Genomic DNA, 115,343 nt, shown 5'->3' with positions numbered 1-115,343 from the left:
CACGGTTCTCGCCTTATGTGTTTGCAGGCATAGCCGGTTTGCTATACAACAAAAAGCTTACCTCCGTGCACGATGAGCTTAACAGGGTGTTTGATACCGACATGACCGTGACCATACCTTTTGGAGTGGGCATAAAGTATGGCCTGAGCACCCACTGGAACCTGGGGCTGGAGTTTGGCGCCAGAAAAACGTTTACCGATAAGCTAGACCACCTGAGCACACCGGGGCAACCGGAAAACATGCTGAGCCCTCACGACAATGACTGGTATTTCTACAATGGTATCAGCATCTCCTACACTTTTTACCGCTATAACTGCCCGCCAGTCTATAAGAAGAAGCCTGGCCTGTTAGATTAAACTGCAATCATTCATGATTTTCTCTTGCTTTTTGTAACTTGCAAGGAAATTGTGGTTTAATGAATTTGAAGGACAAAGTAGACTTAGGCAATTTACCCAGACACATCGCCGTTATTATGGACGGTAATGGGCGTTGGGCAAAGAAGCGAGGCGGATTACGAATCTTTGGCCACCAGAATGCTATCAAAGCAGTACGTGATACGGTAGAGGCTTCTGCCGAGTTGGGTGTGGAGTACCTGACCTTATATGCCTTTTCCACCGAAAACTGGTCCAGGCCAGCGGAGGAGGTGTCGGCGCTGATGACGCTGCTGGTGTCAACTATTCGGAAGGAAACCGCCACACTCAACAAGAACAACATTCGCCTGCAAACAATCGGAAATACGGGAAGCTTACCAAAGGCTTGCCAGCGTGAGTTGATGGAGGCGATGGAGCTAACCAAGCACAATACCCGCATGACGCTGGTGCTGGCCCTGAGCTACAGTGGCCGCTGGGATATAACGCAGGCAGTGCAACGCCTAGCCGACGAGGTGGGTCATGGAAGTATAAGGGCAGAGGAAATAACTGAGGAGGCCATTGCCGCCCACCTTTCCACGGCAGGCATACCAGACCCGGAGCTGCTGATAAGAACCAGCGGCGAGCAGCGCATCAGCAATTTCCTGCTTTGGCAGCTGGCTTATACAGAACTATACATCACAGAGCTGCTCTGGCCCGATTTCAGAAAAGAACATCTCTACGAGGCAATAATGGCTTACCAGCGCCGGGAGCGCCGCTTCGGGAAGACAAGTGAACAAATAACCAAGTGATACAGACACGAATGACAAGATGCATCTGGGTGCTTGTGTTTCTGCTAACGGCAGGCACGGCCTCTTCACAAGTACTAAACAGACCTACCCAGTCGTCTACGATAGATTACCAGCAGCCGCGCCAGTACCGCATTGGGGGGATCGAGATCAGTGGCAACAAGATTCTGGATCCTATTGCGCTTGCCTCCCTTACCGGCCTGAAGGAAGGGGACATGATCACTGTGCCGGGAGAGGACATTAGCCGCGCCATCCAAAACCTGTGGGACCAGGGTATACTGGGCGATGTGGATGTGTCGGCACGCACAGAAGGCGAGGTGGTATACCTTACCTTCCACCTGACGGAGCGTCCGCGCCTTTCCAACTTCCGTTTCTCGGGCATAAACAAGTCGCAGGCCGAGGCCCTACGCGATAAAGTGACGCTGCAGAAAGGGCGTATTGTTACAGATGCCGTGCTCAACACCACCCGAAATGTGGTGCAGGAGTATTACATAGACAAAAGCTACCTGAACGTGAAGGTGAACATTACGCAGCGCCCTGACTCTGTGCTGCCAAACAGCGTGAACCTGAACATACATGTAGACAAAGGCGACAAAGTAAAAGTTGGCGACATTGAGTTTGTTGGCAACGAGGCCTTTAAAGACAAGAAGCTGCAACGCCAGCTGAAGAACACCAAAGAGAAGCGCTTCTATAAGATCTTCACCTCCTCTAAGTTTAACCGCGCTAAGTTTGAGGAAGACAAAGAGGCCCTGATCAGCTTCTACAACAGCCAGGGCTACCGCGACGCTACCATCGTGTCGGACTCAGTGTATAGCATCAGCGAAGACCGCCTGGGCATACAGATCACCGTGGACGAGGGCCAGCAGTATTTCTACCGCAATATCTCCTGGACGGGCAACTACCTGTATGATGATGACTACCTGGCCCGTGTGCTAGGCATAAGCAAAGGCGATGTGTATGACCAGGTAGAGCTGGAGAAACGCCTGACGTATAACCCGGTAGGCGTAGACGTATCAGCGCTGTACCAGAACGATGGCTACCTGTTCTCGAGCATTACACCGGTAGAAGTACGCGTGGAAGGTGACTCCATTGACCTGGAGATGCGTGTGACGGAGGGACCGCAGGCCACTATCAACAAGATCCTGATCTCCGGAAACGACAAGACCAGCGACCATGTGATTTTGCGCGAGATACGTACGCTGCCAGGCCAGAAGTATAGCCGCGAAGACTTGATCAGAACCAGAAACGAACTGGCCGGACTAGGCTATTTTGACCCTGAAACAATTGGCCTGAACCCGATACCGAACCCTGCTGACGGTACTGTGGATATCGCCTACAGCGTAACGGAGCGCCCGAACGACCAGATCAGCCTTTCGGGTGGTTGGGGCGGACCGATTGGTGCCGTTGGTACCGTCGGCCTGTCGCTTAACAACTTCTCCACACGTAAGCTTTTCGACTTTTCGGAGTGGAAGCCAATACCGACCGGAGACGGTCAGCGCCTGTCGTTGAACGTGCAGGCAAACGGTAAGTACTACCAGTCGTACTCGTTCTCGTTTACTGAGCCGTGGCTGGGCGGTCGTAAGCGAAATTCACTTACAGTTAGCCTCTTTAAAACAATTTACAGGCAGAACAACCTGGGTTACTACGGGTACTTGAATGAAAATGTGGATGAGAGCGAAGTGCGCCGGCTTAACGTGAACGGAGCCGCAGTTAGCTTAGGGCGCCAACTGAACTGGCCGGACAACTACTTCTACATGAGCCACTCGCTGTCTTACAACCGTTACAACCTGACGAACTATGCACTGGCTCCAGGCTTTAATAACGGTATTTCGAACAGTATTTCTATTGTGAACACCATCGGCCGCTCCAGCATAGACAACCCAACGTTCCCAAGACGCGGTTCTCAGTTTACGCTGAGCCTGAACATGACACCACCGTACTCATTGTTTAAGGATCAAAAAGAAGGCGACTACGAGTTCATCGAATTTAATAAATGGATGTTTGATGCCTCATACTTTATAAATGTGGCAGGAAATTTGGTGTTCAATACAAGAGCGCACTTTGGCTTCCTGGGTACGTATGGTTCTGGCAAGATCGGGCCGTTTGAGCGCTTTAAAGTAGGCGGTGCAGGCCTTGGTGGTGGCAACGTGTTTGTTGGTACCGAATACATTGGCTTGCGTGGCTATGATGATGAAAGCGTTGTAAACTCTATCTCCGATCCAGACTTGACTTACTCGGGCGGTATTGCCTATAACAAGTTTGTGTTTGAGGCACGCCAGCTGATTTCCCCGAACCCTGCCGCGACTATTTACGGCCTGGCGTTTTTGGAGGCAGGTAACAACTTCGGTAGCTATAAGAACTATAGTCCGTTTAAGCTGTACCGCTCGGCAGGTGTAGGTGCCCGTATCTATATGGCGGCCTTTGGCCTGCTAGGCTTCGACTACGGCTGGAGGCTGGATGATTTGCCTGGAGGTATGGATGAGAAGCGAGGCATGTTCCACTTCATCATCGGCCAGCAGATACGCTAAAACCTGATTTGAATTAGTATGCAAAAGTTTTTGTTCATCTTTTTAGCGGGCATTCTGCTAAGCACTGTTTCGCAAGCTCAGAAGATTGGCTATATTGACTCAAACTTCATTTTGAGCAAGATGCCAGCCTTTAACCAGGTGCAGCAGGAGATGGACAAATACGCTGAAAACTGGCAGCGGGAAATAGAGCAGCAACAACAGCAGGTTGATAAGCTGCAGCAGGAGTATAAAGCCGAAGAGGTGCTGCTAACAGACCAGATGAAGCAAAAGCGGCAGGCCGAAATCGCTAAAAAGGAAAAGGAGCTGCGCGAGTACCAGCAAAAGGTTTTCGGTTACGAAGGCATGATGTTTAAGCGCCGGCAGGAGCTGATGCGCCCCATTCAGGATGAAGTGTTTGAGGCCGTTGAGAAGGTTTCCAAATCGAAGGGCGTCCAGATTATGTTTGATAAGTCCGGAGACCTGGTGATGATCTATACTAACCCGGTGCATGATTACACCGAGTATGTGCTGGAGGAACTGGGGCTGGCTTCTGACAGGAGCAACACCCCGGGCCAACGCCCTGCAGATGCCATTGTGGATGACCCACAGAACCTGCCGGAGGTAGGAGAGGAGCAGCAGGAGCAACAGCAAGAAGTAGAGCAACCTGCCCGCAAACCAAATAAGAAGAAGTCTAACAACTAAACAACTAAATACTTATTAACCAACCAACCAATGATGAACAAGATTAAACTTTTAGTAGCAGCGTTCTTTCTGATCAGCTTTGCGTCTTTCGCACAGAGCAACGACCAGCCGCTTAAGATTGGTTATACAAACGTGGAATACATACTGCTGCAATTGCCGGAAAGCAAGCAAATAGAGTCTAACTTAAAAGACCATAGTACCCAACTGGAGAACCAGCTCAAAGGCAAGTATGCTGAATATGAGGCTAAGCTGCAGGCTTACGAGAAAGGTGCAGCCACCATGGACGCTACTATCCGTGAAGACAAAGAGAAAGAGCTGATGGGCCTGAACAATTCTATCCAGGAGTTCCAGCGTAGCGCACAGCAGTCGCTGCAGCAGAAAGAGAAGTCGCTGGTAGACCCGGTGATCGCCAAGATCGACAAAGCTATCAAAGATGTGGCTAAAGAGAACGGCTATACTTACGTTATCAGCAACCAGGCGCTTTTAGCCGGTCCGGAAGACGGAGACATTTCTCCGCTTGTGCTGAAGAAGCTTGGTGTAGACCCAGCCAAAGCGCAGCAGACTCCTGAGCCAGCCGCCGCTAAGCCAGCATCAAAACCAGCTACTCCTGCTAAAAACAACAAGAAGAAAAACTAAGTAAGTTCTTGCGATAGTATGGGAAAGCCGTTGTGTATACTTCGGCTTTCTTTTTTTTATACCATAAAGTATAACCGTGGTAGATTACACTGAAACAGAAAACTCCGAAGACTCAGACGAGCTGTATGAGCACCACCGCATTGTAGTGGATAAGGGGCAGGCCTTACTGCGCGTCGATAAGTTTTTGATGGACAGGCTGCCCAACGTAACCCGGAATAAGCTGCAGAGTGCCATTCGGTCTGAGTCGGTGCAGGTAAACCAGAAGCCGGTAAAGGTTAGCTACAAAGTTAAGCCACAGGATGTCATCACCGTAACGCTGGCTGAGCCTCCGCGTGAAACAGACATAGTGCCGGAAAATATCCCGCTGGACATCCTGTATGAGGATGAGGAACTGCTGCTGGTAAATAAAGCTGCGGGCATGGTGGTGCACCCGGCCTACAACAACTGGAGCGGTACTTTGGTAAACGCACTAACCTACCACCTGCAAAACCTGCCAACACACCATAATGGCGAGGGAAGGCCTGGCTTGGTGCACCGCATCGATAAAGATACTTCCGGCCTGCTGGTTATTGCTAAAACCGATTATAGTATGGCCTACCTGGCCAAGCAGTTCTTCGACCACAGCATTGAACGTACGTACTATGCACTGGTGTGGGGAGTGCCAAAAGAGCGCCAGGGAACAATTACAGGCCATGTAGGGCGCAGCGCCAAAGACAGAAAGGTGATGGCCGTATACCCTGCCGGAGATTACGGCAAGCACGCCGTTACACACTACAAGGTGCTGCGCAGCTTCAGGTATGTGTCGTTGGTGCAGTGTAACCTCGAGACAGGCCGAACACACCAGATACGGGCGCACATGAAACACATCGGGCATCCGCTTTTCTCTGACGCAACGTATGGCGGCGACAGGGTTTTATATGGCAGCCCCACCGGCAGCTATAAATCCTTTGTGGAGAATGCCTTTAAGCTGATGCCGCGGCAGGCGCTGCACGCTAAGTCGCTGGGCTTTCTGCACCCTTCTACAAAAGAGTTCATGCAGTTTAACTCTGACTTGCCCGAAGACTTCAGCAATGTGCTGGAGAAGTGGGAGCTGTATGAAGAGCCACTAGTATAAATGCTTTTGAAACTTTTTATAGTTTAACAGCCGCCAAAACCCACCCCTTACCCCTCTCAGGTAGCAGGGCCGTTCAGTTCTCCACTTTCTGGCGCTAATCTTCAGATTCGTGACGTGAGTCTCTGACTCAACGGCCCGGAGGGTTAGGAAATAGCTGGATATGAGCGCAGACGCTCGCGATCGATAGCGGTATAATTTCAGATAGTTGCTAAAAAGAGAAAGCCCGCTACAGCTGTAGCGGGCTTTCTCTTTTTATGAAATAAGTTTTGGTTATTTCTTTTTTCTCGGTGTTTTAGAAATCTCTTTTAGAGCGGCTTCTGCCTGTGGGTTGCTTGGGTCAAGGGTTCTAACCTCAGTCCAGTATTTCACGGCATTGTCGCGTTCGCCTTTCAGGTAGTAGTAGTAACCCAAGTATGAGTTGGCCTCAATCAGGTCACGCTTATACTTCTCTTTATCGCCTCCGGCTTTTTCAATGAACTGCTCATAGTATGGCTTGGCAAGGCCTTGCTCTGTTTCAGGGTCCTGGCTGGCGTTAGCACGGGCTCTCCACAGGTAACCATAGGCATAATCTGCGTTCGCTTCAATTACATTGGCGTACGTCTCATCAGCTTTCTTGAAGAACTCATTCGCTTTGGCTACCTCACCGTTTGCTGCGCTCTCTTCACCGGCCATCATGTAGATGTTACCCATGTAGTAGTAGTCAGCATTGCTTGGCTCTGCATTCTCGCGCTTGCGCTCATACACCTCAATGGCTTTGTCGTACTGGTTGTTCTTCGCATAAGCGTTGGCCAGCTCAGAATAAAGCTCAATGTTCTGGTTGTTCATCTGAAGCGCTTTCTCCAGGTTCTCTACCGCTTTGGCTGGCTGGTTGTTCTTCGCCAGGATACGGCCATAGTACTCGTAATCCTCTGCAATCAGCTTGTTCGAGTCAGCTTTCTGCATGTGCATTTCAATTGCCTCCAGCGCCTTCTCTGGCTGTCCTAGCTCCAAATAAGAGTATGCTCTCAGGCGGTTCATAACCATGTTGTCTGGCTGGGCCTGCAGTACCTGCTCTGCCGTTTGCAGAGCCTGGTCGTAATTCTTTGTCAGGAACAGGAATGACGCATACTTAGCTTTAGTGTCCGGCGTGTCTTCAGCCATGTCCACATACTTCTGGAACGTAGATAGGGCCTTGTCATACTGGCCTGCAAAGTAGTACAGCTCGCCCAGGTCGCGGTAAGCAGGGGCAAAGTTAGGGTCCAGCTCTATAGCCTTCTGGAATGCCTGCTCTGCCTCATTGTAGTTACGGGAGCTGGTGTACAGCTGGCCTCTCTTCAGGTAAGCCGTAGCATACTGGTCGTCTAACTGGATAGCTCTGTCGTAGTGCGTCATGGCCTGGCCACCCTGCTTCAGCGCAAGGTAGGCATCACCTAAAATTACGTTAGCCAGTGCGTTGTTGCTGTCGCGCTCCAGCGACTGCTTCAGGTAGTCTATACCTTTGTTGATCTGTGCTTCCGTGGCATTTGGCACGTTCACGTATGCTTCGCCAATCATGGCTAGTACATAAGAATCTTTTTTGCCTCTGCCTTTCAGGGCCTCAGAGAAATGCTGCTCTGCCTGAGCCTGGTTACCTTCCTCTAGCGCCATCTTGCCAAGACCTACATGGTTGATATAGGACTTCTTGTTATTGGCAATACCTTGGTTAAAGAAGTATGCTGCAGAGTCTGGTTTCTCTGTGCGCAGGTAGATATCACCAAGGGCGAAATAAGCGTTGTCAGCATTCTTGCCATTTAGCTGAGACTTATAGATAGACTTAGCTTCTTCGTAGCGCTCTAGGTCAACGGCTTTTCTGCCTGCGTCACCTGTTTGCGCAAATGCTGCAGTTGCAGGGAAGGCAGCCGCCATTAAAGCGATGTACTTCCAGTTATGTGTCATTGTTTAAAAGTTTAGTTGTTGTTGTTCTTTTTATTGGTCCAAGCTACCTAATCTCCTAGGCTGATTACCCTTACGGGCATGGTAGCCGGCACGAGACCGGACTTAAGTATAAGGCGTTGTCCTTTATCGCTCGCAACATAAGATGCAAAACCTGTGCCAAGACCTGCGCGGCCCTCTGTGCTAATGATGTAGAGGTAGCGGCGCAGTGGGTAAGCCTGCTGTGCGATATAGGCCTGGTATGGCTGATAATAACTTTCTGTAGACTGTGGTGCGGCCTCTGTGCTAATGCCCAAGACGTTTATCCGCTTCAGGAAGCCGACCGCTGTAGAATCATCAAAATCACTGATCCAGTTAACGCCGATCACGCCCAAGGCATTCTTGTTTTCTTCTACATAGTCTATCAATGCTTTGTGCGAGTTAGAAGCAAACGTGTTTTCCGGAAGTTTATTGCTAGCTAAAACTGAATCCTTTACGAATCTGGCTGTGCTGGAGTTGTTGTTGTCGAACACAATCGTGATATCGCCCAAGTCTGACCCCTCGCTTAGGTCTTTCCAGTTCTTGATGTCTCCCCTAAACACTTTCTTCAGTTCGTCCAGCGTAATGAGTGTGTCCGGGTTCTGCTTGTTTGTGATGAGCGCCACCGCATCAATCGCGATTTTAGTAACACGCGGAATACGGTTCTGCTTGTCGAACACAGCTTTCTCCTCAGGCGTAAGCTCCCGGGAGATAACTGCGATTCTGGTGCTGTCATTGAGCAGGTCTTTCACTACCTCCCCTTCAGCTTTATAGGCCGCCTCTACATTGGCATATTTATAGATGCCCTCAAAAGTGCTTATTTCAGATTCAATAACTGGCTTAAAGGACTCATCTACGCTGATGTTGATGTTTCCGGAGGTTGGCGTGTCCAGCTTCTCGCCTGAGTTGTTGCCGCAGCTGCTAAGAGCTGCCACAGCTGCAAAGGCTGCAATGCCTAGCGCTTTAATCTTCATATCTGTTTCGGTTGGAGCGTGTGCTGTTGTATACTCTCACAAATCTAACAATTCCATACAAGATGAGGATTCCCCCTAGCCCGTAGCGCATGCTGTTCGGTATGTCCAGGCTCAGTTTTTCGCTGGCAAACATGATAAAGATGCCCATAGCTATGTATAGCATCGTCATGGAGATGCCGAAGATGCGGGCAAACTGCGCAAACATGCTTTGCTTCGGCTTTTCATCTTCGTTTTTTGGTCTCAGCATATGTGTTTTCCTTGCCTGATTTCTTTTTAACCCTTAAAAATATACTTATTGCCTATAAAAAGAAAGCAGAAGCCTACAAAACTACATTTGTGCCTCTGCTTTCTTCCATCATTTATACTTGTTTATCTGATACTAAAGCGGATTGGGAGGGTAAATCGCACAGGTACGTTACGTCCGTTCTGCCTGCCGGGTTCCCAACGCGGCATTTGCTCTACCACGCGCTTGGCTTCTTCCTCTGTGCCGTAGCCCAGTCCCTTTATCACCTGCACATCGCTTATCTCGCCGTTTACACCAACCACAAAGGTTACCACCACGGTGCCCTCTACCCCGTTTCGCTCAGCCTCTCTCGGGTACCTCATCTTGCGGCTCAGGTATTCCATCAGCGCCTTTGTTCCGTTCTTAAACTGAGGCATCTGCTCCACATTATAGAATGGCTCATTGCTGGTACTAGGTTCTGTACCGGTGCCTTCTAAACCTGTAGGGGGAGCCTCTGTCAGCGATACGTTTGGAACATCAGGTATGGCGCCCTCTACTTTTTTCAGCCCTATATCCGCCTTGGCCAAAGCCTGCTGGTCCGGCATCGTTTCGGTTACCTTGGTGGCATCGTCTACCACCCTAGGTTCAACGAAGCGCTCTTGCGCCACTTTGGTCTTCTCAGGTGGGGCAGGAGGGGGCGCTACCGCTTTCTCTACTGGCTTTTTAGGCGGCGGAGGCAGTATGACGTCTATCGGCTTCATGACTTCATAAACAGGCTTCACATACTTTACGGGTTTGGCAAAGAACATGGCTTTAACCAATGGACCGACCAGCGCCCCTGAAAAAATGGCTGTGGCAAGTGTGGCTGCCAGTAGCACGTTCTTACTATAGGATTTCCGGAGTTTGTAAGCGCCGTAATCCTTGTTTCGCCCTCTAAACACAATGTTGTTGAAGGTCATGCTTAAGAAATAGCTCTTTTCCATGGGCTTTGGGGTTTATGGTTAAAAATGGTTTACATAGTTCTCGTTGAGTCTGCTTAGGGTTTTTCTATTGATTCTTTTTTAAGGTACGGAATTATCCTTAAATAGTATGCATGCTGAGTATATTTTGTGCATAAAAAAAGCCCAGCCTTTTAGGGCTGGGCTTTTAGCAGCTATGCGTGCTTATTTAATCGTGAATCGTACTGGAAGTGTGTAGCGAACAGGTACTGCTCTGCCGTTCTGCTTACCAGGAGTCCACTTTGGCATTGTTTTCACAACGCGTACGGCTTCTTCATCGGTACCAGCACCAAGGTTTTTCACAACCTGGATGTCGGAGATCTCTCCTGTTTTGCTTACTACGAACGAAAGCACTACCAGGCCTTCTACTCCGGCACGCTGTGCAGCAGCTGGGTAGCGGATGTTCTTGCCAAGATACTTCATCATCTCCATCTCACCACCCGGGAAGGTTGGCATCTGTTCAACGTAAGTATAAGGCTTATCCTCTACAACTTCGGCTACTATATCGCTTGTGCCGTCAATATCGCCTAAGTCAAGCGGTGCGTCTGGGTCACCTTCTACGGTTTCAATGCCCGCATCAATTTCCTCAAGCACTTCTACGTCCGGAATTTCTTCCTCTTTCTGTACCTCTTCGTCACGCTTCACTACCGGCGGCGTATACTTTACAGTAGCACGCACGGGTGGTGGTGGTGGTGGAAGATCTGGTGGCGGCGGCGGCGGCGGTGGCGGCGTTGCCTCATCCAGTGGTGGTGGTGGAGCCAGGTCTACTTCTGTTACAACTCGCTCTGTTGTCATTACCTCCTCTTCGTCTCCTTTGATCATCTTTGTAATTAGCGGTAAGCTAAGAAAAAGAAGAAACAACAAAGTGGCGGCTATGGCGGCAACAGTGATATGCTTGTTGTACAATCTGCGAAGTAGGTAGGCGCCATACGCTCGGTTTCGTCCTTCGAAGACGATATCGTCAAGCGATGCTTTTGCTAACTTACTTGCGTCCATATCTTAATTACCTAGTTGTTTTTGTACCAAATCTTTGTCTGCGTCAGCAATTTCTACCATGGCAAACTTTTTGGTATCCGTGATTTTTAATTCGTCCAGAATGTCCACCATGTTCTTATAGCGGGACTCTTCCATCGGCTTTATCAACACCGTCATCTTTTCGTTAGACTTCACACGTTGTGAAGTCAGCACTTTACGGATGCCGTCTGCTGCGTAGCTAGATTCAACCACTTCCGGCTCATCTTCTACAAGGCCGAAGTAATAGTAAAGCTCGTCATTATCGCCAAGAATAATAGTCATGGCGTTACTTGCTTTCAACGGCATCTGCTCTGATTCATCCTTAACCTTCTTAGGCATGTTAATCTCCATGGTTTGCGGCTTGTTGAAAGTCGTGGTAAGCATGAAGAATGTGATCAGAAGGGCGGCAAGGTCTACCAGCGGCGTCATGTCGATTTTGGTCGACGAGCGTTTGGCGCGTTTCTTACCACCTTTACCGGAGTCGGCTTTTTCCTGTATTTCTGCCATTATCTAATCTCCTTTCTAATTATAGGTTCCTCGGCATGGTTTCCATGTCGGTGATCAGGTTGAACCTGTCTACGTTCTTTTCTTGTAGGACATCAATGACACGCTTAACAGTTGGGTAGTCTGCATCGTTGTCGCCTTTGATGGCGATCACCACCTTAGGGTTTGTTAAACGTGTTTGCAGTACCCAGTCGCCAAGCTCATTGTGTACGGAGTCGATTGGTATACCCGGTTGGTTTACCTCCTTGCGTGCACTTGATTCCATCGAAAGGAAAGACTTAAGCTGGTTGATAGGAACTCCAAAGTTGCTTAGAAGCGAAAACGTTCGCTTCTCTTCCGGAGTAAATCCTACGCCATACTTGCCTCCGATTTTGTCAAGTAGTGCTTCCTTAGTTTGCTGCCCGTCTACGCCAAAGAACACTCTGCTGTCTTTGCCTACCGTAATGGTAATTACGTTTGTATCCGGGATTTTTATTTCAGACACCGATGATGGTGTGTCTACTACAATAGCTTCGTCAGGACGGGCCGTTGCAGTCAGCATAAAGAAAGTAACCAGCAAGAAGAATAAGTCCACCATTGGCGTCATGTCCAACGAGGGGTTTTTCCTTTTTACTTTTACTTTAGGCATCTTATCTGGTTAATACGGTTAAAATTAAACAGTTTGTGGTCTTGCAGCTGGCGTGTCGTGCTGAGCAGCGAACGTAGATACCATGCTGAAGCCAGCTTCGTCGATGCTGTAAGTAAGCACGTCGATCTTGCTTGTAAAGTAGTTGTAAGCGATGATCGCGATAGTAGAGCCTGTGATACCAAGGGCTGTGTTGATAAGGGCCTCAGAGATACCGTTTGCAAGGGCTACAGAGTCAGGAGCACCTGAAGTTGCAAGAGCCGAGAAGGCCTTGATCATACCAAGTACCGTACCGATCAGACCTACCAGTGTAGAGATAGAGGCGATAGTTGAGATAACCACCAGGTTTTTCTCCAGCATTGGCAGCTCCAGTGAAGTAGACTCTTCGATCTCTTTCTGGATAGCGGCAACTTTCTCTGCTTTCAGCAGCTCTGGCTCGTTCTGCATTTCTTTGTACTTCAGCAGGCCGGCTTTTACTACGTTTGCTACAGAGCCTTTCTGCGTGTCGCAAGATGCGATAGCGCCGTTGATGTCGCGCTGGTTCAGTTTAGCAGAGATAACGCGTACGAATTCTGCCACGCTCTTAGTACCTTTTGCTTTACCGATTGTCAGAGCACGCTCGATAGAGAAGATGAATACCATCAGGTTCAGAGACATCAGCACTGGTACTACCCAGCCACCTTTGTATACGATACCAAGGTAGTTGCCCGGAAGTGGGTGGTTGTTCGGATCATTGCCTTCGAAGTTGGCAGGGTTGCCAAGAACGAACATATAGATAAGCACACATGCTATAATGGCAACCGGAATTACGATGCTCGCAAATAGAGAGCCTACCGCGTTCGGCTTATTCTCTACATTAGCATTCTTGCTCACTACTGCAGTCTTTTTTTCCATTTTAATTAAAGTTTAAAGTTTAGCTGTTTGTGTTGTAATAAATAGTTTGTGTAATTATAAAATGTAATTGTTTCGCTTTTAGTTCTTTATTGAATTTGCAATTTCATACTTTTCTCTAATTTTCAAACCCTGCCGGCCCGAAAAATATTTGTTTAAAGGCTACAGCCAATGCTTCAGCTGCCTAAATTTAAGCCTTTGTCTTCCATAATTCCAAATTAAGGAAGCTGCAATATCGCAAATTATAAATAATTGCTTTTATTTCAAAGTATAAACAACGAGGCGCTTTGGGTGCCATCTATGGCTGACATGCAGCACTGCCGTGCCTCTGCCATCAGATAAAACCTTTGCAGTGGCGCTTCTTTCTGTATAGTTAAGAAAAGCGCAATAAATATAGGTAAATTATCGCTTTAAATGTATGCAGGCTTACAGTTTTTTTGCCTGGTTCCAGTAATAATCCATTTCTTGCAAGGTCATGTCCTGCAACGATTTTCCGTCTTTGGCCGCAGCCTCTTCTATATACTGGAAGCGCGATATGAATTTCAGGTTTGTACGTTCTAATGCCTCTTCGGGGTTTATGCCGGCAAAGCGCGCAAAGTTTATTAGCGAGAAAAGCAGGTCGCCGAACTCAGCGGAAGCCTTCTCCTGGTCGATAGATGCCGTGTCGGGCACATTAAACTCGCTGGCGAACTCTCCCAACTCCTCCTGCACCTTTGCCCATACCTGCGATTTGTCGTCCCAGTCGAAGCCGGCGCCGCGGGCTTTTTCCTGTATGCGCATGGCCTTTACCAAAGCAGGCAATGACTGTGGTACTCCTCCCAGCACAGATTTGTTGCCTTCCTTCAGTTTTAGCTTCTCCCAGTTCTGCTTTACCTCCTCCTCGCTGCTGGCAGTGGCGTCGCCGTAAATGTGCGGGTGCCGGAAAATAAGCTTCTCGCACTGGGCGTTCAGCACATCGGCTATGTCGAAGGCGCCTTTCTCTGAGGCTATCTTGGCGTAGAAAACCAGGTGCAGCATAATGTCGCCGATCTCCTTCTTCACCTCCTGCAGTTCTCCTTTCAGGATGGCGTCGGAAAGCTCATAGGTTTCTTCTATAGTAAGGTGGCGCAGGCTCTCCATGGTTTGCTTGCGGTCCCAGGGACATTTTTCGCGGAGGTCGTCCATCACGTCCAACAGGCGGCTAAAAGCCTCAAGCTGGCGTTGGCGGGCGCTGGTGTCGGTTTTAGAGGTAGTCATAAAGGCAAATATACTAAATATTTAGCGTTTGTAGCCTAGGCCGCAGAGGGCTTAACACTGTAATAACATTTCAGGCGGAGGTATGGCTGTGTTTCCTGCGTAAGTAAGTATATAAACTGGTTAAAGGGCCAGGCCACATTATTATCTACTATGTCATACTATAAGATGAAGAAGAAAAAGAATATCCAGAAAATTGCCGCTGTGCCAGCAGCCGTGCAGTCGCAGGTAGCGTTTGCCCGCATCGCCACTGCGCTGGCGGTGGTGAGCGTCGGGGCCATGGCTGTCGGGGCGCTTGCCATCGGCAGTCTGGCCATTAAAAGGCTGGCGCTACAGACGGGTGCAGTAGGCCGCCTCAAGATCAAAGACCTGGAGGTGGGGCGGCTGCGGGTGAAGGAGCTGATCACGGAGAACAAAGTATAAAGCCACGTGCCGGTATACCAGAAGGCAGCAGGCGCATATGCGGTACAGTGTGCCGCAGGCACTTGGGCTGGTTTTCTGTTGCCAGAATAGAACATAAACCGCTGGAAGTATAAGTAAAATTATTACTTTTGCCGGGCAACTAATATACGGATCAGTGGCTTTAATAAAATCAATTTCAGGAATACGTGGCACGATAGGCGGACAGGCTGGAGAAGGACTTACCCCTGTGGATGTGGTTAAGTTTTCCGCTGCTTTCGGAAGCTGGGTGTTGCAGAACACCGATAAGAAGACAATTGTAGTAGGCCGCGACGCGCGCCTTTCCGGCGACATGGTGAACAAGCTGGTGTGCGCCACGCTGCAGGGCTTGGGCATCGATGTGGTTGATGTAGGCCTTTCTACTACCCCAACCGTGGAGATGGCCGTGCCGGACATGCAGGCCGGCGGCGGTATTATACTTACTGCCAGCCATAACCCGAAACAGTGGAACGCCCTGAAGCTTTTGAACCACAAAGGCGAGTTTATCTCTGATACGGAGGGCAAGCTGGTGCTGAACATCGCCGAGAAAGAGGCTTTTGAGTTTGCGCAGGTAACAGAGCTAGGCAAGTATACCCAAGACAATGAAGTGCTAGGAAAGCACATCAAGGCCATACTTGACCTGCCGCTGGTAGACGTGGAGGCGATTAAAGCCAAGAACTTTAGCGTAGCGGTGGATGCCGTGAACTCGTGCGGCGGTTTTGCCGTGCCGATGCTGCTGGAGGCGCTGGGCGTCAACAAAATTGAGAAACTGTACTGCGAGCCGGATGGCAACTTTCCGCACAACCCGGAGCCGCTGCCAGAGAACCTGCGCGAGATCTCGCGTGTGATCGAGAAAGGCAAGTTTGACCTGGGCATCGTGGTAGACCCGGATGTAGACCGCCTGGCACTGATCAACGAGGACGGCAGCATGTTCGGCGAGGAGTATACCTTGGTAGCCGTAGCCGATTATATATTAAAGAACCAGGTAGGCAACACCGTTTCTAACCTTTCCTCTACCCGTGCGCTGCGCGACGTGACGGAGAAAGCCGGTGGCGAATATTACGCTGCCGCTGTGGGCGAGGTGAACGTGGTGAACATGATGAAGGAGCAGAACGCCATCATCGGCGGCGAGGGCAACGGCGGTATCATTTACCCGGAGCTGCACTACGGCCGCGACGCGCTGGTGGGCATTGCCCTGTTCCTGACGCACCTGGCCAAGTCCGGCATGAGCATGACGCGCCTGCGCGCCAGTTATCCGAACTACTACATCTCCAAAAACAAGATAGAGCTGACGCCGGAGGTGGACGTGGACGAGGTGCTGCGCCAGATGCAGGAGCGCTACGCCAAGCAGCCGATCAACACGATTGACGGGGTGAAGATTGAGTTCGACAAGGAGTGGGTGCACCTGCGCAAATCCAACACCGAGCCCATCATCCGCATCTACGCCGAGAGCGACAGCAACGCCACGGCCGAGCACCTGGCGAATAAAATTATTGCCGATATCAAAGAGATCATCTCTAAATAAAAACTAAAGTATGTGTTGTTGCTGCTGTCATAAAAAGCGAGGGTAACAAGCCGTGTTGCGCCACTGGTATGGGATTGTTCCTGCCGTTGGCGCAACTTTTTTTTATACTTTAGTGGTTGAGTAAAGAACAGAACAAGAAAAATATACCTTACAAGTATGCGTGTTTATTTAGATAATGCTGCCACCACCCCTCTCGATAAAGAGGTTTTTGACGCCATGGTCCCTTTTATGCTGGAGCACTTCGGTAACCCATCCTCTATCCACTCGCATGGGCGCGAGGTGCGGGCGGCTATTGAGCGGTCGCGTAAAACCGTGGCAGGCCTGCTGAACACGTCGCCTGCCGAGGTTTTCTTTACCTCGGGCGGTACCGAGGCCGATAACGCAGCCATTATCTGCACCTGTCGCTCGCTGGGCATCAAGCATGCTATCACTACCAAACTGGAGCACCACGCCGTGCTGCATACTATGGAGCTTCTGGAGAAGCAGCATGAGGTGCAACTGAGCTACCTGCGCCACGACGAGCGCGGTAACCTGGACCTGGAGCACCTGGAGGAGCTGCTGGCCAACCAGCCGCAGACGCTGGTATCCATCATGCACGCCAACAACGAGATCGGTACATTAAATAATATTGAGGCGATTGGGGAGATCTGCAGGAAGTATAACGCAGTGTTTCACTCGGACACGGTGCAGACCATGGGCCACTACAAGCACGACCTGCAGCAGCTGAAGGCTAACTTTATTGTTGGGTCGGCGCACAAGTTTCATGGTCCGAAAGGTGTGGGTTTTTTGTACTGCGATGCAGAGACCAAGATTCAGCCGCTGATTCAGGGTGGGGCGCAGGAGCGCAACATGCGCGGCGGCACCGAAAACGTGTACGGCATCATCGGCCTAGCCAAGGCGCTGGAGATCGCTTACCGCGACATGGAAGAGCACACCCGCTATATCCAAGGCCTGAAAGACCGCATGATCCACCAGCTGCGCGAGCAGATGGAGGACGTGAGCTTCAACGGTATGTCGGAGTTTGGCGACAAGAGCCTGTACACGGTGCTGAACGTGAGCTTGCCTGCCTCGGACATTAACGAAATGCTTCTCTTTAGCCTGGATATCGCCAAAATTTCGGCTTCGGGCGGTAGTGCCTGCAGCAGCGGCGCCAACGCCGGCTCGCATGTGCTGCGTGCGCTGGATGTGGACCCAAGCCGCGGCTCGGTGCGTTTCTCGTTCAGCAAGTATAACACGCCGGAGGAGATTGATTACGTGGCTGAGACAGTGGCTAAAATGTATAACAAGCAGCTGGCTTAAGTATACAGCAGCGTAAAGTATAAAAGGGCCCTGGCAAACAGCTGGGGCCTTCTTCGTTAAAAACTACAATGTATAAAGTATGAAAAGTATAGCCGTTTTCTGTGGCGCCAATGCCGGCAACAATCCTATGTATGCCGAGGCAGCCACCAAGCTGGGCCAGCTGATGGCCGCACAAAGTATGAGACTGGTGTTTGGCGGTGGTAAGGTAGGGCTGATGGGCACGATTGCCGATGCCATACTTGCCAAAGGCGGGGAAGCTGTGGGCGTGATTCCGCAGAGCCTGATAGACCGCGAGGTGGCGCACACCGGCCTGACAGAGCAGCACGTGGTAAAGACCATGCACGAGCGGAAAGCCCTGATGGCAGCTAAGTCGGATGCGTTTATCGCCATGCCCGGCGGCTTCGGCACCTTGGATGAGGTAAACGAGATCATCACCTGGAACCAACTGGGCATCATTAAAAAGCCGGTGGCCTTCTACAACGTGAACGGCTACTATGATAAGTTCATGTCCTTTCTCTCGGACTGTGTGCAGGAGGGGCTGATTAAGCCGGAGTACAAGAATAGCCTGATCGTGGAGAGCGACGCGGAGGTGCTGTTGCAGAAGCTGACCAAGTATGCCGCTGCCGTGTCGGAGGATTGGGTGGATTCGGAGCGGATTTAGCAACAGGCACATACATGATGCCATCTCAAAGTATAAAAGCAGTTGTAAAGTATAAACTGCTTTTGCTGCTAATGCTGCTGGTATTCTCTTCAGCGCAGGCGCAGGATATTTTCTCGGTTGGTCCGGCCCTACACTTTAATTTCGGGGACAAAAAGCCGAAGGTAAGCTGGGGCGTGGAGGCTTCGCTGTGGTGGTTCGAGGATCGGTTTCCGGTGAGCGGCAACCTGGGCTTCGACCGCAGGAAGGGCAGCACTGTTTTATATATGCAGGCTCAAACAGGCATCGGCATAGCGGGGTTATCCGCAGGTCCATACTTAGAGCTGAGGAAAGAAGAGAGTGCCGTGCTGGGGCTGCAGACCGATTACTGGGTAAATTACTTTGCCGGCCTCAACTACAGGGTAAGGTACAGCGGGGAAGGAACGCAGAAAGCGCTCGGCATTTACGTAAAGGCTCCTTTATCTTATGGCCTTGATGAGGAAGATGGGGAAGAAGACGATTGGGACTGGGACTGGGATTAGCCCGAAAGTATAAAAAGAGGCCGCTGATGCAGTTCCATTAGCGGCCTCTTTCTGTCTATGTGCTGTTAAGGCTAGTTCTTCAGAATAATCTGCTTTACGGCCTCCACCCAAGTATCGTTGGAGTTCAGGCTCTCTACCAGCTGCCACTTCTCGCCGCCGGCGTGCTCAAACATCTCCTTAAACTCTTCGCCGACCTCAATGGTCGTTTCCAGGCAGTCGGCTACGAAGGCAGGGCTGAAGGCCAGCACCTTTTTAATGCCTTTCTCCGGATAGGTTTTCAGCACCTCATCACTATACGGTTTCAGCCAAGGGTCTTTGCCCAACCGCGACTGGAACGCCACGGAATACTGGTCCTCGCGCAGGCCTAGCGCCGCAGCCAACTGGCGCGATGTCTCGAAGCAGGAGGCGCGGTAGCAGTACTGGTTGCGCTTGTTGTAGCTGTTGCAGCAGGAGCCGAGTTTACAGTAGCCGTGGTCGCTACCTTTCAGGATATGGCGCTCCGGCAAACCGTGGTAGCTGAACATCACGTGGTCGTAGTTATCCTCGGCCAGATACTTTCTGCCCAGCTCCGCGAATGATTCAATAAAGCCAGGGTCGTTGCAGAAGTTAGAGATAAAGTTGATGCTCGGTATGATCCACCAGTCCTTAATGATCTCCATGATCTTATCATGGGCGGAGCCGGTGCTGGCAGAGGCGTATTGCGGGAACAGTGGGAACACAATGATACGATCTACACTTTGCTCTCGTAGCTCTTCCAAGGCGCTTTTTATACTTGGCTTCTGGTAACGCATGCCAAAAGAAACGAAGTAGTCACTGCCGAGGCTTGCCTGCAGCTTCTCCTTCAGATCTATACCATGGTAAAGCAGGGGAGAGCCGCGCTCAGTCCAAAGCTGCTTGTACACCACCGCAGACTTTGGTGCACGGAAAGGCGCGATGACTCCATTTATAAGGAAAAAGCGACCAACTGGGTTTATGTCAATCACGCGCTTGTCTAACAAGAACTCGCGCAGGTACTTTCTAACATCAGGCGTTTCAGGTGTATCAGGCGTGCCAAGGTTTACCAGCAGCACACCGATTTTACCAGTGTTCTTTTTGCTCATGTAATGTATAAGTGCTTATCTGTTGCAAAGATACTAAGTATAATTCTTTCTGTTTCATGATAATTGTCAGTCTATCACAAGAGGTTCAACGAAGCGTAAAGCGATAAGTATGGCAGATTGTTCTGGAGTTAGAAAGTTAGAAGGTTAAAAAGTTAGAAAGTTGAAAGTCCTGGCGCAAGCGTCCGCTTGTGCCTTGCTATGGAACTTGTAACAAGAAGCACAAGCGGACGCTTACGTTAGGAGAGTCTGACGCTACGGAGCAACAGCCCATCCACCCAGACAGTCACTCGCAGGAGCTGCGCACACTGCGAGGTCTTTATAAAACCTAAATCTGCACATTTTCACGGGGTTTCGTAAAAAAGGAGTAATTTTGCAACCTCAAATTTAGAAGTATGGCCGAAACACCGCACAAAGCCGGTTTTGTAAGTATAGTGGGCAAACCGAATGTGGGTAAATCCACGCTGATGAACGCGCTGGTGGGCGAGAAACTCTCCATCATCACGTCCAAGGCACAGACCACGCGGCACCGCATCATGGGCATTTTGAACGGAGATGATTTCCAGATCGTTTACTCCGACACGCCCGGCATCATCAAGCCGCAGTATGCGCTGCACGAGTCGATGATGGGTTTTGTGCGCACCTCGCTGGAGGACGCCGACATCATCCTTTTCGTGACGGACATTTACGAGAAGCACGACGAAGACGATGTGATCAAGCGCCTTCAGCACGCCAAGGTGCCCATACTTCTGTTGATCAACAAGATAGACCAGGCCACTGAGGAGGAGGTGAACGAGAAGGTGGCTTACTGGAAGGAGCACATGAACCCGACCGAGATTCTGCCTATCTCCGCCTTGCATAAGTTCGGGCTGGAGCACCTGTTCGGGCGTTTGCTGCACTACCTGCCGCAGCACCCGCCGTTTTATCCGAAAGATGAACTGACCGACAAGCCCGAGCGTTTCTTTGTGTCCGAGATCATCCGCGAGAAGATCTTCCTCAACTATAAAAAGGAAATCCCTTACAGCACCGAGGTGGTGATAGAGGAATTTAAGGAGGAGGAGGACATCATCCGCATCCGGGCCGAGATTATTGTGGAGCGCAGAAGCCAGAAAGGCATCGTGATCGGCAACAAAGGCGAGGCGCTGAAAAAGGTAGGCACGCAGGCCCGCCTCGATATGGAGGACTTCTTCCAGAAAAAGATATTTCTTGATTTATACGTGCGCGTGAACGAGAACTGGCGGGCAGACCAGAAGCTGCTTCGGCGCTTCGGCTACCGCGAAGAGTAGCGCACCATAAAGCTTCGGGGCACGGTGCTCCGGGGGCACTTTAACACTTTTATTTGAGTTCGATGTCAACCAACATCATTGCTATTGTAGGCCGCCCCAACGTGGGCAAGTCTACGCTTTTTAACCGCCTGATTGGCCAGCGCAAGGCCATCATGGACAACGTGAGCGGCGTAACCCGCGACCGCAGCTACGGCCACGGCGACTGGTGCGGCAAGTATTTCACCGTGATAGACACGGGTGGCTACGTGCACGGCTCCGACGATATTTTTGAGGCCGAGATCAACCGACAGGTAGAACTGGCCATGAACGAGGCCGACGTGATCCTTTTTATGGTGGACGTGGACGCAGGCCTTACGGGCCTGGACGAGGAGTTTGCCAACGTGCTGCGCCGCACCGACAAGCCGGTGTACGTGGTGGCCAACAAAGCCGATACCAACGCGCGCATGCACCAGATGGGCGAGTTTTATTCTTTGGGTGTAGGCATCGATATTTACCCGATCTCCTCGCAGAGCGGTTCCGGCACCGGCGAGCTGCTGGACGAGGTGGTGAAGCACTTTAAGGATGAAGGCGTGGAAGACCCGGATGCCGGCATCCCGAAAATTGCCGTGCTGGGCCGTCCGAACGTTGGGAAGTCATCCTTTGTAAACCTGCTTTTGGGCCATGAGCGCAACATTGTAACCGATATTGCCGGCACTACCCGCGACGCCATCCATGCCCGCTACAATGCTTTTGGCAAGGAGTTTATCATTGTGGATACCGCCGGTCTGCGCCGTAAGAGCAAGGTGAACGAGGACATTGAGTTCTACTCGGTGCTGCGTTCGGTGCGTGCCCTGGAGGATGCCGATGTGTGTATTGTGATCCTGGATGCCACGCGCGGCATTGAGGCGCAGGACGTGAACATCATTGCCCTGGCCGAGAAGAACCGCAAAGGCATCGTGATACTGGTGAATAAGTGGGACCTGATCGAGAAGGACACCCATACCACCAAGCAATTTGAGGAGGAGATCTACAGCCGCATCGCGCCAATCGCTTATGTGCCGATTATCTTTACCTCGGTGGTGACGAAGCAGCGTATCCATAAAGCCATTGAGGTGGCTATGGAGGTATATGATAACAAGACGCGTAAGATCCCGACTTCCAAACTGAACGACCTGCTGCTGCCGGACATTGAGCGCTACCCGCCACCGGCCGTAAAGGGTAAGTTCATCAAGATCAAGTACATTACGCAGCTACCGACGCACAACCCTACGTTTGCATTTTTCTGTAACCTGCCGCAGTACGTGAAGGAGTCGTACACACGCTACCTGGAGAACCGGATGCGCGAGCACTTCGACTTTACAGGTGTGCCGATCAGGCTGTTATTCAAGAAAAAATAATTTTTCGGGTGTGTATTTGGAGGTTCGTATATAGTAGTATATTTGCGCCTCATTTATAAAAACATCAAACACCATGAAAAAAGTATTTGGTTTACTTTTCGTTGCTGGCCTGTTCGCTTTTGCATCTTGCAACAACACTGAAGAAACAGCCGCTGAGGTTGAAACTGTAGAAGAAACTACTGTTGAAGAGGCTCCGGTTGTAGAAGATTCTACTGCTGTTGAGGCTGACACAGCTGCTACTTCAGTTGACTCTGCTTCTGTAGAGTAATCAGCAACCAGAAAAACCACCCGGCGCATGGCCGGGACAACCGAAAGGCACCTCAAAAGGGTGCCTTTCGGCTTTTTCATATATTTTCATAACCATATTTAAGGCGCTCCGTATTGTTTGGCATGTTTCTGCGTCAGCCGTGTGCGCTGTGGCAGAGCGAATGGGGTATCCCTTATAACTAAACACACAAAACCATGAAAAAAGCACTGTATGTTATGGCCCTGACCAGCCTGGTAAGTTTTTCATCATGCGACTCGCCTGCAGAGGAAAGAGCCGAGGAGCAGGAAGAAGTGCAGGAGGAGATGGAAGACGCGGCTGAAGAGAGTGCCGACGAAATGGAGGACATGACCGAAGACGCCGATACAAGCGCCGTAATAGAATAACGCAATGCCTGTATTGGGGCGTACTTTTGTTAACTGATAAAATTTAAAAACTGAAAATATGAAAAAGCCATTATTTATGCTGTTGGCACTGGGCCTGTTTTCCTTTGCCTCATGCGACTCTAACACAGAAAATGCCGCTGAAAACGATGCTGACCGCGTTGAGGAAAGCGCAGAAGAAATGGGCAACGATATAGAAGAAGGTGCCGATGAGGCCGGTGATGAGCTGGAAGAAGGCGCTGACGAAGTAGAGGATGCTGTAGAATAGCATTTAATACACCACTATACCAAACAGGGAGGCCTGCACCAGCGGGCGCTCCCTGTTCGCTTTTTATACGTTATGCTATGGCCCCAGCCTCTTCTGGATCAGGCTGTTGATAAGGGCAAAAAGGCGTTTGGGGGTAAAGGTGCGCCAGTGGATCTCCTCTAGGTTGCCGCCGTAGTTGATGTAGTAATCCAGGTTGTAGTTCTTCATCTCGCTCAGCACAAAGTCCTGGAAACCGAGCGCCACCACCCAGCCGTCCTCCACATCCTCAAACCACTCCTCGTAGTAAGAGTCGTCGGAGCCGTGGAAGTTAAACACGTTCTCCCCGATAAGTATAAAGTGCTTGATGCCTTCCTCCACCATGGGGTCTATGATGTTGCGCTTTAGCTGCATGATGTCGTTGTTGAGCGCGTCGTTCCACTCGCCGATAAACTCTATCACGGCAAAGCCAAGCTCATAATCAGCGTATAAGATCTTCAGAAAGAGCGTTTCGGAGTCTATATCGTCCCACTGCGGGTGTATATAGTACCCGTAAATAGTATGGGTGTACTGCGAGAGGCTGTTTTCGGCCCCGTACAGTGGGGAGCGTGGATCCTCTGCGGCAGAGTATTTTTCTATCCAGTTATAGTATGGTTCTATGGTGTGCATAAGTATAAAGTATAGCTGCGGCTCCCGCTGGCAAAGATGTACTGCCGGCGCAACCGCAAAGTTGAGCGCGCCGGGTAGAATTTTACGCCTCAGGAGCCATAGTTTAACAAAAATAGTAGACAAAAAGTGGCTGCCATAGCCCGTAATAATTGTTTTGGCTTCGGGTTAAGAAACCGAAAAGCCGTAACCTCGGTATGAAAAGTATAGGCCGCCCCAGCAACAGGCTGGCGATCAGGCGCTCAACATCAAATCTAAATTTCTGCCATGCTATGGTTTCAATAATCGACTTTCCAGAGGAAGGCCTGGCGGGCTTTCTTGTGCAGCACTACTTGGATGAGGCTGGCCTGCGGGCTGTGGTGCAACAACTGGAGGAGAAGGCTGCCCATCACGACAAACTACAGGTATACTTTGAGTTCTCCTGCTTCGGCGGCTGGGACTGCGTGCAGTCGTTTTTTGATATGCTGAAGCTAAAGTTCAAAGGGCTGGAGGAGAAGATAGACAGGTATGCCATTGTAACAGACAAAGACTGGGTGAAGGGGCAGTGGCGGCTGGCAAGCTTTCTGAACCCGAGTGTTGAGGTGCATACTTTTGACATGGCCGAGAAAGAACAGGCGCTGGCCTGGCTGCGGCAGCCGGCAGCAACCGGCACTGTTTAACAGGTGCTGGCAATGAAATGCCGCTTTATGCGTTTTTCCCGAAAAGGCCGTAACTAAACCTAAATTCATCCTTTAAAAGATTAAGGGCATGGCAGCCATGCCCGCCGCTTCCTTTGCTTATGTTCAGAAAAACACCTTTGATGCTTTTGCTCTTTTGCCTGGCGCTTATGCCTTTTGCGCTGCGTGCCGGCGATGGGCCCAACTATACCGAAGTATATCACCCCAAAATAAACAAGGCAGAGCTGCTGGTGGTGGAGGGGCAGTATGAAGAAGCGCTGGAAGCCTATGAGCAGGCTTTTGACGCTGTGCCCTCGCCCTTCGCCCGCGACTACTACAACGCCGCCATTTGTGCCCTGCTGCAGGATAAAGAACGGAAAGCGTTTAACTACCTGGAGGAGCTCGTGCAGAAAGGCGTAAGCCTGGAGTACCTGCATGGGCAGCCGGTGCTGGACTCGCTGGAGGGCAGCAGGCGCTGGCGCAAGTTTGCCAAGAAATACCCTAAGCGCCGCACCAAGTATGAGCACACGTATAACCAGGAGCTGCGCGCCGACCTGGATGAGCTGTACGCCCGCGACCAGTACTTCAGGCAGGCCGAGGGAGGCATGCGTGTGCACGGCGACACTATCCGCAAAATAGAGGAGGCCAACACCAAACTTTTGCTGGGCTGGGTAAAGGAGTTCGGTTACCCGGGCGAGGATTTGATCGGGGTGGCGGACACGCTGGAGCAGCTGCCGCGCTTCAGCATTGTGATAGAGCGGCAAACCAAGATGCGCAAAGGCCATGATTTTACGGAAGTGCTTCTGGAGGCAGTGCAGCAGGGGCGGATGGCGCCGCAGCCCGCCGCTTACCTGCTAGACCAGCAGGCGGGGCGCAACAAGTATGGCTCACGCGCCTTCGTGAAAATTCACTGCCGTAGCTGCTCCGACGATGAAGAACTGGGGCAGCTGGATGACTACCTGGTGATGAAAGTAAGCGAAGAGGAGCAGCAGCTTATAGACAAGCGGCGGAAAGAACTGGGGCTGGAGCCGCTGGAGGACTACAAACGCAAAGTGCTGCACAGCACTACCGATGATAGGTTTAAGCTGAACTATACCTGGTCGGTGACCAATTACGTGGTGCCGAGCAAGGAGGCGGCGAAGGTGCTGCTAGAGGGGCTGACGCTGAACTAGGACCGGATTTAAAGTATAAAAAGCGAGCGCCGGAGTTATCTGCTCCGGCGCTCGCTGCTTTTTCTGGTTATAAAACCTGGTGTTGGTTTCCGTTGCGGTAAGCCTCCACAGCGGCCCGAACGCTGCCATACTTCTTCAGCAGGTCGCTGGCCTCGTCTCTTTCAATGTTCAGCTCCTCCATCACCATGCGGGTGCCGCGGTCAACCAGCTTCAGGTTAGATAGTTGCATATCCACCATCTTGTTGCCTTTTACGCGCCCCAGCTTAATCATGGTAGAGGTGGTGAGCATGTTCAGGGCCAGCTTTTGGCCGGTGCCGGCTTTCATGCGGGTGCTGCCGGTTACAAACTCTGGGCCGGTTACAACCTCCACAGGAAACTCCGCGGCGGCGGCTACGGCACTGTCGGCGTTGCAAACCACGCATCCGGTGGCAATGCCGCGCTCACGGCAGGCTTTCAGTCCACCGATTACGTATGGGGTGCGGCCCGAGGCGGCAATTCCCACCACAATGTCTTTTTCGTTGATGTTGTGCTCCTGCAGGTCTTTCCAGGCTTGCTCGGCGTCATCCTCGGCAAACTCTACCGCCTTGCGAATGGCAGAATCGCCGCCTGCCATAATGCCAACCACCATGCCGTGCGGCACGCCATAGGTAGGAGGGCACTCAGAGGCATCTACAACACCCAGGCGGCCGCTGGTGCCAGCCCCGATGTAGAACAGCCGGCCGCCCTGCTGCAGGCACTCTACAGTGGCGTTCACCAGTTTTTCTATCTGCGGAATGGCCTTTTCTACAGCCAGGGGAACGGTTTTGTCTTCGCGGTTAATATTTACAAGCAGCTCGTGCACACTCATGTGCTCCAGCCCGTCGTAGTTAGACGCTGTTTCGGTAGTAGACACAGTTTTAGGGATTAGGGATTGACAAGGTAATTAAATGAAGGCCCGTGGCAGGCACCACGGGCTTTGAAGTATTCGTTAGGCGTTCGGGGTGCCAAAAGTCTGCAACAGCTCCTGGTGGTACAGGATCAGCCCTTCGCTTGGGCTTTTGATGATCGTCTCCACGTGCAGGCCATACTTTTGGGCTACCTGCTTCAGCGTGTCGCCAAAGTGGTAGGCAATAGAGCCTACAAAGTTTACAGGCAGCGTTTCGTGGCCCTTATACTTTACCACATGGCGCTCAAAAAACTCCGAGAAGTTCTCATAGATCATACCATGGATAACCGGGTGCTTCTGCTTTTCGTGCACGAAGCGGGCAAACGTAGCCATGTAGCGGCTTGGCATCGAGGAGCTGTAGAGCGTATCCAAGATACCGTCTTTTGTCAGGTTATAGGTGTTTGTAAGCGATGTAGCCAGGTCTTCCGGCAGCTCGCGGTACAAGTATGCCTTAATCAGCAGCTTGCCCATGTAGGCGCCGCTGCCCTCATCGCCCAGCAAAAAGCCCAGCGACGGCACATTGTCTATGATATCGGCACCATCGTACAGGCAGGTGTTGGAGCCAGTGCCCAGAATACAGGCGATGCCTGGCTTGCGGCCGCAAAGCGCGCGCGCGGCGCCCAGCAGGTCGTGGTCTACGTGCAGTTCGGCCTCCGGAAAAATGCGGCGCAGCGCATCCTCTACGCGCTTGTTGCGGTCGGGGGAGCTGCAGCCGGCGCCGTAAAAGTAGATGGCCGTAGGAACCTGGTCGTTTAGCTGTGGCAACAGCACGTCATGCACTTCCTGGTATATCTCATCTGCATCCTGGTACATCGGGTTAAATCCGGCAGTCTGTGCCTGGCCCAGCACGGCATCACTGGTAACCAAGCGCCAGTCTGTTTTTGTTGAGCCGCTGTCAGCAATTAATATCATCTGGTATAAATTTGATTTATGTATAGTTACTTCTCGTAAAACCCCAATATACGATTTTATTTTGGGGTCTGTTAATCCGGCTTAGGCTGGTAGCGGGAGTTTTTTACACGCCCCACCGCTTCAAATTTATCAAAAACATTTGCATTATGCGGCGCGTCGGCCAGTTCTTCTGTCAGATCCTGGCCTGCCCAGTGCTCGTAGTGCCTGCCGTTGCGCCACAGCCTCGATTTTTTTACGTTGTAGATCACGCCCTGGTACGCCACCCATACTTCCTCGCGGTCCTGCCCGTTTCGCAGCGCCAGCTGCTGCAGCGTGTATTCTGGTAGGTTCATAGTTTTGGAGATGAGGAGATTTGAGGATTTGAAAATGATGCGCCAATTAGTGATTTATACTTTAGTTCAGGCCAAACATCTTTCAACGTTAACGCCTAAAAATTTGGAACATCTGCAAATCTCCAAATTTTCAAATCTCCAAGCTGATAAATTTTACCCAATCCTCGCCTGCGTCAGTATCCAGCGGTTGGGTACCTCGCCTTTGGTGGCTTGCAGGTAGTCTTCGTAGCTGCAGGGCACAACGCGGCTGCCTTTCTCAGGGCTCAGGGGCTCTACCTCCAGCCACCATTTCTCGCTGCTGCGGCTTTTGTAGAAGATCATGCGGTCGGGGTTGTCGTCGGCAAAGGCCACGGCATACTTGGTAAAGTGGCGGCCACTGAAGTCCGTTTCATTTTTTCGGTGGTAAAAGCCTTCTATAAAATACCAGATCATGGTGGCCACGGTCATGGCGGTCAGCTTACGCTCGTCCAGCGCAGGGTTATACTCATAGATGCCCAGTGAGGTGAGGTTGTCGTTCAGGCCGGCGTACCAGCACAGTTGGCAAGCCTCTTCGCCGGTCAGCCCAAAGGGGTTGGCCGGTTCATAGCCCGGCGCGTCCTGGTGGCGAATGGCCGAAATATCAAAAGTCAGCAGGTCGGCCACGCGCACTACCGGCTCCATTTCCTGCACGCTGCGGTGCACCTCGCCCACCCGGAAAGACTCGAAGTGCATTTTCTCGAACGTGGCCATCACCTCCGGCTCCACAAAGTATGACTGATACCCGATCTGGCTCAGGCTGAACAGGTAGTTAGGTTCGTGCATGAGGATCTGGCGCAGCTGCTTTCTGTTGGGTGCGGCCTCGGTGTCTTCGGTCATGTCCACGCTGCTGTCTACGGTTACCATGTTCACCACGCGCTCCAGGTGCTCATAGCCCATGTATTGGCCATACTCCAGGTCATGCGAGCCCCCGATGATTACCGGAATGGTGTTGTGCGAGATGAGTACCTCCACGATCTCCTTCAGGCGCAGGTGCGTGTCTTCCAGCGTAATGCCGGGGCGCAGGTTGCCCAGGTCCACCAGTTGGCAGCGGCCGGCGCCTTTGTTCAGGCTATACAGCTTTTTGCGCACCAGGCGTGCGGCGGACTGGTGGTGAATGTGGTCAGCCTCATTGTCCTCGTCGGTGTAGCGGCCGCGGGTTTCGTTTATGCCAAGTATAGCTATGTCGGCCGTGCGCCAGTCCGGAAACTTGCTTACGAAGCGGCTGATGTAGGAACCCAGCGTGCGGGGCTTATTTAGGGTGGCAAACACTTCCTCGCTCAGCGGCTCAAAAAATATCGACAGGTTCATAGGGGCGTTGTTGGGCTTGTCTCTTAAAAACGGCGTAGACGTATAGCATACAGGCCATGCCTGCGCCATAAGTATGGCCGTTATTCTAAAAGTATAAATATAACACATGGGAAATATTTATAAGAGCGGCCGTGGCAGAATTCAAAAAAAATAATTAAAATGCATCAATAACAGGCTGTTTTCAGAAACTTTGACCTGTTTACAAGCTAACTGATCAAAACACTGTAGTATAAGACATTCACTATGAACATAACCCGCACCTTCGATCTTTTGCCGCACCAGTTGCAGGCCTTCCCGAAGCCTGACTGCCTGGCGGCTAAGGTAAACGGCGACTGGCAGAAGTATACTACCCGCGATGTGCAGGATTACGCCAACCAGGTGAGCCTGGGCCTGCTGCAGCTGGGCCTTGGGAAAGGAGATAAGGTAGCCATCATCTCGTTTAACCGCCCGGAGTGGGTGCTGGTAGACTTCGGTATTCAGCAGATTGGGGCCATCAGCGTGCCCATGTACCCTACCATTACCGAGGAGGATTACCGCTACATTTTTAACGATGCCGAGGTGAAGGCCATATTTGTGGCCGACTCCAACTTATACAACAAGGTGGTGGCCGCTACCGAGGGCATGGAGGGCATTAAGGAGATCTATACGTTTGACGAGATACACGGCGCCAAGAACTGGAAAGAGGTGCTGGCCCTGGGCGAGAAGCAGGACGTGGAGCAGCTGGAACCGCTGAAAGCCGCCGTTACTGCAGATGATATCCTGACCATTATTTATACTTCGGGCACCACCGGCAACCCCAAAGGCGTCATGCTGACGCACGATAACCTGATGAGCAACGTGCGTGGCACCGTGCCCTACGTGCCGGTAGACCACAACCACCGCGCCCTGAGCTTTTTGCCGCTCTGCCACGTGTTTGAGCGCATGCTGCTGTACCTGTACTTCCGCATTGGGGTGTCTATTTACTACGCCGAGAGCATAGAAAAAGTAGCCGACAACCTGAAGGAAGTGAAGCCGCACCTGTTTACCACGGTGCCGCGCCTGCTGGAGAAAGTATACGATAAGATTGTGGCCACGGGCATGGAGCTGACCGGCGTAAAGCGCAAGCTGTTTTTCTGGGCGCTGGAGCTTGGCCTGAAGTATGACACGCAGAAAGACCAGGGCTGGTGGTATAACAAGCAGCTGGAACTGGCCAACAAAATTATCTTTAGCAAGTGGCGCGAGGCGCTGGGCGGTAACGTAAAAGTGATCGTGTCGGGTGGCGCCGCGCTGCAGCCGCGACTGGCCCGCGTGTTCTGGTCGGCTAATATCCGCGTGATGGAAGGATACGGCCTGACGGAAACCTCGCCGGTGATCTCCGTGAACCGCTATGAGCCGGAAAACAACATGATCGGCACCGTAGGTATGGCCATTGATGGCGTGGAAATAAAGATCGCCGAAGACGGAGAGATCCTAACCCGCGGCCCGCACGTGATGAAAGGCTACTACAAAAAGCCGGAGCTGACCGCCGAGGTGATCGATAAGGATAACTGGTTCCATACCGGCGACATAGGCGAGATGATACAGGGCAAGTACCTGAAAATAACCGACCGCAAGAAAGAGATGTTCAAGACCTCGGGCGGTAAGTATGTGGCGCCGCAGCCAATCGAGAACAAGCTGAAGGAGTCGGTGGTGATAGAGCAGGTGATGATTGTGGGCGATGGCCGCAAGTATGCCTCAGCGCTCATCGTGCCGTCTTTCCTGGGTCTGCAGGACTGGGCTGCCCACAAAGGCTTAGCTTATACTACCGATGAGGAGATGGTCAAGCATCCGGACGTTATCGCCAAGTTCAAGCGCGAAATAGACAAAGCCAACGAGGGGCTGGCGCAGTACGAAACCATCAAGAAGTTTGCCCTCATCCCGAACATGTGGACCGTAGAAAGCGGTGAGCTGACGCCAACCTTGAAAGTGAAGCGCAAGATCATCACCGCCAACTATAAGGATGTGATCGAGAGCTTGTATTAAAGTATAAAGTATGGCTGTGGCTGCCAATTTAGCTTCAGCCATACTTCATCAACCTGATTTGTCATCCTGAAAGGATCCTGGTCGGAGGAGTATAAGCCTCGGCTAAGGTTTTTTCAGGATGATTTTTTGTATACTATGCGTCCTATTTATATGCTGATTGGTCGATTTATACTTTTGTTCATGGTGGTGTTTTGCCTTACTTGTCAAAGCACCAAACAGACTGAAGCTATAGCTACAGAAGTAAAGGCAGAAGAAAATCAGGAGACGGAGAAGATTGAGTTTGACAAAATTACAATTACGGTAGTATGCGCTTGCCCCGGATGGAATACCAAAGATGTGGAGGTTCATAAGGATGGCACAATCTATTATAGATTAAGAAATTATGAAACAGTTGGCAAGAACTATAAAGGGCAACTGGGTTCTGTTGCGATGACACAAGTGTATACTTTGCTTAAATCACTTGACTTTAACAGCCTTAAGTCCGGCTTCCCTGAAGCGGAAGATGCTGCAGACCATTCTATACATGTTGAATTGCCGGATGGTCTGGTGCAAATGAGAGGAGATCTGGACGATAAAGGTGCTTTAGCTGTTCATATGTTTCTCCGCTTTCTAGACAATTATAAAATGGAAGTTAGCGATAACCGCAGTTTTAGTACAGAAAATGAGGTAAGGACTGCTCCTCCTGTTCGAGTGTCTGATAAATTTAATATGCAGGTTGATACTTTGCATCCTTAGTATGAAGCAAATTTTACTATTAGCTGCTGTTGTTATACTTGTGTCCTGTGGAGGGCAGCAGGAAAAAGCACCTGCCGTTGCTGATAATCCAGAACCGGTGAAAGCGGAAGAGAGAAGTGAGGCTCAATTTGAAACGATTACCTTTTCAATCTTTCCAGCGTTAGGTGAAGAAAACATATCTAAAGATGTAGAAATAACGGCAGATGGTAAATTTTTTTATCGGCTGCGGGAAGTGCATGAAGTAAGCATTAAGGCTAACTATACTGGAGAGCTAGACTCACTGGATTTAAATGAGGTTTATAATTTATACAGCTCCATTGACTTAAACCACCTTAAACAGGTTAGGTATGACGGCTTTGATATGGCTTTCTACTCCCTAAGAATCACTATGTATAACGGAGAGGTGCAAATGAAAACTACACTTAATGATGATATTGAAAAATGTGTACGAACCTTGCTAAAGCTTATAGAGAATCAGAACATGAAGAAAAGCAGTAATCATAAGTTTAGTACTGCTAAAGATGTTTTGCTTCCTCCACCCGGAGTTGTGTACACCGAAGCTGAACTCGATAGCTTATAATACCAAAGCCCTTCCCACCCCGGAAGGGCTTTTTTCTTGCCCCATCCATACTTTCTCAAACTAAAGCAAATCCCATCTGTTAGTTTATAGTATAACTATACCGGCAACCTTTATAATATTACCTCCAGCTGCTGCACCGGAAGCACAAAGAAATTTTTTCTAAAAAAGGTATGCAAGCATAACATATTTACTTATATTTGGTATACACCATTATAAATGATGAAGCCGGAAGAAACTGTAGACTATAACTTTAAAGTATGTTGGCACGCCATCTCGCGCATGTACAATGCCGAGGCGGTGCAGAACGATATTACCACCTCCATTGGCTTTGTGCTGCTCAACATAGATCAGGAACAAGGCACCCCCGCCACCAAAATCGCTCCCTTGCTTGGGCTGGAGGCGCGCAGCCTCACCCGCATCCTCAAAAGTATGGAGGAGAAGCAGCTTATCTATAAAGTGTCCGACCCGAACGACAAGCGCCTGGTGCGCATCTTCCTGACAGAGAAAGGGCTGGAGAAGAAGGAAGTGTCGCGTAAAACGGTGAAGCAGTTTAATAACAAGGTGCGCGAGCAGATACCGCAGGAGGACCTGGATGTTTTCTTTAACGTGTGCGGCCGCATACTTGGCATGATCGAGAATAAAGAAATCTTTTAACCCATAGACAACTATCGCCATTCTATGAAAAGAATAATTAAGAAAGTAGCCGTGCTTGGCTCCGGGGTGATGGGCTCCCGCATTGCCTGCCACTTCGCCAACATCGGGGTGCAGGTGCTGCTGCTCGACATTGTACCGAAGGAACTGACGCCGGAGGAAGAGAAAAAAGGCCTGTCGCTGGAAAGCAAAGCTGTGCGCAACCGCATCGTGGACAGCTCGCTGAAAGCAGCCATCAACTCTAACCCGGCTCCGCTGTACCGCAAGGCCGATGCACGCCTGATCCAAACGGGCAACTTTGAGGATAACATGAAGGACATCGCCACCGCCGACTGGACGATAGAAGTGGTGGTGGAGAACCTGAAGATAAAGAAAATTGTGTACGACCAGGTGGAGCAGTTCCGCAAGCCGGGCACGCTCATCTCGTCCAACACCTCGGGCATCCCGATCCACATGATGCTGGACGGCCGCTCCGATGATTTTAAGAAGCACTTCTGCGGCACGCACTTCTTTAACCCGCCGCGCTACCTCAAGCTTCTCGAGATCATCCCGACACCGGAAACGGACAAAGAGGTGGTGGATTTCCTGATGCACTACGGTGATTTATACTTGGGCAAAACTACCGTACTGGCCAAGGACACGCCTGCCTTTATTGCGAACCGTGTGGGCATTTACGCCATCATGCAGGGCCTGCAGGTGATGAACAAGCTCGGCCTGAACGTGGACGAGGTAGACCGCATCTCCGGCCCGATCATCGGTCGTCCGAAGTCGGCTACTTTCCGCACGCTGGACGTGGTTGGCCTGGATACTTTGGCAAACGTGGCCAACGGCCTGTACCAGACCGGCGAGAAGGACGAGTCGAGAGAGCTGTTTAAGCTGCCGGATTACCTGCAGAAGATGGTGGAGAACAAGTGGCTGGGCGATAAGACCGGCCAGGGTTTCTATAAGAAGACCAAAGACGCGAAAGGCAAAACAGAGATCCTGACGCTGGACCTGAACACGATGGAGTATGGGCCTAAGCAGCGTCCGAAGTTCCAGAGCCTGGAAGTGCTGAAGCCGATCGAGGACCTGAAGAAACGCGTCAAAGCTTTCTCTAAGCAGAATGATAAAGCAGCGCAATTCTTCAATGAGTCGCTGTTTGGGCTGTTCCAGTATGTGAGCAACCGTATTCCGGAGATATCTGACGAGCTATACAGAATAGACGATGCCATGCGAGCCGGCTTTGGCTGGGAGCTTGGTCCGTTTGAGTACTGGGATGCCATTGGAGCCCGCGAAGGGGTGCAGCGCATGACCGAAGCCGGTTACCAGCCTGCAGCCTGGGTAGAGGAGATGCTGGAGCACGGTAAGGAATCCTTCTACATCGTGGAGAACGGCCAGCGCCGCTACTATGACATCAACAGCAAGGAATACAAAGCCATACCGGGCGCCGAGAACTTCATCATACTGGATAACCTGCGCGGCAGCAAGCTGATCTGGAAAAACAGCGGTGCTTCGGTGATCGACCTTGGCGACGGCATCCTGAACGTGGAATTCCACTCGAAGATGAATACGCTGGGCGGCGACGTGATCCAGGGCCTGATGAAAGGCGTGGAACTGGCGGAGAAAGATTTCAGAGGCATGGTAGTGGGTAACCAGGGCGCGAACTTCTCGGCGGGTGCTAACCTGGGGCTGGTGTACATGTATGCGCTGGAGCAGGAGTACGACGAGATCAACTTCATGATCAAGCAGTTCCAGGATGCCATGATGCGCATGCGCTATTCGGCCATACCTGTAGTGGGCGCGCCGCACGGCCTGACGCTGGGCGGTGGCTGCGAGCTGAACCTGCACTGCGACCACGTGCAGGCGGCCGCTGAGACCTACATGGGCTTGGTGGAGTTCGGAGTTGGCCTGATACCAGGCGGTGGCGGTACCAAAGAGATGACACTTCGCGCTGCCGATATGTATGCCGATGGCGACATTGAGTACAACGACCTGAAGAACGTGTTCCTGACGATTGGTATGGCCAAAGTATCTACATCAGCTAAAGAGGCGATTGATCTGGGCTATCTACGTAACTCCGACGCCATCACCATCAACAGCAACCGTTTGATAGCCGATGCCAAGGCGCAGGCTATACTTCTGGCCGAGGAGGGATACACCAAGCCGGTGCAGCGCACCAACGTGAAGGTGCAGGGCAAAGGTGCGTTGGGTATGTTCCTGACAGGTGCCAACGCCATGTACTCTGGCCGCTACATCTCAGAGCATGATAAGAAGATATCAGAGAAACTGGCCTACGTGATGTGCGGCGGCGACTTGTCGGCCCCAACCGAGGTAAGCGAACAGTACCTGCTGGACCTGGAGCGGGAGGCTTTCCTGTCCCTGACAGGCGAGCGCAAGACGCTGGAGCGCATCCAGAGCATCCTGACGACAGGCAAGCCGCTGAGAAATTAAGGCTTGATGGGCTAGAAAGTAGCCCTACGTTCTTTGTCATCCTGAAAGGATCTTGGTTGAAGGGAGGTTAAGCCAGTAAGCTCTTTCGGATTTGCAATCCGAAAGTATAATAGCCGCGGGTTTGTAATCCGCACTAGCAAAGGCAGTAGCTAATGGCAAGCAGATGGATTACAAATCCGCAGTTATCTGAATTCCGGATTACAAATCCGGAACAGCCCTATAACCCAGATTCTTTCAAGATGACAAAGAAGGGAAAGTATAAATATGTGCTTACTGTTGTTCTAAAGAGCTGTAAGTCTTGCGCTGCAAGCTCGCACCAGCGAACAACAATCAACCATTTAACAATTTAGCAATTCATAGATATGAACAATGCATATATCGTAGCCGGATTTCGTAGCGCCGTGGGGAAAGCGGGCCGTGGCGGGTTCCGGTTCACCAGACCCGATGACCTGGCCGCTGACGTCATCAAACACTTAATGGCCTCTGTGCCTGCCCTGGACCCGGAGCGCGTGGACGACCTGATTGTGGGTAACGCCGTGCCGGAGGCGGAGCAGGGCCTGCAGATCGGGCGCATGATCTCGCTTTTGGCTTTGCCGATGTCGGTAAGTGGCATGACGGTGAACCGCTACTGCGGCTCCGGCCTGGAGACCATTGCCATTGCCGCTAACCGTATTTCGGCAGGTATGGCCGACTGCATCGTGGCCGGGGGCACCGAATCGATGTCAATGGTACCGACGGCCGGCTGGAAGACAGCACCGAACTATAAAATAGCGCGGGAAAACCCGGACTGGTACCTGAGCATGGGCCTGACGGCAGAGGCGGTGGCCAACGATTACAATGTTTCACGTGAAGACCAGGATGAGTTTGCGCTGAAATCGCATCAAAAGGCAATCAATGCTATCCAAAACGGCTATTTTAAAGACCAGATTGTGCCGGTAACCGTGGAGGAAACGTACCTGGACGAGAACGGCAAAAAGAAGACCCGCAGCTATGTGGTAGACACTGACGAAGGCCCACGCGCCGACACCTCGATGGAGGCGCTGGCGCGCCTGAAGCCGGTGTTTGCGGCAGGCGGCTCAGTGACGGCCGGTAACTCTTCCCAAACCTCCGATGGCGCAGCCTTTGTGATTGTGATGAGCGAGCGCATGGTGAAAGAGCTGAACCTAGAGCCGATTGCGCGCCTGATCAGCTATGGCACCGGCGGCGTAGACCCGCGCATCATGGGTATGGGCCCGATCGCGGCAGTGCCGAAGGCGCTGAAGCAGGCTGGTATGACGCTGAACGACATCGACCTGATCGAGATGAACGAGGCTTTTGCGGCACAGTCCATCGCCGTGATGCGCCACCTCGATTTTGACCCGGACAAGCTGAACATCAATGGCGGCGCCATTGCACTCGGTCACCCGCTGGGTTGCACAGGCACCAAGCTATCGGTACAGCTTTTCAGCGACCTGCGCCGCACCGGCGGCAAGCACGGCCTCGTTACCGCCTGCGTGGGCGGTGGCCAGGGTGTAGCCGGCGTGTTTGAACTGCTCAAATAGATGCTAGATAGTAGATTTTAGATGTTAGACATACTTCATGCACAACTTTAAGGATTTAAAGATTTGGCAGCGCTCTATGGAACTAGCAAAAGTTGTCTATGAAACGACAGCTGCATTTCCGGGAAACGAAAAGTATGGACTTACATCTCAAATCAATCGTGCAGCTGTTTCAATACCATCAAATATAGCTGAAGGTGCTGGCAGAAGTTCATCAAAAGAATTCAGCCAGTTTTTAAGCATTGCTTTAGGTTCTGCATTTGAGTTAGAAACACAACTAATCCTCGCTAACTCTTTCGGACTAGTAAAAGAGGCGCAACTTAAACAGCTTTTGAGTCAACTAGAGCAGATTCAAAAAATGATAAATAGTTTTAAAAAAACAGTGAGTAAAAAATCTAATGTCTAGTATCTAAAATCTTACCGATATGGAAAATGTAACCGATAAACAAGCCGCCACGATCCAGGGCGGGGAGTTCCTGATAAAAGAAACCAATCCGCAGGATGTGTTTATACCTGCCGAGTTTAACGAGGAGCAGCGCATGATGGCGCAGACCTGTCGCGATTTTGTGCGCGAGGAGGTGTACCCGCTGCTGGACCGCCTCGACAACCACGAAGAAGGCCTGATGGAGGGCCTGATGAAAAAAGCCGGCGAGCTGGGCTTGTTCGCGGTGTCTATTCCGGAGCAATATGGTGGCCTGAACATGGACTTCAACACCTCGCTGCTGGTAACCGAGTCGGTAGGCGGTGGCCACTCGTTCCCGGTTGCCTTTGCGGCGCACACGGGTATCGGTACGCTGCCTATTTTATACTTTGGCACCGAGGAGCAGAAGAACAAGTATATCCCGAAGCTGGTAAACGGGGAGTGGATGTCGGCTTACTGTTTGACGGAACCGGGATCTGGATCGGATGCCTTGGCGGCTAAAACGAAGGCCGAGCTGAACGAGGCAGGCACACATTATATCCTGAACGGCCAGAAGATGTGGATCACAAACGCCGGTTTTGCCGATGTATTTGTGGTGTTCGCGCAGGTAGACGGCGACAAGTTCACGGGCTTTATCGTGGAGAAAGATTATCCGGGCCTGAGCCTGGGCAACGAGGAGCACAAGATGGGTATCAAGGGCTCTTCTACCCGCCAGGTGTTCTTCGAAGATTGCCAGGTGCCCAAGGAGAACGTGCTGGGTGAGATCGGCAAAGGCCACCTCATCGCCTTCAACATCCTGAACATCGGCCGTATTAAACTGGGTGCTGCTACCTTGGGCGCTGCTAAAAAAGTAGCAGACCTGTCGGTAAAGTATGCCAACGAGCGTCACCAGTTCAAGCTGCCAATCTCTAAGTTCGGCGCTATCAGGTATAAACTGGCGGAGCAAGCTATTCGCATTTATGGTATTGAGTCGGCGTTGTACCGCTGCGGTATGGATATTTACCGCAAGGAGCAGGAACTGATGGCCAACGGTGCCCACGAAAACGAGGCGCTGCTGGGCGCCGCCCGCGAGTTTGCCGTGGAGGCCGCTATGCTGAAAGTAGAAGGCTCCGAGGTGCTGGATTACGTGGTGGACGAGGGCGTGCAGATCTACGGTGGCTACGGCTTCTCCGCTGACTACCCAATGGACCGCGCCTACCGCGACTCCCGCATCAACCGCATCTTTGAGGGTACGAACGAGATCAACCGCATGCTGACCGTGGACATGATCCTGAAGAAAGCCCTGAAAGGCGAGCTGGATTTGATGGGCCCGGCACAGGCGGTGCAGCAGGAGCTGATGGCCATTCCGGATTTCAACACAGAGGAGGAGACGCTGTTCTCTGCGGAGCACAAGGCAATCAAAAACCTGAAGAAAGCGATTCTGATGACAGCGGGCACAGCGGTGCAGAAGTACATGAACTCGCTGGCGAAAGAGCAGGAGATCCTGATGAACATCGCTGACATGGCTATCAAAACCTACGTGGCGGAATCTACGCTGCTGCGCGTGGAGAAGCTGGTGGGCCAGAAAGGCGAGGAGGCCGTTGCCAACCAGATCGACATTGTGCGCGTGACCGTGAATGATGCCGTGGACACTGCCTTTAAAGCCGGTAAAGAGGCTATCGCCGCTATGGCGGAGGGTGATGAGCAGCGCCTGCTGTTCATGGGCCTGAAGCGCTTCACCAAGAAAGACCTCTACAACACCAAAGAGGCGCGCCGCCGCATAGCTGCCGCCCTGATAGAGGCAAATGAGTACGTATACTAATTTCTGACCATTTATAGTTAGGAAAAGGCTGTTACCCCAGGTAGCAGCCTTTCTTGCTTTTATGCCCCTATCAAGTATGAAAGTAAAATACCACTATCAGTTAGTTCGTGCGCAGTATCTTTTAAAATCTACAGGCGCATTCCCCTCCTTGGAGGGGCTAGAGGTGGTTTTTAGGCTGTTAGCAAACTGTGGAAGCAACCCATCGCATTATTCAAGGGATCCTAGTATAACTCCACTCACGTAATTTTTGGCATCAGCGGCAAAAGCACCTGCCGATTTTGCGTAATAGGTAATTGGCTTTGTAATAGTTTGTTATGCTATGGGAGTGACCTGCCTTATACCGTGTTTTAATGAGCGCGAGCGCATTGACGGGGTGCTGCATATAGTTGCTGGCGCAGCCCATATCTCGCAGGTTATTTGTGTGGATGATGGCTCTGCAGACGGAACGGCAGATTTTATACAGCAGCACTGGCCCGCGGTAGAGGTCGTGCGGCTGGCGCAGAACGTGGGTAAAACGGCCGCTATAAAGTTTGGCCTGCAGTTTGTGCGGCACGAGGTGCTGCTGATGATGGACGCTGACCTGCAGGACCTGCGGAAGTATGAGTTGGAGGCCGCCCTGCAAGCGTATCAAATCTATACTTCTGTGGATATGATCATCATGCGCCGCATCAATTCGCCGTGGTTTGTGAAGTGGTATCGCAGCGATGTGCTTTTATCCGGAGAGCGTATCCTGAAAACCGAGGACCTGCGGCAGGTGCTGAACCAAAAGCTGAAGTGCTACCAGCTGGAGGTGGCCATCAACCGCTACATGCTGCGCCACAAAAAAGTGGTGCGCTGGATGCCGTGGTCGGCCATGAACACCTACAAAGTGGATAAGCTGGGCGTGCTGGATGGCTCCCGCAAAGAGTTTAAAATGTACGTGGATATTGTGAATTATGTAGGCTTTTCGCACATGCTGCTGCAGCTTACCTCTTTTACCCGAAGTATGCGCGTAAAGCAAAAAAGCGAAGCACGGCGGCCTCGCTTTCTGCAGCAGTTAAAGCTGTAACTATCTTACCTCGATGCGGCTCAGCTGCAATTTGTCGGCTTTCTTGCCGCTGCGCAGTACGGTTACTATGTCTTTATCAGCCAGCCAGGTGGTATAATCCTTCACGTAAGCAGGCTTTCCGTCTTTCGGGATGTTGAGGCGCAGGCCCTGTGGGGCGGAGGCGCTGCCGCTGTTAGTGTTTATCTGGCGCAGGTATAAATCATACTTTCCGTTGAGCTCTTCCAGCGTGAGCAGGTTCAGGGTATTGCCGCTGAGGTAGGAGCTGTAGGAAATGCCGCTAAAACCCTCGGAGGCCGGCGCCTGCTGCTGTTTCATCAGCACCGAATTCCAGTCGAAGATCATATACTCGTCGTAGGCGAACAGGTGTAGCTCTTTGGCAAAGTATGGCGCACCCTCGCCGCCCTCGGTATACTTTTTCTCGGCAAGTATAAGCAGCTGCTTCTCCGGCGTCAGGATCAGGTCGGTCAGGTAGATGTCCTGCAGCTTATTGCTTTTGTTGGCCTTATCCAGCGCGTTTACCTGCTGCACATAGTCCGGCGTAAATTTATACTCTTCTGCGAAGCGCATGTCCTCCTGCTCAAAATCATACTTCACGGCTTTCAGGCTGTAGTAGCCGCCGCTCTTCTCGTCGGCCGTCAGCACGGCGCCATACATTTGCCCGTCCGGCATCAGCTCGAAACGTGTGTCGCGGATGTATACTTTCTTGCCGCCAAACACGCCGCCCACCAGCACCGACATCACCTTTACTTCTTTGCTGCCCGGCTTGTACTGGCGCACGCTCAGGCGGTTCATCTGGTCCGAGATCAGGTTCACGTACTGCTCGCCGCCGTTGCCAATCTTAATATCAGCCGTCAGGATGCCGCGCAAATCGCTCAGGTTATACTTCACTTCCTGCTGTTTCTGCAGAGCATCGTTGTACAGCGTGCCGCTGATCTGGAGGATGTTAAAGCTGTTATCGGTATGGAAGCGGTAGGCCAGCACCTGCGATCCGTCGGCAGACACAGCCACACCTGCCCTGCGACCTTTGGCCGGAGCCTGCAGCAGCTGCACCGGCTTCTCCAGCTGTCCGTTTTTCAGGTTGATGCGGTGCCCCTGCAGCAGCTGGTTCTGGCCCTCTTTGCGGTGCGTTACCACCAGCGCCGCCTCCTGGCTGGCTGTAAAGTTGTCCACTTCCTCGCCTGCAGCCATCAGTATCTCCGCCGCCCATTGCTTCTGCAGGTCTGCGTTATACTTCTCTACAGCATACTTGCCATTGGCCTGGCGCTGTAGAAGTATAAACTCGTTCTGCCCCACCGGTATGGACTTGTGCGGCAAACGCTGGTTGTAGTGGTCTGCCTCCGGGTTGGGCTGGTAGTTAAAGTCCACAGCTGCCCTTGTTTTGGACTGGGCAAGTATAGCCTGCGGCTGGCAAAGCAGGCACAGAAGTATAAAAAGTATGGAAAGCTTTTTCACGGGTGATATGGGTTTTGGTAGAGGTAAAACGGAGGCTTTGGGTGTTTGTTGTAGTATAGGGTGCTTGTGTAGCAGGGGCGTGAAGTACAACAAAGGCTTAACTTAAACTTTGCGAGTCGTTGATCTTCTCAGAAATATTAGCTGTATTGTAAAATGAACCAAGAATTATTAAACTGCTTATTAGCTAAGTCATTCTTCTTAATCCAAAAATAAAGTCTACCACAATCGCCCCACATCATTTCGTTTGCTTCATTACTATCAATCTGCAAGAGCAGTCGCCAATTCGCTGCGTTCGGTGCAAGTGCTTTTGCTCTGGGATCATTATAACCTGAAGGGTCGCCGCAATAAAGCCCATTGGTTACAAGCTCGCACTCTAATTCCATATCGTTTTGAATAGTGTCCGCATAACCTAAAAGTTTATTGATGTTTTCGTCATTATATATTTCTTCCCAGAACTTATCGCTTTCTTCCTCTGTAAAATCATTATACACTTCATGTTCATATGAAGGCAAACTTATCTCCTGTTGAATTGACACTGAACAAGCCTTAAACTTAGAGCCTTCAGGCATATTCTTGGGATAGTCAGCTCTTATTAGATCATTCGTGTTTCCGTCAAAGTAAAGAACTTGAAACTTGTTTCGGTCATGAAAGTCGAAACCCCAAGCTTCCTGTTCTGCAGAATAAAAGAAGTATAAGATTCCTTTATTTGGAAGTAGGTTTTCAGTATCAAATTGAGTTACCTGTGAAAGATTTATCTGAGCAATAAATGATAATGGCTTAGTAACCGTTTCCTCTTTTTTACTGCGAAAGATTAGAAACTTTTTTCAGTTGTTACAACCTTGTTAGTTTCTGTTGCCCAACTGATGTTCGGAGGTAAGTCTGGCCGCCCACCTATTTTAGTCTGTCCGATTTCTATTAGATTTTCGTCAGTTGCAGTTTGGTAGAGCCTGATTGTATTCCGTAAAAGAGGATTTAATTTGTCAAAGTACCTAGCAAGCCCATTAGTGGCAAGTTTGTCTTTTAGTTCTTCTAGTTTCATTCATTTTTTGGAATAAGAGCTCGTTAGTGTATCGCATTTAGCCAATCAACGGTAGGATGATAAACGCAACTGTGCTATTAATATAATAAATTTTACCACTCAAAGTATAACCAGCCACAATATTCACCCGCAGCTATTGTTTCGCGTGGAACCAAAGTATAAACTGCCCCAACTTTTTACTTTCTACCTTAACTGATCCTGCTCCAGTTTACCGTGTTGGCGCTCAGCGATTGGATATGACGGCGGATGTTGGTGTGCTCCGGCTGCTCCAGCTGCGGGTCCTGGTGCAGCACGCGTTGGGCGGCGGCTCGGGCCTCCTGAAGTATGGGCGCGTCTTTGGACAGGTCGGCGATGAGCAGGTCCAGCACGCCGCTTTGCTGTGTGCCCATCAGGTCACCGGGGCCGCGCAGTTTCAGATCGATGTCGGCGATTTCGAATCCGTTGTTCGTGCGCACCATCGTCTCCAATCTGGTTTTACTGTCTTTGCTCAGTTTGTAGCCCGTCATCAGGATGCAGTAACTCTGCTCAGCACCACGGCCCACGCGCCCACGCAGCTGGTGCAACTGCGACAAGCCGAAGCGCTCAGCACTCTCGATAATCATCACCGAAGCATTCGGCACGTTTACGCCTACCTCAATCACCGTCGTGGCCACCATGATCTGCGTCTCGTGGTTTACGAAGCGCTGCATTTCGTAGTCCTTGTCCTGCGGCTTCATTTTGCCGTGCACCATACTTACCTTATACTCCGGAAAGGCCCGCTGCACACTCTCAAAGCCGTCCATAAGGTCCTTGTAGTTCTCCATCTGCTCCGACTCCTCAATTAGCGGGTACACGATGTATACTTGCCGGCCCAGCTTGATTTGGTCGCGCACAAACTGGAACACGCGCAGGCGATGCGAGTCGAAGCGGTGCACGGTCACGATCTCCTTACGGCCGGCCGGTAGCTCGTCAATCACCGACACATCCAGGTCGCCGTATAGGGTCATGGCCAGGGTGCGGGGGATAGGCGTGGCCGTCATTACGAGCACGTGCGGGATGATGCGCGGGTTCTTGCGCCACAGCTTCGAGCGCTGCTCCACCCCAAAGCGGTGCTGCTCATCCACAATGCACAAGCCCAGGTTCTGGAACTGCACCACGTCCTCCAGCAAGGCGTGCGTGCCGACAATCATCTTCATCTCGCCGGAGCGTAGTTGCTCGTGCAGCACCTTACGGTCTTTGGCTTTGGTGGAGCCAGTGAGTTTGCCCAAATTTATACCTAAGCGGTCGGCAAAAGCTTTCAGGCCCACGTAATGCTGGTCGGCCAGAATCTCGGTTGGCGCCATCAGCACCGACTGCGCCCCGTTATCTGCCGCGATCAGCATGGTGATAAAAGCCACGATGGTTTTGCCCGAGCCCACATCGCCCTGCAGGAGGCGGTTCATCTGTTTTCCTGCCGTCAGATCGCCATAAATTTCCTTCACCACCCGCTTCTGCGCGCCTGTCAGGTCGAAGGTCATGTGGTTTTTGTAGAACTCGTTGAGGGTAGGCACATGGCTAAAGATCTGTCCCTTCAGGTCAGCCTTGCGCACCACCTTCTGGCGGAACAGGCGCAACTGTATGTAAAAAAGCTCCTCGAACTTGAGCCGGAACTTCGCCTTGTTATACTTGTCTGCCGTTTCCGGAAAATGGATGTTGGCATAGGCGCTGCGCTTGTCCATCAGCTTATAGGTCTCAATCAGCTCCGGCGACAGCGACTCCTGCACCTGCGGCAGCGCCACCTTCAGCAAGTGCTCCATCATCTTGCTGATCACTTTGCTGTCGATGCGGTGGGCCTTGAGCTTTTCGGTGGTGTTGTAGACTGGCTGCAGAAAGGAAGTAGTCTGCTTCTCCTCGGCAAGTTCCTCCAGCTCCGGGTGGGCCATGCTGAACCTGCCGTTGAACTCCGTAGGTTTGCCGAATACGATGTAGTCAGTATGGTTCTTCAGCGTTTTTTGCATCCATTTCACGCCTTTAAACCAAACCAGTTCCAACTGATCGCCGTTTTCGTCCGCCAGCGTAGCCGCCAGACGCTGTTTCCGGCCCTCGCCAATCACTTCTTTGCCCCGGATGCGGCCGCGCACCTGCACGTAGGGCATGCTCTCGTCCAACTCGGCCACTTTGTAAAACTGCGTGCGGTCGAGATAGCGGAAAGGGTAGTGCTGAATAAGGTCGCCGTAGGTGAAGATGCTGAGTTCTTTCTGCAACAGCTCCGCCCGCATCGGCCCCACGCCCTTCAGGAATTCTATTTTGGTGTTGAAGAAGTTACTCACGGTCTCTGGCTTGCTTCGGGTGAAAGTATGGCAAGTAGTATAAAGTACAAAAATACACAAAAGCCCCGACAGGTGTTAGTGCTGGCGGGGCTTTATACTTGGTGTTGTCAGTCTGAATCAGGATTTTTTGGATAAACGGATTTCTAAATATGGTTATTTATGGCGCAAGCGTCCGCTTGTGCCTCGCTATAGCCACTGCTTTCTGCAACTGGAGGCAAGCTATCCTTTTTAGCTGCCGTTCATCCTCAGTCTTATAACCCTACTGTTGCACCTCCTACTCTGGTGCCCTCCTAGGCCGGGAGGCCTCGTTTTCCCGCTCGGCGCTGGGAGCTTTTCCTGCCCTCGTGCCTCGGGCTGCCTCGCTATCGCTCGTCACCGGAAAAACTCGCATAGGCGCCTCACAGAAAAACTGGGAACAGGTTTGATAGCCATTGCTTTTGCGACTGTCCATTTGAGGGGACTACAGGGGTGACTGCATCTGCCAGACAATTCCCTTCCTCTGAGGGGGCAGGGGTGGGTTTATACTTCTGCTCATGCTACCCCAGTTGCCATGAAACTCATACTTTAGCCAAAGCAGTTACGGGGTTTCCCTCCTTAGCTAAGTTGCAGATCCCAGACTTGTTTCGGGAGAGGGGCAGGGGGGACCCGGTACTACCTCCAGACGCTCGCGGGACCTCCGGGCACCGCGAGGTCTTTAGACAATCAACAATCAACAACCAACAATCAATCCTCCTTCCACTCCAGCGTGTTCAGCAGGTGCACGATGTCCTTCTTCACAAACTCGATGACCGGGGCCAGGGAATCGTTTTGGGTGGCGGTTCTGAAGTATAAAGCGCCGCGCAGGAAGTGCTCTGTGGAGTCGGTTACGTAGAACTGGAACTGGCTGGGCACCTCGCCCTCCAGCTCAAACACGGCGGCTACATCGCCTGTCGGTATCTTGATCTCTGCCTCCTCGATGGCATAAGCCTTGATCTGGTGCTTAGCGGTAAGCTTGCGGGCGTCTTCTATCAGGTTGTTTAAGGCAGTTGGGTTGTTGTTCAGGTCTTTATACGTAAGCTGCACGTTGGCACCCAGGCTCGGGTAGATGATATTGATCCAGTGCGGCTGCGCAATACCGGAAGAGTCAGGGCGGATCTTGGCATGCGTTGAGTATTCGAAAGTATATGGGTGCTGCTCCTGCAGCTGCTGGTACGTCTGAGAGGGCAGGTCGATGCGGTTATAGCCCTTGGGCTTGGGCGTATACTCCTCCGACCCGCAGGCCGCCACACCGGCTGCCAGGCCTATCCACATAAACGCCTTCAGGCTAACCCACTTTATGGTACTGTTCTTTTTTGCTTGCGACATTGATCTTAACTCGTTTTACGCGCTTTGTGTCAGCCGACTCAATCGTGAAATGAAAGCGGCCATGTTGGGTAGTGTCGCCCACGCGCGGTATTTTGGAGAAGAGCACCAGCATCAGGCCGGCCACCGTTTCATTCTCGCCCTTTACCTCATCAAAAATATCAAACGGCACCTCTGTTATCTTGCAGAAGTCGTGCAGCGAGGTCTTGCCATCAAAGATAAAGGTATTTTCGTCGAGTTGAGAGTAAATAATGTCATCGTCGTCGTCAAACTCATCATTTATCTCACCTACAATCTCCTCCACAATGTCTTCCAGGGTAAGCAGGCCAATGGTGCTGCCGTACTCGTTCACCACAATGGCCATGTGCACGTGCTTGTCTTTAAAGTCCTGGAACAGGTCAGCGATGCGCTTATTTTCCGGCACGAAGAAAGGCGGGCGCACCAGCTGTTGCCACTTAAAGTCCGCGCCTTTGCTCAGGTGCGGCAGCAGGTCTTTCACGTAAAGTATACCTTCTATCTGATCGGTGCTCTCGGAGTACACCGGCACCCGCGAGTAGCCCCACTTCACGATTTCCGGCATCAGTTCCGGCAGCGTCATGGCAGTGTTAAAGGCAATAATATCCATGCGGGGGCGCATGATCTGCTTAACGGAAATGGCGCCGAAGTTCACCACGCCGCGCAAGATCTTACGCTCTTCCGGCGACGTGTCGGCATTGATCAAGGCTACGTCCAGGCTGTGGTGCAGCTCCTCTATAGTATGGTTGTAGCCCCGGATGATGTATTTGCGCTCGATGTGCTCGTTTATAAATATCAGGAGCCAGGAAAGCGGCCTTACCAGTAGCTTCAACTTGTCCAGCACGCCCGTCATGCGGCAGGCAAGTGGCAGGCGCTGCTTCTGCACGTATACTTTGGGCAACACTTCCCCGAAGAAGACGATGAAGAAAGTGCCTAGCAGCATACAGAGCGCCATAGCGCCAGCAGGTAGGGTGGCAGTGCCAAACAGCTGCCATGCCACATAGGCAAACAGCGTGATGATGGCTACATTGATGCCGTTGTTGAGGATAAGGATGGTGGTGAGCAGCTGACGCGGATTCTGCAGCAGTTCATAAACGCGTTGTTCAGCGTGGCGCTTGCTAGATTTGCAGCGCTCCAGCTCCTGCTCCGAAAGAGAGAAAAAAGCTGCCTCGGCACCTGAGGTCAGGGCCGAGAGCAGCAATAGTATAAAACCGCCGGCAATGGCGATCAGGTATTCCAGTCTAAGTTCTGTTACCGAACTCTGTAAAAGTTGAAGTAAGCTAAAACTTAGGGGGTCTCCGGGGTCTGTACTTTCCAAAACTGTTTAGTTTAGTGAAACATAGGTTAGAACGGCAGGTCGTCTGGCTCGTCGTTCTGGAAACCGCCAGCAGGGCTGCCGCCTTTGTTGGCCGTCGCGCCGCCGCCAAAGTTTCCGCCGCTTGCAGCAGCAGAGCCTTGGTAGTCGCCGCCGCCGCCGTTGTCGCTGCGGCCGCCCAGCATGGTCATGTTATCGGCCACGATCTCGGTGCTGTAGCGTTGGATGCCGTCTTTATCGGTGTAGTTGTTGCTGCGGATCTTGCCCTCGATGAACACAGAGTTGCCTTTGCGCAGGTATTTCTCGGCTACTTCGGCCAAGCCTCTCCACACAACGATATTGTGCCATTCGGTGCGTTCCTGCTTCTGTCCGCTTTTGTCCTTAAAGGTCTCAGAAGTAGCGATTGGGAAGCGGGCAACGGCTACACCGCCTTCCAGGTGACGAATTTCAGGGTCTTTGCCCAGGTTTCCGATCAGGATCACTTTGTTTACACTTGCCATGTCTTTTTTGTCTAAGTATTAAATTGAATTGGGCTACTCCAGCAACCAAGCTGGAGGCAAATATGGCTGTATTTTAAACTACTAGAATGCTTTTGTTTCCAGAAAAGTTTCAGCTTATAAATATACTAAAATCTTAGCATCTTTCAAATAGCTGCTAATTAAAACTGGTTTGGGTAAAGCCTCTATTTTTTCAACGTTATAAGGGGCTAATCTTGTTTCTGTCAGCACCTCATCTTTTAGTGGATACTTTAGCTTTATACGGTAAAAACGCGCTGTTATTTTCTGGTGGCTCAGCACGTGTTTGTAATCCTTGGCCGGGGGCTGCAGCTGCGCCTCCTGCACCGGGATGCCTGCTTCCTGCAGCTCCTGCAGCAGCTGCGCTTCGGGCAGGTCTTTGCTTTCGCTCTCGTAAAGGTAAAAGTCGTAGAGGCCCTGCCAAATATCGCCCTCCAACCGCTTGCGCAGGTAAAAGGAGCCGTTCAGCTCAAACACGATGTAGTGGAAAAAACGCGGCCGCGCCGCCTTGGCCTTCGATTTTACCGGCAGCTCCTGCACCATGCCGTGGTTAAAGGCAAAACAGCTTTGTTGCAGCGGGCAAAACAGGCAATCCGGCATCAGGGGCGTGCACTGTATGGCCCCAAACTCCATAATGGCCTGGTTGTAGGTGTCGGGCTCGTCGGCAGGCACCAACTCATCGGCCAGTTTCTGGAAGATCTTGCGTGAGGCCGGGACCGCAATATCATCCGAGATGCCAAACACGCGCGCCAGCACCCGGAACACGTTGCCGTCCAAAACCGCTACCTTCTCTTTAAAAGCAAAAGCCGCAATAGCCGCCGCCGTGTAGCTGCCCACGCCCTTCAGTTTGATCAGCTCCTCATACTTGTCCGGAAACTGGCCGCGATACTTCTCCGCCACCAGTTGGGCCGTATGGTGCATGTTGCGTGCCCTGGAGTAGTAGCCAAGCCCCTGCCACAGCCGCAGCACCTCATCCTGTGGGGCCGCCGCCAAATCCTGCACGGTAGGGTAAGCAGCCACAAAACGTTCATAGTATGGCTGGCCCTGCGCCACCCGCGTTTGCTGCAGAACTACTTCGGAAAGCCATATGTAGTATGGGTTTGTGGTATCGCGCCAGGGCAGGCTGCGCTTGTGGCGGCCATACCAGCTGATGAGCGTTTGCGCAAAATGGGCGTTTGCAGGAGTTGGCATTAATTGTGTTGTTTAGGGGTTGCAGAACAGGCAAGTTACGGCTTTGTTTGTGCCCGTAGCAAGTATAAAGTAATGGGTAAACATCGAAATATAAACAGCCGGCATCCGTTAGAGGGTGGTGAGCGTGGCATGGCTGTTGCCCATAGCGGAAGAAAGGGCCGGAAAGCGTAGCACTTTTTAAGCCTAATAATTTAGCACTAAAGCTTTTACTATTCGAAAAGTAAAACTACCTTTGTGCCCCGAAATTCGCCGCCGGATGGAACAGGCTGATTTCCAAAGATTAGAAAGTTAACATATTATTAATATCCTAAAAATCTAAGAAAGTGACTAAAGCAGAAGTAATATCAGAGATTGCTGATAAGACAGGGATTGATAAAGCAGATGTACAGTCTACAATCGAGGCTTTCTTCAAAGTAGTGAAAGACTCCATGGCTGATGGCAACAACATCTACGTGAGAGGTTTTGGTAGCTTTGTGAATAAGAAGCGCGCTAAGAAAGTAGCACGTAACATTTCTAAAAACACATCTATCATTATCGACGAGCACTTTATCCCAAGCTTCAAGCCATCCAAGACGTTCATTCAGAAGATCAAAAACAGCAAAAAGATTCAGGAGCTTACGCATTCTTAATTTTTTGTATCTTTGCTGATCTGAAAAAGAAATCTATAGCAGCATAATTAGGCAGGAAGAATGAAACGGTCTCAAATATTGATAGTTGTTGCAGCCATTGTATTGGTGGCCGTTCTGTTCTTTTTGCCTAAGGTTGTTGTTAACAACGAGGACAAAGACAACCTCGCCGAAAACCAAACCACTGCCGCCGTGCCCGAAGGGCACTCGGAAGACGATGGCCACGACCATGGGGCATCAGCGGAAGAGGCAGGGGTGGAGGCGCACCGGACTGCCACGCCAGAGCAGCTGATGGCGCTGACAACAGCCCGCGCCAAGTATAACAAAGCAACCGGTGAGCAAAGCCGCAGCCGCGTGGCCGTGGAGCTTGCCGAGGCCTATGCCAACGCTGCCAAGTATGACAGCGCTGGATATTACTACGAAATTGCCGCTAAGGCCCGTGGAGGTGAGAAGAGCTATAAAAAAGCCGGAGACGCCTACTATGAGGCCTTTACTTTTGCTGCCACGCAGGAACGCGCCAGTGAGCTGGGTGGCAAAGCCAGGAGCATGTATGAGCAGGTGCTGAAGAACAACCCTTCTGACCACGATGCCAAAACTAACGTAGCCATGACCTATATCGCGACCTCCAATCCGATGCAGGGTATCATGATGCTGCGTGAGGTGCTGGCGTCGGACCCCAACAACGAGAAGGCGCTGTTTAACCTTGGTATCCTGTCCATTCAGTCTAACCAGTATGAAAACGCTGTGGAGCGCTTTGAGAAGCTTGTTTCGGTAAACCCGCAGCACGTGGAAGGAACCTTCTACCTGGCTGTGGCGTTGGCAGAGACGGGGCAGAACGAAAGAGCCAAGGAGCTGTTTAACAAGGTGAAAGGCATGAGCGCTGACCCAGCCCTGAATGCCTCGGTAGACGAATACCTGGCAAAACTACAGTAAAGCATTTAACGAAATCATCCATAAAACAAAAACTACAAGATTATGCCTTGCGGAAAGAAAAGAAAAAGACATAAGATCGCTACACACAAAAGAAAGAAGCGCCTTAGAAAAAACAGACATAAGAAGAAGTAATTCTTCTGCGTTCACGAGGGCCCACTTTGCATAAGCTAAAGTGGGCTTTGGTCTTATACATCCAACATAACCATTTGAGAGAAATTGAGCAACGAGCTGATCATCAATTCTACTCAGGATGGGGATCGCATTGCGCTTTTACAGGATAAACGCCTGGTTGAATATCACTTCGAGTCGAAGGACACGGACTACATTGTAGGTGATATTTTTCTGGGGACTGTAAAAAAGGTAATGCCTGGACTGAACGCCGCCTTTATTGATATCGGTTACCAGAAGGATGCTTTCCTGCATTACCACGACCTGGGCGCCAACATCAAAACGCTGAACAAGTACGTAAAGGCGGCGCAAACACAGAAGAACGCAACACCCAAGCTAAACCAGGCAAAGTTTGAGCCTGAGATAGACAAACTCGGCAAGATAGCTGACGTGCTCAAGAAAGGGCAGCAGCTGTTGGTGCAGATCGTTAAAGAGCCTATCTCAACCAAAGGCCCACGCTTATCCTGCGAGCTTTCTCTTGCCGGGCGATACCTGGTGCTCGTGCCGTTCTCAAACACGGTAAGCGTATCCAAAAAGATCGTCAGCAAAGAGGAGCGGACCCGACTGAAACGCCTGATCACAAGTATAAAGCCGGAGAACTTCGGCGTGATTATCCGGACAGTGGCAGAAGGCCGCGATGTGGCAGAGCTCGACAGAGACCTGCGCAACATGCTAGCAAATTGGGAAGAGGGCTTTAAAACCCTCAGAATAGCAAAGCCAAACGATAAGATCATTGGCGAGCTCAATCGTTCTTCCTCCATCTTGAGGGATTTACTAAACGAGAGCTTTGACAACATAGTAGTGGATAACACCCAGCTCTATGATGAGATCAAGGCATACGTGCACAGTATAGCGCCTGAAAGGATCAAGATCCTGAAGCACTATACCGGCAAAACCAAGACCTTTGAACACTTCCACATCGAGAAACAGCTAAAGGCTGCTTTCGGAAAAACCGTGACGATACCAGGGGGCGGATACCTGGTGATAGAGCACACCGAGGCGCTGCATGTGATCGACGTGAACAGTGGGAATAAATCCAATACCGAAACCGATCAGGAGGCAACCGCACTGCACGTGAACATGATGGCCGCCAAAGAAGTGGCCCGTCAGCTGCGCCTCCGGGATATAGGTGGTATCATTGTAGTAGACTTCATCGATATGAAGTCGCCGGAAAACCGCCAGAAAGTATACGAGGTGGTGAAGGAGGAAATGAAGAAAGACCGTTCCAAGTCTACCATCCTTCCGATCTCGAAATTCGGCCTGATGCAGATCACGAGACAGCGCGTGAGGCCCGAGCAAAACATTGTTACCGGCGAAGTTTGCCCTACCTGCGGCGGCACCGGTAAAACATCTGCCAGTATTCTGGTAACGGACGAAATTGACGCAGCGGTAGACGACCTGCTGACGAGCCACAACCACAAGAGTCTGGAAGTATACTTACACCCGTTTGTGCACGCCTACTACACCAAGGGGCTATTCTCACGGCAGGTGAAGTGGTTCTTCAAGTACTTTAAGTGGGTAAGCCTGATAAAGGACACTTCCCTCGGCATCATGGAATTTAAAGTGATGGACAGTAGAGGCGAGGAAATAGAATTGCGTTCCGCCTTCAGCGACATGAATGGCGTGCAGGATAAAGAAGAGGAGTAAGCCCGGCTTACTTACACAAAAAAGCCGCTCCGGTAGTTATCGGGGCGGCTTTCTTCATTTTATAAAGTATGGCTTTTAGAACTTCAGGCCGAAGTCCAGCGATACGCCGTTGTTCTTCACAGAGATGTTCTTGTCATCGAACTTCTTTTCATAGTAGTCGTCTATGTCGGTAAGGCCGCGGCGGTAGGTAAGGCCGCCAAAGATTTTGGTGCTCTCTCCCATCTGAAACTCCACGCCGCCGCCAAGTATGGCATCCGCCTCAAAAATATTGAAGCGCTTGATCACCTTCTCGCTGTCGATCACTTTCTTGTCGTTTACCTGCGCGGCCACCTTGGTGTTCAATGAGCCACCCACCTGGAAGTATAAAATCGTGCCGGGGGCCACTTCGTTCGTAAACAGCTTCAGGGTTAGCGGCAACTCTACATACTGCACGCCAATGTCATCTTTCCCGCTGATGCTTTCAGTGGAGCCGTCGCCATTTTCGCGGGTGTAGTTGTAGGTAATCTCTGCCCCCTTGCTACGGTACATCAGGCCGGTGCTGAAGGCGTAGTTCTGAGCAAAGAAATAATCTACCACCACGCCCACGCCCAGGCGCAGCTTGTTGCTTTCTTTCTCGAAGTTATACCTGTCCTCGGCCACAAAGCGGTTGCCCGAAACAGTAGGGGATAATTGCAGGCCAATCTCGACCTGCGCCATAGATGTGAAACTGGCGCACAAAAACAGCAACAAAAGTGTAAATTTCTTCATTAGCTTAGCTTTTATTATACTTTGCGTTACCTATTACGAAGTAACCACTTATTTTTGTACAAAGATACGAAACAATGTATTACAGATTACTTATACTTGCCTTACTTGTATTTACCGTCGGCTGTGGCAAAGAAAGCTGCGAGCTGCCCGAAGAGGTGGCAAAGATTCCGGTGGAGGTGAAGATAGAGCGCCTGGAAAAGCCTTTTTTTGAGATAGAGTCTAAAGCCGATGTGGCTGCCTTTGTAAAATCGCACCCGTACTTTGCAAGGCAGTACCTGCAGCAGAGCGAGTATCCTTCCGATTCGGCGTTTATAAACCCGCTTTACGACCTGGCCACCAATGCCTCCCTCGACTCGCTGGCGCAGCAGGCCATGAGCACCTTCCGCAACATGCAGGAGCAGGAGAAGCAGCTGGAGGGCGCATTTAAAGTGCTGAAGTATAACTACCCGCAGTTTGAGGTACCGCAGGTGAAAACCTTCGTGACCGGCCTGGGCACCCTGGGCAACGACCTGTACGTATCGGACAGCCTGATCGTGTTCGGCATCGACTACTTCATAGGGACGGAGGCAAAGTACCGCCCGCAGGCCTACGACTACATTCTGAAGCGCTACGAGCCGGACAAGATGGTGCCTGCCGCCATGCTGCTGCTCTCCAACCGCTATAACAAAACTAATTTTAAAGACCGCAACCTGCTGTCTGAGATGATTGGGATGGGCAAGGCCTATTATTTTGTGCAGTCGGTGCTGCCATGTGTGCCAGACTCCAAGATCATCTCTTATACAGACAAGGAAATAGCCGATGTAACCCACAACGAAGGCCGCATTTGGGCGCATTTTGTGGAGAAGGAACTGCTGTTTGACAAAACACCGTTTGTGGTGAACAAGTATATCGGCGAGCGCCCGAATACCCCGGAAATAGACGCTACAGCCCCTGGCCGCATCGGTACATGGGTAGGCTGGCAGATCGTGCGCAAGTACATGGAGCGCCACCCGGAGGTAACGCTGCCGGAACTCATGGCCGAGACAGACTACCGAAAAATATTTGACGAGTCGAAGTATAAGCCGGAGAAGAAACGGTAGCTGTAAATCGCTACATGGCTTCATTGTTAAATTGTTGATGTACGTCACGTGCCGATTCCGGTCATGCCTTTCAGCCATTTAGCAATCCAACAATTCAACAATCAAGAATGCACATTGCCCTTTTAAACCAGCATCACCACAACCCGGACTGCCCTGCCACTTGCCGCCATTACTCCTTTATGGAGGAGCTGGCGCAGCGGCACAGGGTTAGCCTGGTAACGGGCGATGGCTGGCGTAAAACCCGCATTACGCATAACTATAGCTGGGTGCCGGAGGGCGTGGAACTGCAAGAGGTTGTGGCGCCATACACAAACAAAATGGGGGTGCGCAAGCGCCTGAAGTCGTTTGCGGGCTTTGCCGGAAGTGCCTTTAAGCGCACCATGCAGCTGGACAAGCCCGATGTGCTGTGGGCTGTGTCTACGCCGCTGAGCACGCCGTGGGTGGCGGCGCAGGTGGCAAAGCTACGCGGTGTGCCGTGGGTATTCGAGGTGCAGGACCTGTGGCCTAGTTTCCCGATACAGATGGGCGCGGTGCAGAACAGCTGGCTGCAGCAGCGCCTCTTCAGCATGGAGCGCCGGCTTTACGAGAGCGCCAGCCACATCATCACCCTCTCTCCGGATATGACGGCGTATGTGGCCGGATTAGGTATTCCGCGGGAGAAGATCACCACCAACTACAACGGCACTGATTTAGACATGGCGGATGCTGTGGGAGAACAGGAGGTAGAAGCCCTGCGGCAAAAGTATAGCCTGCAGGGCAAGCGGGTGGTGCTTTACGCCGGCACCTACGGCCGCGCCAACAGCATGCCCACGCTCATGCAAACCATCCAAAGGATGGCCGCTGATACAAGTATAATGTTTGTGTTTACCGGCAACGGGTACTATGAGCCGCAGCTGAAGGAACTGGCGCAGCGAGCGCCTAATTTGCTCTTGCTGCCGCCGCAGCCTCGCCCTGAGGTGTTTAAGCTATTTAAGCTGGCGGATGTGTCGCTGGTGCCTTTTAATGATCTGCCGGTGCTGGCCAGCAACTCGCCGGCCAAGTTTTACGACAGCCTCGCCTGCGGCACGCCAGCCATCGTTACCAACCCGGGCTGGACCAAAACGTTTGTGGAGCAACACAGGTGCGGCTGGTATACGCCTGCAGAGCAGCCGGAGGCGCTGGCGCAAACGCTTCGGCAGGTGCTGGCACAGCCGCAGCAACTGCAACAAGCCTCCGCTAATGGGGCCGCCATTGCCCGCAAACTCTTCGACCGCAAGCAGCTAGTGCAGCAGGTAGAAGAGGTGCTGCTGCGTGCGGTGCAGTTGCCAGCCTATTAAAAATATTTTTCTGGTTTCATCCTGTTTTACAGGGTTTCCTTATACCTTTCACTGTTGATGATTAGTTGCCGCCGCCGTTGGTGCGTTTTGGCACGCCCTTTGGTAATGAAGAAGTAGCTGCAAAATCCCAACGTAGGTTTGGCAGCATCTATCTAACCGACTTAACCCGAACAAGATGAAAAAGAACCTGTTAGCACTGGCACTAGGCGTGCTGGTTATAGGAAGCACTGTAGCACCCGCAGTAGCACAAGACACTACAAAGCCTCGCCAGGAGGCAAGAATGCACAAACACAAAGGCGAGCGCAAATCTCCGGAAGAAAGAGCAGAGGCCAGAACAGAGCGCCTTACCAAGGAACTGGACCTGAACAAATCGCAGGCGAAAAAGGTAAAGGCGCTGCACCTGAAGGAGGCCAAAGAGCGAGAGGCCAAGCGAGCCAACTTTAAAAGAGGCGACAGAAAAGATGCGGCTAACCGAGAGCAGATGCGTTCCGAAATGATGGCTGCCCACCAGCGCCACAACGAGGAAATGAAAGACATCCTCAACAAAAAGCAGTATGCCAAGTATGAGGAAATGCAGGCCCAGAAGCGCGAGCAGATGAAAGCCAAGCACCACAAAAAAGGTGGCAAAGGCAAGCGCGGCCATCAGGAAAAAGGCAGAATGCAGCAATCCCGCTAAAAAGGTATAAAGTAAAACAGGCAAGCCGGTAAAGCTTGCCTGTTTTACTTTATAGGAAATTCTATTTTCTACACCCCACCCACCTTATTCTCCGGGTCGTCCGGGATGTTGGGGAAGTTTTTCTGGAAGAAGGCGCAGAAGTGGGTGAGGGGGCATTCCTCGCACTTGGGGCGGCGGGCCAGGCAAATGTAGCGGCCATGCAGTATAAGCCAATGATGCGCTTTAGAGATAAGCTCCTGCGGAATATTGGCGACCAGCTGCTTCTCCACCTCCAGGGGTGTTTTGGCGGTTTTAGTTACAAGCCCCAGGCGCTTGCTTACCCGGAACACGTGCGTATCCACGGCCATGGCCGGCTGGTTCCAGATGACCGACACAATGACGTTTGCTGTTTTGCGGCCCACGCCCGGCAGTTTCACAAGTTCCTCCACGGTGCTGGGTACTTCGCTGTTAAACTGCTCTACCAGCATCTTGCCTAATCCAGCCAAGTGCTTGGCCTTGTTGTTCGGATAGGAGATACTTCTGATCAGCGGGAAAATATCCTCAGGCGTGGCAGTAGCCAGTGCCTCTGCCGTGGGGTAAGCCTCAAAAAGAGCGGGCGTTACCATGTTCACGCGCTTGTCGGTGCACTGGGCGCTCAGCACCACAGCCAGGATCAGCTCATAGGGGTTGCTGTAAGCCAGTTCGGTCTCCGGCTCCGGAAAGTGTTGGGTAAAGTACTCAATCAGGAGCTTGTAGCGTTCCTTTTTCTGCATAAAAAAAGCTTGCAATCTGGTTAGGACTGCAAACTTAAGCTTTTTGAGTAATTTAATATGTTTTGTACCGAGCGTTCGCTGGGCGCTTTTGCGGCTCCGTCGAGGAGCTGCTGGAGCAGGAGAAGATCGGAGCAGCCCTCGGCCAGCTCTGTGTCTTGCATTAACGCTGATTCCAGCTGTGCGCAGGCGTCGTCGGCCAACTCATCATATACATACTGAATCAGTTCATTCTGAGTAGAGGTTTGTATCATACGCGATATTATTTTTTAGCATCTTTTTCCTGAGGTTGATCAGCGCATAGCGCATACGGCCCAGGGCAGTGTTGATGCTCACACCGGTAGCGTCGGCTATCTCCTGGAAGCTCATCTCTGCGTAGTGGCGCATCATCAGAACTTCGCGCTGCGACTGTGGCAGCGTCTGGATAAGCTCGCGTAAATGGGCATGCGTGTCCTCTTTAATCTGCTGCGACTCCGCGGAGTCCTCAGAGAAAGACATGTTATTGAACACGTTGCTGCCGTCTTCCAGCGTGATCACCGGGCTTCTCTTCTCTTTACGGAAATGGTCGATTGCCAGGTTGTGGGCAATGCGGCATATCCACGAAGAAAATTTGCCTTCCTCGTTGTAGCGTCCGCCCTTCATGGTATGGATGGCTTTTATAAACGCATCCTGCATGAGGTCCTCGGCCGTGTACGAGTCCTTTACGATCAATAAAATAGTAGTGTAGACTTTGTTTTTGTGCCTGTTTACAAGCTGTTCAAACGCACCTTCATTACCTGCGATGTAGAGTGACACCAATGCAGAGTCGCTCATCTGGGTAGTTGTATTCATCTTAAAGCTACATTAAGTTAACGTAGAGCTTTATATCATATTGTCGCGTTTACTTGTTTTAAACAGTTTTTTTCAGAAATGTAAATCAAATATATAGAACGCCTTTTGGATGTGCAAGCATTAATGCCGGTATTATTCAAAAAAAGAAGTTGGCCTTATACTTGCTGCCGCCAAAAAACGTTGCGCTGCAGAAGCCTAAAATGGTATATACGTAAGTAAAATGAAAGTTATAATGCGATGGGTTTAATTTAGTTTTCCACATATAGCAAAAAGCTATCTTTTATGGTGCAATTGCCTGAAAGTGTGTGGCTTAAAAACAGGTGAAAAATTTGGTGGACGGAGCCGAAAAGTACGTAAAGGCACCTGGGGTGGGCAGACAGCAGTTAGGTGGCAAGCCGGGGGAGGTGGAGCCCAAGAGCAGGCGCTGTGGTTGCAGAAGAATGCTAAAGAACCTAAAAAGGCAGTAGCTCCGCAGCTGCTGCCTTTCCAAGTATAAAGGGTATGGGTGTGTTATCAGGTTTCCTGGTCTAGTATGCTTAGCAGGCCCATGCGCATCTGAAAAATCCGGGCTATACTTTTGGCCTTGTGCTTGGCTTCCTCGGCCTTGGTGCCTTCAAAAAGCTTGTCTATGGTTTGGGTAAACAGCAACACCCACCTCGAGAAATGCTCCTGCTGTATGGGCAGGCGCAGGTGCTTCGGGAAAGGCTGCCCTTTGTAAGCCATGCTGCCAAAGATAAGCGAGCTCCAGAAGTTATACATAATGGGCAGGTGGTGCTGCCAGTTTACCTGTGCAAATCCGTTAAAAATTGGCGAGAGCAGCTCGTCCTCATTCACGCTGTCATAGAACGTGTCCACGAGCAGCTTCACGTCCTCCTCTGTGCTTATATCTCTCTTTGTGGCTGTAATATCCATGACCGGTTCTCTGTAAAATCACAAGTATACGTGCTACAGTGCAGCAAAAAAATGATCTTGGTCATGTATAGCCTATAGCAAGTGGGCAGACATAAAAAATCCTTCGAAAGAGCTGAGGAATCTTACGAAGGATGGTCAGAAAATTAGTACGGTGCCGTTGCGCTACTCCCGGCTATAGCCCTTCAGGCGGTTCAGGATGAGCAGCAGGCGGCGATTAATGTCGCGCTCCTCTACAGGGTTGCATTGCGCTGAGATGTTGCAGGGTTTCTTGAGCTTGGCCTCTACGGCTTTCAGGTGGTCCAGGTAGCACTCCAGCGTGGTGCATGAAACGTTTTTCAGCAGGTCTACTTCAGCCTCGTTTTCTTTTTTAGATTTTAAGTTGATGGCTTTCGCGATCTCTGTGTTTATTAGTTTCGTAACGTCCGCGTCAGTAGTGATTTCCTGCTGGTACACCTTCCGCTCGATGTTCTCCAACAAATTTCTGATGTCCAGTACTTGCATGGAATAGTGTTTATTAGGTTCTAAAATAATTATTAAACGTCTTATAGCCCCAAGGTACGAACCTGCGAGACTTGCGTTGTCTTAGAAAAGTATACTTTACAATTTGTAATGCTTCGCCTACCGCATAACACAGTGGCTATTGTGTTGTTCCTGTGGGCCATCTTTTACGTGCCGGTGGCGGCACCCGGAGAGCAGTGCCCAAATTAAAATAGGTAAATGTTTATACCTTTATCACTAAGCCATAGTTGCAGAAGTAGGAGTATTTTTAGCAAGATCATAACTTATTTAAATAAGAGTGCTTGATTATCAGGCTGAAACATACTTGTTAGGGTGTCAATGGATAAGGGCTAAAACAAGTCGACCAGGCAGCAGGTATGAAACCCTGGCCTGGCCGACGGCAGGAACATAGAGGTTAGGCTAAGAGCCGGATTCCTTTTCAGCAGGCTTCTCTTTTTGCTTATAGCCTTTGTGAGGGCGCCTTTTGCCAAAAGTGCCTTTGGTTATTTTCCCTCTTCTGGTTTTTTTATCGCCTTTTCCCATAGTATAAAAGTTGTTTTAAAATGACTGTACTACAGCGGTGCATGCACTGTGCCTGGCCAGTAGAATGAAGTATAGCGGTCTTATTCCAGCACCAGCCGCTGCTGCGTTACCTCCTGGCCGGCCTCAGCGGAAAGTATAAACACCCCTTGCAGCCCCTCTAACTGCTGCTGGGTTAGCTGTATGGGCGTATCGTCGTTCAGGAAGCTCTGCTCAAAAACTACTCGCCCTGTCAGGTCCCGGAGCTGCACCCGCACCGGTTGGTTGGCCTCTGCAGTAGAAATGTTCAGGGCACAGTCGCCGCTTTGGCAGGGGTTAGGCCATACTTCTACCTGCAAGGTGCCGCTGCGTTCCTGTGCTTTAACGCTTATAATTTTAGAAAACTCGTACTGCCCGTCAAAATCAACCTGGCGCAGCCTATAGTAGCTTAAGCCTGGCAGCGGGTGTTTATCTAAGTAAGTGTAGCGGATGGCGGTTATGGAGTTGCCGTGGCCTTCTACGCGGGCAAGCTGTTCAAACGCAACGCCGTCGGTGCTGCGCTCTACCTCAAAATGGCTGTTGTTCGTCTCACTGGCCGTTTCCCACTCCAGGCTGATGCCGCTTTGGGTTGCCTTGCCCGTAAAGGTTGCCAGTTCTACGGGAAGCGGGGTAATAGGCAGGCATGGGTCATCCGAGTCGAGGCGGGCCTGCATATCCACAATGTCGGTGGGAATAGGGAACTCAAAACCGATGAATGGCAGGCGGAAGTACTGGAAAGAAGCCACCACCACATCAGGGGTTGCCGTGAACAAGGCCCGGTTCACGGTCAGTTCTATAAAGTTGTCATTCTCCTCCAGGTCTTCGCGGGTAACCAGCGTAGGAAGGCCGCCAACGGGGCTCAGGATAAGGCCGTCGATCGTAGAGCACCGGCCGCTCTCGCCAAGAATAGCCGACATGACCACCAGCAGCTCAGTGGAAGTGGGGCTTTCTTCCTGAATAGCCACAAACTCAATAAAGAGGCAGTCATCTTCGTACCGACATACCCCCTCTTCCAGGCCTTGCGCCTGTAAGGCGGAAGGGGTAACTATAAGGAAAGCTAGGAGGGCAAAAAACGGCCCGAGCAGCGTAAAAGTGTTCTTCATGGTGGAGCAGCAAGTGGTTCAGGCACAAAGTGTAGCAGGAGGCATACCGCTTAGGGTAAACGAGGCGTAAAAGTGGAGCTGGCCTGCTGAAGTATTGCAAGAAACCAGTTCCACTAGATGTATTGTTATGTACGGGCCCGGCAAAAGCTGGCAAGCAGAACAGATAGGATTTTAGTGAAGTGGCGGATATTTCCAGTGAAACCAAGCACAATAGATAGAAGCGTTGAAAACTGCGGCAGGCAAAGCGCGGCTTAGGCGTACAGGGCGTTATGGCAGCTCCTGCAACAAAGCCCTTCTAAAAGCGGTTATCTATTCGTAACTTTACAGATTGAAAATTTGCTTAAAACAGCCTCAGAAACGGCAACTTATACTTGCCGCAGGGGCTAACGAATATATGGTAAACATAACCGAAGATAAACTGGACGAGCTGGATGCCCGTCAGAACATTATTATAAAAGGAGCACGGGTGCACAACCTCAAAAACCTGAGTGTGGCCCTGCCCCGCAATAAGTTCATCGTCATCACGGGCCTGTCCGGCTCCGGCAAGTCGTCGCTGGCCTTTGACACCTTGTATGCCGAGGGGCAGCGCATGTATGTGGAGAGCCTGAGCTCCTACGCGCGCCAGTTCCTGGGCCGCATGGATAAGCCGGACGTAGATTATATCCGCGGCATCAGCCCGGCCATCGCCATTGAGCAGAAGGTAAGTATAAAAAACAACCGCTCCACGGTGGGCACCAGCACCGAGATCTACGATTACCTGAAGCTGCTCTACGCCCGCATCGGCAAGACCTACTCACCTATCTCCGGGGAGGTGGTGCAGAAGGATACGGTAACCGATGTGGTGGACTTTATTTTCTCTTTGGAGGATGAGGCCCGTGTGATGATCCTGGCGCCGCTGCACCAGCACAAGGAGCGCACGCTGGCCAAGGAGCTGGACCTGCTGCTGCAGAAAGGCTACTCGCGCATCTACGCCAACGGACAAGTATACTTTATAGAGGAGCTGCTGGAGGAGAAGAAGCCAAAGCTAGGCAAAGAGGTATTTATACTTGTAGACCGGGCCGTGATCTACAAAAGCGACGAAGACCTGCAGTTCCGGATTGCTGACTCGGTGCAGACCGCCTTTTTCGAGGGCCACGGCGAGTGCCGCGTCAAGTATGGAAACGACGAGGAGCGCGTGTTCTCCGATAGGTTTGAGCTGGATGGGATGCTCTTTGAGGAGCCGTCGGTTAACTTCTTCAGCTTCAACAACCCCTACGGCGCCTGCCAAACCTGCGAGGGCTTCGGCAGCGTGCTGGGTATCGACCCGGACCTGGTGATCCCAGATAAGAGCCTGACGGTATACGAAGGAGCCATCGCGCCGTGGCGCACCGATAAGATGAACGAGTGGCTGCAGCCGCTGCTCAAGAACGGCATTCGCTTCGATTTCCCGATACACAGGCCATATAACGAGCTGACGGAGGCAGAGCAGGAGCTGCTCTGGACAGGCAACAAGTACTTCTCCGGCCTCAATGCCTTCTTTAAAGAGATACAGTCGCAGACGCACAAGATACAGTACCGCGTGATGCTCTCGCGCTACCGTGGCCGCACCACCTGCCCCGACTGCAAAGGCTCGCGCCTGCGCAAGGATGCCAGCTACGTGAAAGTAAGCGGCAAGAGTATAACCGACCTCGTGCTGATGCCGATCACGCAGGTGCTGCCGTTTTTCCGGAACCTGCAACTGACGGAGCACGAGCAGAACGTGGCTGAGCGCCTGGTAACGGAGGTGGCGAACCGCCTGGGGTACCTGGAGCGCGTGGGCTTGGGCTACCTCACCCTCAACCGTCTTTCCAACACCCTCTCCGGCGGTGAGAGCCAGCGCATCAACCTGGCCACCTCGCTGGGCAGTGCCTTGGTGGGATCGATGTACATTCTGGATGAGCCAAGTATAGGCCTGCACCCGAAAGACTCGGAGCAGCTGATTGGCGTGTTGCGCTCGCTGCAGCAGCTGGGCAACACGGTGATTGTGGTGGAGCATGAGGAGGAGATGATGCGCGCCGCAGACCAGCTAATCGACATTGGGCCGGAGGCAGGCTCCGGGGGCGGTAACCTGATGTTCCAGGGAACGCTGGATGAGCTGGCGAAGCAGGCGAACACCTATACCGCCAAATACCTGAGCGGCCGAATGGAGGTGCCGGTGCCGACGCAGCGGCGCAAGTGGCGCAATGCCATTGAACTGAACGGGGCGCGGGAGAACAACCTGAAGAACCTGAACGTGAAGGTTCCGCTGGGCGTGATGACGGTGGTGACGGGCGTGAGCGGCTCGGGTAAATCAACCCTGATCAAGAAGATACTGGCGCCGGCCATGCAGAAGCTGCACGGCTCTACCGCTGAGGCAACCGGTAAGTTCGACAAGTTGGCCGGTGACTATGGCAAGATTGAGCACGTGGAGTTTGTGGATCAGAACCCGATCGGTAAATCCTCGCGCTCTAACCCAGTAACGTACGTGAAGGCTTATGATGCCATCCGTACCTTGTATGCTGACCAGCCGCTGGCGAAATCGCGCGGATTCAAGCCGTCGCACTTCTCTTTCAACATCGAGGGCGGCCGCTGCGAAGTATGCCAGGGCGAGGGACAGGTGAAGATTGAGATGCAGTTTATGGCCGATATTTACCTGACTTGCGAGAGCTGCCACGGGCAACGCTTCAAACAGGACGTGCTCGACATCAAGTATAAAGACAAGAGCATCTCGGATGTGCTGGACATGACCATCGCCGACAGCATCGATTTCTTTGCCGACCAGCCGAAGATCATTGAGAAGCTGAGGCCGCTGAATGATGTGGGCCTTGGGTATATCCGGCTGGGGCAGTCGAGTAATACGCTTTCGGGTGGTGAGGCGCAGCGCGTGAAGCTGGCGTCGTTCCTGACCAAAGGTGCGCAGCCGCATCAGGAGAACCTCCTCTTCATCTTCGACGAGCCCAGCACTGGCCTGCACTTCCACGACATCAGCAAACTACTCACCTCTATCAATGCCCTGATCGAGAACGGCAACACCGTCGTCATCATCGAGCACAACATGGACATCATCAAATCCGCCGACTGGATCATAGACCTTGGCCCGGAAGGAGGTTTGAACGGTGGGCACCTGTTGTTTGAGGGTACGCCGGAGGAGATGGCGAAACTGGAGGATAACCACACCGCCAGGTTCCTGAAGGATAAGCTGTAAGCGAAGTACAAAAGTATAAAGTATAAAAAGCCGCTGCATTCACACTTGCAGCGGCTTTTTATACTTTATACCTAAAAGCGGCGGTTCGTTTATTCGTTAATCCAGGCCCAGGCCTGCGGCTGTTGGCTAAAGTCAAAATATTTCACTTCGGCGCTGGTAAAGGGTTTAGCCATTACCGTTAGCCAGTCTACCCACTTCTTGTCGCCCACAAGCGCCACCTTGCTGAAGTCGGTGGCGTGTTTTACGTCAAACTTTATGTCTTCCCACAGCGCTTTCAGCGAGTAGTCTTCCACGTCCTGTACCTCGGCGTACACGCGTATTTTGCCGTGCTGTTTGATGCGCTCCTGCAGCAGGGGGAGCATTACGTCATAGTCGTTCCGGTCCACGCTGCCGGAGATCCGAAGCGCCACCAGGCTATCTTTCGACTGTTCGAGTAGCTGTAACATAGGCATAGGATTATATTCAGGTTAGCTATACGTGCTTGGGGCACATACGTTAGGCTTTATTGCTGCTCCAACTCCTGCAGCTCCGCCAGCAGTACTTCCTGTGTGGTTTTAACAGTGCCGTCGGCAAAGCGGATCTGATACGGCTCGCCCGTTAAGCCCGAGTGGGAGGCCAGTTCCTTTATAAACCCTTGCGCTGTCTTTACCTCATCCCGGTGCTTCTCCCACTTAGACTCCAGGTGCTCTGCAGCTTCGCGGCAAGTATGGTCGCTGCCGTTGCGGATAAACGTGGCGCCGTCCATTTTAGCCACCAGCTGTATCAGGCGCTCTACTTTCTGCTCTTCTGATAATTTAGGAGTGCTCATGGTTGTGTTAGCCACAGCGTTTGCTTGTGCCATGGCCCCCTCTGCCGAAACAAGGCCGGCGCAAAGTGTAAAACCCATCAGCACGTATGCCTTCATCTTTGATTTCATACTAATTTTATGATTATAGCGTTATTATTAGCATCTTTAATGCACTTATACACCACCTTAAACGTTTAGTGGTTTCAGTTTGTGCGGCGGCTTTTTTGCTCCACCGCCCAAGACACGACGAGTTTATGAGAAAAATACTTTTAGCCCTACTAGCCCTTCTTGTTTGCCAGCAGGCAGTTTTTGCTCAACGCACCATCGAGACCCGCCTTGGGTATAGTTACAACGATGATTTCGAGTTTTCGGATGAATGGCAGTACCTTTCTACGGATATTTACCTTTTTAACGGCAATAAATTTACGCGCGTACTGAACGAGCTGGAGACAGGCAGGCGCAAGCCTAAGAAGAAGTATGGCAACGTGCTGGAGTACCTCATGATTACGGCGCAGCTGAAAAACATGAAGGTTTTCGGCAACGACGACATTGTATACCCGCTCTATAATTTTGCAGTGGAGCAGGACCGGAACGACTACAAAACCCAGGTAAGCGACCACCAGGAGGTAGTACGCATTATCGATAAAATGCCCCTTGGCTCTGCCAACAACAACATTGATGCGGTAATCAATGCCAAGGCCATTACCAACGGCCAAAGCGATCAGGTATTTAACCTAGTGGCAAACCAGCTGATGGCCATCTCCAAGCTTACCACGCCTTCGGGGGCTGTGCTGTCGTTGGTGGGGGAGTTCGGAAACCTGCTCAACGCCAGGGCCAGCCGCAAGGAGTATAAGTTCAGCTCCACCATCCGCCTCTACGAGGGCCAGGACTTTGACACGCGCCTGCACTCGGTGCGCATTTATGTATTTGTGCCGAACGATGTGAAGAAGGTGGACATAAAAACAGTAAAGCTTGCGGACTACCTGCAGAAGAACCCGAACAAGCTGGACCGCCGCCAGCTAGAGGAAATGACCGGCTACAAAGACTATCCTTACATGGTGGTGGCCAACTATAAGTCGCTGTACAAGATGGATGTGCTGACAGGCGACGAAATAACCCTGGACCTGATCGAGAAGCGGAAACAGAAGATACAGGCAGCCTATGAGCAGCAGCTGATAAACGACGAGACTTACCGGCAGGAGAAGCTCTTTATAGAGTATCTACGCTCTTTTGCCGATATGAAACAAAACCTGAACACCTACCGGCTGAACTACCGCAACAACAGCGCCGATATAAACGCCAAGAACCTGTTCGGGATTGTGCAGGAGTATAAGCGCCTGAAAGGCATTTTTGATGCCCGCCAAAAAGAGTTCGCCAAGAACAGCACCTACCAGAACATCTTCCGGAAAGAGTATGAGAACATACTTACCAACGCCGACTTATACCTAGAGGGAGACCATAACCTGAAAAACGGGAAAATGCTGGTGAACACGCTGCGCGAGCTGGAGAACGATCCGAAGTCCTGGAACACGCCGGAGAAACGCGAGGCTGCCCTGGCCAGGCTGCATGCCATCGAGTTGCCAAAGCCGGAAGTGCTAACCGCCTCGGTGGAGGGGGAAGCCATTGTGCGCCTTACCCAGAAGCTGGAAGAGCAGCAGTATGCCGAGGTGTTTCAGAAAGACGTGCAGCGCCTGGGCAGTACCGAGGCCAACGACGAAACCATGCCGCAGCGCAACGCCCTGCTGGAGAAAGCCAGTGCCAGCAAGTGCCAGGCCTGCCGCGAAAAGGTGCGCGAAGTGATTACCGACTACAACAAGCGCTACGACAGCTTTAAGCTAAAGCAGGCCCTGAAGAAAAAAGAAGAGCTCAACCAACATGCAGAGGCCACGGTGTTTAAGTTCCTCAAGCGCCAGCTGTGCATCGAGAACAACCTGCAAACGGCCTCGGCTACTACAGACGACGCGCTGGACCAGTACATCAGCCGTATGCACGAGAAAAACGCCGAGCTAGGCAAATCCATACAGATGCTGGACGCGATGAACAAAGTGGAGCTGAGCGAGGAGCGCCTGGACAAGGTGCTGGAGTATAATGCCCGCCTGCAGCACCAGGTGCAGGAGGTGGAGAAGAACTTCGAGGTGCTGTATACGCTGGATAAAGGCCTTTGCAGCTGCGACGAGGCCGGTTAGCAGCAGGTATAACCCTCCTCCGGTGGCCTGCGTTTTCAGAGCATGGGCGAGTATTTTGAGTTCATCTTCGGCATCCACGACAACACCCTTACCTGGTGGCAAATGTCTGCCAGGGCAGTGGGCGTTTTTTTCGCCGCCCTGTTCATCATTCGCATAGGCAACCACCGCATCTTCGGTAAAAACTCCGCCTTCGACATTGTGCTGGGCATTATCTATGGCTCCATTCTAAGCCGTGCCATTACCGGCAACGCCCCCTTCTGGCCCACCATAGCCGCCGCCTTTGTGCTAGTGATGCTGCATAAGCTGCTGGCCTCTTTCGCTTTTCATACTGATTTCGGGCTGGGTACTTTTATTAAAGGCAGATCCAAGGCACTTGTTAAAGACGGCGAGCTACAGAAGCAGGCCATGGAGGAAAGCAGCGTAACCCAAAACGACCTGAGAGAGGCTATCCGTAGCGCTGGCAGCCATGTTGGCACAGACCGCATCAAACATGCCTACTTGGAGCGCAGCGGCAAGATCAGCGTCATCCTTAAAAAGGACGATGAAGCGTAAACAGTAATCTGCTTTAGGTTGTTACTAAAGGTAGTGGGTTTGGGAAATATCCCTTTTCTTTGTACTTAGTTAATCCCTGCAAGCGTATGACACAAAGGGCAACATGGCTGGTACTGTTACTGCTGATAAGTATGGGCAGCTATGCGCAGGACGTGAAGCTGAAGGAGGTGGTGGTGCGGCCGAACCTGCGGAAGGAAGTGCTGGGCACAAAGCAAAAAAGAGCCGACTATGGCCACGGCGGCAGCAAGGATTACCCGCTTTACCAGACAGCCTACCATATTCCCGCCAACGGAAGAGAGGGCTTTATAGATAAAATAGGCGTTTACATCTACCACAAGCGTGCGGCGCCGGACCTATTCAGGAGACCCAATAAATTACAGGTATACCTTTACAGCGTAGACTCAGCCGGTTTGCCCGGCGTGCCGCTTCTGCCATCACCGCTGGAGTTTCGACCTAAGAATAATACTTACTGGCATTGGCTGGATATTTCAGCATATAACCTGGTGCTGCCTGAGCAAGGTGTTTTTGCGGCCGTGAGCTGGCCGCAATCTACCAGGCAAGACAGCGGGCCCTTTGTCGGAATGACGAATGAGTGCGACACCTGCCCGTTTTATGTATACCGTTTTATGACGGAAGACCCGGTTTGGATACAGCTTTACCCGCGAAAGGTAAAAGGCGAAAGCGAAGCGTTTTATCAGAACCTGATGGTGCGCCTAGAAGTATCGGTGAAGTAAGTTGCTGTTATTGTTGATATACAAAACGAAAAGCGGCTCCCTCTGCAGAAGGAGCCGCTTTTATACATTTATAGTTGCAGTATTGCTTAAGCCATCTGAGCTTCCAGCTTCTGAGACAGCACGTTTTTAGGCACTGCGCCTACCTGCTTGTCTACCACCTCGCCGTTTTTGAATACCAGCAGAGTTGGGATGCTGCGGATACCGAATTTAGCTGAGGTTTGTGGGTTAGCATCCACGTCTACTTTACCAATCACAGCTTTGCCTTCATACTCGCCGGCAAGCTCTTCTACAATCGGGCCTACCATGCGGCATGGACCGCACCACTCTGCCCAAAAGTCTACCAGTACTGGTTTATCAGAATTGATGATTTCATCAAAATTAGCGTCTGTGATTTCTATTGCTTTGTTAGCCATAAGATTATCGGTTTGTTGTGTTTATTTCAATGGTTAAATATAATAACAATAACAGGTCTGGCAAATTCGGCACCAAACTTCTGCAGCCTGCCAAGCTGTCGGGTTTAACACTAGCAACAACAGGAAACCCCTGCTTTTGTTATACTTACGACAGATACCCGCGTTAGATACTATACGTTTGTATAAACAAATGTTGTAAATAAAAGTTTCAGATGCAAATGTGGGCTAAGAAATGTAGGAGGAAATAGGTGTAAGCGGAGATACTGTAATGGAAGATGCTGAGGAGAAGGCAAGAAGAGGTATGGCAGTAAGAGCTAAGAAGGGCAGGAAAATCGAATCACTCTAACAGCTCCACCTGCAGCAGTCCGCAGTTTCCGGCGTAGTTGTTGGCCGAGCTGTAACGGTAATGCTCCGGCTCGTTCACCCACTCCGCCCGCACCGGGTTTTGATGTAGGTAATTTAGCTTTTGGTCTATAAAAGTGTTGCTGATGAGCTCTTTTGCCTCATTGCCATCCTGCCATACTTTGTAATGGCGTACTTTTGGGTTGAGCTTAGCATTAAACTCAAAGCGGTGCAATAGCCATTGCCTGCGGCTCTCCGGCTCATCCTGTATGGTAGCAACTATTTTGCGGCTGGTAAACTGCTTAAAGTCCCGCAGGATGTCAGAGAGATTTTTGTCCTCTACCGTTGATGCGATCAGGTGCAAATGGTTACTCATCAATATCCATGCATGAAGTCGCAGGCCTTTCTTCTCCTGGCAGAATTTAAGGGCATCCACAAGGATATGTTTGTAGACTGGACGAGTAAAGATATCAACCCAATCCACTACTGTCATTGTGAGAAAGTATAAACCGCCGGGTATGAGTCTGTTTTTGAGGCTCATAGCAGCTTTATACCTCAACAATTAATTTGCTCTTTCGGATCTGCTCTTTCGGACTAGGAAGTCCGAAAGAGCAGATCCGAAAGAGCAGAGTAAGTAAAGGCAAAACGAAAACGAGATATGCCACCACAGCAGCATACCTCGTCCTATACTTTAACAGATGAGCAGATGCATTTCCACATCTCCTCACCTCCAAATCTTCAAATTAAATCAGCTTACACTCACCCAATCCCATATCCTTAATCGAAGTCAGGAACAGCTTCGGGTCGATTCTATACTTGCGGGAGTAAGTTGGCAAGGCCAGTTTCTCCTCCGGCACGTGCAGCGTGATCTCCAGGCGTTTCTGGCCGGCGCTGGCTACAATAGCGCCTTCCAAGGCCTCAGCCAGGTTTGGCGTGAAGTGCTGCAGGTTGATGTTGAGTTGCACGCCCTGCGCCATTTTGTCCAGCACATCGCCGAGCAGCTGGATGTTCTGCGGTTTCAGTTCCCATTGGTCTTCCGATTTGTAGCGCAGCTGCACTTTGCCCCGGATGAACAGATACAAGCCCATCTTCAGGTAAGGCGAGAACTTCACGTAATCCTCCCCGAACAGCGCCATCTGCATAGATGTGTCGTAGTCTTCAATCGTGAATAGGGCAAACGGGTTACCGTTCTTGGCCGTGCGTATCACCACATCGGTCACGATACCCGCCACGTTCACATCACGGTTTTTATACTCTTCGATATTGGAAAGTCCGCAGGTGCAATAAGAATCTATCTCCAGCTTAAACTGATCCAGCGGGTGACCCGACATGTAGAAACCTACTACCTCCTTCTCACGGCGAAGCATCTCGGCCTGCGTCCATACCGGCACTTCCGGAATCTTTGGCAATGGAGCGGCCACCGCGGCACTACCGCCAAACAGCGACTGCTGTGCCGCCTGCTGCTCTGCCTGATAGCTGTTGCCATAGCGCACGGCCTTCTCCAGCACACTCATACTTTCGCCTTCCGGAATCTCGATCAACTGGGCACGGTGGTACAGCTCCCATGAGTCGAAGCAGCCGGCCAAAGCCATACTTTCGAAGGTCTTCTTGTTCACGGCACGCAGGTTAATGCGCTTGGCAAAGTCAAAGATATCCTGGTACAGCCCGTTCTTTTCTCTTTCGGAGATGATTGCCTCCACAGCAGCTTCACCGGTACCTTTTATCGCACCCAAACCGAAACGGATCTGCCCCTGGTCGTTCACGTTGAACTTGAGCAAGGATTCGTTCACGTCCGGCCCAAGTACTTCCACGCCTTGCTTGCGGGCCTCCTCAATAAAGAACGTCACCTTTTTGATGTCGTTCATGTTGTTAGTAAGCACCGCGGCCATGTACTCGGCAGGGTAGTGCGCCTTCAGGTAACCTGTTTGGTAGGCCACCACCGAATAAGCAGCGGAGTGGGAGCGGTTGAAGCCGTACTGGGCGAACTTCTCCATCACGTCGAACACCTCAGAGGCCTTCTTTGCAGGAATTTTATGAATCTCGGCGGCTCCGGCAATGAATTTCTCACGCTCCTCGGCCATCTTTTTCATGTCCTTCTTACCCATGGCGCGGCGCAGCAAGTCGGCACCACCCAGCGAGTAACCTGCCAGTATCTGGGCCGTCTGCATGATCTGCTCCTGGTACACCATGATGCCGTAAGAGTAGTTCAGGATCGGCTCCAGCAGCTCGTGCGGATATTCCACTTCCTCTTTCCCATGCTTCCGGTTAATGAAGTTCGGGATGAACTGCATCGGGCCCGGACGGTAAAGGGCGTTCATGGCGATCAGGTCTTCAATGTTGGTCGGCTGCAGGTCCTTGAGGTACATGCGCATACCCTCCGACTCAAACTGGAACGTTCCGATGGTGTCGCCGCGCTGGTAAAGCTGGTAGGTCTTCTCGTCGTCTATCGGAATGTTATCGATATCAATCTCAACGCCGTGGTTCTTTTTGATCAGTTCCATGGCGTCTTTGATGATGGTGAGAGTCTTCAGGCCCAGGAAGTCCATCTTCAGCATGCCCGCACTCTCGATCACCTTACCGTCAAACTGCGTTACCAGCAGGTCGGCGTCTTTAGAGGTTGATACCGGGATATAGTTGGTTATATCGTCCGGTGCGATGATGACACCCGCCGCGTGGATGCCGGTATTTCGCACCGAGCCCTCCAGCTTTTCTGCCAGCTTCAGTACGGCGGCACGATGGTCATCGCCCTCGCGGATGGCGGCCAGGTCCAGGTTTTCCATGAATGCCTTGGCCAAGGTTGTGCCCGGGGTATCCGGTACCATCTTCGCCAGTTCGTTGGCCTCGGCCAAAGGCAAGGAAGTCGAACGCGCCACGTCCTTGATAGACGATTTGGCAGCCATGGTACCGAAGGTGATGATCTGGGCCACCTGCGTTTTCCCGTACTTGTCCACCACGTAGTCGATCACGCGCTGGCGGTTTACGTCGTCAAAGTCAATATCAATATCGGGCATGGATACACGCTCCGGGTTCAGGAATCGCTCGAACAGCAGGTTATACTTGATCGGGTCGATGTTAGTGATTCCAATGCAGTAGGCCACCGCAGAACCAGCTGCCGAACCACGGCCCGGCCCCACAAACACACCCATGTCGCGGCCGCGGTTAATAAAGTCCTGCACGATCAAAAAATAACCGGCAAAGCCCATGGTCTCCACGATGCGCAGCTCATAGTCCAGGCGTTCCTCTATCTCCGGCGTAATCTCAGTATAGCGTTTCCTGGCTCCCTCATACGTGAGGTGGCGCAGGTAAGCATCCGGGCCGGCGTGCTCCGGCGGAATCGGGAAGTTAGGCAGCAGGATATCGCGCTTCAGCTTCGGCGGCGTGATCTTGTCTACAATTTCGTTCGTGTGGTCCACCGACTCCGGCACATCCTTGAACAGCTCGTTCATCTCGGCCTGCGTCTTAAAGTAGAACTGGTCGTTTGGGAAACCAAAACGCGTTTTCGGGCCCGCCTCGTCGATACGATTCAGCATCTGACGCACGCCTGATTGGTGGCCATACTTCTGACGCACGTTCTCTACGGTGTCGTAAATCACCTTCTGGTCATCTGACAGGAAGCGGTAATATTTTGTCGTAAAGTCACCAACCGGGGTAGATTGGTCCTCGCCGGTGTTTACGCAGAGCAATATGTCGTGGGCGTTCCAGTCATCCTGGTCTACGTAGTGGGAGTCGTTGGTGCAGATAACCTTTACGTTATACTTTGCTGCAAACTTCAGCAGTACCTGGTTCACGTCCTCCTGGCTCTTGCCGGTGCCGTCGATGTTCATCAGGCCGTGGCGCTGCAGCTCCACATAGTAGTCCTCGCCGAACACATCGAGCCACCACTTAAAGATCTCCTCAGCCTCTTCCTCGCTCTTCCAAAGTATGGCCTGCGGTACCTCGGCACCAATACAGCAGCTGGTGGCAATCAGGCCTTTACTATACTTCAGCAGCAGCTCCTTATCAATGCGCGGCCACTTGCTGTACATGCCCTCGATGTAGGACATGGAGCAAAGCTTGGCCAGGTTCTGATAGCCTTCCTGGTCTTTGGCCAGCAGCAGCTGGTGGTGACGCACATCCTTTACCTCCTTGCTGAAGGTTTTCTGATGGCGGTCCGTTACCAGGTAAAACTCGCAGCCCACGATCGGCTTCACGTTATACTTGTTGGCCTCGTTCACGAAATTGAAGGCGGCAAACATGTTTCCGTGGTCGGTCATGGCAACGGCGGGCATACCATCGGCCTGCGCTTTTTTCATGAGCGCGCTGATGCTGGCCTGGCCGTCGAGCAGCGAGTACTGTGTATGGGTGTGTAAATGCGAAAAAACAGGCAAATCTCTATGTATTAGAAATTGAAAATTATGAATTAAAAATGACTCTTAACCTGGAAATCAGCTCCAGGTGCTACTTTACCAATTTGACTTTTATAAACTTCCTAGCCTTTTGAAATTATTGAAAAGCATACTTACTTTCCACCTTAAAACACTAATCTATACTTTATAATTGGTGCAGCCCAAGTCATTTTCGGGATGTTAAAATTACAGAAAAACGGGCCAGCTCCCAAACCAAAAGCGGCCTCAGCTGTAACAAAAATAACACGGAATTAGTCCCCCGCTGCACCAAAGATTGGCAGCATGAAAGCGCTTTTGGACGGCGGGAGATCCCGTATCTAAAAATAACTCTTAAACTTGAAGCACACGTACGTATAAGCCTGTGCTGCGCAAAATGCAGCGGCAAGTATAAACTATGGCAGCAGTAGAGAAATTGAGTGGCATGTTTCGGGCGCTGAGCTCGCGTAACTATAGGTTGTTTTTTATAGGGCAGGGGATTTCGCTGATCGGCACCTGGATGCAGCAGATCGCCCTGAGCTGGCTGGTGTACCGCCTCACCGACTCTGTGTTCCTGCTGGGTGCCGTTACCTTCTCCAGCCAGATTCCTTCGTTTATACTTGGGCCGTTTGCCGGGGTACTGGCCGATAAGTTTAACCGCCACAAGGTGCTGATCGTCACGCAGACGCTCTCGATGGTGCAGGCTTCCACGCTGGCTGTGCTGGTGCTCACCGAAACCATAGAAATCTGGCATGTGCTGTCTTTGAGCGCTTTTCTGGGCGTCATCAACGGGTTTGATATTTCTACGCGGCAGGCCTTTGTGGTGGAGATGGTGGAAAAGCGGGAGAACCTGAGCAACGCCATCGCCCTGAATTCCTCTATGTTTAACATGGCGCGCCTGGTGGGCCCAACCATCGCCGGCCTCCTGATCGCAGCAGTGGGGGAGGGCATGTGCATTTTGATCAATGCCGTCAGCTATATTGCCGTTATTGGGTCGTTGCTGCTGATGCGGCTGAAGCCTTTTGAGCGGGTGCAGCAGGAGCGCAAAGTATGGCAGTCGTTGCAGGAAGGGTTTCAGTACGCATTTGGCTTTCCGCCCATCCGGGCCCTGATCATGATCGTGGCGCTGCTAAGCCTGTTCGGGATGCCGTTTACGGTGCTGCTGCCGGTTTTTGCCCGCGATATATTGCATGGTGGGGCCAATACGCTCGGCTACCTGATGGGGGCGTCGGGCTTGGGCGCCTTAAGCGGCGCATTGTTTCTGGCGCAACGCAAGTCGGTGCTTGGCCTGGGCAGGATAATCATTTTCACGATGTCGCTGTTCGGTCTGGCCCTGATCGCCTTTTCTTTTTCTGAGGTGTTGACACTCTCGCTGTTGCTGATGCTGTTTACCGGTTTTGGGATGATCGTGACCATGGCCTCGTGCAACACGCTGCTGCAAACGCTGGTGGAGGATGACAAACGCGGGCGGGTAATGAGCTTTTACTCTACGGCTTTTATGGGCATGGCCCCGGTGGGCAGTATGCTGGCAGGCTCCGTGGCAGAGCAGGTGGGGGTAGGGTATACCTTGGCAGGGTGCGGGTTCCTGTGTTGCCTGAGCATTATTCCCTTTGCCGTAAACTTGCCAAAGCTGCGGCGTATGGTGCAGCCCATTTACGAGCGCATGGGCATTGTGCCCGAAATTGCCACCGGCCTGCAGGCGGCCTCCGGTCTCACCACCGCCCAGGAAGAGCAGTAGGTGTGTATTGGCGCATAAAGTATAAAAGCCGGCTTTATGTGCGGCTTTTATACTTTATGCGTCTATGGCTGTCCGGTCAGTAGTTGCGGCTCCCTTCATACTTGCTTCCAACAACCAACAACCAAAATCACTTCTTCCGGATCTCCAGCTTTTCGCCCACGCTTACCGAGAAATCTGGCTTGTTGTTCCATTCCATAATGTCTTTGATGGTAACATTATACTTGCGCGAGATCTGGTACATGCTCTCGCCGGTAGCCACGGTGTGGTAGATGGTGCCGCCGGAGTTGTTGGTGCTTGCCTTCGTAGCCGGCCGAGGAGCGGTGGCAGGGGCCTTTACCCGCAACTCCTGACCTAGGCTCAGGCTGCTGCCTTGCAGGCTGTTCCACTGGCGCAACTGGTCCACCGATACATTATATGTTTTAGAGATCTGGTACAGCGTTTCGCCGGCGGCCACGGTATGGAACTCACTGCCGGTGCCTGGCGCTGTGGCAGGTGCTTCAGTTTCTTCAGGCTGCTGCAGCGGCTCGGCGATCAAGAGTTCCTGTCCTAGTTTCAGTGGCTCCTCTCCCAGCTTGTTCCAGTTCACCAGGTCATCTATAGTCACGGCATACATTCTGGAGATGCCATACAGCGTTTCGCCTTGCTTCACGACGTGCGTGGTAGGCTTTGCTGCGGGCAGCGTTGGCAGAACAGGCTCTTTGGCAGCGGTTGGCTCCTCGGCAGGTGCAGATGTCGCTACTGTTGCCGGGGCCTCTTCCGTCTCCGTTTCTTCTGTCACAAAAGGGTCTGTTTCTACGGCAGGGGCTTGCTCTAGCTCCGGCTCCTCTTCTGTCTGTTCCGCTATCTCTTCTGAAGGTGCTTCTACTGCTGCTGGCTCCGTTTTAGGTGTGCCAGGGTATAGGGTTGTGTTCTTTTCTGTGGTGCTTTCATTATCCGGAGCAGCTTCTGGCGCTGTCTCTTCCTCATAAACCACTTCTTCTGCAGGAGGTGCGGTGGCAACGGTTTCTTCCTCGGCCTCCTCGGCAGGGGCTTGCGTAGTGCCTTTTAGCTTGTTGATGAGGCGGGTGAAGAAGTTCTCTTTTTTAGGGGCCGGCGAGGCTTCTGCGGCCACGGGCTCATACTTGTTGCCGGCAGCTGCTATACTTGCTTTGTCCGGATCGCGCACTTCCACAGGCGTGTGGCTTGGGCGGCGTTTCTGCAGCCACAGCACACGGCCCGGCACGGGCACCTCGTTGCGCTTCATGCGGTTCTTGAACAGCAGCCAGCCCAGGCGCAGGCCATAGTGCTGCGAGATCATCTGCATGGTCTCACCGGGCTGCACCACGTGGAACTCAGCGTCGGCTGTAGTGCGCTTAGGCTCTATGTAGTAGGCAGTGCCCGGCTCAATCTTGTCGAAGCTGCGCATGTCGTTATACTTCAGGAACCTGCGGGTGGAGATGCCTGCCTGCAGCGCCAGTTTGTCTTTGGTATCGCCTTCGCGGGCCACCAGGGCGTTCAGGTTGTTACGCTTCACCAGGGCGGCAGCGACTTTGCTATTGTTGTTTTGGCGCGGCAGGGTCGGCTTGCTGTTTTTAACAGAGGCCATCAGGTTCTCATCGCTGCCGTTGCGCACCGGAATCAGCACATAATAATCTTTGTCGGAGGGAATGGAGTTTCCCAGCAGCCACTTGTTATACTTCTCCAGCTCGCTGTAATCGGTTTTGGTGGCCAGGGCAATTTCCGAGAGGCTTTGGCCCGGGGTAGCCCGCAGCTCGCGCAGCGACACCGCCGGCGGCGTAGTTTTGCCTACAAAGGCATCGTAGGCTACTTTATGCGCCAGAAACGTCAGCACGTACTCATTCGTCTTCTCCGTGATGTCCATTTTAGAGGTTCCGTTGTCGGAGGGCTTGGTATACGCCTTGGCGCCGGTATAGCCCAGGTAGTACGACAGCAGGGAGTTGAGCCAGTTATTATAATAGGTGTTGCTGCGCTTAAAGTACTTGGCCGCGCCACGGCTGGCCTCCACAATGTGGCGGCGCTCGTCCACCACGCGGTCCATGCGCAGGTTAAAGTCCAGGGCGGCCTCCCGCTTAAACTGCCAGTAGCCCACGGCGTTCGAGGTAGACACCGCATCGCCGATCAGTCCGCTTTCCTGCAGGGCCAGGTACTTAAAATCGTCTGGCACGCCTTCTTCCTTAAAAACGCGCTCAATCACCGGAAAGTAGGCATCGGCCAAATCCACCTTCATCTGAAAGTATAACTGGCTGCGCTGCAGGGCATCTACCTTTTTCTGTATCTCGGCCTGGGCCCTGTCAGAAACCTTCAGGTGGATATCGGCAAAATAAATGTTATTGGGCACTTTTACGGCCTGAGCCAGGGCAAGCATCGGCAGCAGCAGAAGGAGAAGAAGACTGGTAAAGGGTTTTCTCATGGCGAGAGACGCTTAAGTTTGATTAACTGTGAAAAGGAGGTTCTACTTTCTGTTGAGTTAACTATAGTTAAATGACTATATGTTAATGCGTTCAGAATCGAATATAGCTAATGCAAAATTAACGCAAAAAGCTTCGTATTCTAAAACGATACGCGAAGTTCCTGCATTATTTTTTAGGGAAAGAAAAGTGCAGAATTTTACCCAAAAGAGCAGGGGTGAAGGCTAAGCTGCAGAAGTATAGCGGGTTAGGGCAAGGCAAGAAAAAAGGAGAAGCTCCGGGCGGCGCCTCTCCTGATACTTTTATTTTTTTCGGGCGATCATCAGGCCGTCGCGCACCGGCAGCAGGAGGTTCTCTACGCGCTCATCCTGGTGCACGTGCAGGTTAAAGTCCATTACGGCCTTGGTGTCCTCATCCAGCTTTTTGCGGTACTTCTCCAGCACCTTGCCGCTCCAGAGCACGTTGTCGGCGATGATGTAGCCGCCGGGGCGCACTTTATCCACCACCATCTCATAGTAGCGGGTATAGTTGATCTTGTCGGCATCGATGAACACCAAGTCAAAGGCAACATCAAGGGTGGGCACGATTTCCAGCGCATTGCCGATGTACAGCTTCATCTGCTCACCGTAGCCGGATTCCTCGAAGTAGCCCCGCACGCGCTCCTCCAACTCCTCGTTTATATCCACGGTGTGCAGGGTGCCGCCCGGCTGCAGGCCCTCGGCCATGCACAGCGCCGAGTAGCCGGTGTAGGTGCCGATCTCCAGGATCTGCTTTGGCTGTATCATTTTAGAGTACATGCTCAGCAGCCGCCCCTGCAGGTGCCCCGACAGCATGCGCGGCTTCATCACGCTCAGGTGCGTCTGGCGGTTTATCTTGTGCAGTAGCTCACTCTCCGGCGACGTATGGTCCTCGGAGTAGCGCAGCAGTTCTTCGTCTATAAATTCCATAGTCTTAGATTGTTGATTGATGGTTGTTAATTGCTAATTGTTTCTTCAGCTAGAGCGGCTGCATAATAAAGGATAAGCTCCAAACTATAAACAATCAACAACAAACAATTTAACAATGCAGCAATTTAACCATTAACTCGGCACATAATTCAGGATGCTCAGGTTCTCCTCGCGCAGCACGTCGTTGGCGATATCCATCAGGTCGTGGGCCTCTATACTTTTGATCTTGTCGAAAATCTCGTTCAGCGACTCTGCCTTGCCCTGGTCCAGGACGCTTTTGCCCAGCATCATCATCAGGCCCATGTTGCTCTCCTCGGCCATGGCCAGCTGCCCCATTAGCTGTTCTTTGGCGGTGTGCAGTTGCAGCGAGCCGAGTTGTTTTTCGCGCAGCTTCTTCAGTTCCTTCATCACCAGCGAGGTGGTGCGCTTGAGCTGTTTCTTCTCCGTGCCGAAGTAGATGCTCAGCAGGCCGGTATCAATATAAGTGGCGTAGTTGGAGTCGATGGTATACACCAGCCCGTGCTTCTCGCGCACGGCCAGGTTCAGGCGGGAGTTCATGCCAGGGCCGCCCAGCAGGTTGTTCAGCATAAAAAACGGGATGCGGCGGTCGTCGGCCAGGGCATAGGCCGGGCAGCCGATGACGCAGTGCGCCTGCGAGATCGGTTTCTCGATGGTGACAGCCTTGGGCGTATAGCCGGTGAAAGGCACACGCTCGCGGTGCTTTTTTATACTTGGAATGTCGCTGAGGTACTTCTCGGCCAGCTTCACCACCTTCTCGAACGGCAGGTTGCTCACGGAGCAGAACACCAGTGCATCGGTGCTCAGGTTGCGGTCCAGAAAATCCAGGAAATCCTGCTTCTGGAAACCGGACACGCTTTCTTTGGTGCCTAGGATGTTGTTGCCCAGCGGGTGCCCGTCAAACACCACGGCGTCAAACTCATCCACAATGGCTTCCTCCGGCGTGTCCAGGTACATGGCCATCTCCTCCAGAATCACGCCGCGCTCTTTCTCGATCTCCTTCTCCGGGAAAACAGAACGGAACGTGATATCCGTGAGCAGCTCAAACGACTTCTCAAAGTGCTTATCCAGCACGGAGCTGTAGAAGCATATCTTCTCTTTAGTGGTATAGGCGTTCAGCTCGCCGCCCACTGTCTCCAGGCGATTCAGGATATGGAAGGATTTGCGCTTTTGGGTGCCTTTAAAGGCCATGTGCTCCCAGAAGTGGGCCAGGCCCTGCTCCTGCGGCAGCTCGTCGCGGCTGCCAATGTCCATCACAAAGCCGCTGTGCGCTATCTTGGTGTGCAGCACCTGCTTGTGTACAACCCGTATTCCGTTAGGTAAAGTATGAATATGATAATCAGGCATTCAAATCTAAAATTAGCCTGCAAAGGTACGCAAAAAGCAGCGGATTTTTGGAGGAATAGCAGTATAGTTCGCAATAGCCGGCTGCCTGATCCCTCCTCGGGTTATCGGAAGCATAGTATAAAATAAGGCGGGTATACCATATTTTACTATCTTGCCGTAAAGCAGCTGTGGCTGTTAAACCAAGCATATTGATCATCAACAAAGTATAAAACATGAGAAAGAAAATTGTCGCAGGCAACTGGAAAATGAATAAAACCGCCGAGGAGGCGCTGTCGCTGGTATCGGAGATTGATAATATGGTGAAGGACGAGGTGAGTGGCGAGGTGGCCGTGGTGGTGGCGCCGCCGTTCCCGTTCCTGCAAAGCGTGGGCAAACTGGTGCAGGGCAATGATAAAATGCACCTGGCCGCGCAGAACGTGAGCGAGCACGAGAGCGGTGCCTACACCGGCGAGGTGTCGGCTGCCATGCTGAAGTCTGTTGGCGTGGAGTACGTGATCATCGGGCACAGCGAGCGCCGCCTTTACCACCACGAAGATGCCCAGACGCTGTACCAGAAAATGAAAGCCACCATTGCCCACGGCATGAAGCCTATCTTCTGCTGCGGCGAGCCACTGGAGGAGCGCGATGCCGACCGCCACTTTGAGTATGTGGGCAAGCAGCTGCACGACAGCCTCTCTTACCTGAGCAACGAGGAGTTCGACCAGGTGGTGATCGCCTATGAGCCGATCTGGGCAATTGGCACGGGCCGCACCGCCAGCAGCCAGCAGGCGCAGGAAATGCACGAGTACATCCGCGAACAGCTGTCCCGTATGTTCGATGCCGAGGCAGCCTACAACTGCAGCATCCTGTACGGCGGCAGCTGCAACCCGAAAAACGCGCAGGAGCTGTTCTCGCAGGCCGACGTGGACGGAGGTTTGATCGGAGGAGCCTCCCTGAAATCAAGAGATTTTACGGATGTGATCAAATCCATCTAAAATACAATAAGAAATTGTTAAAGAGGTCGCTGGTCTGCTGGATTGGCGACCTTTTTTTGTATCTTGCCTATATTTTAACAAATTAATATGATGCAGGCGCTGTTTATACTTTGGATGTTGCTGTTGCCGTACGAGCACGCTGCTCCTGCTGCAGAAGTAGCGCGCAACCACTGCCAGGTATACGGGTCTGTTTACCTGGAGCGTAACCCCGTGTACAAGACAACTGCCTCGCGGGTAGTATACCTGGGCGAGGAGGAGGCCTTTGCCGATATGGTAGTGTACCGCGAGAGCAACAAGCTGTTTGCCGACGCGCCTGCCGTTTGGTACCTGACGCCGAACAAAGCCTTTGCCGACCATGTGCTGTATGTGACGGACCAGCGCTACTAAGCCGATTTTACCGTGCATTTTACCGATGCGCGCGCTTTTGCCACTTGCCGAGAATAATTTTTACCATGGATTTTATAGAAGTAACCTTAAAAGTAGACGCAGACTTTGCGGACATACTGACAGCCGAGCTGGGAGAGCTGGGTTTTGACGCCTTTGTAGAGACGGAAGACGGCTTTAGCGCCTACATCGAAGAAGACAAGTATAGCCAGCAGGAGCTGGAGGAGCTGTTTGCCCGCTACGCCGACTTTGTGCAGGTGGAGTATACGGTGCAGAAAATCGAGCGCCAGAACTGGAACGAGGAGTGGGAGCGCAACTTCGAGCCGCTGTTTATCGGCGGCGAGGTGTCTGTGCGTGCCTCTTTCCATGAAAAGCCTGAAAATGCCAAGTATAACGTCGTCATCAACCCGAAGATGTCGTTTGGCACGGGCCACCACGAAACCACTACGCTCATGATCGAGAACCAGCTGACGCTGGACCACCAGGGCAAGCGCGTGCTGGACATGGGCTGCGGCACCGGCATTCTGGCCATCATGGCCGGCGAGTTGGGGGCATCGGAGATCGTGGCGGTGGAGATTGAGGACTGGACCGTAGAGAACGCCCGCGAGAACGCTGAGCTGAACGGATACGCCAGTATAGACGTTCGACTCGGTGGCGCTGAGACAATTACGGGAGAAAAACCTTTCGATGTTATACTAGCCAACATCAACCGAAACGTTCTTTTAGAAGACATGCCCGCTTACAGGGCTGTGCTGAAACCGCAGGGCTGGCTGCTGCTAAGCGGCTTCTATACCGAGGACCTGCCCATGATACAGCAGCGCTGCGAGGAACTGGGCCTGACGTACGTGTCGCACCGGGTGAAGAACAACTGGGTTTCGGCCGTTTTCAGGGCGCAGTAAAGCATAAAAGTATATTATCCAATCATCCAACTGCCACCTTTTATGAAACAACTTTTACCCCTTCTCTTTTTTTTATCGGTTCTAACGGTGCAGGCGCAGCAGACCAAGCTTTCTGGTGAGCCTGAGAAGTTTTTGGAAGACGCGAAGGCCATGCTGCTGAATGGCAAGGCGGAGAATGCCGAAGCGCTCTCTGCCGACCTGGAAGAAGTATGGAACAGCGGAAAACTTACTGCCCGGCAGCAGAAGGAAGTCGTGGACATTGCCCAAAACATGTACCGCAAGCGCATGCGCACCAGCCCGCACTTCGTGGATTTCTTTACCACCCTCACGGCAGGCGTTAAAAAGCAGAGCCTGGCAGGCGCTAAGCTGGACAACCTGTTGGAGGTGACGGCCAAAACGGTGAAGCAGGAGGATACCAAAAGCCTGGAGCAGTTTCTGCGGACTACGAGTTTGTTTATGCAGCAGAACCAGCTGTTCCGGAACGCTTACTATAGCCTGCGTGCCAACGGAGGCAGCTACAGCTTTGCCTATGAAGGCGCCAGCAAAGCAGCAGAGGAGCCAGCGGAAGATGCCTGGGGCGGAGGAGCCTGGGGCGAGCAGGAAAGCAGCACCGAGACGACAGACGAGGCTTGGGTAGACGACGGCTGGGGAACCATTGCTCCGCAACCTAAAAAAGAAGATAAGCAGAAGAACGAGCAGAAGCGCAAGGAGAGCCTGAAGCGGCAGTTTATACCTGCCATGCCCAAGGTCTCCGGTCCGGTGCTGAAGCTGGAAAACGTGGCCTTAGTGTTCGTGACCCCCTGGGACTCGGCAGCCATCCAAAGCACCTCCGGGCAGCTGATGCTGACGCAGAACCTGTTAGTGGGCGAAGGCGGCAACTTTAACTGGGAAGTGAAGGGGGAGCCGGCAAAGGCTGAGCTTAACAAGTATAGCTTCAGCACGAGCTTTGCCGGGTTCAAGGCGCCGGACGTGAAAGTGTCGTATCCGGCCGTGCTGGCTGCGCCCGTAGACGGTGCCTTGGAGTGGATGAGCAGCAAGCGCAAAAACGGCAATTACCCTTACCCTAAATTTACCTCTTTTACCAGCGATGCCCGCCTCAACAACCTGGGCGCCGACATGGCCTACACTGGTGGCTTCTCGCTGACAGGTAACGTTATTGGCAGCCGCCCGCTGGATGGCAGCCTGTCGCAGCTGGTGGTGTCGCACCAGGGCAAGCGCCGGTTCCGTACCATGGCCCGCAACTATACTTTTGAGGACTCGCTGGTGCTGGCAAACCGCGCTACGGTAGCCATATACCAGGGGCAGGACTCGCTGACGCACCCGGCCATGCAGCTGCGCTACGCCCGCACGAACCAAAACCTGACTCTGACCAAGGATAAAGGGCCGTATGCCCGCACCCCGTTCTACGACTCTTACCATAACCTGGAAATTACCGCAGAGCGGATACACTGGAACCTGAACCAGCCGGAGATTGAGTTCTCCATCCTCAATACCAAGACCCTGATTCCGGTGCAGCTGGAGTCCACGGACTATTATTCTAACGTGCGCTACCAGCAGTTGGTGGGCATTGCGCCGTTCCACCCGCTGCAGGTGCTGATTGGGTATGCCGCCAAGGCGAAGTCCAGCTCGTTTTATGCCGCAGACGTGGCCCGTGCCACCCGCCTTAACGAGAAAGCCATCCGGGAGGCCGCCGAGGCTATGTCGTACCAAAGCTACCTGGACTATGACCCTGCCTCCGGGTACATCCAACTCAAGAACAAAGCCTGGCACTACGTGGGCGCCTCCCGCGACCAAAACGATTACGACCACATCGTCATTAAATCAGTGGTGCCGTCTGGCCGCAACGCCACGCTAAACCTGGACGATAACAAGCTGACGGTGCGCGGTGTAAACCGCATCACGTTTAACAACGATACTTCCAGCGTATACATCCTGCCGCGCCGCGAGGAGGTGCACATCCTGAAAAACCGCGACATTGAGTTTGACGGGCAAGTATACGCCAGCCGCCTAGCCCTGCGCGGCACAGAGTTCAGGTTTAACTACGATGAGTTTGCCATCGACCTGGCCAAGCTGGATACCATTGCGCTGGTGTCGGGGGGGCGCAGGGGCCGGCAGAACAAAGGCTCGGAGCAGTTGCTTACGAGCAACAAAGGTGGCAACTTGTCGGGCAAGCTTTACATCAACAAGCCCAACAATAAATCAGGGGAGAAGTACCTGGCCGAGTACCCTAAATTCGATGCCGTGGCCGGTGCGCAGATGGCCTTTGCCCGTCCGGATGTGGCGGGTGGGGCTTACGACAGCACCGTATACTTCGATATGCCGCCGTTTAAGCTCGACAGCCTGAGCTCAGGCAAGCAGGTGGTGTCTTTTGACGGCACCTTTAACTCAGGCGGTATTTTCCCACCTATAAAGGCAAAGCTGCAGATGATGCCTGATGAGACCCTGGGCTTCTACTACCAGCCGCCTGCCAATGGCTTGCCTGCTTACGGAGGCAAAGGTATGGTTCACGATACTATTATGATGAGTTCTGCGGGCATCCAAAGCAAAGGAAAGATAACCTACCTGTCGGCTACGCTGCAGGCGCCGGAGTATACGTTCTACAAAAACGGTGCTGTGGCCAAAGGAGGAACCGAAGTAACCATCGCAGAATCCACCGTGGGCGGAACCGCCTACCCGGTAGCCTCGCTCAAGAATTTTAACATGAACTGGCAGCCGCAGGCCGACACCATGTACTTGCAAACCACCGAGGAGCCGATGAAAGTATACAAAGAAGGCTATACGTTGAAAGGTGTGGCCAAGCTCTCGCCGGGAGGTTTATATGGCAGTGGTGTGCTGGATAACGAGGTGGCCAATGTAACTTCCCCGAAGTTCCGGTTTGGGCAGCGCAGCTTTAGCGGAAACAACGCCCAGATGCTTGTGAAGTCGGATGTGGAGGGAACCCCGGCGGTAAAAGCGCAGGACGTGGCCTTTACTTACGACATGACCACCGGCCTGGTAGACTTTGAGGCGGAGCAGACAGGCGCGGCAAGTATGGAGTTCCCGAAAACGCAGTACAAAACATCCATGAGCAGCGCCCGCTGGGACATGAACCAGAAAAAGGTAAGCCTGCAAGCCGACAAAAACGGCGGCAAGAACTGGTTCTACTCCATGAGCCCGGAGCAGGAAGGCCTGAAGTTTATGGCAGAGGGAGGCGAGTTTAGCCTGCAGGACAACACCCTGCACGCAACCGGGGTGCCGCACATTGCCGTGGCCGATACGTACATAGTGCCAGACAGCGGGAATGTGGCTATTATGGCGGGAGCCAGCATGCGCACCCTGCGCAATGCCACCATCCTGGCCGACTCTGTGCAGCAGTACCACAAGCTCTACAACGGCAACATCGAGGTCGAATCCCGGCTGGCGTTTAAAGGCGATGCCGTGCATGACTACTACAATGCCGCCGGCGACTCTTTCCAGCTGCGCTTTGCAGACTTTGTGTATGGCAATCCGCAGGAAAAAAAGAAGCCGGTCTATACTTTTGCCACAGCCAACATGGAGGAAGCAACGCCATTTTACATCTTCCCGCGCATACTTTACCGCGGCAAGGTGATGATGCAGGCACCGCTGGCTACCATGGACTTTGACGGGGAGGTGAAGCTTAACTTTACCGGCAACCCGGCCGACTCAGACTGGTTCCCTTACAAGAAAGACACGCTTGACCCGAACAATGTGCGCATCCCGATCCTGAAGCCCAAAGCCGCGGACGGTTCGCCGCTGCACACGGGCTTGCACGTGTCTACCGGATCCGGTAAGCTGTACAACACTTTCGTGTCGCGGAAGCAGGCGGAGGAAGACCTGGACTTGTTTACGGTGGATGGCCTGTTGTCTTACGACAAAGAGAGCGGCGAATTTAAGATGGGCCGCGAAGAGCGTGCCTACGGTGATGCCTACGAAGGAAACGTGCTGCGCTACAACGAGGCCTCCAACACCATCCATTTTGAAGGAAAGCTGAACCTGGTAAAGCCCGTGAAGGGCTTTGCGGTGGAGGCATCGGGCAGCGGCGACGCCAATGTGGACAGCAGCAGGTACAAGCTCAACACGTTTCTGGTACTGGATATGGACATGCCAACGAAAGCGCTAGAGGCGATGGCCGGCAACCTGCGGGGTAACGCCGTGGGCGTGTCGGGGATAAACAACTCAGATGAGAGCATGCTTTACAAACTGGGTGAGTTTATCGGAGACCGCGAAGTGCGCAGGTACAAAGAAATGGTTGCCGTAGAGCATGTGCCGCTTCCGGAGCTGTCTAAAAAGCTGCAGCGAAGCCTGGTGCTGAACAACGTGGACCTGCGCTGGTCTAACGAGCAGAAAGCCTGGTACAGTGTGGGCGGCCTGAGTTTGGCCAGCAGTATGAAAGAAGACATCAACTCGGTAATGGACGGTTACCTGGAGCTGAAGCAGGACATGAACGGCGAACCGGTGGTAAACCTGTACCTGCAGGCCGACCCGTATACCTGGTACTACTACAGCTTCTTTCAGAATGGCCTCAGCCTTACCTCTTCGGATGATAAGTTTAACAAAGAAGTGCGCTCCAAGTCTAAAGGCGGGCGCGGCTCCGGCGGCAGCTTTGGCATCTACGAGGCAGCCCCGATCGAGAAGAACGAGTTCCTGAACTATTTCCAGAATACCTACCTGGGCGGCAAGCAAGGCTTTCAGGCCGCAACCGAGCAGGTGGTGAACGAGCCGACCGGCAACTTCGACTTCATTTCTGACGAAGACGGCGGCAAAAAGGAGCGTAAGCGTAAGAAGAAGAAAAACGAAGAAGAGGAATCCGATATATACTGAGATAACCAGGAACCCTAAACAGTGCGTATAGGTTAAAGGAGCGCCCAAACACTATGCTGTGAATTAAGAATTAGCTATATTTGGGCTCGTTTTCGCTTCTCAAAACGGGTGCCGGTCGGCATTTGGGATGAGCTTGCGGAAGGAACACTCCCGGTTAAAACCATACAAGTATGAATATTTTGCTTATAGCTGTATTTGCCGTAGTGGCTTATCTGATCGGCTCTATTTGCTCCGCCGTTTGGATAGGAAAGGCATACTATGGCATTGACATTCGGCAGCATGGCAGCGGCAACTCCGGTGCCACCAACACCTTTCGGGTGCTGGGCAAGAAGCCGGGTACAGTGGTAATGCTGCTCGATATCTTTAAAGGCTGGACGGCCACCTCGCTGGCAGGTTTCTTAGTGATCTTCAATGCTATTGAGCCCGAGCAGCTGATCGTTTTCCAACTGATTTACGGAGCTATTGGCGTACTGGGGCATATTTTCCCGGTATACGAGAACTTTAAGGGCGGCAAAGGCGTGGCTACGCTGCTGGGCATGATGCTTGCCATTGAGCCGGTGGTGGCCCTGATGTGCATTGCCATTTTTGTGGTGGTGCTGTTCACGTCCAAGTATGTTTCGCTGGGCTCTATGATCGCGGCGCTGGCCTTTCCGATGCTGTTGCTGTTGGTGCCGCGTTTCCACCCCGAAAACCCGATCCTCATCATTTTCGGGTTTATACTTTTCGCGGTGGTGGTGCTCACGCACCGCAAGAACATTAACCGCCTGATTGCCGGCGAGGAAAGCAAGGCCAACATAAAGCTGGGCCGCAAACGATAAGTACAGCAAAGTATAAAAAATATGAGAAGAGCCATCCTGCACAGCAAGGGTGGCTTTTTTTTGTAACTTTAAGTCGAACCAGTGCTATACTATAAACTATGATCAACCAATATATCAACGACAACAAAGACCGCTTTGTAAACGAGCTGCTCGACATGCTGCGCATCCCTTCTGTAAGCGCCGACCCTAAGTTTAAGGGTGATGTGATGCGCAACGCCGAGTTCCTGAAAGAGCGCCTGCTGGAGGCCGGTGCCGATAACGTGGAGCTGGTGGAGACGGCAGGCAACCCGGTGGTGTACGGCGAGAAGATGGTGGACCCGAGCCTGCCGACGGTGCTGGTGTACGGCCACTACGATGTGCAGCCCGCCGACCCGTATGAGCTGTGGAACTCGCCTCCTTTCGAGCCTGTGATTAAAGACGGCAACATATATGCCCGCGGCGCCTGCGACGACAAAGGCCAGATGTACATGCACGTAAAGGCTTTTGAGACAATGGTGAAAACCGGTACGTTGGCCTGCAACGTGAAGTTTATGATTGAGGGGGAGGAGGAAGTAGGGTCCGTGAACCTGGCTACCTTTGTGCGCGAGAACAAAGACCGCCTCACCGGCGACGTGATCCTGATCTCGGACACCGGCATGCTGGGCAACGACACGCCATCTATTACCACCGGCCTGCGTGGCCTGAGCTATGTGGAGGTAGAGGTAACGGGCCCGAACCGCGACCTGCACTCCGGCCTGTACGGCGGCGCTGTGGCCAACCCGATCAACATCCTGTGCCAGATGATCGCCTCCATGCACGACGAGAACAACCACATCACCATCCCGGGCTTCTACGACAATGTGGAGGAGCTGAGCCAGGAGGAGCGCGCTGAGATGGCCCGTGCCCCATTTGACCTGGAGAAGTATAAAAAATCCATTGGCTTAGGCGACGTGCACGGCGAGGCAGGCTACGTAACCATGGAGCGCAACTCCATCCGCCCGACGCTGGACGTGAACGGCATATGGGGCGGCTATACCGGCGAGGGTGCCAAAACAGTGATCCCTTCCAAGGCCTACGCCAAGATCTCGATGCGCCTGGTGCCCAACCAAAGCTCGGAGGAGATCACCGAGAAGTTTAAGAAGCACTTTGAGAGCATAGCGCCGAAGAGTGTGAAGGTAGAGGTGAAGCCGCACCATGGCGGTGAGCCGGTGGTAACGCCAACCGATTCGCCTGCTTACCAGGCCGCCTCGAAGGCCTACGAGGAAACCTTCGGCGTGAAGCCGATACCGGTGCGCAGCGGTGGCTCTATCCCGATCGTGGCCATGTTCAAGTCGGAGCTCGGACTGGACTCTGTGCTGATGGGCTTTGGCCTGGACTCAGACGCCATCCACTCGCCGAATGAGCATTATGGCCTGTTTAACTACATGAAAGGCATCGAAACGATACCGCAGTTCTACAAATACTTTGCAGAGCTGAAGAAGTAGGCATCAGCCAAAGTATAAAGTATAAACAGCCCGGCTACCAACATAGCCGGGCTGTTTTGTTTTAGCCGAAAGTATAAAAGTATAAAGCCCGCCCCACCAATAGGCAGAACGGGCTCCGTATTACAGGAAAAGAAAATTATTGTCCGGCTGAGAAGTTCAGGCCCAGCGAAAGCATGATGGTGGAGTGGCGCGCGTCTCTAAAGTTTTCATCATCGAAATAATCTGTAGAGGACTTATCCATAAAGTCAGTGATGCTGCCGTTGTAGCGCACGCCTATACTTAGCATGCCGCTTGTAATACCCACGCCGGCGGCATAGCCAAACTCAAAGTCCTTCATGTCGCTTTTGTCGATCTCGGTGGTGGCCGAGTTCTGGCGCTCGTTGTTCAGGTACTCTTTGATGTTGTTGTTCACGCTCAGGAGGTAAGAGGCCTGCGGACCGGCTTCGAAATAAATCGGGCCGGCCTTGATGCGTGCCAGCACAGGCAGCTCCAGGTAGTTATAGTTCATGTTGCCCTCTCGGCGGAACACATCGTTTGTAACCGGAACGGTAAACTCGGTGTCTTCATACTTAAAGCCCTTGTTGGAGTACAGCAGCTCCGGCTGAATGGAGAAGAAATTACCCACTACAGGTATGTTGTAAGTAAGTCCGGCGTGGAAGCCGACCTTGTTTTCGTACTTAGACTCCTCTTTCAGGTCGCCGGAAAGGTTGGAGAAATTACCGCCGGCTCTGATGCCTACTCCGGACTGAGCCTGGGCAGCGCTAAAACCTGCCAGTGCAATGGCAATTGATAAAATTAGCTTCTTCATGGTTGTTCAAATTAAATGGTACGCGCATCTAACGTGCAGCATACAGGGTTTTGGTTGTTGAGGTTTACGTAAAGCCATAAAACTGGCGCAAGTCTTTGGGTCATATAGTATAAACTTTTACCCTTGGCAGTGCGCCCACATGTATGTAATGCTACAGCTTACAACAAGTGGGCCAAAACATAGCTTAAGGCTATATAGATTGGTTGTATCTATTGTTTTTTAATGGAAATGTTTGATAATGAGATATAAAAAATCCGGCGGTTAAGCCGGATTTTAGTTTTCCATAGTTCAGTTTTGTACTAACGGCATGGCCTAGCGGCCTGAGAGCATGTAAGCCAGCGTCAGCATAAACACGCTGTTCCTAAACTCAGGGGCATGGTCGTTATCGTTTAGCTGGGAGATGTCGCCGTTGTAGCGCACGCCCACGTTTAGGCCGAGCGTAGTGGCGGCCAGGCCAACTCCTGCTGCGTAGCCAAGGCTGGTGCGCTTAAACTGGTCAATGTCGTCATCATAGGTAGTGTTGCCTACCTCTGTCTCGCCTGCCACCCGGAACGACACCTGTGGGCCAGCCTCAAAGTAAATCGGGCCTGCGTTTATGTGCGCCAGCACCGGCACGTCAATGTAGCTTACCTTCAGCTTGTAGTTATCGTCCTTAGACTCCCCGCCTTTCTGCGAGAAAAGGATCTCTGGCTGCAGCGCGAAGAACTCATCCGAGGAGAGGAAGAACTTGGAGGTTAAACCCGCATGAAAGCGGAACAGCCTGTCCGTGGCGTCCATCTCGTCGCCGGTAAGGCCCGAGTAGTTAACGCCGGCACGGATGCCGATCTGTGCCTGCGCTTGTGCGGCAAAAATAGTTGCCAGCGTAAATGCGAAAAGTAAAAAAAGCTTTTTCATAGTCTAGTCAAGTTTAAGGGGAATAATACAACCCACGTCATACAAGCCTACTTTGCTTGTTAGTTGTATGCTATTACGCACGGTTTTAGGAAAAGTATGGTACCATAGCACAATCTTGGCGATGCAAAAGAACAATTTAGGGAGGGCCACTTACAAAAAAGGCAAAAAAAGAGCGGCAGCCAGGTATGGCTGCCGCTGAGGGTAATGATCTGTTTTATAGGATATTGTATAGTGTAAATTAGCCGGCCCAACCCTCTCTGTCCAGGCTGCGGTACTGGATGGCTTCTGCCAAATGCTCAATTTTAATTTCATCGCTTCCGGCCAGGTCGGCAATGGTGCGGCTCACTTTCAGGATGCGGTCGTAGGCGCGGGCCGAGAGGCCAAGGCGCTCCATGGCGGTTTTCAGCAGCGCCCGGCCTGCCTCGTTTATCTGGCATACTTCCTTCACCATCTGGGAGGGCATCATGGCATTGGAGTGAATCTGCGGCATGTCCTTGAACCGCTCTGTCTGCACTTCCCGCGCCTGCATCACACGCTCGCGCACCGAGGCACTGTCTTCGGCCTTGCGCGTGGCGGTCATCTCGTCAAACGTTACCGGCGTTACCTCCACGTGCAGGTCGATGCGGTCCAGCAGCGGGCCGCTTACTTTATTTAAGTATCTTTGCACCACGCCGGGGCCGCATACGCATTCTTTCTCAGGGTGATTGTAGTAGCCGCACGGGCACGGGTTCATGCTGGCCACCAGCATAAAGTTGGCCGGAAAATCAATCGTGGTCTTGGCGCGGGAGATGGTGACGCGGCGCTCCTCCAGCGGCTGGCGCATCACCTCCAGCACCGTGCGCTTAAACTCCGGCAGCTCATCCAGAAACAGCACCCCGTTATGCGACAGCGAGATCTCGCCGGGCTGCGGCACGCCTCCGCCACCCACCAGCGCCACATCCGAAATAGTATGGTGCGGCGAGCGGTACGGGCGCGTCGTCATCAGTGAGGCCGCTTCGCCCAGTTTGCCGGCCACAGAGTGTATTTTGGTTGTCTCCAGCGCCTCGTGCATCGAGAGGGGCGGCAGGATAGACGGTAGCCGCTTGGCCAGCATGGTCTTGCCGGCACCCGGCGGGCCGATCATGATGAGGTTATGGCCGCCGGCGGCGGCAATCTCCAGGGCGCGTTTGATGTTCTCCTGCCCCTGCACATCCGAGAAGTCGGCGGCGTACTGGTCGGCGGTGTTGCCGAAAAGCTCGCGGGTGTTTATCACCAGCGGCTCAATCTCACGGGCCCCGTCTAAAAACTCAATCGCCTCCAGAATGTTGTTCACCCCGATCACCTCCAGGTTATTCACGATGGCGGCCTCCTGCGCGTTCTGTGCCGGAAGTATAAATCCTTTAAAACCTTCTTTGCGGGCCTGTATGGCAATGGGCAAAACGCCCTTTATCGGCCGCAGCGAACCATCCAGCGAAAGCTCGCCCATGATCATGTACTGCGAGACCTTACTATCGGAGATTTGGCCGGAGGCCGCCAGGATGCCCATGGCAATGGTGAGGTCGTAAGAGGAGCCTTCTTTGCGGATATCGGCGGGGGCCAGGTTGATCACGATCTTCTGCCGCGGGATTTTGTAGCCGTACTGCTTCAGGGCAGACTCTATGCGCTGCTCGCTTTCCTTCACGGCGTTGTCCGGCAAGCCGACCATAAAATACTTTGTGCCGGCGCTAACGCTAACCTCTACGGTAATGGTGTAGGCATGCACGCCCTGCACGGCGCTGCCAAACGTCTTAATAAGCATGTTTCCTTCCAGGTAAGAAGTATAGGAGTATGAGTATTTTTGATGCGGAACACCCGCGGCCGCCAATTGATTCCTGTTTATACCCTAATAGTATAATTTAAGCCTGATAGGTACTATTGTCTGCCAATCCGCGTCATATCGGGGTGCAGGGGCAGGTACGCGTCGGTCATGCTTTCGCCTTTGGGGTGGATGGTGATGGCGGTGCAGGTGCTGTCCGGCAACGTCACCTCAAACGCGATGCCCTGCTGCCGGTCATCAAAAATGTATACTTGTTGCTGCTGCGCGTTTTGGTAGTATGCCAGTGGCTGCAACCCGCTATACGTGCGGCGTATTTCTGGCAGCGCCTTGCCTGTGCCTATGCCGTCTGCTGTCTTAAACGCCGGGGAGGTTACCTGCACCTGCTGCACTTTGGGCCGCTCATCCTTCCCCCCGAAATCTGCCACGGTGTAAAGCGCCACGTACTCTTGCCCATCTACCCAGAACAGCAGCGCCTTGCCCATGGCGGCATCCGTGCTGTCGGGCTCGCCGAGTATTTTGGCCAGATTGGTGCCGGGCATGCCCAGTTCTATCTTACCTATACTTTCTCCCGGCTTGATCAGGTAGGCAGGGTCTGGCGTGGGAGGGGGAGCGGGTTGGGCAACCGCAGCGGCGGTGTCCGGTGCTGGTGTGGTGACAGGAGTGGTCTGCTCGTTTTGGTTTTCCTGGTTTTGGCAGGAGAGCAGGGCGAGGCAAAGTATAACGTACAGCGTGTGCTTCATCCGGAGAAGTATAAATTTTATTTAAGAACCCAGTTGCGCTTAACCCATCCATACACGGTGCGGGTAAAGCGCAACCGGCGTTTATTATTTACGTGCATCATACCATAAATATACGCTGCTGCCTGAAAAACGAAAATCCGGGCAAGAGAGACTTGCCCTCCCGCCCGGATCATACATTATACTTTAAGCTATACTTATACCAGCTTCTGCTCCAGCAGCAGTATAAATATGTGGATTATCTTGATGTGGATTTCCTGCACGCGGTCAGCGTAGCCGAAGTGGGGCACGCGCACCTCCACGTCGCAGAGCGGGGCCAGTTTGCCGCCATCCTTGCCCGTAAGGCCTACTACTTTCATGCCCTTGGCTTTGGCTGTTTCGGCGGCTTTCAGCACGTTACCCGAGTTGCCGCTGGTGCTGATGGCCAGCAGCACATCGCCTTGGTTGCCCAGGGCCTCCAGGTAGCGCGAGAAAACATACTCGTAGCCGTAATCGTTGCCCACGCAGCTCATGTGGCTGGCGTCGGAGATGGAGATGGCCGGGATGGCTTTACGGTTGTCGCGGTAGCGGCCGGTAAGCTCTTCGGCAAAGTGCATGGCGTCGCACATGGAGCCGCCGTTGCCGCAGCTCAGTATTTTACCGCCGCTCTTGATGGATGCGGCCATGGTGTCGGCGGCTTTTTCTATGGCGGCGATATTTTCCGCATCAGACAGAAACGCTGCGAGCACTTCCTGTGCCTGCGTTAGTTCTGCAAGTATGGTGTTAGATGTCATGTAAGTTTTTAAGCAACCTCGGCCTGTTGTTCTTCGGCGTAGGTTTCTTTATAGTTGTTGCTCCTGAACGCCTGGCGCTTTTCGTAAAGGGTAGCCTTCAGGTTGTTGATTTTTAGTTCGGCCCGGTACTTTTCATGCTGTAAGTCAGCCACGTAGATGCTGCTCATCAACACGCGGGCCAGCATCACCACGCCACCCGTGGCTACCAGCGCGCGGTAAAGCGTCAGCACCTCGTCCTGGGCGTTCGTATCCAAAATAGTATTTTCGTCTATGGCCCCTGCCAGGAGCAGTACTGTGAAAATGATATAGCCAAACACAAGTACATCGAGTAGTGCTTTACAAGCTTTCATGCTTTTTAGCGATTTGGGTACAACAACTGTTTCGCTAAAATTAACAAAAAATTATTATTTGCAAATACTATGTACTTCTAAATTTGCTATTTAGGCTGTGCCAGTATTTTCGGAGTGCAAATTAATCCTAAACCGTCAGCTGCATTTGCGTTAGTTTGGCATACAAACCGGCGTGTTCCAGCAGTTCTTCGTGCGTGCCTTTTTCCACAATTTTGCCATGCTGCAGCACCAGTATCTCATCGGCATGCTGAATGGTACTTAACCTATGCGCTATAACAATGGAGGTGCGGTTCTTCATCAAATTTGTCAGCGCTTCCTGCACCAACTTCTCCGATTCTGTGTCCAGCGCCGAGGTGGCTTCGTCCAGAATAAGGATGGGCGGGTTCTGCAGGATGGCCCGGGCTATGCTTAAGCGCTGGCGCTGCCCGCCCGACAGTTTGCCGCCGCGGTCGCCGATCATGGTCTGGTAGCCGTTCTCGGCGTTGATGATGAACTCGTGCGCATTAGCAATTTTGGCGGCGGCAATCACTTCCTCCTCGGTGGCATCGGTCTTGTTAAAGGCGATGTTGTTGAAGATGGTGTCGTTGAACAGGATGGACTCCTGCGTTACCACGCCCATCTGCGCCCGCACCGACTCCATGGTATAGTCGCGGATGTCGTGGCCGTCGATGAGTATGGCGCCGCTGGTTGGGTCGTAGAAGCGCGGCAGCAGGTCTGCCAGCGTGGACTTGCCGCCACCTGAAGGGCCCACCAAAGCCACCGTCTTGCCTTTCTGGATGTGGAAGTTAATGTGCTGCAGCACCGGTTTATCGCCGTAGGCAAAGGCCACCTCCCTAAACTCGATCTCCTCTCTGAAAGCGGGCAGCACCTTGGCGTTGGGCTTGTTCACGATCTGCGGCTTGGTGTCGATCACCTGCAGCACCCGGTTGCCGGACACCAGGCCGCGCTGTATGTTGCTAAACGCCGCCGACATGGCCTTGGCCGGCACCAGCACCTGCGAGAAAAGGATGATGTAGGTGATAAACTCACTGGCTGTTAGGTTAGACTCCTGGTTGAGTACCAGCGTGCCGCCATACAGCAGCAGCCCCGCCACCACCGATACCCCCAGAAACTCCGACAGCGGGGAGGCCAGGTCGCGTTTGTTGGCAATGGAGCGCTGGATGCGGGCGTAACGGTCGTTTTGGTCGTGGAACTTGCTAAGTATAAAAGGCTCTGCGTTAAAGGCTTTTACCACGCGCATGCCGCTCAGCGTTTCATCAATAATAGTAAGTATAAAGCTGAGGGAGTTCTGCCCTTCCTTGGCCTTGCGCTTCAGGCGTTTGGAGATGCCGGCAATAATACCCCCGGACAGCGGCAGAAGTATGAGCGAGAATAGCGTCAGCTCCACTGACATGTTGAACAGAAGTATGAAGAAGGCGATGATAGAGATCGGCTCCCGGATCACCACCGTCAGAGTGCTCACCACCGAGCTTTCCACTTCCTGTATGTCCACGGTCAGGCGCGTCATCAGGTCGCCTTTGCGCTCGTTGCTGAAGTAACCCAGGTGCAGCTCTGTTACACGTTTGTAAATGGCGTGGCGCATGTTGCGTACCACGTGCGCCCGCAGCGCCCCCACAATCCGGAAAGCCAGGTAGCGGAACAGATTCGCCAGAAACACCGAGATGATAATGATGATGCAGACGAACAGCAACGCCCCCTCACGCCCTTGGTCAAGAATAACATGACCAAAATGGTAGTAGAAAAAGTCTTTGAAGAACTCCAGGTTTAGAGCAAATTCAGGTTTGTTGGCTACCATCTCCATAACTTTTTCTTGACCTACCTTACCAAACAACACATCTAGCAGCGGGATAAGGAGCGTGAAGTTGAACAGGCCGAAAATGATGCCCAGGAAAGTATAAAGTGAGTAAAGCGGCACAAACCTGCTATAAGGCTTGGCAAACTGAAGTATGCGAAGGTAAGTCTTCATGGTATGTCGGGTTGCCGGCTACCTCTTCTGCACGAGCCTTTCAGCGCGCCGGCAACAAGTATGGCCGCACTGCCGCAGCCACGTATCAAGGTTTAAAATGTTTATACTATGGCTGTTAAAGCGCAAGCCCCTAAGCCGCCGCAAAGATACTTAATAAAAGGTAGAAAGGTAGAAAAGTAAAAAGGTAGAAAGTTTCCCTTCTACCTTTCACCAGCTTAAGTATGTATGAATAGAGATAGAGCTGCCGTGACTTGAAAGTTGGCAGCTGGAGAAGTATAGCAGGTGAAGTATAAAAAATAACCCCCTCCTGTTTTTAGGAGGGGGCGGGAGGAGGTTAAAACTCGTGCAGCCTTTGCGGGATGTTCCAGCGGAAGGCAAACGTCGTGAGGGACGTGTTATAGTCCGGGGCCTCGCCCTCGGCCTGCACGCGGCGCACAATCTGCTTCAGGTCCAGGAAAACGTTGTGGCGCAGCTGGAAAGTGGCCGTCAGGTCGAGGTGCACCTGGTTGGTTTTTACGCCTTGCCCGATCTCGTTGCCGTAGGTGGATACCCTGTCGAGGTAGGAGAGGAGCACGTTGTTGCCGTAGTTCAGGGTGTCCGTGGCTGTTACGATGTCCTGGCCATACTGCGTGGCAATGGCTTTAGCCGTCAGGTTCAGGCGCGGGATAGGCTGGTACCGTACGATGCCCACCAGCTCCATCAGGTTTGCCCCGATTGGGTGCGCCAGCGGCTGGCGGTAGTGCTGGAAGTTTGAGAACTCGTCCTCGTACTGGTAAGTATAAGGCCGAATGGCATTCACCTCGCCCTGCAGGTCCAGGTTGCTTACGCCAAAGGCATCGATGTACTTCGCCCCGATCTGGCCGGCAAACTTGTTGCCCCACCAGCCGTTGCTATCCTTCACCATGTCCAGGATAAACTCATCTAGCAGCACCTGGCCGTAAAGCTGCACCCGGTTCCGGATGTTCCAGCGGAAATCGCCACCCAGCATGGCGTTGTCCGGGCTGCCCAGGCCGTGTTCCACGCTGCGGTAGAAGATAACTGGGTTCAGGTACTGCAGCTCAAAGCGGCCCTTGCCCCGTGCAAAAATGATCTGCTCAAACAGGCCGAAGTTAAAGTTGTCGGTCACGTTTACGCCCAGGCGGTGCAGTGCCATGTACTTCTTAGGGTACAGCTCATCCTTGCGGTTAAACACCGGGATCAGCTCCTGGAAGAGGTTCATGTAGTGCAGCTTCCATACTTTGGTGTTGAGCTTGAGGAAGAAAGCCGGCGGCGCGTAGTCGGAGTAAATGATGGAGCGGTAGCCGTCGCCGATGAAGTGGCGGTCGTGGCCCAGCTGTACCTCCACGTGCTTGCTCAGGGCGTAGTTCAGGTAACCGCGGGCGGTAATGTAATCGGCACCGTCGTTCTTAAAGTCTTTCCAGAAACCCTCGTGCGGCACCACGCCATCGCGGCGGATGCGGCGGTTCACATACTCCGGGTAGCGCGCCTGGTTCTCGCCCACAAAGGCATAAAAGCCAAAGCGCTCGTCTATCTGCCCCTCCAGCTGCACGCCGCGCGTGTTCACATAGCGCACCCCGTCCGACTCATTGTCCAGCCCCACCTCAAAATGGATGACCGGGTTCACGCGCAGCACAAAGTCCTCCGTGTCCACATGGTACAGGTCTGTTTTGTTGCGGTAGAAGTGCGTAAGAAAAGGCTTGCGGCTCTCGTTCTGCGCCTGGTCTGTGTAATTCCAGTTGTCGTTGAGCAGGTAGGCGGCATTGAACTCATCGGCACGGGAAACGGCGTTGCGGGCGCTGATCTCGGCCAGCTCAGCCACATCGGCCCGGCCATAGGGGCGCACAGCCGTGTGCATGTTGGGCACCTGGTCGCCGAACTTTATCTGGTAGCGGTCCACGAGGTGATAGGTATCGCGGTCGTAAGGCATATACACATCCTGCGCCTGAGCGGCAAAGGCGGCAAGCGAGAAGGCAAAAGCGCCAAGTATGCGTTTCATGTATAAGTCGTTAATAGGAAATCAATATGATAAAATGCGAATGTACAGTTTTTAAGGCTTACTGTAGCCGTAGCAACAGCGGAGTAAAGAGGTTTTTGAGGTAACATAACGAGTAATCGGGCAGGAGGGGTATGTTTGCGGCTGAAAATGTAGCGTGCGCAGGTTCGTGTAAAATAAAGGCGGCTTTTGCGAGAAGGCCGGCAGGTTGTGTATCTTTAAGGGCAAAACAGCTGTAGCGCATACTTATGGAACATAAGCAAGTACACATCCTGACCGACACTCCCTCGCTGGCAAACCATTTTGTGGCCGAACTGCGCGACGTGAACATACACCGCGACAGCCTGCGTTTCCGCCGGAATCTGGAGCGCCTGGGCGAGCTGCTGGCCTACGAGATATCGAAAACGCTGCCTTATAAAGAAGCGGAAATTACCACGCCGCTGGCCCAGACCCGCACGCAGCTGCTGGCCGAGCAGCCGGTGCTGGCTACCATCCTTCGGGCCGGTTTGCCGCTGTACCAGGGCATGCTCAACTACTTCGACAAGGCTTTCAGCACGTTTGTGGGCGCTTACCGGGTGGAGGAAGAAAATACGGCGCTGCAGATCAATATGGAGTACTTGGCTTCTACCGACCTGCACGACAAGATCCTGATCCTGGCTGACCCGATGCTGGCCACGGGCCGCTCGCTGGTGAAATCGTACCAGGGCATGCTGCGGCACGGCAAGCCGGTGCAGGTGCACATTGCCGCTGCCATTGCCGCGCCGGAGGGGCTGGCCTATGTGCAGGAGCAGGTGCCGGAGGCGCATATCTGGCTGGGCGCGCTGGATGACCATTTGAACGAAAAAGCCTATATTGTGCCGGGCCTTGGCGATGCCGGCGACCTGGCCTTTGGGCCTAAAATATAGGCATGAACTTAAGGCATGGGCAGCCTGTTATACCTGCGGCTGCGCAAAAACCTGGTAATTAGCGTTTTATTGAAGCGTGGTGTTGGAAAATTGATAGTATTTATTTTTGCAAATTGCGTATAAAGGAATATTCCAGCCTCTTGAAGTTTTATAATGCAATTTTTTAGTGTAGAGATCTGTGTGGGTTGAAGTAATAAAATACGTTTCCGTTTACCTGGTTAGCATGGTCAAGTTCTTTGGAGGGCCGCTTACCGGAGCATCGCTGGGATTGTCTTACGTAGAGACGGTGCTGCTGACAGTGGCCGGCATGATGACGAGTGTCGTGATCTTTTCGGTAGTGGGCAGGGCGGCTTCTAAGTGGTTCTCGGCGCGGCGACGCGCCCGCAGGCAACCAGTTTTTAATAAGAAGAGCCGGCGCATTGTGCAGGTATGGCAGCGTTTTGGCGTGCCCGGTGTAGCCTTTCTTACCCCCATTTTGCTCACGCCTATTTTTGGGACAATCGTAGCGGCTCTTTTCGGGGCTCCCCGCAAAAATATCTTTATCCACATGCTCTGGAGCGCTGTGTTCTGGAGCGCTATCCTGAACCTGATGGTTTTTGAGTTTGGACAGGTGGCGCAGAACATGCTCGTTAGTATAAAGCTGTGGTTCTGGTAGCCGCAAGAAGTATAAGCCTATAAACAAAAAAGCAGCCGGTTAGGCTGCTTTTTCTATTTTTTCCGGCTTCCTTTTTTCTTGGTCTTCTGCCAAAACGAGTTCTTCGGGTCGCCTTTGCCTTTCTTGCCTTTCGCGAAGTTAGACTTGTGCTTGCCTTTCTTCTCATGGAAAGCGCCTTTGAAGTCCGGGTTCTCGCGGCGCTTCTGGCGGTCAATCTCCATGGCCATCTCCTGCTGCTCCTCAAAAGGCGTCTCGAAAACCTTCACATCGGCCGGCATCGGCACCTCCGGTATTTGCATGCGGATGATCTTCTCGATTTTGTGCACGTGGTACATCTCGGCTTCGGTGGCGAAAGTGATGGCGGCGCCTTCGTTCTCGGCGCGGCCGGTGCGGCCAATGCGGTGCACGTAATCCTCGTAGATCAGCGGCACGTCAAAGTTGATCACATGGCTCACCATGGTCACGTCGATGCCGCGGGCTGCCACATCGGTCGCCACTAAAAAGCGCACCTCGCCGCCTTTAAAAGCCTCCATGGAGTTGATGCGCGTGTTCTGGCCTTTGTTGCCATGTATGGCGCGCACCTCGCCATAATCGCGGTGCTCCAGGAACTTCGACACGCTCTCGGCGTTCTTCTTGCTGCGCGTGAAGATGATGACGCGGTTAAACGTTTCGTTGTCCTGGATCAGGTGCTCCAGCAGCTCTATTTTGGTGCGCAGGTTGGGAACACGATATAAAGTTTGGCTCACGGTCTCCACGGGCGTGGCCTGCGGCGTTATCTCTACCCGCGTCGGGAACTCCAGAAACTCCTCCGACAGCTGCACTACCTTATCCGGCATGGTAGCTGAGAAAAGCAGGTTCTGGCGCTTGCGCGGAATCACCTCCAGCAGCTGGCGGATCTGCGGCATAAAGCCCATGTCCATCATCTTGTCGGCCTCGTCCAGTATCAGCGTTTTCAGGTCTTTCAGAATCAGGTCGCCTCTAAAGTATAGCTCCATCAGGCGTTTGGGCGTGGACACCAGGATATCAAGGCCTTTGCTGATGTTCTCGATCTGTGTTTTGGGGCCAAGTCCGCCGTAAATGGCCGTGTGGCGGATGTCGGTATACTTGGCCAGCAGCGTGATGTTCTCCTCGATCTGCATCACCAGCTCGCGGGTAGGCGCGATGATGAGCGCGCGCGGGTGCTGGCCCTGCGCATACTTCACCTTCATGAGCAGCGGCAGCAGGAAAGCGGCGGTTTTACCGGTTCCAGTCTGGGCGATTCCTAATATATCGTGGCCCGCCATGATCAGCGGGATGGCCTGCAGCTGTATAGGCGTGGGCTTTTCGTAGCCGGCCTCGGCAATGGCGTTCAGCAGCTGCTTGTTCAGCTTAAAATCCTCGAACGTGGTTATCTCTTTCTCTGCTTCTTCGGCCATGGCGGTATTTTATACTTGGTGTTGCTATGCAAAGGTACGGGATTTTTGCGGGAGGGAGGTAAACGGATTGGAATGCGTGGATTTAGTTTTATCTTAGGCTAAACTAAAATAAGCTCTATGCCTCGGTTATACTTTAATATGTTGCTCGTGGTAGCTTTTTCAATATTAACACTAGGATCAGTAAAGGGGCAGGAGGCAAAGTTTGATGTTTACGGTAAGGTTGAGCTAGCCCGGCAAGAGCTGGTAACAAGTAAAGTTGACACCTTTCTGATCTATACTACTGGTTGTGTGGGTTGCTACATCCTTTATGAAAAGGGGCAGGAGCCTCCTTGCGCCTGCGAAGGTGAAGGTGTAAATGCGAAAATCATATGGCAAAAAGATGGAAAAAGCTATTTAAAGCAAATCAGCTGCTGTTATGAAAATGTAATGGGTTTGAAGGAGCTTCCTGATGTGTTTTCGTTTTATGAGAACAACAAAGCCATATTGCAAAAGACTGAGATCGGCATTAGAAAGGTAAAAGCCGATGGGGCGATAATCATATCCGTGCCTGCAAGTATAAGTCACTACTCTTTTCAGGAAGTAGAGATGAGGCAAGGCACTTCAGAATATGAATTTGAATTAAAGGATTACCAAAAAGAAGGTGAGTATTCTAAAGCATGGAAGAGGTATGAATGGTTGGAAGCACAAATTAAATGGGTAGAGCTTATTGATGAGAAACTAACTTCAGCTAGTGAGTAAAACCAGAAATTCTTCACTCCTTATCTCTTCTCTCCGTATCTTAGCATCATGAAAAGTATCCTCATAAAGAACGCGCAACTCGTAAACGAAGGAAGTATAACCACTGCCGATGTGCTGGTGCAGAACGGTCGCATCGCGCAGATCGGACAAAGTATAACCGCCGAGGCTGACGAAACCATAGACGCTACCGGTTTGCATTTGCTGCCTGGCGTGATTGACGATCAGGTGCATTTCCGGGAGCCGGGGCTGACGCACAAGGCCGTTATTGAAACAGAGGCCCGTGCGGCTGTGGCAGGCGGAACCACCTCTTTTATGGAGATGCCGAACACCGTGCCGAACGCCACCACGCAGGAGCTGCTGGAAGACAAGTATAAAATTGCGGCCGAGACCTCGCTGGCGAACTATTCCTTTTACATGGGCGCCACCAACGATAACCTGGCTGAGGTGCTACTCACCAATCCCAACACCGTCTGCGGCATCAAGATCTTTATGGGCTCCTCTACCGGCAACATGTTGGTCGACAACGCCGAAACGCTGGAGGAGATATTTGCCAAAGCCAAACTGCCGATTGCAGTGCATTGCGAGGACGAGCAGACCATCCGCGACAACATGGCTTTATATGAGGAGAAGTATGGCGAGGACATTCCGGTAAAATGCCACCCCGAGATCCGCAACGAAACAGCCTGTTTTAAGTCGAGTTACCTGGCCGTGAAGCTGGCCGAGAAGCACAACACGCGCCTGCATATTCTGCATATTTCGACCGAGGAGGAACTGAAACTGTTTCGAAACGACATTCCGTTGGAGCAGAAGCGCATTACCGCTGAAGTATGCGTGCATCACCTGTGGTTTGATAAGGAGGATTACGATACCTATGGCACCCAGATCAAGTGCAACCCGGCTATCAAAGAGCATCGCCACAAAGAGGGTTTGCTGAAAGGCTTGCTGGAGGATAAACTGGATGTGATTGCCACAGACCACGCGCCGCATACCTGGGAAGAGAAGCAAAACAAGTATAAAAAAGCGCCGTCCGGGGTGCCGCTGGTGCAGCACTCGCTGCAGATGATGCTGGAGTTTGTGCGCGAAGGCAAACTGCCGCTGGAGAAGATGGTGGAGAAGATGAGCCATGCACCGGCCATACTTTTCAACGTGCGCGAGCGAGGCTATATTAGAGAAGGCTACTGGGCCGACCTGGTGCTGGTGGACCTGAACAAACCCTATACGGTTACGAAAGAAAATACCTACTACAAGTGCGGCTGGTCGCCATTCGAGGGCCATACCTTCAGCTCTTCCATTACACATACCATTGTTTCCGGGCACCTGGCTTTTGCCAACGGCACGTTTGACGAGAGCAAGAAAGGCGAGCGAATGCTGTTCGACAGGTAAAGTATGGAGCTGGAGAAGTTTAAAGAGCTGCACGCCCGCTTTTTCGGGAAGCAGCTGCCGGAGGAAGTCGTGCAGTCGGAGGAGTATGAGGCTTATGTGGATGCCATACATGAGGACGAGGCGTGCTATAACTGGGCTACTGCCGAAAAGCTAAAGAGCCAGGGCTTCGACTACGAAGGCTATTGCTGCCTGATGATGGCCGACAAAGTATACCAAAGCCTGGATGAGGAGGGAGAGCCAAAGTATGATGACCCGGACGTGATCATCAACAAATGGGACGAAGGGCTTTACGGGATACCGGTGCACAACGGCAGCGCCACGATGGTGGTGATCAACTACTGCCCGTGGTGCGGGAGTAAGCTGAGTCGGTAATGTCTACCATACCGCCAGTTTGAGCGTAGCGGTAACTGGTGGTAGGGTATGGCGGCAGTTTGTAACTGCCGAAAGTATGGTTTTGATATACGCCAGTTATAAACTGGCCTCATGTTAAGCCACAAGTTGCAAACTTGCGGCAAATAGGGCTCCTCTGAGGAGGGGATTTTTCCGTAGTACCTAACTCCCCTCTTGGGAGGGGCAGGTTTCACTTCAAAGTTTACTCTATGGCAACTGTCTTTGCTTTAATTGGTTAACTTTTTTAAGTGATGATGCTTAAGATTTTTTCTGCAAAAATGCGCTTAGAGTATTGCATTGTGTCATTTCCTGCGTATATTTGCACACTCAAATGAGACACGGTGGTTGTAGCTCAGTAGGTTAGAGCACCAGATTGTGATTCTGGGGGTCGTGGGTTCGAGCCCCATCTTCCACCCCAAGCCCTTGAAGCGAACCTTCAAGGGCTTTTTTCATTTTAATGGTTAAATTGCTTTATGGTTAAATTGTTGATCACGAGTACGAATCAGTAATACCATTCAACAATTAAACAATTTGACAAAAAACAATTAAAAGATATGAGCTTAGTAGTAGTAGGTTCGATGGCGTTTGATGCGCTGGAGACTCCCTTCGGAAAAACAGATAAGATCGTGGGCGGTGCGGCCACATATATTTCTTTGTCGTCTTCATACTTCGTGAAGCCGGTGAATGTGGTGTCGGTAGTGGGCGGCGATTTCGACCAGGACCACATGGCCCTGATGCACCAGCGCAGCATCAGCACCGAAGGTGTGCAGGTGAAGGAGAATGAAAAATCGTTCTTCTGGTCTGGCCGCTACTTTAACGACATGAACAGCCGCGAAACGCTGGCTACCGAGCTGAACGTGCTGGCTGATTTTGACCCGATCATCCCGGAGAGCTACCAGAACTGCGAATACCTGATGCTGGGCAATCTGGCGCCGCAGGTGCAGAAAACCGTGATCGAGCGCCTGAACAACCGCCCGAAGCTGATCGTGATGGACACCATGAACTTCTGGATGGACATTGCCCTGGAGGAGCTGAAGGAGACGATCAAACTCATAGATGTGCTTTCGATCAACGATGAGGAGGCGCGCCAGCTGAGCGGTGAGTACTCTTTGGTGAAAGCTGCCAAGAAGATCATGGCGATGGGGCCGAAGTTCCTGATCATCAAAAAAGGCGAGCACGGCGCTCTGTTGTTCCACGAGGAGAAAGTGTTCTTCGCGCCTGCCCTGCCGCTGGAGGAGGTGTTCGACCCAACCGGAGCCGGCGATACCTTCGCGGGTGGCTTTATCGGTTACCTGGCCAGCACCGACGATATCAGCTTTGAGAGTATGAAGCGCGCCGTAATTCATGGTTCAGCGATGGCCTCGTTCTGCGTGGAGAAGTTTGGTACGGAACGCCTGAAGAACCTGACGCAGGAGGAGATCGACAACCGCGTGCAGCAATTCGTGGACCTGGTGGCGTTTGACACCGTGCTGCAGTAAGTATAGCAACGTATAAAGTATAAAAAGGGAGGCCTCGGCTTCCCTTTTTTGTTTTAGATATTGTGCAATTTATATGCTTCTGAAGCGGCGTTGAATGCGTTTAAAAGGAGGATGTATATCATCTAAGTGCAACAAAGTATGGCCGAATGGGGTAAACTATACTAGACACTGTTAAGAATACAAGCTATGAGCATCAAGAACGAAAATAAAAAGACACAGGATGAGTTGAAGAAGAATAACCCGAACCAGGCCGACCCTAATAAGCCGATGGGTAGAATCGACGACAATCCGAACCGCAATGCACTGAACAAAGACGCAACCAAAGTGCAGAACCCGAACCGCAACCTTGCAAAGGGCGGTAACAATATGCCGTACGATAAAAAGTAAGGCATTCCACGCAAAATAAGCTATGAAAACTGTAGAAGAGGAAGCCCTATTGATAGGGCTTCCCTTTTTTATGTCCGGTTTGCGACGTTTGGCCGCTTCTGTTATCTTTAGCAGGCTTTACAACTCACCATGCACAAAACCGACATCTGCATACTTGGCGCCGGGCCTGCCGGAGCCACTGCTGCCCTGCACCTTGCCAACAAAGGCATTCCCTCGCTTCTGTTAGATAAAGCCACCTTTCCGCGCGACAAGATTTGCGGCGATGCCCTGAGCGGCAAAGTAGTGAACGAGCTGCGCCGCATCGCGCCGGAACTGCCCGCGCAACTCGGAGAGCAGCAGGAGGCGCTGCCCTCGTGGGGTATCCATTTTATATCGCCGGGTGGGCATAAGCTGAGCGTGCCGTTCATGTATAACTATAACCCGGAGCAGGATACGCCCGCGGGCTTCATCTCCAAACGCATTCATTTTGATGATTTTCTGATAGAGCAGGTGCGGCAACGACCGGAGATCGGCTTTCGGGAGAATGTAGACGTGGCCAAGTATGAACGCATGCCGGAAGGCGGATTTATACTTTCGGATAAGCAGGGGCAGGCGCTGGTGCAGGCAAAATTGCTACTCGTGGCCAACGGAGCGCAATCGGGTTTTACCAGGCATGTGGCGGGGCTGGAGCAGGAAGCGGAGCATTACTGCGCGGGCCTGCGGGCCTACTACAAAGGCGTGGCCGGTATGGATGCCGATAATTTTATAGAGCTCCATTTCTTCAAGGACTTTCTGCCAGGCTACTTCTGGATTTTCCCGCTGCCCAACGGCGAGGCTAACGTGGGGGTGGGCATGCTGAGCAGCGCAGTGAGCCGCAAAAAAGTGAACCTGAAAAAAGAGATGCAGCGCATGATTGCATCGCACTCCGAACTTAAAAAGCGCTTTGCCAACGCGGAGGTGGTGGACGATATCCGTGGCTTTGGTTTGCCACTGGGCTCTAGAAAAAGAATCATCTCCGGCGATAACTATATGCTCTTAGGCGATGCCGGTGCCTTGATAGATCCTTTTACCGGTGAAGGCATCAGCAATGCCATGATCAGTGGGCGCTGGGCGGCAGAGCAGGCGGCAAAGTGCCTGCAGCAGCAGGATTTCTCTGCACAATTCATGCAAGGTTACGATAAAGCCGTGTATAATCGCCTCTGGAAGGAACTGCGCCTGAGCCGCCACCTGCAAAAGCTGCTCCGTTACCCATGGCTTTTTGACGTGGTGGCCTCCAGGGCATCCAAAAGCCAAGCCCTCGCCGAAACCATCTCCTGCATGCTCAACGACGTCGACCTGCGGGAGCGATTCCGGCAGCCTTCATTTTACGCTAAGTTGCTGTTTAATTAAGGTTTTAGCAGCAAGTTTAAACCCACCCCTACTACCTCCGAGGAGGGGTGTCTATTAAGTTCTCCACTCTCTGGCGCAAATCTCCAGATTTGTGACTTACATGTAAGGTTGAGTCTCTGACTCAACTGGCCCGGAGGGCCAGGAAATAGGAGGTTCCGAGCATGGACACTCGCGCCAGCTAAGGACATCAGTAAAAGAAAGACCTGTCTAAAACGCCTGTTTCAGCCACAGCTTAAAGTTCTCCTTCTCCGCCTCTGTGGCATCCTGCCGTTTTTGTACAGTATACTTGCTGTAGAAGCTTTTCCCGTTCGGCTCCAGCCTTACCACGCGCAGCTGCCTTTCCCGGAACAGTGCCAACTCCACCTCCTGCGGCTCCAGCGCCAGCAGCTGTTGCAGGTTGTTCTCCAGCTTGCGCCCGTTCAGGGCCACCAGTTCATCATCTATACTTAGCAACTCGCTCGCCGGGGAACCGGGGGCAATGGCGGTTACTTTTATGCTCCCCTCTGAGGATACCTTAAAGCCATACTTACCCTCGTAAATGAGCGGGTTCTGGTGCTCCTTCAACTCACAACCCACATAACGCAGCGCCTCATCCAGTGCCGGTTCTATACTTTCGGTGCCGTTAATGTATTTGCTGAAGTATGACTGGAACGACTGCGCCGCCACCTCATCCACCAGCTGCGCATAATCCTGTTCGGTGTAGCCGATGTTCTTCTTGCCGAATCGCTCCCACAGCTCCCGCATCACCACATCCATACTTGCTTTGTTGCCAGTAGCTTTGCGCAGCTGCAGGTCTAGGAGCAGGGCCGTGAGGGCGCCTTTGATGTAGATAGATACCTTGCGGTCGGGAACGCCGGGTTTGTAGCCGTCCAGCCACAGGTCGAAAGAAGAGTCTGCCACGGAGAGGTTGTTACGGCTGTAGTCGGCAAAGTAACGCTGAAAGCTGGTGTTGAGCTCCTCAAAGTATGCCTCGGCGGTGAAGAAGCCGCTGCGGGCCAGCATGTAATCGCCGTAGTAGGTGGTGATGCCCTCAGCCACATAGCCGGTTTTAAAGTAGTTCTCCTGCGCAAAATTGTAGGGCAGCATCTCCTTAGGCCGTATTTTCTTGATGTTCCAGGTATGGAAAAGCTCATGCGAACTCACGCCCACAAACTCCTTGTACAGGCTGGGCGTCATCAGCAGCTCGCCGGGGCCAAGTGTGATAACAGTGGAGTGGCTATGCTCCACGCCGTGGTAGAAGCGGTAAGGCAAAATCTCGTTCAGGTAATGATATTCCTTCACCGGAAAATCGCCGAACACCTCCAGCTGCTCCTTCGTGAACCCGATGAAATCACGCTTCATTTTCTCCCAATCCGGCTGGCAGTCGCCTTGTAGCCAGATGTGGAACGTATAGCCGCTCTCCTCAAAAGTCTCCTGCTTCAGACTGCCGCTGGCGATAAAGGGACTATCGGCCAGTTCATCGAAATTGGCGGCCTCTAACGTATGTTTCTCCACCTCCGGTAAGCCGCAGGCGATCTGCCACTCTTCCGGTAGCTGCAGCTGCAGTTGGCAGGGCTCCTGCTCGCGGCCTTCCACCGCCATCAGGCAGTTGATCGGGTTCAGGTACAGCTGCTCCTCATCCAGCCACGAGCCGCCGGCGTCCATCTGTCGCGCAAAAAAGCTGTAGCTAATTTCAACCTCTCCGGCCCCGCCAGTCTGCACCAGCCACCGGTCTTTCGTTTGTTTCTCGATGGCTATACTTTCTCCGTTGGCTGTGGCCGAAACAGCGCGCAACTTCTGCGCGAAGTGCTGCAACTCATACCTGCCGGGCCGCCAAGCAGGCAGCTGCAAGTATAACTCCTGCTGCTGGTTGTTTTTTACAGTAATCTTGATATCAACAAAGTGCGTGAGCGGGTTTTGGTAGGAGAGGTGGTAATAAATCATAGTTTTTGATGCTGATGAATCAGGTTATACTTTGTAGAGTACGTTTGGTGGCGTAAAGGTAGTTTATACTTTAAGATTAGCTGCAGGTAGTCCAACCACTCCTGCCCCTCCTTGTCTAAGGAGGGGAACTCTGTGTTAGCTGCGTCAGCTGCGGCTATCGAAAACTGATCCCAGCCTTTGGGTGGGGGTAGGGGCCCTCGAAAAAGAGTGCCTTGTGCATGTTGCGGTGCCGCGGATGCGGCAGCCGGAGCAGAGCGGAGGCAGCTTCAGGCACTCAGTGCGATGCCCGAAGGCGAGGCCTCCCGGCCTCGGAGGGAGCCAAGTAAGCAATGCAACTGTAGGTATGTAAGACTGAGGATGAATGGCAGCTAAGAAGTATAGCTTAGTTCACGTTGCAGAAAGCAGCGGGTATAGCGAGGCACAAGCGGACGCTTGCGCCAGAAAAGCGTTCAGTAAGTATATCCGGATAGCTATACCCGCAACCAGCAAAAGCCACAACTTTATACTTCTGCAACAACTGTTTCAACAGCAATTCCTCACCACCCCGGTATCTTTTTGCAAAAAATATAAAGCAGACTTTGCTATTCTACAAAGCTTTACTAATTTTGCAGGCCATAATAAAACCATTGGCAGACGATGAAAAGAACATTCCAGCCTTCTCAGAGAAAAAGAAGAAATAAGCACGGTTTCAGATCTAGAATGGAAACCGCTAACGGTAGAAGAGTATTGGCCAGCAGAAGAGCCAAAGGCAGAAAGAGACTGACAGTTTCTAGCGAGAAAAGACATAAGGCAGCTTAATTCCTGATGCAGGGATTGGCTTCGCTATTGCATAGCCGCTAATGGATTCAGCAGCAGCTAACGAGCAGCCAGCCAGCCAGCCTAACAGTTATACATTTTCGAAAGAAGAACACTTGTGCAGCAAGCGGCATATTTCGCAGCTGTTCGCCAAGGGTTCTTCTTTTAATTTGTATCCGCTGCGGTTCGTGTACTGCACCCCGCAGGACCTGCCGCCTGGGCAAACCCAGGTGCTTATCTCCGTTTCCAAGCGTTACTTTAAGCGCGCCGTAGACCGCAACCGCCTCAAAAGGCAGATGCGGGAGGCGTACCGGCTTAACAAGCACCTCCTGTACCAGCACCCGGACCAGGCTCCCCGCCTGTTGGGTATCCTCTACATTGGCAAGGAAAAAAAATCCTTCCACTCTATTCAAAAAAAACTAATTTCAGGTTTGGAGCGTTGTCTAAACAGATAGACTGTCCCCGTCTCCTAAGCCTGATATTATGCAAAAGAAAACTATAACCGGCCTTGTTGTTGGCATTTTTGCCCTCGGCCTCTTCTCCTTTAAAACCGACTCTGAGCGTTACTTCGAAATAGCCAAGAACCTCGATGTTTTTGCGACGCTATTTAAAGAGGTAAATACCTATTACGTGGATGATGTGCCGCCCGCGCAAATGATGCGCACCGGCATCGACGCCATGCTCAAGTCGCTGGACCCTTATACTAATTATATTCCCGAAGACGATATTGAGGATTTCCGCACCATGACCACCGGGCAGTATGGCGGCATTGGCGCCATAATCGGCAGCCGTAACGGCAAAGTGATGGTGCAAATGCCTTACGAGAACTCGCCTGCGCACAAGGCAGGGCTGGCTATCGGCGACGAGATCCTGAAAGTGAACGGGGTAGACGTAAGGGGCAAATCTACGGAGGAGGTAAGCAAGCTGCTAAAGGGGCAGGCCAACACCGCCATAAAACTGGAAGTACGCAGCTATGGGCAGAGCAAGACCAGAACGGTGGATCTGCTGCGCGAAAACATCATGGTAGATAACGTGCCATACTATGGCATGCTTGACGGAGACATCGGCTACTTTCAGTTGTCAGGTTTTACCGTGGATGCCGGCAAAGAGGTGAAGACGGCGGTGCAGAAGCTGAAAGAAATGGGCGCCAAGAAGATCGTGTTCGACCTGCGCGACAACCCGGGCGGCCTGCTGCACGAGGCGGTGAACATCTCCAACGTTTTCGTGGACAAAGGCAAAGATATTGTGAGCACCAAAGGCAAGGTGGAGGAGTGGAACAAAACCTACAAGGCGCTGGATGAGCCCCTGGACCTGGACATGCCGCTTGTTATACTTACCAGTTCGCGCAGCGCTTCGGCCTCCGAGATTGTGGCCGGTGTAATGCAGGACTATGACCGCGCCGTGCTGGTGGGAGAGCGCACTTTTGGCAAAGGGCTGGTGCAGGTAACGCGCCCGCTGTCTTACAACTCACAGCTAAAAGTTACCACTGCCAAATACTACATCCCGAGCGGCCGCTGCATACAGGCCATCGATTACGCGCACCGCAACGAGGACGGCAGCGTGGGCAAAATTCCTGATTCGCTTCGTGTGGCCTTTAAAACCGCGGCAGGCCGTGTAGTATACGATGGCGGCGGCGTGAGCCCAGATGTGGAGGTGGAGCAGCCCGACTTCTCGGAGATCACCAGAACCATTGCCGGCAAAGGGTACTTCTTTGATTATGCCAACAAGTATAAACTAGACCACCCCAGCATTCCGTCGGCTAAAGAATTTAAGCTAACCGATGCCGAGTATAAGAAGTTCGTGTCTTACCTGGAGGATAAAGACCTATCATATACAACCGCCATCGAGAGCGAGCTGGAAGATGTAGCCGCGAAAGCAAAAGACGGCAAGCATTACGACGATATTCAGGCGGAGCTGGAGGCCATCAAAAAGAAAGTATCGCACAACAAAGCAAACGACCTAACGCGCTTCCGCTCCGAGATTCAGGAAATGCTGGAGGCTGAGATTGCCTCGCGCTACTATCTGCAGAAAGGATATATAGAGTCTTCTTTTGATGATGACCCGGATATTATGGCAGCCGTGCAGGTGCTGAACGATCCGGTGAAGTATGAAAGGTACCTGAAGGCCAACTAAACGTATAAAAACACACAGGCAGGGGAGGGAGGTGCAGCAAGCGCCTCCCTCTTTTGCTGTCTTAAAGCCATACTTTTGGAGCCCTCGTTAGCTTAGCTTAATTTTGCACCCATCTATAAACTGTAATTATACTTGCCCATGCCGCTGCTGCTCGCTCTCGAAACCTCCACTACTGTCTGTTCCATTGCTTTATATAAAGGTCAGCAGCTGCTGGGAGCATCCGAGCTACAGATCGAGAAATCGCATTCCTCGCACATCACCGTGATGGTATCGCAGTTGGTGGAGAATTGCGGCGCTACCCTGCAGGACTTAAGCGCAGTGGCCGTGTCGGGCGGACCAGGCTCTTACACCGGACTACGGATTGGCGTTTCTACGGCCAAAGGCCTGTGCTTTTCGCTCAACATCCCATTGCTAGAGGTGTCCACCTTGTACGGGCTGGCAGCCCAGGTCATCAGCATGACCCCGAATCCGGACCGCTACCTGTTTTGCCCGATGCTGGATGCCCGCCGCATGGAGGTGTATACTTGCCTGCTCACACACGAGCTGCAGGAGGTGGAGCCAATTGCGCCGGTTGTATTAGACGAGCATACCCTGGAGGCAAGGCTGCAGGGGCAGCCGATCATCTTCTTCGGAAGCGGCGCCGCCAAGTATAAAAGTATGGTAAACACAAAGGCCGAAGCCTTGTTTATAGATGGCGTGCTGCCAAACGCTAAAACAATAGGAGCACTGGCCTTGCCAAAGTATGAGGAGCAGGCATTCGAAGACGTAGCCTATTATGAACCCTTCTATCTGAAGGATGTTTATATAACAAGCCCAACCAAAAGCGTAAAGTAAACAGGAGGTACAATCATGTCAGAAGAGATAATAAACCGTGTGGCGCAGAGCGCGCTTGTAACGCTCAACCTGGAAGAACTGATTCATCCGGGCGAGCGGATTGTCTATGATATTAAGGAGAATCTTTTCCAGGGATTGATCCTGCGGGAAAAGGATTTTCGGACGTTTGTGAAAGAGCACGACTGGTCGCAGTATGCTGGGAAGAACATCGCCATTACCTGCACTGTAGATGCTATCGTACCAACATGGGCATACATGCTGCTGGCGGTTAAGCTACAGAACCACGCTAACTACTTTGTGTTCGGTGATCTGGAGGCGCTGGAGCAGGCGCTGTTTCAGGAAGCCATCGCGAAAGTAGATATGGAGGAGTACCGCGATGCGAAGGTGGTAGTGAAAGGCTGTGGCAGTGTGCCAGTACCAAACTATGCCTATGTAGAGGTAATGCGGAAGCTGTTGCCCGTGGCCGCAAGTATTATGTATGGCGAGCCATGCAGCACAGTGCCGCTATATAAAAAGCCTAAAAACGCATAATTAGTATTTAAAGGAATGGAAAAAGGGAGCATGATGAACTAAGTCATGCTCCCTTTTTGTTACTTCTAAGCGTCCGGAAGTATGATTTGCCAGCAGGGCAAGTATAAGCCGTAAAACTTTTCCCGCTCGTTTTCAGCCAGATGCGCTGTTGTAGCGGTTTTTTTCCTGGTGGGGTGTTGGAAGTCCGCTTCTTCTTCCTACTTTTGCATCCCCGTTCGGCAGGGACGGGAAACGAGAGGCTGGCCAAAGTGAGGACGATGCGTCCGGGCAGAGGCCGCCGGGAAAAAAGTTTTGCTCCGGTTGTTGCGGATACGGAAACTCTTCTTACCTTTGCAGCCCGCTTCGGCAGGAGGCGGCGAGGGGGAGGCGCTGGTAACACAGCCCGCAGGTTGTTTTAAGAAACGGTCTTCACCGAAAAAAAACTTCGCCGGCTTGCTTGGAAAACGGAAAGGGTTCCTTACCTTTGCAGCCGCTTCCACAGGGAAGCCTCTGAGCGAAACGAGCTCAGAAAAAAAAAGATTGAAAAAGTTTGCTGCGAAATAAGAAGGAGTTCTTACCTTTGCAGCCCGCCCCGAGGCGACAGGCCAAAGGGAAATAGAGAGAAAAAAAATACCGCAGATTGTTTGGAAGTTAGGTTTGGCTTTCGGACCTTTGCACCCCGCCAGAGAGCGAACGGCTCGGAAGGGGAATGAGAGACAACATCGTTGAGATGGCAAGCGAGGAGAGTAGCTCCTCGGAAAGTTCTTTGAGAGATTGCTTGAGACAGAAATTAAGATTAAGGTTCTCCCCTCTTTACAAGAGAGGGGAAAGGAGCCCGGGGTCGGACAGACACATTTGTGGTTTTTAATCACAGGAAATAATTCTTACAATGGAGAGTTTGATCCTGGCTCAGGATGAACGCTAGCGG

General features: G+C 52.2%; 106 protein-coding genes and 1 tRNA gene (1 of these 107 running past the window's edge). 59 read left to right on the top strand and 48 right to left on the bottom strand.

The genetic code is table 11. The features are described 5' to 3' along the window. The 6 genes from porG to FJM65_RS04010 all read left to right on the top strand — a co-directional run. Positions 1–356 carry the final stretch of a type IX secretion system protein PorG gene (porG, locus tag FJM65_RS04035; RefSeq protein ID WP_140619712.1) on the top strand. Its footprint begins 415 nt before the window's first position, so the window shows 356 of its 771 coding nt (coding positions 416–771); its start codon lies beyond the left edge, outside the window; the stop codon is at positions 354–356. 59 nt (positions 357–415) lie between these two features. Continuing rightward, positions 416–1,159 carry an isoprenyl transferase gene (locus tag FJM65_RS04030; RefSeq protein WP_140619710.1) on the top strand — a complete coding sequence of 248 codons (744 nt, stop codon included), beginning with the start codon at positions 416–418 and terminating at the stop codon, positions 1,157–1,159. A gap of 11 nt (positions 1,160–1,170) precedes the next feature. Continuing rightward, on the top strand, positions 1,171–3,684 hold the full coding sequence (gene bamA / locus FJM65_RS04025; protein ID WP_140619708.1) for an outer membrane protein assembly factor BamA: 2,514 nt from the start codon (positions 1,171–1,173) through the stop codon (positions 3,682–3,684). Positions 3,685–3,702: 18 nt separating this feature from the next. After that, the gene (locus tag FJM65_RS04020) at positions 3,703–4,365 is read left to right on the top strand and encodes an OmpH family outer membrane protein (RefSeq protein ID WP_140619706.1); all 663 of its coding nucleotides are present in this window, start codon (positions 3,703–3,705) and stop codon (positions 4,363–4,365) included. A gap of 30 nt (positions 4,366–4,395) precedes the next feature. Then, positions 4,396–5,001, top strand: a complete 606-nt coding sequence (locus FJM65_RS04015) for an OmpH family outer membrane protein (protein WP_140619704.1) — start codon at positions 4,396–4,398, stop codon at positions 4,999–5,001. 76 nt (positions 5,002–5,077) lie between these two features. Further along, the gene (locus FJM65_RS04010) at positions 5,078–6,115 is read left to right on the top strand and encodes an RluA family pseudouridine synthase (protein ID WP_140619702.1); all 1,038 of its coding nucleotides are present in this window, start codon (positions 5,078–5,080) and stop codon (positions 6,113–6,115) included. A 270-nt stretch (positions 6,116–6,385) separates the two neighbouring features. On the opposite strand, the gene FJM65_RS04005 is transcribed toward FJM65_RS04010, so the two are convergent. The 9 genes from FJM65_RS04005 to mazG all read right to left on the bottom strand — a co-directional run bounded on the left by FJM65_RS04005 (position 6,386) and on the right by mazG (position 14,509). After that, positions 6,386–8,029: a tetratricopeptide repeat protein gene (locus FJM65_RS04005; RefSeq protein WP_140619700.1), complete on the bottom strand. Its 1,644-nt coding sequence runs from the start codon at positions 8,027–8,029 to the stop codon at positions 6,386–6,388. 47 nt (positions 8,030–8,076) lie between these two features. After that, positions 8,077–9,018: a PstS family phosphate ABC transporter substrate-binding protein gene (locus tag FJM65_RS04000; protein WP_140619698.1), complete on the bottom strand. Its 942-nt coding sequence runs from the start codon at positions 9,016–9,018 to the stop codon at positions 8,077–8,079. After that, positions 9,008–9,265, bottom strand: a complete 258-nt coding sequence (locus FJM65_RS03995; protein ID WP_140619696.1) for a hypothetical protein — start codon at positions 9,263–9,265, stop codon at positions 9,008–9,010. The genes FJM65_RS04000 and FJM65_RS03995 overlap by 11 nt, the downstream gene beginning before the upstream one ends. 122 nt (positions 9,266–9,387) lie before the next feature. Next, positions 9,388–10,224, bottom strand: coding sequence for an energy transducer TonB (locus FJM65_RS03990; RefSeq protein WP_140619695.1), 837 nt, complete (start codon positions 10,222–10,224; stop codon positions 9,388–9,390). 180 nt (positions 10,225–10,404) lie between these two features. After that, positions 10,405–11,235: an energy transducer TonB gene (locus tag FJM65_RS03985; protein ID WP_140619694.1), complete on the bottom strand. Its 831-nt coding sequence runs from the start codon at positions 11,233–11,235 to the stop codon at positions 10,405–10,407. 3 nt (positions 11,236–11,238) lie between these two features. After that, positions 11,239–11,760 carry an ExbD/TolR family protein gene (locus FJM65_RS03980; protein ID WP_140619693.1) on the bottom strand — a complete coding sequence of 174 codons (522 nt, stop codon included), beginning with the start codon at positions 11,758–11,760 and terminating at the stop codon, positions 11,239–11,241. Positions 11,761–11,779: 19 nt separating this feature from the next. Further along, complete coding sequence (locus FJM65_RS03975; protein ID WP_140619691.1) at positions 11,780–12,385, bottom strand: ExbD/TolR family protein; 606 nt, start codon at positions 12,383–12,385, stop codon at positions 11,780–11,782. Positions 12,386–12,409: 24 nt separating this feature from the next. Beyond that, on the bottom strand, positions 12,410–13,276 hold the full coding sequence (locus tag FJM65_RS03970) for a MotA/TolQ/ExbB proton channel family protein (protein WP_140619689.1): 867 nt from the start codon (positions 13,274–13,276) through the stop codon (positions 12,410–12,412). 423 nt (positions 13,277–13,699) lie between these two features. Then, positions 13,700–14,509, bottom strand: coding sequence for a nucleoside triphosphate pyrophosphohydrolase (gene mazG, locus FJM65_RS03965; protein ID WP_140619687.1), 810 nt, complete (start codon positions 14,507–14,509; stop codon positions 13,700–13,702). A 150-nt stretch (positions 14,510–14,659) separates the two neighbouring features. On the opposite strand from mazG, the gene FJM65_RS03960 reads away from it, so the two are divergent. The 5 genes from FJM65_RS03960 (at position 14,660) to FJM65_RS03940 (ending at position 18,947) form a co-directional block, all read left to right on the top strand. After that, positions 14,660–14,929, top strand: a complete 270-nt coding sequence (locus FJM65_RS03960) for a hypothetical protein (protein ID WP_219855950.1) — start codon at positions 14,660–14,662, stop codon at positions 14,927–14,929. Positions 14,930–15,083: 154 nt separating this feature from the next. After that, entirely contained in the window at positions 15,084–16,469 is a 1,386-nt protein-coding gene (gene glmM, locus FJM65_RS03955; protein ID WP_140619684.1) for a phosphoglucosamine mutase, read from the top strand. Positions 16,470–16,625: 156 nt separating this feature from the next. Beyond that, entirely contained in the window at positions 16,626–17,768 is a 1,143-nt protein-coding gene (locus FJM65_RS03950) for a cysteine desulfurase family protein (protein WP_140619681.1), read from the top strand. A 79-nt stretch (positions 17,769–17,847) separates the two neighbouring features. Further along, positions 17,848–18,429 (top strand): LOG family protein, encoded by a 582-nt coding sequence (locus tag FJM65_RS03945; protein WP_140619679.1) that lies wholly within the window; start codon positions 17,848–17,850, stop codon positions 18,427–18,429. A 14-nt stretch (positions 18,430–18,443) separates the two neighbouring features. Then, the gene (locus FJM65_RS03940) at positions 18,444–18,947 is read left to right on the top strand and encodes a hypothetical protein (protein ID WP_140619677.1); all 504 of its coding nucleotides are present in this window, start codon (positions 18,444–18,446) and stop codon (positions 18,945–18,947) included. Between the two features lie 71 nt (positions 18,948–19,018). Here the strand turns inward: FJM65_RS03940 and hemH are convergent, their stop codons facing one another. Further along, positions 19,019–20,047 (bottom strand): ferrochelatase, encoded by a 1,029-nt coding sequence (gene hemH, locus FJM65_RS03935; protein WP_140619675.1) that lies wholly within the window; start codon positions 20,045–20,047, stop codon positions 19,019–19,021. 392 nt (positions 20,048–20,439) lie between these two features. Between hemH and era the strand changes: the two genes are divergently transcribed. The 5 genes from era (at position 20,440) to FJM65_RS03910 (ending at position 23,622) form a co-directional block, all read left to right on the top strand. Next, positions 20,440–21,330 carry a GTPase Era gene (gene era / locus FJM65_RS03930; protein ID WP_140619672.1) on the top strand — a complete coding sequence of 297 codons (891 nt, stop codon included), beginning with the start codon at positions 20,440–20,442 and terminating at the stop codon, positions 21,328–21,330. 62 nt (positions 21,331–21,392) lie between these two features. Further along, a complete protein-coding gene (gene der / locus FJM65_RS03925) occupies positions 21,393–22,706 on the top strand; it encodes a ribosome biogenesis GTPase Der (RefSeq protein ID WP_140619670.1) in 1,314 nt (437 codons plus the stop codon). A 73-nt stretch (positions 22,707–22,779) separates the two neighbouring features. Further along, positions 22,780–22,974, top strand: a complete 195-nt coding sequence (locus FJM65_RS03920; protein ID WP_140619668.1) for a hypothetical protein — start codon at positions 22,780–22,782, stop codon at positions 22,972–22,974. 194 nt (positions 22,975–23,168) lie between these two features. Next, positions 23,169–23,357 (top strand): hypothetical protein, encoded by a 189-nt coding sequence (locus FJM65_RS03915; protein WP_140619665.1) that lies wholly within the window; start codon positions 23,169–23,171, stop codon positions 23,355–23,357. A gap of 58 nt (positions 23,358–23,415) precedes the next feature. After that, positions 23,416–23,622, top strand: a complete 207-nt coding sequence (locus tag FJM65_RS03910; RefSeq protein ID WP_140619663.1) for a hypothetical protein — start codon at positions 23,416–23,418, stop codon at positions 23,620–23,622. A 75-nt stretch (positions 23,623–23,697) separates the two neighbouring features. Here FJM65_RS03910 and FJM65_RS03905 read toward each other — a convergent pair whose 3' ends face one another. Then, the gene (locus FJM65_RS03905; RefSeq protein ID WP_140619661.1) at positions 23,698–24,267 is read right to left on the bottom strand and encodes a hypothetical protein; all 570 of its coding nucleotides are present in this window, start codon (positions 24,265–24,267) and stop codon (positions 23,698–23,700) included. A 269-nt stretch (positions 24,268–24,536) separates the two neighbouring features. Between FJM65_RS03905 and FJM65_RS03900 the strand changes: the two genes are divergently transcribed. After that, positions 24,537–24,923 carry a SpoIIAA family protein gene (locus FJM65_RS03900; protein ID WP_181163630.1) on the top strand — a complete coding sequence of 129 codons (387 nt, stop codon included), beginning with the start codon at positions 24,537–24,539 and terminating at the stop codon, positions 24,921–24,923. A 140-nt stretch (positions 24,924–25,063) separates the two neighbouring features. Next, positions 25,064–26,092, top strand: coding sequence for a hypothetical protein (locus FJM65_RS03895; protein WP_140619657.1), 1,029 nt, complete (start codon positions 25,064–25,066; stop codon positions 26,090–26,092). 67 nt (positions 26,093–26,159) lie between these two features. Here the strand turns inward: FJM65_RS03895 and murQ are convergent, their stop codons facing one another. The 4 genes from murQ to FJM65_RS03875 form a co-directional block, all read right to left on the bottom strand. After that, positions 26,160–26,984: an N-acetylmuramic acid 6-phosphate etherase gene (gene murQ / locus FJM65_RS03890; protein WP_219855949.1), complete on the bottom strand. Its 825-nt coding sequence runs from the start codon at positions 26,982–26,984 to the stop codon at positions 26,160–26,162. A 75-nt stretch (positions 26,985–27,059) separates the two neighbouring features. Then, positions 27,060–27,929, bottom strand: a complete 870-nt coding sequence (locus FJM65_RS03885; protein WP_140619653.1) for a hypothetical protein — start codon at positions 27,927–27,929, stop codon at positions 27,060–27,062. 71 nt (positions 27,930–28,000) lie between these two features. After that, positions 28,001–28,261, bottom strand: coding sequence for a cytochrome b5 domain-containing protein (locus FJM65_RS03880; protein ID WP_140619651.1), 261 nt, complete (start codon positions 28,259–28,261; stop codon positions 28,001–28,003). A gap of 153 nt (positions 28,262–28,414) precedes the next feature. Beyond that, positions 28,415–29,656: a formimidoylglutamase gene (locus FJM65_RS03875; RefSeq protein WP_239022814.1), complete on the bottom strand. Its 1,242-nt coding sequence runs from the start codon at positions 29,654–29,656 to the stop codon at positions 28,415–28,417. Positions 29,657–29,830: 174 nt separating this feature from the next. Between FJM65_RS03875 and FJM65_RS03870 the strand changes: the two genes are divergently transcribed. The 9 genes from FJM65_RS03870 (at position 29,831) to FJM65_RS03830 (ending at position 40,792) form a co-directional block, all read left to right on the top strand. After that, positions 29,831–31,588: an AMP-dependent synthetase/ligase gene (locus tag FJM65_RS03870; RefSeq protein ID WP_140619647.1), complete on the top strand. Its 1,758-nt coding sequence runs from the start codon at positions 29,831–29,833 to the stop codon at positions 31,586–31,588. A gap of 135 nt (positions 31,589–31,723) precedes the next feature. Beyond that, the gene (locus FJM65_RS03865) at positions 31,724–32,323 is read left to right on the top strand and encodes a hypothetical protein (RefSeq protein WP_140619645.1); all 600 of its coding nucleotides are present in this window, start codon (positions 31,724–31,726) and stop codon (positions 32,321–32,323) included. Between the two features lies 1 nt (position 32,324). After that, entirely contained in the window at positions 32,325–32,903 is a 579-nt protein-coding gene (locus tag FJM65_RS03860; protein WP_140619643.1) for a hypothetical protein, read from the top strand. A gap of 219 nt (positions 32,904–33,122) precedes the next feature. Continuing rightward, positions 33,123–33,557, top strand: coding sequence for a MarR family winged helix-turn-helix transcriptional regulator (locus FJM65_RS03855; RefSeq protein WP_140620503.1), 435 nt, complete (start codon positions 33,123–33,125; stop codon positions 33,555–33,557). 24 nt (positions 33,558–33,581) lie between these two features. After that, positions 33,582–35,984, top strand: coding sequence for a 3-hydroxyacyl-CoA dehydrogenase/enoyl-CoA hydratase family protein (locus FJM65_RS03850; RefSeq protein ID WP_140619641.1), 2,403 nt, complete (start codon positions 33,582–33,584; stop codon positions 35,982–35,984). A 362-nt stretch (positions 35,985–36,346) separates the two neighbouring features. Then, on the top strand, positions 36,347–37,525 hold the full coding sequence (locus FJM65_RS03845) for an acetyl-CoA C-acyltransferase (RefSeq protein ID WP_140619639.1): 1,179 nt from the start codon (positions 36,347–36,349) through the stop codon (positions 37,523–37,525). 37 nt (positions 37,526–37,562) lie between these two features. After that, a complete protein-coding gene (locus tag FJM65_RS03840; protein WP_140619637.1) occupies positions 37,563–37,928 on the top strand; it encodes a four helix bundle protein in 366 nt (121 codons plus the stop codon). A gap of 19 nt (positions 37,929–37,947) precedes the next feature. Further along, the gene (locus tag FJM65_RS03835; RefSeq protein ID WP_140619635.1) at positions 37,948–39,744 is read left to right on the top strand and encodes an acyl-CoA dehydrogenase family protein; all 1,797 of its coding nucleotides are present in this window, start codon (positions 37,948–37,950) and stop codon (positions 39,742–39,744) included. A gap of 319 nt (positions 39,745–40,063) precedes the next feature. Then, positions 40,064–40,792, top strand: coding sequence for a glycosyltransferase family 2 protein (locus FJM65_RS03830; RefSeq protein WP_140619633.1), 729 nt, complete (start codon positions 40,064–40,066; stop codon positions 40,790–40,792). On the opposite strand, the gene FJM65_RS03825 is transcribed toward FJM65_RS03830, so the two are convergent. From FJM65_RS03825 to mutY, 8 genes are all read right to left on the bottom strand, one after another. Further along, the gene (locus FJM65_RS03825) at positions 40,793–42,244 is read right to left on the bottom strand and encodes a hypothetical protein (RefSeq protein WP_140619631.1); all 1,452 of its coding nucleotides are present in this window, start codon (positions 42,242–42,244) and stop codon (positions 40,793–40,795) included. It lies immediately after the preceding gene. 137 nt (positions 42,245–42,381) lie between these two features. Continuing rightward, positions 42,382–43,056 (bottom strand): YwqG family protein, encoded by a 675-nt coding sequence (locus tag FJM65_RS03820; protein WP_140619629.1) that lies wholly within the window; start codon positions 43,054–43,056, stop codon positions 42,382–42,384. After that, positions 43,056–43,283: a hypothetical protein gene (locus tag FJM65_RS03815; protein WP_140619627.1), complete on the bottom strand. Its 228-nt coding sequence runs from the start codon at positions 43,281–43,283 to the stop codon at positions 43,056–43,058. The genes FJM65_RS03820 and FJM65_RS03815 overlap by 1 nt, the downstream gene beginning before the upstream one ends. 188 nt (positions 43,284–43,471) lie before the next feature. Further along, positions 43,472–45,571 (bottom strand): ATP-dependent DNA helicase RecG, encoded by a 2,100-nt coding sequence (recG, locus tag FJM65_RS03810; RefSeq protein WP_140619625.1) that lies wholly within the window; start codon positions 45,569–45,571, stop codon positions 43,472–43,474. A 723-nt stretch (positions 45,572–46,294) separates the two neighbouring features. After that, complete coding sequence (gene gldD, locus FJM65_RS03805) at positions 46,295–46,861, bottom strand: gliding motility lipoprotein GldD (RefSeq protein WP_140620501.1); 567 nt, start codon at positions 46,859–46,861, stop codon at positions 46,295–46,297. Positions 46,862–46,874: 13 nt separating this feature from the next. After that, on the bottom strand, positions 46,875–48,245 hold the full coding sequence (gene gldE / locus FJM65_RS03800) for a gliding motility-associated protein GldE (protein WP_239022812.1): 1,371 nt from the start codon (positions 48,243–48,245) through the stop codon (positions 46,875–46,877). A gap of 26 nt (positions 48,246–48,271) precedes the next feature. Continuing rightward, positions 48,272–48,742, bottom strand: coding sequence for a single-stranded DNA-binding protein (locus FJM65_RS03795; protein WP_140619623.1), 471 nt, complete (start codon positions 48,740–48,742; stop codon positions 48,272–48,274). 114 nt (positions 48,743–48,856) lie between these two features. Further along, positions 48,857–49,948 (bottom strand): A/G-specific adenine glycosylase, encoded by a 1,092-nt coding sequence (mutY, locus tag FJM65_RS03790; RefSeq protein ID WP_140619621.1) that lies wholly within the window; start codon positions 49,946–49,948, stop codon positions 48,857–48,859. A 323-nt stretch (positions 49,949–50,271) separates the two neighbouring features. On the opposite strand from mutY, the gene FJM65_RS03785 reads away from it, so the two are divergent. The 3 genes from FJM65_RS03785 (at position 50,272) to FJM65_RS03775 (ending at position 53,322) form a co-directional block, all read left to right on the top strand. Beyond that, positions 50,272–50,577, top strand: coding sequence for an HU family DNA-binding protein (locus FJM65_RS03785; protein WP_046309325.1), 306 nt, complete (start codon positions 50,272–50,274; stop codon positions 50,575–50,577). A gap of 60 nt (positions 50,578–50,637) precedes the next feature. Next, complete coding sequence (locus FJM65_RS03780; RefSeq protein WP_140619619.1) at positions 50,638–51,507, top strand: tetratricopeptide repeat protein; 870 nt, start codon at positions 50,638–50,640, stop codon at positions 51,505–51,507. Between the two features lie 216 nt (positions 51,508–51,723). After that, entirely contained in the window at positions 51,724–53,322 is a 1,599-nt protein-coding gene (locus FJM65_RS03775) for an Rne/Rng family ribonuclease (RefSeq protein WP_140619617.1), read from the top strand. A 75-nt stretch (positions 53,323–53,397) separates the two neighbouring features. Here the strand turns inward: FJM65_RS03775 and FJM65_RS03770 are convergent, their stop codons facing one another. Then, positions 53,398–54,069, bottom strand: coding sequence for a porin family protein (locus FJM65_RS03770; RefSeq protein ID WP_140619615.1), 672 nt, complete (start codon positions 54,067–54,069; stop codon positions 53,398–53,400). A gap of 74 nt (positions 54,070–54,143) precedes the next feature. Between FJM65_RS03770 and gldB the strand changes: the two genes are divergently transcribed. The 3 genes from gldB to FJM65_RS03755 all read left to right on the top strand — a co-directional run bounded on the left by gldB (position 54,144) and on the right by FJM65_RS03755 (position 57,140). After that, entirely contained in the window at positions 54,144–55,148 is a 1,005-nt protein-coding gene (gene gldB / locus FJM65_RS03765) for a gliding motility lipoprotein GldB (RefSeq protein ID WP_140619613.1), read from the top strand. Positions 55,149–55,255: 107 nt separating this feature from the next. Beyond that, the gene (locus FJM65_RS03760) at positions 55,256–56,464 is read left to right on the top strand and encodes a glycosyltransferase family 4 protein (protein ID WP_140619611.1); all 1,209 of its coding nucleotides are present in this window, start codon (positions 55,256–55,258) and stop codon (positions 56,462–56,464) included. A gap of 175 nt (positions 56,465–56,639) precedes the next feature. Continuing rightward, positions 56,640–57,140: a DUF4890 domain-containing protein gene (locus FJM65_RS03755; protein ID WP_140619609.1), complete on the top strand. Its 501-nt coding sequence runs from the start codon at positions 56,640–56,642 to the stop codon at positions 57,138–57,140. A gap of 68 nt (positions 57,141–57,208) precedes the next feature. On the opposite strand, the gene nth is transcribed toward FJM65_RS03755, so the two are convergent. From nth to FJM65_RS03720, 6 genes are all read right to left on the bottom strand, one after another. After that, positions 57,209–57,892: an endonuclease III gene (gene nth / locus FJM65_RS03750; protein ID WP_140619607.1), complete on the bottom strand. Its 684-nt coding sequence runs from the start codon at positions 57,890–57,892 to the stop codon at positions 57,209–57,211. Between the two features lie 225 nt (positions 57,893–58,117). Beyond that, a complete protein-coding gene (locus FJM65_RS03740) occupies positions 58,118–58,720 on the bottom strand; it encodes an RNA polymerase sigma factor (RefSeq protein ID WP_140619603.1) in 603 nt (200 codons plus the stop codon). 513 nt (positions 58,721–59,233) lie between these two features. After that, positions 59,234–59,632 (bottom strand): group III truncated hemoglobin, encoded by a 399-nt coding sequence (locus FJM65_RS03735; protein ID WP_140619601.1) that lies wholly within the window; start codon positions 59,630–59,632, stop codon positions 59,234–59,236. 162 nt (positions 59,633–59,794) lie between these two features. Further along, the gene (locus tag FJM65_RS03730) at positions 59,795–60,133 is read right to left on the bottom strand and encodes a hypothetical protein (RefSeq protein ID WP_140619599.1); all 339 of its coding nucleotides are present in this window, start codon (positions 60,131–60,133) and stop codon (positions 59,795–59,797) included. A 417-nt stretch (positions 60,134–60,550) separates the two neighbouring features. Next, positions 60,551–60,673 carry a 30S ribosomal protein THX gene (locus FJM65_RS03725; protein WP_140619597.1) on the bottom strand — a complete coding sequence of 41 codons (123 nt, stop codon included), beginning with the start codon at positions 60,671–60,673 and terminating at the stop codon, positions 60,551–60,553. An 80-nt stretch (positions 60,674–60,753) separates the two neighbouring features. Continuing rightward, positions 60,754–61,791: a T9SS type A sorting domain-containing protein gene (locus tag FJM65_RS03720; protein WP_140619595.1), complete on the bottom strand. Its 1,038-nt coding sequence runs from the start codon at positions 61,789–61,791 to the stop codon at positions 60,754–60,756. Positions 61,792–62,185: 394 nt separating this feature from the next. Here FJM65_RS03720 and uvrA point away from each other — a divergent pair, with 394 nt between their 5' ends. Continuing rightward, the gene (uvrA, locus tag FJM65_RS03715) at positions 62,186–64,993 is read left to right on the top strand and encodes an excinuclease ABC subunit UvrA (RefSeq protein WP_140619593.1); all 2,808 of its coding nucleotides are present in this window, start codon (positions 62,186–62,188) and stop codon (positions 64,991–64,993) included. Between the two features lie 89 nt (positions 64,994–65,082). Here the strand turns inward: uvrA and FJM65_RS03710 are convergent, their stop codons facing one another. Together FJM65_RS03710 and FJM65_RS03705 are read right to left on the bottom strand one after the other, a co-directional pair. Next, the gene (locus FJM65_RS03710; protein WP_140619591.1) at positions 65,083–65,439 is read right to left on the bottom strand and encodes a SpoIIAA family protein; all 357 of its coding nucleotides are present in this window, start codon (positions 65,437–65,439) and stop codon (positions 65,083–65,085) included. A gap of 56 nt (positions 65,440–65,495) precedes the next feature. Next, on the bottom strand, positions 65,496–65,909 hold the full coding sequence (locus tag FJM65_RS03705; RefSeq protein WP_140619589.1) for a DUF5329 family protein: 414 nt from the start codon (positions 65,907–65,909) through the stop codon (positions 65,496–65,498). 125 nt (positions 65,910–66,034) lie between these two features. Between FJM65_RS03705 and FJM65_RS03700 the strand changes: the two genes are divergently transcribed. The 3 genes from FJM65_RS03700 (at position 66,035) to FJM65_RS03690 (ending at position 69,252) form a co-directional block, all read left to right on the top strand. Beyond that, complete coding sequence (locus FJM65_RS03700; RefSeq protein ID WP_140619587.1) at positions 66,035–67,966, top strand: hypothetical protein; 1,932 nt, start codon at positions 66,035–66,037, stop codon at positions 67,964–67,966. A gap of 42 nt (positions 67,967–68,008) precedes the next feature. Beyond that, positions 68,009–68,518 carry a DUF421 domain-containing protein gene (locus FJM65_RS03695; protein WP_239022811.1) on the top strand — a complete coding sequence of 170 codons (510 nt, stop codon included), beginning with the start codon at positions 68,009–68,011 and terminating at the stop codon, positions 68,516–68,518. A gap of 86 nt (positions 68,519–68,604) precedes the next feature. After that, positions 68,605–69,252 (top strand): hypothetical protein, encoded by a 648-nt coding sequence (locus FJM65_RS03690; protein ID WP_140619585.1) that lies wholly within the window; start codon positions 68,605–68,607, stop codon positions 69,250–69,252. An 86-nt stretch (positions 69,253–69,338) separates the two neighbouring features. On the opposite strand, the gene trxA is transcribed toward FJM65_RS03690, so the two are convergent. The 3 genes from trxA to dnaE all read right to left on the bottom strand — a co-directional run bounded on the left by trxA (position 69,339) and on the right by dnaE (position 74,374). Further along, complete coding sequence (gene trxA / locus FJM65_RS03685) at positions 69,339–69,665, bottom strand: thioredoxin (protein ID WP_140619583.1); 327 nt, start codon at positions 69,663–69,665, stop codon at positions 69,339–69,341. 337 nt (positions 69,666–70,002) lie between these two features. Continuing rightward, complete coding sequence (locus FJM65_RS03680; protein WP_140619581.1) at positions 70,003–70,548, bottom strand: REP-associated tyrosine transposase; 546 nt, start codon at positions 70,546–70,548, stop codon at positions 70,003–70,005. 202 nt (positions 70,549–70,750) lie between these two features. Continuing rightward, on the bottom strand, positions 70,751–74,374 hold the full coding sequence (gene dnaE, locus FJM65_RS03675; RefSeq protein ID WP_140619579.1) for a DNA polymerase III subunit alpha: 3,624 nt from the start codon (positions 74,372–74,374) through the stop codon (positions 70,751–70,753). A gap of 412 nt (positions 74,375–74,786) precedes the next feature. Here dnaE and FJM65_RS03670 point away from each other — a divergent pair, with 412 nt between their 5' ends. After that, the gene (locus tag FJM65_RS03670; RefSeq protein ID WP_219855948.1) at positions 74,787–76,106 is read left to right on the top strand and encodes an MFS transporter; all 1,320 of its coding nucleotides are present in this window, start codon (positions 74,787–74,789) and stop codon (positions 76,104–76,106) included. 127 nt (positions 76,107–76,233) lie between these two features. On the opposite strand, the gene FJM65_RS03665 is transcribed toward FJM65_RS03670, so the two are convergent. The 3 genes from FJM65_RS03665 to FJM65_RS03655 form a co-directional block, all read right to left on the bottom strand. Continuing rightward, a complete protein-coding gene (locus FJM65_RS03665; RefSeq protein ID WP_140619577.1) occupies positions 76,234–78,516 on the bottom strand; it encodes a LysM peptidoglycan-binding domain-containing protein in 2,283 nt (760 codons plus the stop codon). A gap of 300 nt (positions 78,517–78,816) precedes the next feature. Continuing rightward, positions 78,817–79,461: an O-methyltransferase gene (locus FJM65_RS03660; RefSeq protein WP_140619575.1), complete on the bottom strand. Its 645-nt coding sequence runs from the start codon at positions 79,459–79,461 to the stop codon at positions 78,817–78,819. A 132-nt stretch (positions 79,462–79,593) separates the two neighbouring features. Beyond that, complete coding sequence (locus FJM65_RS03655; protein WP_140619573.1) at positions 79,594–80,826, bottom strand: M16 family metallopeptidase; 1,233 nt, start codon at positions 80,824–80,826, stop codon at positions 79,594–79,596. Between the two features lie 212 nt (positions 80,827–81,038). Here FJM65_RS03655 and tpiA point away from each other — a divergent pair, with 212 nt between their 5' ends. The 6 genes from tpiA (at position 81,039) to FJM65_RS03625 (ending at position 90,185) form a co-directional block, all read left to right on the top strand. Continuing rightward, positions 81,039–81,800, top strand: a complete 762-nt coding sequence (gene tpiA, locus FJM65_RS03650; protein ID WP_140619571.1) for a triose-phosphate isomerase — start codon at positions 81,039–81,041, stop codon at positions 81,798–81,800. Positions 81,801–81,887: 87 nt separating this feature from the next. After that, positions 81,888–82,187, top strand: a complete 300-nt coding sequence (locus FJM65_RS03645; RefSeq protein ID WP_239022810.1) for a hypothetical protein — start codon at positions 81,888–81,890, stop codon at positions 82,185–82,187. 65 nt (positions 82,188–82,252) lie between these two features. Then, positions 82,253–83,083 (top strand): 50S ribosomal protein L11 methyltransferase, encoded by an 831-nt coding sequence (gene prmA / locus FJM65_RS03640; RefSeq protein ID WP_140619568.1) that lies wholly within the window; start codon positions 82,253–82,255, stop codon positions 83,081–83,083. A gap of 42 nt (positions 83,084–83,125) precedes the next feature. After that, a complete protein-coding gene (locus FJM65_RS03635; RefSeq protein WP_140619566.1) occupies positions 83,126–87,904 on the top strand; it encodes a hypothetical protein in 4,779 nt (1,592 codons plus the stop codon). Positions 87,905–88,074: 170 nt separating this feature from the next. Further along, positions 88,075–88,722 (top strand): glycerol-3-phosphate 1-O-acyltransferase PlsY, encoded by a 648-nt coding sequence (gene plsY, locus FJM65_RS03630; protein WP_140619564.1) that lies wholly within the window; start codon positions 88,075–88,077, stop codon positions 88,720–88,722. Positions 88,723–88,820: 98 nt separating this feature from the next. After that, a complete protein-coding gene (locus tag FJM65_RS03625) occupies positions 88,821–90,185 on the top strand; it encodes a dipeptidase (RefSeq protein WP_181163629.1) in 1,365 nt (454 codons plus the stop codon). A gap of 136 nt (positions 90,186–90,321) precedes the next feature. Here the strand turns inward: FJM65_RS03625 and FJM65_RS03620 are convergent, their stop codons facing one another. The 8 genes from FJM65_RS03620 to FJM65_RS03585 all read right to left on the bottom strand — a co-directional run bounded on the left by FJM65_RS03620 (position 90,322) and on the right by FJM65_RS03585 (position 99,504). Beyond that, the gene (locus FJM65_RS03620) at positions 90,322–90,993 is read right to left on the bottom strand and encodes a porin family protein (RefSeq protein ID WP_140619561.1); all 672 of its coding nucleotides are present in this window, start codon (positions 90,991–90,993) and stop codon (positions 90,322–90,324) included. Between the two features lie 312 nt (positions 90,994–91,305). Continuing rightward, a complete protein-coding gene (locus tag FJM65_RS03615) occupies positions 91,306–91,887 on the bottom strand; it encodes a porin family protein (protein ID WP_140619558.1) in 582 nt (193 codons plus the stop codon). Between the two features lie 238 nt (positions 91,888–92,125). Further along, entirely contained in the window at positions 92,126–93,664 is a 1,539-nt protein-coding gene (locus tag FJM65_RS03610; RefSeq protein ID WP_140619556.1) for a YifB family Mg chelatase-like AAA ATPase, read from the bottom strand. A 113-nt stretch (positions 93,665–93,777) separates the two neighbouring features. Further along, complete coding sequence (locus tag FJM65_RS03605; protein WP_140619554.1) at positions 93,778–94,422, bottom strand: hypothetical protein; 645 nt, start codon at positions 94,420–94,422, stop codon at positions 93,778–93,780. Between the two features lie 194 nt (positions 94,423–94,616). Next, entirely contained in the window at positions 94,617–95,192 is a 576-nt protein-coding gene (gene lpcA / locus FJM65_RS03600; protein WP_140619552.1) for a D-sedoheptulose 7-phosphate isomerase, read from the bottom strand. An 8-nt stretch (positions 95,193–95,200) separates the two neighbouring features. Continuing rightward, positions 95,201–95,542, bottom strand: coding sequence for a hypothetical protein (locus FJM65_RS03595; RefSeq protein WP_140619550.1), 342 nt, complete (start codon positions 95,540–95,542; stop codon positions 95,201–95,203). A 127-nt stretch (positions 95,543–95,669) separates the two neighbouring features. Next, positions 95,670–97,508 (bottom strand): ABC transporter ATP-binding protein, encoded by a 1,839-nt coding sequence (locus FJM65_RS03590; protein ID WP_140619548.1) that lies wholly within the window; start codon positions 97,506–97,508, stop codon positions 95,670–95,672. A gap of 334 nt (positions 97,509–97,842) precedes the next feature. Next, positions 97,843–99,504, bottom strand: coding sequence for a hypothetical protein (locus FJM65_RS03585; RefSeq protein WP_140619546.1), 1,662 nt, complete (start codon positions 99,502–99,504; stop codon positions 97,843–97,845). 245 nt (positions 99,505–99,749) lie between these two features. Between FJM65_RS03585 and upp the strand changes: the two genes are divergently transcribed. Further along, positions 99,750–100,406 carry a uracil phosphoribosyltransferase gene (upp, locus tag FJM65_RS03580; protein WP_140619544.1) on the top strand — a complete coding sequence of 219 codons (657 nt, stop codon included), beginning with the start codon at positions 99,750–99,752 and terminating at the stop codon, positions 100,404–100,406. 223 nt (positions 100,407–100,629) lie between these two features. Next, positions 100,630–101,061 (top strand): small multi-drug export protein, encoded by a 432-nt coding sequence (locus FJM65_RS03575; RefSeq protein ID WP_140619542.1) that lies wholly within the window; start codon positions 100,630–100,632, stop codon positions 101,059–101,061. Between the two features lie 53 nt (positions 101,062–101,114). On the opposite strand, the gene FJM65_RS03570 is transcribed toward FJM65_RS03575, so the two are convergent. Then, on the bottom strand, positions 101,115–102,476 hold the full coding sequence (locus FJM65_RS03570) for a DEAD/DEAH box helicase (protein ID WP_140619540.1): 1,362 nt from the start codon (positions 102,474–102,476) through the stop codon (positions 101,115–101,117). Positions 102,477–102,614: 138 nt separating this feature from the next. Between FJM65_RS03570 and FJM65_RS03565 the strand changes: the two genes are divergently transcribed. The 7 genes from FJM65_RS03565 (at position 102,615) to FJM65_RS03535 (ending at position 108,220) form a co-directional block, all read left to right on the top strand. Further along, positions 102,615–103,214, top strand: a complete 600-nt coding sequence (locus tag FJM65_RS03565; protein WP_140619539.1) for a hypothetical protein — start codon at positions 102,615–102,617, stop codon at positions 103,212–103,214. Between the two features lie 48 nt (positions 103,215–103,262). Further along, positions 103,263–104,597, top strand: a complete 1,335-nt coding sequence (locus FJM65_RS03560; protein ID WP_140619536.1) for a dihydroorotase — start codon at positions 103,263–103,265, stop codon at positions 104,595–104,597. Between the two features lie 3 nt (positions 104,598–104,600). Next, positions 104,601–104,969 (top strand): DUF6980 family protein, encoded by a 369-nt coding sequence (locus FJM65_RS03555; RefSeq protein WP_140619535.1) that lies wholly within the window; start codon positions 104,601–104,603, stop codon positions 104,967–104,969. A 359-nt stretch (positions 104,970–105,328) separates the two neighbouring features. After that, a tRNA-His gene (locus tag FJM65_RS03550) sits at positions 105,329–105,405 on the top strand. A 136-nt stretch (positions 105,406–105,541) separates the two neighbouring features. Further along, the gene (locus FJM65_RS03545) at positions 105,542–106,465 is read left to right on the top strand and encodes a PfkB family carbohydrate kinase (protein WP_140619533.1); all 924 of its coding nucleotides are present in this window, start codon (positions 105,542–105,544) and stop codon (positions 106,463–106,465) included. 186 nt (positions 106,466–106,651) lie between these two features. After that, a complete protein-coding gene (locus FJM65_RS03540; protein ID WP_140619531.1) occupies positions 106,652–106,852 on the top strand; it encodes a hypothetical protein in 201 nt (66 codons plus the stop codon). A 129-nt stretch (positions 106,853–106,981) separates the two neighbouring features. Next, positions 106,982–108,220 carry an NAD(P)/FAD-dependent oxidoreductase gene (locus FJM65_RS03535; protein ID WP_140619529.1) on the top strand — a complete coding sequence of 413 codons (1,239 nt, stop codon included), beginning with the start codon at positions 106,982–106,984 and terminating at the stop codon, positions 108,218–108,220. A gap of 207 nt (positions 108,221–108,427) precedes the next feature. Here the strand turns inward: FJM65_RS03535 and FJM65_RS03530 are convergent, their stop codons facing one another. Then, positions 108,428–110,143: a M61 family metallopeptidase gene (locus FJM65_RS03530; protein WP_140619527.1), complete on the bottom strand. Its 1,716-nt coding sequence runs from the start codon at positions 110,141–110,143 to the stop codon at positions 108,428–108,430. A 361-nt stretch (positions 110,144–110,504) separates the two neighbouring features. Here FJM65_RS03530 and FJM65_RS03525 point away from each other — a divergent pair, with 361 nt between their 5' ends. From FJM65_RS03525 to FJM65_RS03500, 6 genes are all read left to right on the top strand, one after another. After that, a complete protein-coding gene (locus FJM65_RS03525; protein ID WP_140619525.1) occupies positions 110,505–110,783 on the top strand; it encodes a hypothetical protein in 279 nt (92 codons plus the stop codon). Further along, entirely contained in the window at positions 110,780–110,941 is a 162-nt protein-coding gene (rpmH, locus tag FJM65_RS03520; protein ID WP_071784616.1) for a 50S ribosomal protein L34, read from the top strand. Before FJM65_RS03525 ends, rpmH begins: the two co-directional genes overlap by 4 nt. 41 nt (positions 110,942–110,982) lie before the next feature. Beyond that, positions 110,983–111,393 (top strand): ribonuclease P protein component, encoded by a 411-nt coding sequence (gene rnpA, locus FJM65_RS03515; RefSeq protein WP_140619523.1) that lies wholly within the window; start codon positions 110,983–110,985, stop codon positions 111,391–111,393. 28 nt (positions 111,394–111,421) lie between these two features. After that, complete coding sequence (locus FJM65_RS03510) at positions 111,422–113,071, top strand: S41 family peptidase (protein WP_140619521.1); 1,650 nt, start codon at positions 111,422–111,424, stop codon at positions 113,069–113,071. A 138-nt stretch (positions 113,072–113,209) separates the two neighbouring features. Further along, positions 113,210–113,905 (top strand): tRNA (adenosine(37)-N6)-threonylcarbamoyltransferase complex dimerization subunit type 1 TsaB, encoded by a 696-nt coding sequence (gene tsaB, locus FJM65_RS03505; RefSeq protein WP_140619519.1) that lies wholly within the window; start codon positions 113,210–113,212, stop codon positions 113,903–113,905. Between the two features lie 15 nt (positions 113,906–113,920). Next, positions 113,921–114,436 carry a DUF2480 family protein gene (locus FJM65_RS03500; RefSeq protein WP_140619517.1) on the top strand — a complete coding sequence of 172 codons (516 nt, stop codon included), beginning with the start codon at positions 113,921–113,923 and terminating at the stop codon, positions 114,434–114,436. Positions 114,437–115,343: the final 907 nt, after the last annotated feature.

It is taken from the genome of Pontibacter mangrovi, from assembly GCF_006385705.1.
Lineage (GTDB): Bacteria > Bacteroidota > Bacteroidia > Cytophagales > Hymenobacteraceae > Pontibacter > Pontibacter mangrovi.
The sequence above is the reverse complement of the archived record's forward strand: the minus strand, read 5'-3'. Positions and strand labels throughout refer to the sequence as shown.

Excerpts from the sequence above, each read along its gene's own strand:
- rnpA (WP_140619523.1), top strand. The coding sequence starts at position 110,983 with ATGGATTCAGCAGCAGCTAACGAGCAGCCAGCCAGCCAGCCTAACAGT.
- FJM65_RS03680 (WP_140619581.1), bottom strand. The coding sequence starts at position 70,548 with ATGAGCCTCAAAAACAGACTCATACCCGGCGGTTTATACTTTCTCACA.
- bamA (WP_140619708.1), top strand. The coding sequence starts at position 1,171 with ATGACAAGATGCATCTGGGTGCTTGTGTTTCTGCTAACGGCAGGCACG.
- FJM65_RS03610 (WP_140619556.1), bottom strand. The coding sequence starts at position 93,664 with ATGCTTATTAAGACGTTTGGCAGCGCCGTGCAGGGCGTGCATGCCTAC.
- tsaB (WP_140619519.1), top strand. The coding sequence starts at position 113,210 with ATGCCGCTGCTGCTCGCTCTCGAAACCTCCACTACTGTCTGTTCCATT.
- FJM65_RS03795 (WP_140619623.1), bottom strand. The coding sequence starts at position 48,742 with ATGGCAAGTGTAAACAAAGTGATCCTGATCGGAAACCTGGGCAAAGAC.
- FJM65_RS04005 (WP_140619700.1), bottom strand. The coding sequence starts at position 8,029 with ATGACACATAACTGGAAGTACATCGCTTTAATGGCGGCTGCCTTCCCT.
- gldB (WP_140619613.1), top strand. The coding sequence starts at position 54,144 with ATGTATTACAGATTACTTATACTTGCCTTACTTGTATTTACCGTCGGC.
- FJM65_RS03940 (WP_140619677.1), top strand. The coding sequence starts at position 18,444 with ATGATGCCATCTCAAAGTATAAAAGCAGTTGTAAAGTATAAACTGCTT.
- lpcA (WP_140619552.1), bottom strand. The coding sequence starts at position 95,192 with ATGACATCTAACACCATACTTGCAGAACTAACGCAGGCACAGGAAGTG.
- FJM65_RS03905 (WP_140619661.1), bottom strand. The coding sequence starts at position 24,267 with ATGCACACCATAGAACCATACTATAACTGGATAGAAAAATACTCTGCC.
- FJM65_RS03910 (WP_140619663.1), top strand. The coding sequence starts at position 23,416 with ATGAAAAAGCCATTATTTATGCTGTTGGCACTGGGCCTGTTTTCCTTT.
- era (WP_140619672.1), top strand. The coding sequence starts at position 20,440 with ATGGCCGAAACACCGCACAAAGCCGGTTTTGTAAGTATAGTGGGCAAA.
- FJM65_RS03500 (WP_140619517.1), top strand. The coding sequence starts at position 113,921 with ATGTCAGAAGAGATAATAAACCGTGTGGCGCAGAGCGCGCTTGTAACG.
- FJM65_RS04000 (WP_140619698.1), bottom strand. The coding sequence starts at position 9,018 with ATGAAGATTAAAGCGCTAGGCATTGCAGCCTTTGCAGCTGTGGCAGCT.
- FJM65_RS03915 (WP_140619665.1), top strand. The coding sequence starts at position 23,169 with ATGAAAAAAGCACTGTATGTTATGGCCCTGACCAGCCTGGTAAGTTTT.
- FJM65_RS03990 (WP_140619695.1), bottom strand. The coding sequence starts at position 10,224 with ATGGAAAAGAGCTATTTCTTAAGCATGACCTTCAACAACATTGTGTTT.
- FJM65_RS03635 (WP_140619566.1), top strand. The coding sequence starts at position 83,126 with ATGAAACAACTTTTACCCCTTCTCTTTTTTTTATCGGTTCTAACGGTG.
- FJM65_RS03770 (WP_140619615.1), bottom strand. The coding sequence starts at position 54,069 with ATGAAGAAATTTACACTTTTGTTGCTGTTTTTGTGCGCCAGTTTCACA.
- FJM65_RS03835 (WP_140619635.1), top strand. The coding sequence starts at position 37,948 with ATGGAAAATGTAACCGATAAACAAGCCGCCACGATCCAGGGCGGGGAG.
- FJM65_RS03710 (WP_140619591.1), bottom strand. The coding sequence starts at position 65,439 with ATGTTACAGCTACTCGAACAGTCGAAAGATAGCCTGGTGGCGCTTCGG.
- FJM65_RS03855 (WP_140620503.1), top strand. The coding sequence starts at position 33,123 with ATGAAGCCGGAAGAAACTGTAGACTATAACTTTAAAGTATGTTGGCAC.
- FJM65_RS03950 (WP_140619681.1), top strand. The coding sequence starts at position 16,626 with ATGCGTGTTTATTTAGATAATGCTGCCACCACCCCTCTCGATAAAGAG.
- FJM65_RS03530 (WP_140619527.1), bottom strand. The coding sequence starts at position 110,143 with ATGATTTATTACCACCTCTCCTACCAAAACCCGCTCACGCACTTTGTT.
- FJM65_RS03725 (WP_140619597.1), bottom strand. The coding sequence starts at position 60,673 with ATGGGAAAAGGCGATAAAAAAACCAGAAGAGGGAAAATAACCAAAGGC.
- FJM65_RS03585 (WP_140619546.1), bottom strand. The coding sequence starts at position 99,504 with ATGAAACGCATACTTGGCGCTTTTGCCTTCTCGCTTGCCGCCTTTGCC.
- FJM65_RS03695 (WP_239022811.1), top strand. The coding sequence starts at position 68,009 with ATGGGCGAGTATTTTGAGTTCATCTTCGGCATCCACGACAACACCCTT.
- mazG (WP_140619687.1), bottom strand. The coding sequence starts at position 14,509 with ATGACTACCTCTAAAACCGACACCAGCGCCCGCCAACGCCAGCTTGAG.
- mutY (WP_140619621.1), bottom strand. The coding sequence starts at position 49,948 with ATGCCAACTCCTGCAAACGCCCATTTTGCGCAAACGCTCATCAGCTGG.
- FJM65_RS03970 (WP_140619689.1), bottom strand. The coding sequence starts at position 13,276 with ATGGAAAAAAAGACTGCAGTAGTGAGCAAGAATGCTAATGTAGAGAAT.
- FJM65_RS03850 (WP_140619641.1), top strand. The coding sequence starts at position 33,582 with ATGAAAAGAATAATTAAGAAAGTAGCCGTGCTTGGCTCCGGGGTGATG.
- FJM65_RS03860 (WP_140619643.1), top strand. The coding sequence starts at position 32,325 with ATGAAGCAAATTTTACTATTAGCTGCTGTTGTTATACTTGTGTCCTGT.
- FJM65_RS03655 (WP_140619573.1), bottom strand. The coding sequence starts at position 80,826 with ATGCCTGATTATCATATTCATACTTTACCTAACGGAATACGGGTTGTA.
- FJM65_RS03960 (WP_219855950.1), top strand. The coding sequence starts at position 14,660 with ATGTCATACTATAAGATGAAGAAGAAAAAGAATATCCAGAAAATTGCC.
- FJM65_RS03865 (WP_140619645.1), top strand. The coding sequence starts at position 31,724 with ATGCGTCCTATTTATATGCTGATTGGTCGATTTATACTTTTGTTCATG.
- FJM65_RS03705 (WP_140619589.1), bottom strand. The coding sequence starts at position 65,909 with ATGAAATCAAAGATGAAGGCATACGTGCTGATGGGTTTTACACTTTGC.
- FJM65_RS03625 (WP_181163629.1), top strand. The coding sequence starts at position 88,821 with ATGATCAACCAATATATCAACGACAACAAAGACCGCTTTGTAAACGAG.
- FJM65_RS04030 (WP_140619710.1), top strand. The coding sequence starts at position 416 with ATGAATTTGAAGGACAAAGTAGACTTAGGCAATTTACCCAGACACATC.
- FJM65_RS03605 (WP_140619554.1), bottom strand. The coding sequence starts at position 94,422 with ATGAAGCACACGCTGTACGTTATACTTTGCCTCGCCCTGCTCTCCTGC.
- FJM65_RS03720 (WP_140619595.1), bottom strand. The coding sequence starts at position 61,791 with ATGAAGAACACTTTTACGCTGCTCGGGCCGTTTTTTGCCCTCCTAGCT.
- FJM65_RS03615 (WP_140619558.1), bottom strand. The coding sequence starts at position 91,887 with ATGAAAAAGCTTTTTTTACTTTTCGCATTTACGCTGGCAACTATTTTT.
- FJM65_RS03995 (WP_140619696.1), bottom strand. The coding sequence starts at position 9,265 with ATGCTGAGACCAAAAAACGAAGATGAAAAGCCGAAGCAAAGCATGTTT.
- FJM65_RS03730 (WP_140619599.1), bottom strand. The coding sequence starts at position 60,133 with ATGCAAGTACTGGACATCAGAAATTTGTTGGAGAACATCGAGCGGAAG.
- FJM65_RS03870 (WP_140619647.1), top strand. The coding sequence starts at position 29,831 with ATGAACATAACCCGCACCTTCGATCTTTTGCCGCACCAGTTGCAGGCC.
- FJM65_RS03845 (WP_140619639.1), top strand. The coding sequence starts at position 36,347 with ATGAACAATGCATATATCGTAGCCGGATTTCGTAGCGCCGTGGGGAAA.
- FJM65_RS03555 (WP_140619535.1), top strand. The coding sequence starts at position 104,601 with ATGGAGCTGGAGAAGTTTAAAGAGCTGCACGCCCGCTTTTTCGGGAAG.
- FJM65_RS03920 (WP_140619668.1), top strand. The coding sequence starts at position 22,780 with ATGAAAAAAGTATTTGGTTTACTTTTCGTTGCTGGCCTGTTCGCTTTT.
- FJM65_RS03540 (WP_140619531.1), top strand. The coding sequence starts at position 106,652 with ATGAGCATCAAGAACGAAAATAAAAAGACACAGGATGAGTTGAAGAAG.
- upp (WP_140619544.1), top strand. The coding sequence starts at position 99,750 with ATGGAACATAAGCAAGTACACATCCTGACCGACACTCCCTCGCTGGCA.
- FJM65_RS03525 (WP_140619525.1), top strand. The coding sequence starts at position 110,505 with ATGGCAGCTAAGAAGTATAGCTTAGTTCACGTTGCAGAAAGCAGCGGG.
- uvrA (WP_140619593.1), top strand. The coding sequence starts at position 62,186 with ATGGTAAACATAACCGAAGATAAACTGGACGAGCTGGATGCCCGTCAG.
- FJM65_RS03510 (WP_140619521.1), top strand. The coding sequence starts at position 111,422 with ATGCAAAAGAAAACTATAACCGGCCTTGTTGTTGGCATTTTTGCCCTC.
- FJM65_RS03590 (WP_140619548.1), bottom strand. The coding sequence starts at position 97,508 with ATGAAGACTTACCTTCGCATACTTCAGTTTGCCAAGCCTTATAGCAGG.
- FJM65_RS03575 (WP_140619542.1), top strand. The coding sequence starts at position 100,630 with ATGGTCAAGTTCTTTGGAGGGCCGCTTACCGGAGCATCGCTGGGATTG.
- FJM65_RS03570 (WP_140619540.1), bottom strand. The coding sequence starts at position 102,476 with ATGGCCGAAGAAGCAGAGAAAGAGATAACCACGTTCGAGGATTTTAAG.
- plsY (WP_140619564.1), top strand. The coding sequence starts at position 88,075 with ATGAATATTTTGCTTATAGCTGTATTTGCCGTAGTGGCTTATCTGATC.
- prmA (WP_140619568.1), top strand. The coding sequence starts at position 82,253 with ATGGATTTTATAGAAGTAACCTTAAAAGTAGACGCAGACTTTGCGGAC.
- FJM65_RS03740 (WP_140619603.1), bottom strand. The coding sequence starts at position 58,720 with ATGAATACAACTACCCAGATGAGCGACTCTGCATTGGTGTCACTCTAC.
- FJM65_RS03760 (WP_140619611.1), top strand. The coding sequence starts at position 55,256 with ATGCACATTGCCCTTTTAAACCAGCATCACCACAACCCGGACTGCCCT.
- nth (WP_140619607.1), bottom strand. The coding sequence starts at position 57,892 with ATGCAGAAAAAGGAACGCTACAAGCTCCTGATTGAGTACTTTACCCAA.
- FJM65_RS03595 (WP_140619550.1), bottom strand. The coding sequence starts at position 95,542 with ATGAAAGCTTGTAAAGCACTACTCGATGTACTTGTGTTTGGCTATATC.
- FJM65_RS03985 (WP_140619694.1), bottom strand. The coding sequence starts at position 11,235 with ATGGACGCAAGTAAGTTAGCAAAAGCATCGCTTGACGATATCGTCTTC.
- FJM65_RS03755 (WP_140619609.1), top strand. The coding sequence starts at position 56,640 with ATGAAAAAGAACCTGTTAGCACTGGCACTAGGCGTGCTGGTTATAGGA.
- FJM65_RS03895 (WP_140619657.1), top strand. The coding sequence starts at position 25,064 with ATGCTTTTGCTCTTTTGCCTGGCGCTTATGCCTTTTGCGCTGCGTGCC.
- FJM65_RS03735 (WP_140619601.1), bottom strand. The coding sequence starts at position 59,632 with ATGGATATTACAGCCACAAAGAGAGATATAAGCACAGAGGAGGACGTG.
- FJM65_RS03880 (WP_140619651.1), bottom strand. The coding sequence starts at position 28,261 with ATGAACCTACCAGAATACACGCTGCAGCAGCTGGCGCTGCGAAACGGG.
- FJM65_RS03645 (WP_239022810.1), top strand. The coding sequence starts at position 81,888 with ATGATGCAGGCGCTGTTTATACTTTGGATGTTGCTGTTGCCGTACGAG.
- FJM65_RS03975 (WP_140619691.1), bottom strand. The coding sequence starts at position 12,385 with ATGCCTAAAGTAAAAGTAAAAAGGAAAAACCCCTCGTTGGACATGACG.
- FJM65_RS03830 (WP_140619633.1), top strand. The coding sequence starts at position 40,064 with ATGGGAGTGACCTGCCTTATACCGTGTTTTAATGAGCGCGAGCGCATT.
- FJM65_RS03565 (WP_140619539.1), top strand. The coding sequence starts at position 102,615 with ATGTTGCTCGTGGTAGCTTTTTCAATATTAACACTAGGATCAGTAAAG.
- FJM65_RS03665 (WP_140619577.1), bottom strand. The coding sequence starts at position 78,516 with ATGAGAAAACCCTTTACCAGTCTTCTTCTCCTTCTGCTGCTGCCGATG.
- FJM65_RS03690 (WP_140619585.1), top strand. The coding sequence starts at position 68,605 with ATGACACAAAGGGCAACATGGCTGGTACTGTTACTGCTGATAAGTATG.
- FJM65_RS03545 (WP_140619533.1), top strand. The coding sequence starts at position 105,542 with ATGAGCTTAGTAGTAGTAGGTTCGATGGCGTTTGATGCGCTGGAGACT.
- FJM65_RS03900 (WP_181163630.1), top strand. The coding sequence starts at position 24,537 with ATGGTTTCAATAATCGACTTTCCAGAGGAAGGCCTGGCGGGCTTTCTT.
- FJM65_RS03875 (WP_239022814.1), bottom strand. The coding sequence starts at position 29,656 with ATGGCGCAGGCATGGCCTGTATGCTATACGTCTACGCCGTTTTTAAGA.
- hemH (WP_140619675.1), bottom strand. The coding sequence starts at position 20,047 with ATGAGCAAAAAGAACACTGGTAAAATCGGTGTGCTGCTGGTAAACCTT.
- FJM65_RS04015 (WP_140619704.1), top strand. The coding sequence starts at position 4,396 with ATGATGAACAAGATTAAACTTTTAGTAGCAGCGTTCTTTCTGATCAGC.
- der (WP_140619670.1), top strand. The coding sequence starts at position 21,393 with ATGTCAACCAACATCATTGCTATTGTAGGCCGCCCCAACGTGGGCAAG.
- FJM65_RS03560 (WP_140619536.1), top strand. The coding sequence starts at position 103,263 with ATGAAAAGTATCCTCATAAAGAACGCGCAACTCGTAAACGAAGGAAGT.
- FJM65_RS03885 (WP_140619653.1), bottom strand. The coding sequence starts at position 27,929 with ATGATATTAATTGCTGACAGCGGCTCAACAAAAACAGACTGGCGCTTG.
- gldD (WP_140620501.1), bottom strand. The coding sequence starts at position 46,861 with ATGTGGATAGGCCTGGCAGCCGGTGTGGCGGCCTGCGGGTCGGAGGAG.
- FJM65_RS03945 (WP_140619679.1), top strand. The coding sequence starts at position 17,848 with ATGAAAAGTATAGCCGTTTTCTGTGGCGCCAATGCCGGCAACAATCCT.
- FJM65_RS03620 (WP_140619561.1), bottom strand. The coding sequence starts at position 90,993 with ATGAAGAAGCTAATTTTATCAATTGCCATTGCACTGGCAGGTTTTAGC.
- FJM65_RS03840 (WP_140619637.1), top strand. The coding sequence starts at position 37,563 with ATGCACAACTTTAAGGATTTAAAGATTTGGCAGCGCTCTATGGAACTA.
- rpmH (WP_071784616.1), top strand. The coding sequence starts at position 110,780 with ATGAAAAGAACATTCCAGCCTTCTCAGAGAAAAAGAAGAAATAAGCAC.
- FJM65_RS03780 (WP_140619619.1), top strand. The coding sequence starts at position 50,638 with ATGAAACGGTCTCAAATATTGATAGTTGTTGCAGCCATTGTATTGGTG.
- FJM65_RS03815 (WP_140619627.1), bottom strand. The coding sequence starts at position 43,283 with ATGAAACTAGAAGAACTAAAAGACAAACTTGCCACTAATGGGCTTGCT.
- FJM65_RS03535 (WP_140619529.1), top strand. The coding sequence starts at position 106,982 with ATGCACAAAACCGACATCTGCATACTTGGCGCCGGGCCTGCCGGAGCC.
- FJM65_RS03980 (WP_140619693.1), bottom strand. The coding sequence starts at position 11,760 with ATGGCAGAAATACAGGAAAAAGCCGACTCCGGTAAAGGTGGTAAGAAA.
- FJM65_RS04020 (WP_140619706.1), top strand. The coding sequence starts at position 3,703 with ATGCAAAAGTTTTTGTTCATCTTTTTAGCGGGCATTCTGCTAAGCACT.
- tpiA (WP_140619571.1), top strand. The coding sequence starts at position 81,039 with ATGAGAAAGAAAATTGTCGCAGGCAACTGGAAAATGAATAAAACCGCC.
- trxA (WP_140619583.1), bottom strand. The coding sequence starts at position 69,665 with ATGGCTAACAAAGCAATAGAAATCACAGACGCTAATTTTGATGAAATC.
- FJM65_RS03670 (WP_219855948.1), top strand. The coding sequence starts at position 74,787 with ATGGCAGCAGTAGAGAAATTGAGTGGCATGTTTCGGGCGCTGAGCTCG.
- FJM65_RS03700 (WP_140619587.1), top strand. The coding sequence starts at position 66,035 with ATGAGAAAAATACTTTTAGCCCTACTAGCCCTTCTTGTTTGCCAGCAG.
- FJM65_RS03660 (WP_140619575.1), bottom strand. The coding sequence starts at position 79,461 with ATGGAATTTATAGACGAAGAACTGCTGCGCTACTCCGAGGACCATACG.